Consider the following 110,933-nt stretch of genomic DNA (forward strand, 5'->3'; position numbering starts at 1 on the left):
CCTTGTTCATGTAGACGACCATGTAGGGGATGCCCACCTGACGGCCGAGCAGGATGTGCTCGCGCGTTTGCGGCATCGGGCCGTCCGACGAGGCGACAACGAGGATCGCGCCGTCCATCTGCGCCGCGCCGGTGATCATGTTCTTCACATAGTCGGCGTGGCCGGGGCAGTCCACGTGCGCATAGTGACGCGCCGCGGTTTCGTATTCCACGTGCGCCGTCGAGATCGTGATCCCGCGCGCCCGCTCTTCCGGCGCACCGTCGATCTGGTCATAGGCGCGGAATTCGCCGTAGTACTTCGTGATCGCCGCCGTCAGCGTCGTCTTGCCGTGGTCCACGTGGCCGATCGTGCCGATGTTCACGTGCGGCTTGTTCCGTTCAAACTTTGCCTTTGCCATTTCGGGCGCCTCTGGTTCGGGGGCCGCCGTCGGCCCAGTGAATATGGCGCGTTCCCTATTGCCGAAACGGGGAAAAATCAAGCCCGCTTCGCGCAAGGCCGCTGGACATGGCGGCGCCCGTCCCCGAAACGACACGTCCGGGGGCCGCCTTGCTTTTCCTTGGCAAAATACGCCGGGGGTGCGGGGGCGGAGCCACCGCGCGGGTCGGGCGCGACAGCGCCCGAAACCTCGTCAGGGGAAGCGGTTGTCGCGCGGGAAGCCGCGCGGCGCCATCCGCCCGGCGCTCGCCCGCTTGCCCAGCCATTCCGACAGATCCGCCTCGGTCCGCGTCCGCCCGGCCGGGTCCTTCCAGCTCAGCCCCTCCTCCAGGCGGAAGGTGATCGCATCCGACAGCCCGCCATCCTTGAACTTCTGCAGCCGAACCCCCTTGCCCCGCGCCATCTCCGGCAGCTCCTCCAGCGGGAAAACCAAAAGCTTGCGGTTCTCGCCGACACAGGCCACCGCATCGCCCGAAGCCACCCGGCACACCCGCGTGCGCACGCCGTCGCTCATGTTCAAGACCTGCTTGCCGGTCCGGGTCGAGGCGATCAGCTCCTCGGCGGGCGCGATGAACCCGTCCCCCTCGGACGAAGCCAGCAGATATTTCTCGCCCGGTTTGGGCACCAGAACATGGGTCACCTCGACCTCGTTCGGCATCTCCAGCATCAGCCGCACCGGCTCGCCCATGCCACGCCCGCCGGGCAGGTTCGCGCCCAGAAGCGTCCAGGCCCGCCCGTTCGAGCCCATCAGCACGATCCGGTCCGTCGTCTCGGCATGGAGCGCAAAGGCCTGACCGTCGCCGTCCTTGAACTTCACCTCGGCATCGAGCGGCTGGTGCCCCTTCATCGCCCGCATCCAGCCCATCTTCGACAGGATCACGGTGATCGGCTCGCGCTCGATCATCGCCTCGATCGGCACTTCCTCGACCTCCCCGGCCTCGGCGAAATCGGTCCGCCGCGCGCCGACCTTGGTGGCCTTGCCCCAGGTCTTGCGCAGGTCTTCCAGCTCCGAGGAAATCTGCGCCCATTGCGCGACCTCGGACGCCAGAAGCGCCTCCAGCCCCGCGCGTTCCTTCAGCAGATCATCGCGCTCGGCGCGCAGCTCCATTTCCTCAAGCCGCCGCAGGCTGCGCAGCCGCATGTTCAGGATCGCCTCGGCCTGCACCTCGGTCAGATGCACCACCGCCCCCGCCTCGGCCGCCCAGTTCTCGGCCATCAAGGCCGCTTTCGGGTCGTCCTCGGTGCGGATGATCTCGATCACCCGGTCCAGGTTCAAAAAGGCGATGATATAGCCTTCGAGCACCTCAAGCCGGTTCGCGATCTTTTCCAGCCGGTGGCGGGACCGCCGACACAGCACCTCGCGGCGATGGTCCAGAAACGCCCGCAGCACCTCTTTCAGCGAGCAGACCTTGGGCACCCGCCCGTCGATCAGCACGTTCATGTTCAGGCTGAACCGCACCTCAAGTTCCGAGTTGCGAAACAGCATCCCCATCAGCTGCGCCGGTTCCACCGTCCGCGCCCGCGGTTCCAGCACGATCCGCACATCCTCGGCGCTTTCATCCCGCACATCGGCCAGCGCGGGGACCTTCTTCGTCTCGATCAGCTCGGCCAGCCGCTCGATCAGCTTGGCCTTTTGCACCTGATAGGGGATCTCGGTGACGACGATCTGCCACTGCCCCCGGCCCAGATCCTCCAGCGCCCAGCGCGCCCGCAGCCGGAACGCGCCGCGCCCGGTGCGGTAGGCCTCAAGGATATTCGCCTTGGGTTCGACAATCACCCCGCCGGTCGGGAAATCCGGCCCGGGAATCAGATCGACCAGCCGGGCATCGTCAATCTCGGGCTCGGCGATCATCGCCAGACAGCCATCGACGAGTTCATCAAGGTTGTGCGGCGGCACGTTCGTCGCCATGCCGACGGCAATGCCGCTGGCGCCATTCGCCAGAAGGTTCGGGAAGGCCGCGGGCAGCACGACCGGCTCGGTCAGCGTGCCATCATAGTTCGGGCGGAAATCGACCGAATCCTCGGCCAGACCCTCCAGCAGCGCCTCGGCCGGCGCGGCCAGACGCGCCTCGGTATAGCGGCTTGCCGCCGGGCCATCGCCGTCGATGTTGCCGTAGTTGCCCTGCCCGTTCACCAGCGGGTAGCGCATGGCGAAATCCTGCGCCAGCCGCGCCATCGCATCATAGATCGCGGCGTCGCCATGCGGGTGATAGTTCCCCATCACGTCGCCCGAAATCTTTGCCGATTTGCGGAAACCGCCGGTCGAGCTCAGCTTCAACTCCCGCATCGCATAAAGGATGCGCCGGTGCACCGGCTTCAGCCCGTCGCGCGCATCGGGCAGCGCCCGGTGCATGATCGTCGAGAGCGCATAGGTCAGGTAACGCTCGCCGATCGCCCGCGAAAGCGGTTCGGCATGGGTTGCGGAAGTCGGGGTTTCGTCGTCGCTGCTCATGGTCGCGGTGTAATTCGGGACCGGCCCCCGGTCCAGCAGAAACACCGGCCAAAACCGTTGTCGCCTGCGCGGGCTTCGCCTATCTGGAACGAAACACGGGGGATGACGATGGCGAAGACGATCCTGATCACCGGCTGCTCTTCGGGCATCGGCTACGATGCGGCGCATGGGCTGCAAAAGGCGGGCTGGAAGGTTCTGGCCACCTGTCGGCGCGAAGAAGACTGCGCCCGGCTGCGCGCCGAGGGGCTGATCTCCTTTCCGCTCGATCTCTCCGACCCCGCCTCGATCGAAGCGGGCTTCAACGAGGCCTTGGCGCGGGCGAACGGACGGCTTGACGCGCTTTACAACAACGCGGCCTATGGCTGCCCCGGCGCGGCCGAGGATCTGCCGCCGGGCGCGCTTCGCGAAATCTTCGAAACCAACCTTTTCGGCCTGCATGACCTGACGATCCGCGCGATCAAGGTGATGCGGGCCCATGGTGACAATGGCGAGGGGCGGATCATCCAATGTTCCTCGGTTCTTGGGCTGGTGGGTATCCGCTGGCGCGGCGCCTATGTCGCCACCAAATTCGCGCTGGAAGGTCTGACAGAGGTGCTGCGCCGCGAGATGCGCGACACGGGCATTCACATCATCACGCTCAACCCCGGCCCGATCCCGACGAAGATCCGGGTCAACTCGATCCCGCATTTCGAGAAATGGATCGACTGGAAGGCCTCGGCCCGGCGCGACCAATATGAAACCTCGCTTCTGAAGCGGCTCTACTCTCCCTCGGGCAAGCCCGACATGTTCGAGCTGCCCTGTTCGGCGGTGACCGACCAGATCCTGCGCGCCCTGACCGACCCGAAACCGAAGTCGCATTACTATGTGACGAAGGCGACCTGGCTGGCCGCGATCGCGCGACGGATTCTGCCGCTGCGGGCGCAGGACTGGATGTTTTCCAAGGCCTGAGTCGATTTCGCCCAACTGTCTTCGCGACGTGACGTAGCGACACCATCCGGCGTCGTTTTTCATCTGTCTTTTGCTGCGGTCGCATTGTAACAAAATTTCCGATGCAAGAATCCGCCCCCCCCGGGGGCGCCTTCGAAACCTAGGGAGACACCGCCGATGAAGGTCCTCGTGCCTGTGAAGCGCGTGATCGACTACAACGTGAAAGTCCGTGTGAAGGCGGATGGCAGCGGGGTCGATCTTGCGAACGTGAAAATGTCGATGAACCCCTTCGACGAGATCGCCGTCGAAGAGGCGATCCGGCTGAAGGAAAAAGGTGCTGCAACCGAGATCGTCGTCGTCTCCGTGGGCGTGAAACAGGCGCAGGAAACCCTGCGCACGGCGCTGGCGATGGGGGCGGATCGCGCCATCCTCGTCGTTGCCGCCGAGGACGTGCATACCGACATCGAGCCGCTCGCCGTCGCGAAAATCATCGCCAAGGTCGCCGCCGAGGAACAGCCGGGCCTGATCATCACCGGCAAGCAGGCGATCGACAATGACATGAACGCGACCGGCCAGATGGTCGCGGCACTTCTGGGCTGGGCGCAGGCGTCCTTCGCCTCGGCGGTGGAAATCGCGGGCGATGCCGCCAAGGTGACGCGCGAAGTCGATGGCGGTCTGCAAACGATCGAGGTCAAGCTTCCGGCCGTGATCACCGCCGATCTGCGGTTGAACGAGCCGCGCTATGCCTCGCTGCCCAACATCATGAAGGCGAAGAAAAAGGAACTGGCCGAGAAGACCGCCGCCGATTACGGCGTCGATGTCTCGCCGCGCCTGACCGTGGTGAAGACCGCGGAACCGGCGGGCCGGGCCGCCGGGATCAAGGTCGGCTCGGTCGACGAGCTGATCGGCAAACTCAAGGACGCGGGGGTGATCTGATGGCTGTTCTTCTGCTTGCTGATGTGAACGGCGGTCAACTGGCCACCGATTCCGTTGCGAAAACCCTTTCGGCCGTGAAATCGCTGGGCGAGGTGCATGTGCTGGTCGCCGGGGCTGGCGCGGAAGCTGCCGCCGCCGAGGCCGCGAAGCTTGACGGCGTGTCGAAAGTGCTGCTGGCCGGTGCGACTGACTACAGCCACGGCATGGCCGAAGCCACCGCCGCGCTGATCGTCGGTCTGGCCCCGGGCTATGCCCATGTCGCCGCCGCCTCGACCGCCGCGGCGAAGAACGTGCTGCCGCGCGTCGCCGCCCTTCTTGACGTGATGATGATCACCGACATCACCGCCGTGGTCGATGCCGACACCTTCGAGCGTCCGATCTATGCGGGCAACGCGATCCAGACGGTGAAATCCTCCGACAAGATCAAGGTCTTCACCGTCCGCACCGCGACCTTCGGCGCCGTCGCCGCCACCGGCGCGGCCGCGGTCGAGACGATCTCGGGCGAGACCGCCGCGGGCCTTTCGACCTGGGTCGAAGACAAGGTCGCCGCCTCGGACCGGCCGGAGCTGACCTCGGCGAAGATCGTCGTCTCGGGCGGTCGCGGCGTCGGCAGCGAGGCCGATTTCGCGCTGATCGAGAAGCTGGCCGACAAGCTTGGTGCCGCCGTCGGCGCCTCGCGCGCCGCCGTGGACAGCGGCTTTGCGCCGAACGACTGGCAGGTGGGTCAGACCGGCAAGGTCGTCGCCCCCGAGCTTTATGTCGCCGTCGGCATCTCGGGCGCGATCCAGCACCTGGCCGGGATGAAGGACAGCAAAATCATCGTCGCGATCAACAAGGACGAAGAGGCGCCGATCTTCCAGGTCGCCGATTTCGGTCTGGTCGCCGATCTTTTCACCGCCGTGCCGGAACTGGCCGAAAAGCTCTGATCCGGGCGACACGCAACAGAAAGCCCCGCCAGTGGCGGGGCTTTTTCCTTGCCGTCACGGCAGGTTTACAGGAACTTCCGCACCGCGGGCGCCAAGGCTTCGGCGATTTCCTGATGCACGAGCGGCCCCGGCATCGTCTGCGCCGCGGGCTCCTCCATCAAACCGAAATGCATCCCCACCGTGCCGGTGGAACGCGAGGTCGTCGAAGGCTGCACCTTGACCAGCCCCTGCGCCAGCGGCGCGATCTCGTCGACCATCGCCTGGGTCACCAGAAGCGGCTCGGCGCCCAGCGGATCGGAACTCAGCGGATCGCGGTAATCGCCCAGCCACAACAAAAGCTTCGGCCCCGGCACCCGTTCCAGAAGCCCGCGCATCCGCGCCACCCAGGCCACGCGCAACTCGGTCACCAGCGTGTCGAACCGGTCCGGCGCATAGGCCTGCAGCGTGCTCAGCATGTGGCGGGTAAAGTTGAATTCGGTGAAATCGACATCGTTGAACACCGCCCGCATCAGGTTGGAGGCACGCAGAAAGCGGTCGTTGCGACGCGGATGCACCGCATAAAAGCGGTTCGACATGTTCGGCGCGCCCAGCAGCTGGATGATCGAGAGCGTGGTCGATTTCGTCGCCTCGGGCAGCTGCGGCTCGCTGTGGAACACGTCGATCCCGGCATTCAGATAGCCGAAATTCACCACCGGGAATTCCAGCCGGTCTTCCAGCAGCACCGGCCAGGGCTCGGCCACGAACTTGCCATAGGTCTCGCTTCCCCCCATCGCCGCGACGAAAGGCCTGGTCAGATCACGCCGGGGACCCCGGAACAGAAGCTTCGACTTGCCATATCGGCATGGAAAATAATCAAGGGCACCGCTGCCCGTGTATTCGAAGGCCATTCATCCCACCTTGTGTATTTCGACTCACCCGCAGGAAGAATGGACCGGAAAGCCTTGCCAAAGAGCTAAAGAGAAAATTGACACAATCGGGTTATGTCCGCTTCCGGGGCATTCGCGCTTGCCGCGGTGCAGCACCGGGCTTAGACTTGCACGAAGTCGAACAAAGGACCAGAAATGACGATCTTGACCGTGGGTGTCGTGGGCGCCGGACAGATGGGCAACGGCATCGCCCATGTCTTTGCGCTCTCGGGCTATGACGTGCTGCTCAACGACGTGGCCCCCGAAAGCCTCGACCGGGCCCTCGGGATGATCGGCAAGAACCTCGACCGGCAGGTGCACCGGGGCAAGATCTCCCTCGAGGAGCGCGCGGCGGCGCTGGGGCGGATCCGCACGACGCTGACGATTGCCGATCTGGGCCAGACCGACCTGATCATCGAGGCGGCGACGGAACGCGAGACGGTCAAGCAGGCGATCTTCGACAGCTTGCTGCCGCATCTGAAACCGGAAACGATTCTGGCCACCAACACTTCGTCGATCTCGATCACCCGGCTGGCCTCGCGCACGGACCGGCCGGAGAAATTCATCGGCGTGCATTTCATGAACCCGGTGCCGGTGATGCAGCTGGTCGAACTGATCCGCGGCATCGCCACCGGAGAGGAAACCTACCGCACGCTTCTGGGCGTGATCGAGCGGCTGGGCAAGACCCCCGCCTCGGCCGAGGATTTCCCGGCCTTCATCGTCAACCGCATCCTGATCCCGATGATCAACGAGGCGGTCTATACGCTTTATGAAGGCGTGGGCAACGTGCAGTCGATCGACATGGCGATGAAGCTGGGCGCGAACCATCCGATGGGGCCGCTGGAACTGGCCGATTTCATCGGGCTGGATACCTGCCTCGCGATCATGAACGTGCTGTATGACGGGCTGGCCGACACGAAATACCGGCCCTGCCCGCTGCTGACGAAATATGTCGAGGCCGGATGGCTCGGGCGCAAGACCGGCCGCGGCTTTTACGACTATCGCGGCGAAACCCCGGTGCCAACGCGCTAGGCCGCGGCCCCGGTTGGAAAGGGCGGGGTTTCGCGTTACCCTGCCCGCATGTCCTGCGCTGATCTTCCCTGTTTCCCGCTGCGTCCGGGCCGCGTCCATGAGGTCTGCGGCCCCTCCGCCGCCGTCTTCGCCGCCTGCGCCGCAGCCAGCCTGCAAGGCCCGGTGCTCTGGCTGCGCGAGGCCTGGCTGACCGAGACCCTCAACCCCTTGGGGCTTTTGCCCTTTCTTGATCCCGCCCGGGTGCTTCTGGCGCGCCCGCCAAACCAGATCGACAGTCTGGCCTTGGCCGAGGAGGCGCTGAAAGACGGCAGCCTTGCGCTTGTCGTGCTGGAAATCACCCGCCCGCTCGATCTGCGCGAGGGGCGGCGGCTGCAATTGGCCGCGGGGGCCGGGGCCACGACGGGGCTGTGCCTGATCCCCGAAGGCATGGGCTCGAACGCCGCCGAAACGCGCTGGCGGGCCACGCCGATCTTTGATGCCGCGGGCACGGACTCGACTCCGATGCGGTGGGAAATTATAAAGAACAAAATGGGAACATTGGGCGCGTGGAATGTTTGCTGGAACGCAAAGGCGCATCGTCTCGATCTGGTTTCCCCGGCTGGCGACTGACCGGGCCCTGCGCGCCTGCCCGGTCGAGGGACCCTTCGCGCTGGTGCAACGGCTGGGCAATGCCGAAACGCTCTTTTGCCTGAACGCCGCGGCCGAGGTCGCCGGTCTTTTTCGCGGCATGCGGATGGCGGATGCCCGCAGCTTCTGCCCCGGGCTGGTCAGCCGCCCGGCCCGTCCCGATCTTGACGCCCGGTTTCTGGCCGGGCTGCGACGCTGGGCGGAACGCTATTGCCCCTGGGTCGGGCTGGAGGGCGCCGACGGTCTGGTGCTCGATGTCACCGGCGCGGCGCATCTGTGGGGCGGCGAGGGGGCGATGTGCGCCGACATCCGGGCGCGGCTGGAACGGGCGGGGCTGACGGCGCAACTTGGCCGCGGGTCGAGCCGCGGCGCCGCCTGGGCGCGGGCGCATTTCGGCGATCAACCCGCCGAAGCGCCCGAACCCGATCTGCTCGCCCTGCCCGTCGCGGCGCTGCGGCTGGACCCCGACACGGTGACCGGGCTGCAGCGGCTGGGGCTGCGCCGCATCGGCGATCTGGCCGCCAGCCCGCGCGCGCCGCTGGCCCGCCGCTTCGGCCCCGATCTGCTGACCCGGCTCGATCAGGCGCTGGGTCACAGCCCCGAACCCGTCACCCCCGCGACCAAGCCGCCGCGATTCGCCACCCGGATGACCCTGCCCGAGCCGATCGGGCTGGAAAGCGACGTGATGGCCGGGCTGACCCGGCTGCTGGAGCCGCTTTGCGACAAGCTCGCCGCGCATCAGGCCGGAGCCCGGCAGCTTGTCCTGACCCTGCGCCGCGTCGATCAGGCCAGCCAGCAGGTCGAATTGCGTCTGGCCGCGCCGATGCGCGACCCGGCCCGGATCCTGCCGCTTTTCGCCCGCGGTCTGGCCGGGGTCGATGCGGGCTTCGGCATCGACCAGCTGCGGCTCGAGGCCACCCGGGTCGAACCGCTCGCCCCCGCGCAGCTGGGCACGACCCCGGCCGCCAGCCCCGACCGGCTGGCTGATCTGCTCACAAGGCTGGGCACCCGGATCGGGCTTGAGAACATCCACCGCTTCCTGCCCGCCGAAAGTCACATCCCCGAACGCGGCTTCCTGCTTGCCCCCGCCGCCTTCAGCCCCGCGCAAGGCGGGTTTCACGCCCCCCGCCCGCGCCCCCTGCGGCTCTTTCCGCCCGAGCCGATCACCGCGACCGGCGCCACCCCGCCCGCAAGGTTCCGCTGGCGGGCCATGCCGCTCAGCACCGCCCGCGCCACCGGGCCGGAACGGATCACCCCGGAATGGTGGCTGGAAGACGAAAGCTGGCGGCACGGGCTGCGCGATTACTGGCGGGTGGAGACCGCCGAGGGCCGCAGGCTCTGGCTCTTCTTCACGCCGCAAAACCCCGGCTGGTTCGTACAGGGCGAATTCGCATGAGCGTTTTTCCTGGTCCAAATACGCAAGATCCCGCCGCTTATGCCGAGCTTTGCGTGACCTCGAATTTCACCTTCCTCACCGGCGCCTCGCACCCCGAGGAACTGGTGGCGCGCGCCGCCGAACTGGGGCTGGCGGCCATCGCGATCACCGACCGCAATTCGCTGGCCGGGGTGGTGCGGGCGTTTTCGGCGCTGAAGACCCTGCGGCAGGAGACCGAGGCTTTGCGCATCCGCTCGGCCAGCCAAACCGATCCGTCCTCGCGGCAAAGCCTCGGCCCCGCCGCGCCGCTGCCCCGGCCCGAAACCCCGGATCTGCCGCGGCTGATCATCGGCACGCGGCTTGCCCTGCGCGATTGCGCGACGGACTTTCTGGCCCTGCCCACCGACCGGCGGGCTTATGAGCGACTCTCGCAACTGCTCACCCTTGGCAAGCGCCGGGCGGGCAAGGGCGACTGCGCCCTAAGCCTTGACGATCTGGCCGCGGGCGGGGCCGGGCTGATCCTGATCGCCCTCCCGCCGCCCGACCTGACCGCCGCGCTGGCGCCCTTGCAACGGCTGCAGCGGCAGTTTCCCGGCCATGTCTTTCTGGGTGCCGCGCCGCGCTATGACGGCACCGATCAGGCCTGGTTTCGCGGCTGTGCCGATCTGGCCCTGCGGGCCTCGACGCCGATGGTGGCGGTGGGCGATGTGCTGATGCACCGCGCGGCCCGCCGCCCGCTGGCCGATGTGCTGACCTGCCTGCGCGAGGGGGTGACGATCGACGCCATCGGCACCCGGGCGCTCCCCAATGCCGAGCGCCGCCTGAAAGGCGCGGCCGAGATGGCGCGGCTCTTTCGTCACCACCCGGCCGCGATCCGCCGCACGCTGGAGATTGCCGCGCGCTGCGCCTTTGACCTTGCGGAACTCAGCTACGATTACCCCGGCGAGGACGACACGGAACCGCCGCAGGCCCGGCTGGAACGGCTGGCGCATGAGGGGTTGGCCCGGCGCTATCCGCAGGGCGCGTCCGAGCGGGTGCATCAGCTCTTGGCCAAGGAACTCGCGCTGGTCGGGGACCTCGGCTATGCGCCCTATTTCCTGACCGTGCAGGACATCGTGCAATTCGCCCGCGCGCGCGGCATCCTCTGTCAGGGCCGCGGCTCGGCCGCCAATTCCATCCTGTGCTATCTGCTGGGGATCACGGATGTTTCCCCCGACATGATCGGCATGGTGTTCGAGCGGTTCATCTCGCGCCATCGCGGCGAGCCGCCCGATATCGACGTCGATTTCGAACATGAACGCCGCGAGGAAGTGATCCAGTGGATCTATGAGAAATACGGCCGCGACCGCGCCGGGCTTTGCGCCACGGTGATCCATTTCCGCACCCGCGCCGCGATCCGCGAGGTGGGCAAGGTGATGGGGCTTTCGGCCGATGTGACGGCGGCGCTTGCGGGGCAGATCTGGGGCATGTCGAACCGCGGCGCCGATCCGGCCCGGCTGCGCGAGATCGGCCTCAATCCCGAAGACCGGCGGCTTTCGCTGACGATCCGGCTGATTTCCGAAATCATCGGCTTTCCGCGCCATCTGAGCCAACATGTCGGCGGTTTCGTCATCACCCGCGGGCGGCTCGACGCGCTTTGCCCGATCGAAAACGCCGCGATGGAGGGGCGCACCTGCATCGAATGGGACAAGGACGACATCGACGCGCTCGGCATCCTCAAGGTCGATGTGCTCAGCCTTGGGATGCTGACCTGCCTGCGCAAAAGCTTCGATCTGCTGGAACGCCACAAGGGGCTGCGGCTGGATCTGGCCAAGGTGCCCCAGGAAGACCCGGCCACCTATGCGATGCTGACGCGCGCCGATGCGGTGGGGGTGTTTCAGGTCGAAAGCCGGGCGCAGATGAATTTCCTGCCCCGCATGAAACCCGCGACTTTCTACGATCTGGTGATCGAGGTGGCGATCGTCCGACCGGGGCCAATTCAGGGCGGCATGGTCAAGCCCTATATCCGTCGCCGTCAGGGGCTGGAGGCGCCGGAACCCTTTGGCCCTGCGCTCGCTGCAGTGACGGCGAAAACGCTCGGCGTGCCGCTCTTTCAGGAACAGGCGATGCAGATTGCCGTCGTCGGCGCGGGCTACAGCGCCGAAGAGGCCGATCAGCTGCGCCGCTCGCTCGCCTCGTTTCGGCGCATGGGCACGATCGGCGCGCATCGCGACCGCTTCGTCTCCGGCATGACCGAGCGCGGCTATCCCCCGGCCGTGGCCGAAGCCTGTTTCGCCCAGATCGAGGGTTTTGCCGATTACGGTTTCCCCGAAAGCCATGCCGCGGCCTTCGCGATGCTGACCTATGTCTCCTCCTGGCTGAAATGCCACCACCCCGAGATCTTCGCCTGCGCTTTGCTCAATTCCCAGCCGATGGGCTTTTACGCCCCGGCGCAGATCGTGCGCGATCTGCGCGAGCATGGGGTCGAGGTGCGGCCGATCTGCGTGAACCGTTCCGACTGGGACAATGCGCTGGAGCGGCGGGCCGACGGGCGGCTGGCGCTGCGGCTGGGCTTTCGGCAGATCAGGGGCTTTCGCGCCGAGGATGCGGGCTGGATCGTCGCCGCGCGCGGCAATGGCTACCCGGATGTCGAAAGCCTGTGGCTGCGCGCGGGGCTGTTGCCCGCCGTGCTGGAACGGCTGGCCGAGGCGGATGCCTTTGCGGGTCTTGGCCTGACGCGGCGCGATGCGCTTTGGGCGGTGCGCGCGATCCGGGCGCCGAAGCCCTTGCCTTTGTTCGCCAATCCGCTGGATGGCGAGGGCGGGATCGAGCCCGCCGTGACCCTGCCGCCGATGCATCTGGGCGAGGAGGTGGTCGAGGATTACATCGCCCTGCGGCTGACCCTGCGCGCCCATCCGATGGAGCTCATGCGCCCCGGCCTGCCCGGTCTGACCTGTCACGACCGGCTAGTGACGGCGCCGCTGGGGCGCAGCTCCGTTTGCGGTCTGGTGATCACCCGCCAGCGCCCCGGCACCGCCTCGGGGGTCATTTTCCTGACCCTTGAAGATGAAACCGGCGTCGCGAATATCGTGGTCTGGCCAAAGGTTTACGAGCGTTTCCGCCGTGCTGTCATGGGCGGGCGGCTCTTGCGTGTCACCGGGCGTCTGGAGCGCGAGGGGATCGTGGTGCATCTGATCGCCGAACGGATCGAGGATCTGTCGCCGCGGCTTTCGGACCTTGGCCACCCGCTTGACGGCGCCATCGGCCAGACCCGTCCCGAGGCCGACGATGCCCCCAGATCCGGGTCCCGGCCCGCCCGCCAGCCACCCCGGGCGCAGCATCCGCGCGAACAGGCCAAGCGGCTCTTTCCCAGCCGGGATTTCCACTGACCCGCCTTGGCGGCCGGTCAGGCGCGCCGGAACGTCGCCTCGCGCAGGCGGACCTTGGAATAAAAGCCCAGCTCCGGGTCGGTGGCATCGCCCAGCTCCAGCCGCCCCTCGACAAGGATCGGCAGGTTGAAGGGTTCCACCTCGACGATCCGGCGCGCATAGACGGCCAGAATGTCATCGGGCCAGGGCATGCCGGGTTCGCAGAACGGACAGACCGCCATCGGCCGGTTCGTCAGCACGAAGAAGACCGAATTCGCCTTCAGCGGCGGCGCCATGAAGCCCTGCACCGCCAAACGCTGGCCCTGCCGCGCCAGCGCCAGATCGGAATAGCTCAGATCCTTGTTGTAAAGATCGCGCAGACGGATCGGGTCTTCGGCCCGCAGCGGCAAGGCCGGGGCCAGGATCAGCGCGGGGGCAAGGGCAAGAAACTGGCGGCGGTGCATCGGCAATCCCCTGAGACGGAAACGGAAACAGGCCCCGGAACCCCGGGGCCTGCAAGCTTGATCGGCGGATCACTCGGGCTTCACGGCGTGGTTCATCACGTGGAAGATCACGTTCTGCTCGATCACGCCGCCGAAGAGATGCGCCCAGGGACCGCGGGCATAAACCGCCACATCCTCGCCGGAATGGGTTTCGGACGCCATCGGCACCAGCGCCTGCTGGATGTAATCCTTGTCGGTCGCCTGATCCTCGGTCACCTCCGGCCGCGCGCCCGAGAAGCTGCCGTCGGCCTGCTTGACCAGAACCGAGCCGACGCCGTTCAGATAGCCCGCCACGGTGAAGGGCTTGCCGTCATCGGCAAGGTTCGGCTTGCCGGTATGGGTCACGCCCTGCTCGTTTTCCTCCATGCACAGGCCAAGGATGTTCGAGCCGCGGCCGCAATAGCCGTTGAAGGCGATCGCATGTTCATGATCGGCGGTGACGATGATCAGCGTCTCTTCCGGGTTCGTCATCTTCATCGCCACGGCGATCGCATCGGCAAAGGCCTTGCCGTCGGTGACGGTGCGGTAAAGGTTGCCATCGTGGTTGGCATGGTCGACCCGGCCGCCCTCGATGTTCAGATAAAAGCCGTTCTCGTTCGTCGAGAGCGTCTTGATCGCGGCTTCGGTCATTTCCGCCAGAGAGGGCTCGCCGGTGCGGTCGGTCTCGTATTTCATATGGCTCGATTCAAAGAGACCGAGCACCGGCGCATTGCCGCCCGTGCTCAGCGCGGTGAAGTCGTCCTGCCCGAAGACCACCTGCGCCCCAAGCGCCTTGGCTTCCTCGGTCAGGTCGCGACCATCGGTGCGCTTGCCGTCCTTGCCCTCGACATCCTTCACATCCTTGGGCAGGAAATGGCCGCGCCCGCCGCCCATGGCAACATCGATCACCCCCGCTTTCATCTGGTCGATCAGCTGCGCCGCGATGTCCTTTTGCGCACAGCCCTCGGGCATCTTCGACGGATCTTCCCAATCGCGGTTCACGGTGCGGGCATAGACCGCGGCGGGCGTGGCATGGGTGATGCGCGCGGTTGAGAGCACGCCGACCGATTTGCCCATCTCCGACACGATCTCGGCAAAGGTCTTCGTGCCCGCCGTCGCCCCCGCGGCGCAATCGCCGACATTGACGGTATCGAGCACGTTGATCATGCCGTTCTTCGTCTTGATCCCCGAATTCATCGCCGCCGCGGTGGGCGCCGAATCCGGGGTCTGGCCGTTCGAGGAATAGGTCTTCACCAGCGCCACATGCGGAAAGGTTTCCTGCGGCTGCACGTAATCATCGCCCAGACCCCCGGCCTGCTGGCCCGAGAACAGACGGATCGCATAGTTCGTGCCCACGCCATTGCCGTCGGCGGTGAACAGGATCACGTTCTTCGCAGGCTTGGTGATCGGCGCCACCGTCATGCGTTCGGCGATCGTGGCCTGCCCGGCCTTGAACCAGTCGCTTTGCGCCTGCGGCAGATCCCCGGCCAAAGCGGCGACCGAGGTGGCAAGGCAAAGCGCGGTGGAAAGAAGAAGACGAGTCATCGGATGTCCCTGCTTTGGTGTCTGTTTCGGGCCGCAACCTAGGGACGACGCGCGACACATTTGCGACAGCACCCGCCGCGCAGGGATTTTTCTGCGCGGCAACTCGCTGGAATCGTTATGATATATCATTGCCACCGCAGAAATCCGGCGGCACGGCCCGCGGGCCACATGAAACTGTTACATTGCCGCCGTCTTAAGGGTGAAATCGCATTCGAAGCGGAGCCGCGGATATGCCGACAGAGCCTTTGCCCCGTCCTGCCTGCCCCCCTGCCGGGGCGGTGACGATGCGCGGGCTCGATCTGCAGGTCGAGGGCCTGCGGTTGTGCGGCGAGGCCGGGCGGCAATTGCTGCAGATCCCGCAGCTGCAGATCGCGGCGGGCTCGGCGGTGGTGCTGCGTGGCCCCTCGGGGGCGGGGAAATCGACGCTGCTGCATGTGCTGGCCGGGCTGATCCGGCCCGGGACCGGGCGGATCCTCTGGGGCGGCACCGACCTTGCGGCGCTGCGCGACGGCCCGCGGGCGGCGTTCCGGCGGGCGCGGGTCGGCCTTGTGTTTCAGGAGCCGCTGCTGTTCGAGGAACTTTCGGCGCCCGACAATGCGGCGCTGACCGCGCTTTATGCGCCCGCCGCGGCGCGGGGCGAGATTGCGGCCCGGGCGGGGGCGGCCCTGACGCGGCTGGGGCTGGATACGGCCGACCGGCGGGCCTCGGCCAGCTATTCGGGCGGCGAGCGGCAGCGCATCGCCGTGGCCCGGGCCCTGGCCGGTGATCCGGCGGTGCTGCTGGCCGATGAACCGACGGCGAGCCTTGATCGCGCCAATGCCGACCGGCTCTCGGCCGATCTGATCGCGCTTTCGCGCGAGGCCGGGCGGACGCTGATCGTCGCCAGCCATGATCCGGCGCTGATGGCGCTGGCCGACCGGGTGATCGATCTGCGCGACGGGGTGATTGCGGGGGAACAGCATGGTTGATCTGTGGCAAAGCCTGCCGAACGCGGTGCAGGACAGCCTGATGGCTCTGGCGCTGCTCGCCCCGGCGGCGCTGATCGGCGGCGCGGTGCTGCACGGCTATCGGCTGGGGCCGCTTTTGCGCGGGCTGATCTTGCGGCAGATCTGGACCAGCCTGGTCTTCACCGCGCTGATCGCGGTGTCGGTGGCGCTGGGGGTCGGGCTGCTCGCGCAGGAACGCGGGCTGCGGCAGGGCACGGCGCAGGCGGCGGCGAAATTCGATCTGGTGATCGCGGCGCCGGGCAGCGAGGTCACCGCGATGCTGGCGGCGGTCTATCTGCAACCTTCGGACATGGCGCTGATCGACGGGCCGACCTTTGCCGCCATCGCCGATCACCCCGAGGTGAGCCTGGCCGCGCCGATCGGCTTTGGCGACAGCTGGAACGGCCTGCCCACGGTCGGCACGACGCCGCAATTCGTCGCGCATCTGGCAGGGGATCTGGCCGAGGGCGGGATGTTCAAGACGGCGACCGAGGCGGTGGTGGGCGCCCGGGTGCCGCTGCCGCTGGGGGCCGAGTTCACCCCCGAACATGGCCTTGGCCATGACGCCGAGGAAGAGGCGCACGAGGGGTACCACTATCGCGTCGTCGGGCGGATGCCCTTGACCGGCACACCCTGGGACCGCGCGCTGCTGGTGCCGATCGAATCGGTCTGGTCGCTGCATGGCATGGGCTCGGGCCATGCGGCCGATTGGGACGGCACGCTTGGCCAGCCGTTCGACCCGCAGGCCTTTCCGGGCACGCCCGCGGCGCTGGTGCGGGCGAAAAGCCTGGCTGCCACCTATGCGCTGCAGGCCGAATTCAGCACCGACCGCACGATGGCCTTCTTTCCGGGCACGATCCTTGCCCGGCTGCATGTGCTGATGGGGGATGTCCGGCAGGTGATGTCGGTGCTGGCACTCCTGACGCAGGCGCTGGTGACGGCGGGGGTTCTGGCCGGGCTGATGCTGCTCGCGCGGCTGCTGGCGCGACGGTTGGCGCTGCTGCGCGGTCTGGGGGCACCGCCGCGGTTCATCCTGGCGCTGATCTGGTCTTACGCGATGACGCTGATCGGGCTTGGCACGGCGCTGGGGCTGGGGCTGGGCCTCGCGGCGACGGCAGCGATTTCCGCCATGATCACCGCGCGCACCGATATTCTGGTGCGCTCCAGCCTGGGCTGGCCGGAACTGCATCTGGCGGCCGTTTTCCTCAGCGTCGCGGCGGTGATGGCGCTGATCCCGGCCGTGTTCACCCTGACCCGCCCGGTCCTTGCCGATCTGCGCGGCTGACCCCGGGCCGCGGCATCGCGCGCCGGGAAACATTTTCGTGATCGCACCGGCTCTCGCAACGGCGACGGGGCGTCCCCATCTCGGGGCCGATCCGCTTCGGGCATTGCCCCGGAGCGGGCCGACCAGATCGACACAGGAGACGAGAATGGACACGAACGACCGTCAGGCCATCGCGGGCCTTTTCGAAAAGCTCACGCAGGTCGAACGGCAGATGCCCGTCCGCGATCCCGAGGCGGAGCGTTTCATCGGCGAGGCGATCACCCGCCAGCCCGGCGCGCCCTATTACATGGCGCAGACCGTGGTGGTGCAGGAACATGCGCTGAACGCGGCCGAAGCGCGGATCGCCGCGCTGGAAGCCGATCTGGCCGAGGCCCGGAAGGCGCCGCAGGGCGGCGGGTTCCTCTCGGGGCTGTTTGGCGGCGGGGCGCCGCGGCGGTCGGCGCCGACGGGCCAGCCGATGCCGCAGGGCGCGCCGGGCGGGTTCCTGGCCGGGGCGGCGCAGACGGCGATGGGGGTGGCGGGCGGCATGCTGCTGGCCAATGCCGTCGCCGGGATGTTCGCGGGCGAGGCGCAGGCGGGCGAGCCCGAGGCGGAGCCCGAGATGGAAGATCCGGGCTTCGACGACAGCGGCGAGTGGTAAGCCGAAACGCAAAAGAAGCAGCGCCGACGGACCTCCGTCGGCGTTTTGCTGTCGGCAGGGACCGGTCTCAGGTCCGGAACGCGCGCAACAGCGACAGCGCCGCATCCCAAAGATCGAAGACCCGCACAAGGTAATGTTCGCGCGTCGCAAAGGGGCGGTCCTGCGCGCCGGAGAGCTCGGCCTCGACCGTGTCGATCAGGCGCAGCAGGCGGCGGCGGTGCAGGCCCAGCCGCGCCTGCACCGGATCGGCCAGACAGCCCGCAAAAGCGGTGACGACGCCGCTGACCGACATCAGCCCGACCACCGTCACGCCGGTCAGCCAGGGCCCCGGCGCGGTCGGAAACACCCCGTACCAAAGCCCGCCCAGGGTCTCGCCCAGGGGAAAGCCGGTCACGGCGGCTTCGCGCGACACCGCCTCGGCCAGACCGGGTGCCATCGAGAACATTCCCGGCGTCAGCGCCTGAAACAGCAGCGCGCCCAGCGTGATCGTCACCAGCGCGGTGGTCAGTTCCGCCACCGCGGCCCGGGTGCCGGTGTAATCGGTCAGGACCGCCATCACCCGTTGCGCCGCCGCCTTGCCGCCGTCCGGGTGCTGCGCAAGCGGCCCGCGCAGCTCTGGCGCGGCGAAAAGCGCCGCGGTCAGCGCGGCCCGACCTGGGTTGGCGGCGGTCTCGGGCAGCGGCGCCTCGAACAGATCGCGCAAAAGCGCCGCCTCGATCTGCGCCGAAACCCGGGTGCGCAGCAGCACCTGACGGGTCGCAAGCCAGGCCGAAACCCGGGGCCATCGCAGGGCGCCCGCCAGCCGGGCGCCGCCGCGACAGGCCAGCAGCACCGGCGCCAAAGCGACATTCGCGGGCGCGCGCAGCAGATCAAGGCCGAGCGCCGCCCGGTGCAGCCGCAACGTGCCCGCCCCGGTCAGATGCCGGGTCACGAAAGTCTCCACCCGCGCGCGGCAGCGCGGCAGGCGGAGGGGCGGCGGCGACAAGGCAGGGGCAGCGGTCATCTGGCAGATCCGGGGAAAAGGTTCTGCACAGGTAAGCATCCCGGCCCCGATGTGAAGGGCGCCCTGGCGCAAACGCCCCGGGCCTTTCACGAATGACGGTTTTCAAAACCCGATCTTCGCCGTAAAGAAACCCGGGGGCCGCAAGGCCGCCTGAATCCGGCCGCAGCTGCGCACCGAGATCAGCCCCCTCGCCCTTTCAACCGGATCGTCTTACCCGTGACCCCTGCTGCCCAGCTGCAAGCCATCCTTGAATTGATGTCCGAGATCGACACCGTCGCGCGTCCCGCCGATGCGATCGTCTCGGCCTGGTTCCGCGCCCGCCGCCAGATCGGCGATGCCGACCGCGGCGAGATCATCGCCACCCTGCAGGAGCTGCTGCGCCATCAGGCCCGGCTGGGCTGGTGGCTGGAGCGGCACGGCCGCAAGGACACCCATCGCAACCGGCTGCTGGCCTTTCTGGCGCTGGTCGAGCGGCGCAAGCCGGATCAGCTGAAACGGCTGTTCAGCGGCGCGAAATATGCGCCCTCGATCCTGACCGAGGCGGAAGCGACGCTGGTGGTGAAGCTGCAGGGCAGCCCGGTCGATCACCCCGCGATGCCGGACGATGTGCGGCTGGAATGCCCCGATTGGGCCGCCGGGGCGCTGCGGCGCCGCTTTGGCGCCGATTTCGAAACCGAGATGGCGGCGATGCTGACGCCGCCGCCGCTCGATCTGCGGGTGAACACGCTGAAAACCACGCGCGAACAGTCCTTGCAGGCGCTGCGCGGGATCGGGCTTCCGGCCGAGCTTTCGGCGGTGGCACCCTTTGGCATCCGGGTCAGCGCGCGGCTGTCGCTGGCGCATCTGCCCGGGCTGAAGACCGGCGAGATCGAGATTCAGGACGAGGGCTCGCAGCTGGTGGCGCTGCTCGTCGATGCCAAGCCCGGCGATCGGGTGGTGGATTTCTGCGCAGGCGCGGGCGGCAAGACGCTGGCGATCGCGGCGCAGATGCGCAACAAGGGCCGGATCATCGCCTGCGACGTGAACGAGGGGCGGTTGAAACGCTGCGCCGAACGCGCGCGGCGGGCCGGGCTGCAAAATGCCGAGACCCGGCTTCTGACCAGCGAGACCGACCGTTGGGTGAAGCGGCACAAGGCCGGTTTCGACCGGGTTCTGGTCGATGCGCCCTGCTCTGGCACCGGCACCTGGCGGCGCAACCCCGATGCGCGCTGGCGCTCGCCGCAGGAGCAGGGGGTGGACAATCTTGCGGCGCTGCAGGGGCGGATCCTGGCCAGCGCGGCGCGGCTGGTCAAACCCGGCGGGCGGCTGGTCTATGCCACCTGCTCGCTGCTCTCCGAGGAAAACGAAGAGCGCGTGGCCGCCTTTCTGGCCGCGCATCCCGAGTTTTCCGTGGTGCCGCTGGCCGAGGTGGCGCCGCAGCTGACCGGCTCGGCCCATCCCGATTATCTGTCGCTGACGCCCGCGCGGCATGACACCGACGGCTTCTTTGCCGCCGTGCTGCAACGCGCCGCCGTGGCTCAGGCCCCGTCCGGGGACGCGGCCTGAGCCCGGGTCACTTCTTCGGAAATTTCGGAAACGGCACGCCCTTGGTGGTGAAGGTCTTCGCCCCGGGCCCCGGCCGCGAGGAGCTGCGTTTGGGCGCGGCTTTCCCGGCAACCGTCTTGCCGGTTCCGGGCGGCTGATGCCCGGGCACCAGATGGTGGGCCCCGGTGCCGATCAGATCGGCCCGGCCCATCTCTTTCAGCGCGTCGCGCAGAAGCGGCCAGTTGTCGGGGTCATGATAGCGCAAAAACGCCTTGTGCAGCCGCCGCTGCCTTGTGCCGCGCACGGTGCCGACCGGCTCGGACGCGCCGCGCCGCACGCCTTTCAGCGGGTTGACGCCGGTGTGATACATCGTCGTCGAGGTCGCCATCGGCGAGGGCAGGAAGGTCTGCACCTGATCGGCGCGATAGCGGTTCTTCTTCAGCCACAGCGCCAGGTTCAGCATGTCTTCATCGGTGGTGCCGGGATGGGCGGCGATGAAATAGGGGATCAGGAAGTACTTCTTGCCCGCAGCCTTGGCCGCGGCGTCGAACATCTCCTTGAACCGGTCATAGGTGCCGATCCCGGGCTTCATCATCAGTTCGAGCGGGCCCTGCTCGGTATGTTCGGGCGCGATCTTCAGATAGCCGCCGACGTGATGGGTCACCAGCTCCCTGATGTACTCCGGGCTTTTCACCGCCAGATCATAGCGCACGCCCGAGGCGACCATGACCTTCTTGACCCCCTTCACCTCGCGCACCTTGCGGTAAAGCCGGATCAGATCGTCATGCGAGGTGTCAAGGTTCGGGCAGATATCGGGAAAGACGCAGGACGGCAGGCGGCAGGCGGCCTGCACCTTGGGGTCCTTGCAGGCCATCCGATACATGTTCGCGGTCGGCCCGCCGATGTCGGAAATCACGCCGGCAAAGCCCGGGGTCTTGTCGCGGATCGCCTCGATTTCGCGCAGGATCGAGGCTTCCGACCGGCTCTGGATCACCCGGCCCTCATGTTCGGTGATCGAGCAGAAGGTGCAGCCGCCAAAGCAGCCGCGCATCACCGTGACCGAGGTCTTGATCATGTCCCAGGCCGGGATCTTCGCCGCGCCATAGGAAGGATGCGGCGCACGGGCGTAAGGCAGGTCATAGACCGCATCCATTTCTTCGGACGACAGCGGGATCGGCGGCGGGTTGAGCCACAGATCGCGGTCGCCGTGCCGCTGCACCAGCGGGCGGGCGTTGCCCGGATTGGCCTCGCGGTGCAGCACGCGCGAGGCGCGGGCATAGGCCTCGCGGTCGGTCTCGACCTGTTCGAAGGACGGCAGCCGGATCACCGTGTTGCCCGCGGTGCGGCTGGCGCCCTCGTCGGCGCTGTCCAGATCATCGGCGGGCAGTTCGGTGAAACCTTCGGGCACCGGGCGGAACAGGGCGACACCGCGGATATCGGCCAGATCGCGGGGGCTTTCGCCCGCCGCCAGCCGCTGCGCCACCTCGATCACGGCGCGTTCGGCATTGCCGTAAAGCAGCAGATCCGCCTTGGCATCGGCGAGGATCGAGCGACGGACCTTGTCGGACCAGTAATCGTAATGGGCGATCCGGCGCAGCGAGGCCTCGATGCCGCCGAGGATCACCGGCACGTCCTTGAAGGCCTCGCGGCAGCGCTGGGTGTAGACGATGGTCGAGCGGTCGGGGCGCCTGCCGCCCTCGCCCCCGGCGGTATAGGCGTCATCGCTGCGCAGGCGCCGGTCCGAGGTGTAGCGGTTCACCATCGAATCCATGTTGCCGCCGGTGACGCCGAAGAACAGCCGCGGCTTGCCCAGCGCCTTGAACGGCTCGGCCGATTGCCAGTCGGGCTGCGACAGGATGCCGACGCGGAAACCCCTTGATTCCAGCAGGCGGCCGATGATCGCCATGCCGAAGCTGGGGTGGTCGACATAGGCGTCGCCGGTGACAAGGACGATGTCGCAGGCGTCCCAGCCAAGCGCCGACATTTCGGCGCGGCTCATCGGCAGGAAGGGGGCGGCGGATCTGCCAAGAAGCCGCGGGCACGGCTGCGAAGTCTGGGAATTTCGGGAGGTGGTCATCGTCGGAAGTATAGGGCGCCGGGGTCGAAACTTCAACGCCGCTTGGCCAGGCTGGCGCGTCCGAGGGCAGGGCCCGCGGGACGGCTGCGAAGACGGCTTGCGTTTTTGCCCGGATGCCCGCAAAAAGCCGGTGTGACCCCGTGGCTCAACTGGATAGAGCAGCCCCCTCCTAAGGGGCAGGTTGGTGGTTCGAATCCACTCGGGGTCGCCAAAAAAACCTGAAAAATATGGCGTTTTCTCAGTCGATTGCAAAACCCGATGCAGAAACCTGCGCCGAAAAGCAGCCGGAAACGGGCGGTCAGTCCCGGATTTCTGTACAAAACCTGTACAAGTTGAGCCCGATTTGCCCCGCTTCGAGGTGCTGCGATGAGCTGGCGCGTGGCAAATGAATGTGCGGGACGCCGCTTCGGTTCTGCGGCCCGAAAGCAGATCATCATGTTCCTTGCCGACAAGGCGAGCGACGATGGCTCGGGCACTGGAAGGCCTCCGATCTCGCGTGGGACGCGTTTGCGAACGGAGGCGGCTCGGCGGCGGTGGGCGAAGGATGGCAATATGACCGAGAAAACACCGGTGGGTTTGTTTTCGGACGCTCGTTGCCGCTGGCCGGGTATTTCGGCGCCTTCGTCAAGGACTGGGCAGGGGCATCGTTGCTGGCGATCGTCAACAACAGCACCGACGGCGCTGCCCGCGCCCGATTGCAGGCGCGGGTTGGCGCCAAGTCGGTCAACCTCGAATGCGATCCCGGCACTGGCGGGCGCCTTGTCTCGACGGACGATTACTGGGGGCTGATCGCCGCGGGTCTGACGCTGGCGGTGTTTCAGGCTCCGGCGGCCGACAACCAGACCAGCGCCACGCTGCTCACGAAGATCGGAGGCGTCACCGTGACCAAGAAGGTCAAGATCGGCGCTGCGGACAGCGGCGGCGCCGGGTATCGCATGCTGCGCGTCGAGAACTGAGGGGCATGTCTGGCGGTGGCGCCTGATGGCAGGTCTGGGCGGTACCCGCAAAGCTATGCGGTGGGCGCATGGCTTGATCGCATTACCCGTTTCCGGTGCCAGGCGCGGCCAAAGCGGCGCCTCTGCATGGATTTACCGTGTAAGTCACTGATATTAAATAACTTTGCACTAGGCGCAACAGGATGCGTCAAACGTGCAAAGTTCCCGCCGCGCCAACGTCGCTACCGCAACGCAAAAATCCCAATAAAATAAGGCTTGAATGGGGTTTTCACCGGAGCGTACCGAAGTGACGTGGATAGGAGATCAAGCCTCATGTGGCGATGGCATCGTCATCACCGCGCGGCACAAAGTGCAAAGTTCGAGCGCACGCTGGAAGCTCATAGCAATCATAACGCTATGATCTATCGACACAAATCGTCTGTTACCGGCTATTCCCAGCTGTTCCCGGTTTTTGTCCGATGTACCGGGTGTTTTTGTCGGGTGACACGACGGCGCAACTCCAAGCGGCGGGGCTGGCAAGATGGCCACCTCTGCTCTGTCGTGGCCCTTTGCGACGCCAGCGATGTAGTATCGCCGCCCACTGTGGATAACCGTCTCGCGCGATTTCTTGGCGGCTTGCAGGGCCTCACGCACCCCGGCTTGCCACCCTTCCTTCCTTCCGCGCATCGGTCAGCATCGCATCCAGCGCGGCACGGGCGTCTTCGGCGATCAGGGCGCGGATTTTGATGCTGATACCGCGCGCCGATCCGCGCCACCCACCCGCGAAGTCATCGTCTTTGCTAACGGCCTCTCCCATTTTATCGGCCTGACCCTTGGCCGCGTGGTCAAGGAAGTGGCGGCGGATGGCACGGAAACCGATGCCCTGTCGCATCCGGTCAATGCCCTGCTGAACCGGCAGGCGAACGACTGGACCCCGGCCTTTTGCGCCGTCCGCGATCTGGTCTTTGACGCGCTGACCGATGACCGCGGCGGTATGCTTTGGGTCAACCGCCTGTCGGATGGCCGGGTGGCGGAACTGATCCGCTACCGTTCCGGCATGGTGACTGTCGATTACGATCAGGCGACCGGCGAGCCGTTCTATCGGATCGACAACACGCCGACGCCGCGCGAAGATATGGTGCATTTGCGCGCGACCGTGACGACCTGAGCCGGGTCGATCTGGCGACCCGCGCGACGACGATTTCAAGCCTGATTTCGGCCGAAGTGCTGAACCCCGACGAGGGGCGCGAGTGGATCGGCAAGCCTGCCCGGCCGGACGGCAAGGGCGGCGTCTATGGCAACCGGCACATTCAAACCGACATGGGCGGTGCGCCGCCGAAAGAGGGTGTCTGATGGATTTGGGCGACGTTTACAACGTGCAAGAGGATCAGGGCCCGGGGCGCTGGCTCGAATGGCTGCACCCGGTGACGGGCGAGGGCACGGGTTTGCGCGTCAAGGTGGCCGGGCCTGACAGTCTGCTGGCCGCCCATGCTGCGGCGCAAATGGTCGATGATCTGGCAGAACTGGCGGACGAAAACGGGCGCGTGAGCGGTGCTGACCGTGCCAAGGCGCAGCGGGCCTATCTGGCGCGGCTGGATGCCTCGGCGGATGCACCCATCCTGTGCGGGGCGAGGGGCGGGCGGCTGCGCTACAAAGACGTGGCGGAAATCATGCTGAAAGAGCGGCGGCGGTTGGGGGTCGAAGCCCATGACCTGCATGCGCTGCGCTACACCGGGGTTCAAGAGCTGGCGCTGGCGGGCTGCGATGATGACGAGATTGCAAGCTACTCGGGTCACACCTCCAAGGCGATGATCCGCAAATATGCGGGGGAGGCGCGGCAACTCATGCGTGCCCTGAGTGCACGCGAAAAGAGGGGGTGAACGGATGCGGAACGAAACGGCGACGTGATACGAAAAATGATACAGGCGGGAAAGGTCAGATGCAGAAGGCAATCAAAGCAGGCGGTTGCGCCGAGAAGATGGGAAAGGGGGAGCGTATTGGCCCACCGCTCCCCCTTTCGCGCCCCCGACGGTTGAGGAAGGATGACCGCCGCCGAGGTTGAACGGGCGTCTCCGGACGGATCCGGATCATTCCGTTAGCGATAACATAGGGATGCGCTTCGACTTGCACAAGCGAAATGTTTGACGCTATCTGGTAGCGTTCCCACGGAAAGGACCCGCCTTGGCCCGTTCGCCCAACGACTCCCGCCGTCCCCTGACCCTGCGTGACGTCTCCGAGGCCTCGGGGGTTTCCGAAATGACGGTCAGCCGCGTGTTGCGCAACCGGGGCGACGTGTCGGAAGCGACGCGCGAAAAGGTGCTCGAAGCGGCGCGGACGCTGGGCTATGTGCCCAACAAGATCGCCGGCGCGCTCGCCTCGCAGCGGGTCAATCTGGTCGGCGTGATCATCCCGTCGCTGTCGAACCTGGTCTTTCCCGAGGTGCTCTCGGGCATTTCCACCGAACTTGAGGACACCGGGCTGCAGCCCGTCGTCGGCGTCACCGATTATTCCCCGGAAAAGGAGGAGACCGTCCTTTACGAGATGCTGTCCTGGCGGCCCTCGGGGGTGATCATCGCCGGGCTCGAACATACCGCGACGGCGCGGGCGATGCTGCAGAATGCCGGGGTGCCGGTGGTCGAGATCATGGATGTCGATGGCGAGGGCGTCGATTCCGTCGTCGGCATCTCGCATCGCCGCGCCGGGCTGCAGATGGCGCAGGCGATCACCGCCGCGGGCTATCGCAAGATCGGCTTTCTGGGCACCAAGATGCCCGAGGATCATCGCGCCCGCAAACGGCTGGAGGGCTTTTCCGAAGGGCTGGCGCAGGCGGGGATCGTGCTGCATGACACCGAATTCTATTCCGGCGGCTCGGCGCTTCTGAAGGGGCGCGAGATGACCGGGGCGATGCTGACGCGCAGCCCCGACATCGATTTCCTGTATTATTCCAACGACATGATCGGCGCGGGCGGGCTGCTTTACTGCCTTGAAAAGGGCTTTGACGTGCCGGGCAGGCTGGGTCTGGCCGGGTTCAACGGGGTCGAGCTGCTCGAGGGGCTGCCGCGGCGGCTGGCGACGATGGATGCCTGTCGGCGCGAGATCGGGCGCAAGGCGGCCGAGATCGTCGCGCGGCAGTCCGGCACCGCCAGCGCCGAAAGCGAGGTCGTCGAGCTGCAGCCGGTCCTCCAGTTCGGCGACACGATCCGCAAGCCCTGACGGATCATTGCCTGGCGGCCCAGCTCGCCGAGGCATATTGCCTTGTGTAGAACTCGCCCATCAGCCCGATCGCCAAAAGCACCAGCGCGACGTTCAGCGCATATTCCCAGTTCGAGAAATGCGGGTTGTAGTTGATGAAGGTATAGCCGCGCGCCTGGTCGATGATGTGAAACAGCGGGTTCCAGCTGAACAAAATCAGCATCTTGTGCGGCAAGGTATTGGCCAGGAACATCTTGCCCGAAGCGATCATGTTCACCCGGCCGTAGATCTGCTGGATCATCCCCACCAGCTGCGGGTTCCAGGGTTTGGCCGCCAGAAACACCATGCCCAGCGCCACCCCCGAGAACCAGCCCAGCATCACCATGCCCATCGCGCCGGACCAGTCATGGATCTCGATCGGTTTGATCGCGGCGTGATAGAGATAAAGCACCACCAGCATCGACAGCATCTGCGTGTAAAGCGCGCCCAGCGCCGCCGCCGAGATCGCGATCGCGGTGGTCATCGGCCCGTGCTTCATCATCGCCGAAGACGCCCCTTCGGAGCCGAAGACCGCCGACATCGCCTTGGTATAGGTCATGTAAAGGAAAATGCCCGACATGATGTAAAGCATGAAATCCCCGCGCACCGCGCTGCCGCGCATGCCGAGGATCGTGTACATCAGGTAAAACGTCGCCACGAGCATCACGGTCTGGAACATGTTCTGCAACAGGCCGAGGATCGCATTGCCATGCGATTTGCGGATTGCGCGCACCGTGGCGTGATAGACCAGCTCCAGCAGGTTGAAGGTCGATCCGAGGGCGCTGGTCGTGCGTTCTGCTTTGAACATGGCTCTGCCGTGGGGAACTTTGCGTTTTGTAGCCCCGGAAAACTTGCCGTTCCGTTGAGGGCCGATCATAAAGATAACCAAATCGCATGGCAATCTGGCCGAAATGCGGCCGACAGGAGAGAGTGATGGACTTTGACCGTCTTGTGAGCGTGATGCGCCGTCTGGCGCTGGAGGCGGGCGACCGGATCATGCAGATCTATGATTCTCCCGATTTCGCGGTGAAGACGAAAGCCGATGCCTCGCCGGTGACCGAGGCCGACGAGGCCGCCGATGCGCTGATCTCCGAAGGGCTGGCCGAGGCCTTCCCGCAGATCGCGCTGGTGACCGAGGAACAGGCGGCGAGCCACGCGCAAAGCGTCAAGACCTTCCTGATCGTCGATCCGCTCGATGGCACCAAGGAATTCGTGCAGCGCCGCGGCGATTTCACCGTCAACATCGCCTATGTCGAAAACGGCGTGCCGCTGCGCGGGATCGTCTATGCGCCCGCCAAGGGGCGGCTCTTTTACACGCTGGCCGATGGCCGTTCGGTCGAGGAGCTGGGCGCCTTCGACAAGGAAACCGTGGGCGAGCAGAAGCCGATCACCGTGTCGGTGCCCGACAACCGGGCGCTGATGGTGGTGGCGTCGAAATCGCACCGCGATCAGGCGACCGATGACTATATCGCCCGCTATGCGGTGGCCGACATGACCTCGGCGGGCTCGTCTCTGAAATTCTGTCTGGTGGCGACGGGCGAGGCCGATCTTTACCCGCGTCTGGGCCGGACGATGGAATGGGATACCGCGGCGGGCGATGCCGTGCTGCGCGGGGCGGGCGGCGAGATGGTGCGCTTCGACGATCACGGCCCCTTCACCTATGGCAAGGACGGCTTCGCCAACCCGTTCTTCATCGCCTATGCCCCCGGCGTGATCCTGGTGAAGTGATGTCGGTTCTGGTCGTCATCCCCGCCCGTTACGCCTCGAGCCGCTATCCGGGCAAGCCGCTCGTCACGCTGACCGGCGCCAATGGCGTGGCAAAGACTCTGATCCGGCGCAGCTGGGAGGCGGCCCGGGCGGTGCAGGGCGTGGCCCGGGTGGTGGTGGCAACCGACGATGACCGCATCCGTGCCGAGGCCGAAAGCTTCGGCGCCGAGGTGGTGATGACCTCGTCGGCCTGCGCCAATGGCACCGAACGGGTGGCCGAGGCCCTGGCAAACCTTGGCGGCGGCCATGACATCGTGGTGAACCTGCAGGGCGATGCGCCGCTCACCCCGGCCTGGTTCGTCGAGGATCTGGTGGCGGGGCTGATCGCGAACCCCTGGGCGGAACTGGCCACGCCGGTCCTGCGCTGCGAAGGCGCGATGCTGGCCAGCCTGATCGAGGATCGCCGCAACGACCGCGTCGGCGGCACCACCGCGGTCTTCGGCGCGGGCAACCGGGGGATCTATTTCTCCAAGGAAGTGATCCCCTTCACCGGCAAGAGCTATGGCGCGGATGAACCGACCCCGGTCTTTCATCACGTCGGCGTCTATGCCTATCGCCCCGAGACGCTGGCGGCCTATTCCGGTTGGCCGGTCGGTCCGCTCGAAACGCTCGAAGGGCTCGAACAGCTGCGGTTTTTGGAAAACGGCCGCTCTGTGCTTTGCGTCGAGGTCGAATCGCGCGGGCGGCAGTTCTGGGAGCTGAACAACCCCTCGGACGTGCCGAAGATCGAGGCGATGATGGCCGCGATGGGGCAGGACTGATACATTCATCGCGGCGCCGTGAAAGTTGTTTCCGCAGCGGCGAAAAACCGCCTGCTTTTTCCGGCGGGCGGTTCACTTCTGCACAGGCGAAGCTTGAGCCGGTCTTCAAAAGGGTGGATTATGCCCCCAACTGAGACGCGAGCAGCCCACACGCACAAAGGTGCATTATGAAACGCAAGGTCACGAAAGCGATTTTTCCGGTCGCTGGCCTCGGCACACGCTTTCTTCCGGCCACGAAGTCGATCCCGAAAGAGATCCTGACGCTGGTCGACCGCCCGCTCATTCAATACGCGATCGACGAAGCCCGGGCCGCCGGGATCAAGGAATTCATCTTCGTCACCTCGCGGGGCAAATCGGCGCTGGAGGATTACTTCGACGACGCGCCGGAACTGGAAACCTCGCTGCGCAAGAAGGGCAAGACCGAGCTGCTCGAGGCGCTGAAGGCCACGAACATGGATTCGGGCGCCATCGCCTATGTGCGGCAGAACCGGCCGATGGGCCTTGGCCATGCCGTCTGGTGTGCCCGCCGTCTGGTCGGCAACGAGCCCTTTGCCGTGATCCTGACCGATGACGTCATCGCCGCGGAAAAACCCTGTCTGCAGCAGATGATGGAAGCCTATAACGAGACCGGCGGCAACGTCGTCGCGGCGATGGAAGTGCCGCATGAAAAGACCTCGTCCTATGGCGTTCTGGACATCGCCGAGGACATGGGCTCGCTGGTCAAGGTCAAGGGCATGATCGAGAAGCCGCAACCCGATGTGGCGCCCTCGAACCTCGCGGTGATCGGGCGCTACATCCTGACGCCGCGGGTGATGCAGAACCTCAACAAGAAGAAAGAGGGCGCGGGGGGCGAAATCCAGCTGACCGACGCCATCGCCGAGGAGATCGAGGCCGGGCAGCCGGTTTACGGCTTCCGCTTCCGCGGCCAGCGCTATGACTGCGGCTCCAAGGCCGGGTTCCTGCAGGCGACGGTGGCCTTTGGTCTGGCGCGTGAGGATCTGCGCGACGAATTCGCCGATTTCCTCGGTGATGTGATGGCGATGCGGACGGCGGCGCAATAACGGATGGCGCAGCATGTTCTGGTGACGGGGGGGGCCGGGTATATCGGCTCCCATGCCTGCAAGGCGCTGGCCCGGGCGGGCTATGTTCCGGTGACCTACGACAGCTTCGTCACCGGCTGGCGCGATGCGGTCAAGTTCGGCCCGCTCGAAGAGGGTGATCTCTCGGACCGGGCGCGGCTGGATGAGGTTTTCGCGCGCTGGCAGCCGGTGGCGGTGATGCATTTCGCCGCCCTCAGCCTTGTCGGCGAGTCGATGAAGAACCCCGGGCTTTACTGGCGCCACAACGTGCTGTCGTCCTTGACCCTGATCGAGGCGGCCTGCGCCGCGGGCTGCCTTGATTTCGTCTTCTCCTCGACCTGCGCCACCTATGGCGATCAGGACGGGGTGGTGCTGAACGAGACCACCACGCAGGCACCGATCAACGCCTATGGCGGCTCGAAACAGGCGATCGAGATGATCCTGCGCGATTTCGGGGCGAGCCACGGCCTGCGCTCGGTGATCTTCCGCTATTTCAACGTCGCGGGCGCCGACCCCGAGGGCGAGGTGGGCGAATTCCACCGCCCGGAAACGCATCTGGTGCCCCTGATGCTGGATGCGATCGACGGCAAGCGCCCGGCGCTGACAGTTTACGGCTCGGATTACCCGACCAAGGACGGCACCTGCATTCGCGATTATGTCCATGTCTCCGATCTGGTCGATGCCCATGTGCTGGGGCTGCAATGGCTGCAGGCAGGCAAGGGCTCGGAGGTGTTCTGTCTGGGCTCCGGCACCGGCTTTTCGGTGCGCGAGGTAATCGCGCAATCGAAGGCCGTGACCAACCGCGCGGTGCCGATCCTTGAGGGCGACCGCCGTCCGGGCGATGCCGCGGTGCTGGTCTCGGGCTCGACCAAGGCGATCCGCGATCTGGGCTGGGCACCGAAACGCAGCGATCTCGCGACGATGATCGCCGATGCATGGCGCTGGCATCAAAGCGGACATTATGAAAGATAACCCCCGAATGGGGGCAAGATGGCGCTTTGGTCAAAGCTGTGGCAGGCCTATCGCTGGCGGCTGAGACGCCGCTATCTACTGGCGCGTGCCTTGCGCCGACGCCGCCGTCTGACCGCGCTGCAGGATCGCACCGGGGCGATCCGGCGCGGTGACATCCTTCTGTTCGCCGCGGTCCGGAACGAGGCGCAGCGGCTGCCGCATTTCCTCGATCACTACCGCCGTCTGGGCGTCGATCATTTCCTGATCGTGGACAATAAAAGCACCGACGGCAGCCCCGATCTGCTGGCGGCCCAGCCCGATGTCTCGCTCTGGCAGACCGGCTCCAGCTATCGGCTGCACCGCTTCGGGCTGGATTGGCTGACCTGGCTGATGTTCCGCCATGGCCATGACCACTGGTGCCTGACCGTCGATGCCGATGAATTGCTGATCTATCCGCATCATGACACCCGCCCGCTTGCCGCCCTGACCGGCTGGCTGGATCGCTCGGGGCAGCGGGTCTTTCCGGCGATGATGCTGGAACTTTACCCAAAGGGTCCGGTGCAGGCGCAAAGCTACCTTCCGGGCGACGATCCCCTGCAGATCCTGCACTGGTTCGATGCGGGCAATTACACGATCACCCGGCAAGAGCGCACGAAAGCGCTGTGGATTCAAGGCGGTCCGCGGGCGCGGATGTTCTTTGCCGACCGTCCCCGCCATGCGCCGACCTTGTCCAAGATCCCGCTCGTGCGCTGGAACCGGCGCTGGGTCTATCTCAATTCCACCCATGCGATCCTGCCGCCGCGGCTGAACGAGGTCTATGACCGGATGGGCGGCGAGGCGATTTCGGGCCTGCTTCTGCACACGAAATTCCTGCCCGAGGTGGTGCGCAAGGCCGCCGAGGAGAAAGACCGGCGCGAGCATTTCGGCCGCCCCGAGATTTTCGACAGCTATTACGACAGCCTGATGGCCTCACCCGATTTCTGGACGCCGCAGTCGCGGCGGCTCACCGGCTGGCGTCAGCTCGAGGCGCTGGGGCTGATGTCGCGCGGCGGCTGGCTTTAGGGCGGATCGGATCTGCAGAGGAACCAACGGTTTACCTGCTGCACGGTTCCGCCTATGCTCGCCCGCGCGGAAACGGGCAGGAATTAACCCTGTCGCAAGCGGGATACGCTAGGAAAGGGCCGCAGGGCACGGCACGAGGGCAGTTTGGGACTGAGACAGGCGATCAGGCTTCGACGGGAGCGGCGTCAGCGCCAATGGCGCGCATTCCGCAAGCGCCGCCAGCTGAAGCCCGTCGCCGACCGCACCGCGAAGATCGACGCCCGCGATGTCATCGTTTTCTGCACCCTGCGCAACGAACGCATCCGGCTGCCGTATTTCCTGCGCTATTACCGCGACATGCGGGTGGGCCATTTCATCTTTGTCGACAATGACAGCACCGACGGCTCGCGCGAGTATCTGGCGGCGCAGCCCGATTGTTCGGTCTGGACGACGACGGCCTCTTACAAGGCGGCCGCCTTCGGCATGGACTGGCTCAACCATCTGCTGCGCAAATACGGCACCGGGCATTGGACGCTGACCGTCGATCCGGATGAATTCTTCGTCTATCCGTTCTGCGACACCCGGCCGATCGACGCGCTGACCGACTGGCTGGACACCTATCGCATCCGCAGCTTCCCGGCGATGCTGCTCGACATGTATCCCAAGGGGCCGATCGATGCCGTCCCCTACCGCGAGGGGCAGAACCCGTTCGAGATCGCCTGCTGGTTAGATGCCGGCAATTACATGATATCGCGCAATCGCAAGATGCAGAACCTGTGGATTCAGGGCGGGCCGCGGGCGCGGGTGTTCTTTGCCGAGGATCCCGCCGCGGCGCCCTCGCTCAACAAGATCCCGCTGGTGAAATGGCAGCGCGGCTTTGTCTTCGCCTCCTCGACCCATATGATCCTGCCGCGCGGGCTGAACATGGTCTATGACGAATGGGGGGGCGAAAAGGCCTCGGGTTGCCTTTTGCACGCCAAATTCCTGTCACCGCTGAGTGCCAAGGTGGCCGAGGAAATGCAGCGCCGCGAACATTATGCGGGCTCGCGCGAATACGAGGCCTACAGTGCCAGGCTGGAGACAGAGCCCGATCTGTGGACCAAATGGTCGGAGAAATATATCAACTGGCGGCAGCTCGAAATTCTGGGGCTGATGTCGAAGGGCAACTGGGCATGAGGGCGCGGCGGTGACGGTCGGCTTCATCATGATGTGTCACACCGCGCTGGACCGGGCGGCCCAGGTCGCGCGCTATTGGGCCAGCCATGGCGCGCCGGTGGTGGTGCATGTCGATGCCCGTGTGCCCGCGCAGGACTTCGACGCCCTTGGCCGCGCGCTCGCCGATCTGGACAGCGTCTCGTTCTGCACCCGCTTCAAATGCGACTGGGGCACCTGGTCGCTGGTGCAGGCGGCGCAGACCGGGGCCACGCAACTGCTGGCCCGCCACCCCGAAGTCGGGCATGTCTTTCTCGCCTCGGGCGCCTGTCTGCCGCTGCGGCCGCTGCACGAGCTGGCCGACTATCTGGCCGCCCGCCCGAACACCGATTTCATCGAAAGCGTCACCACCGCCGAGGTCGGCTGGACGGTGGGCGGCATCGACATGGAACGCTTCACCCTGCGCTTCCCGTTTTCCTGGAAAAAGCGACGGCGGCTGTTCGATGCCTATGTCGATTTCCAGCGCCGCATCGGCTTCAAGCGCAAGATCCCCGGCGGCATCGTCCCGCATCTGGGCAGCCAATGGTGGTGCCTGTCGCGTCCGACCCTGACGGCGATCCTGCAGGCCCCGGACCGGCCGCAGCACGACCGCTATTTCAAGCGCGTCTGGATCCCCGACGAAAGCTATTTCCAGTCGCTCGCCCGGATTTACGCGACGAATATCGAAAGCCGCTCGCTGACGCTGTCGAAATTCGATTATCAGGGCAAGCCGCATATCTTCTACGATGATCACCTGCAGCTTCTGCGGCGCTCGGATTGCTTCGTGGCGCGGAAAATCTGGCCAAAAGCGGAAAAGCTTTACGCCACCTTCCTGTCGGACCGGCCCGCCGAAAGCCTGGCCGAGCCGAACCCGTCCAAGATCGACCGGCTGTTTTCCAAGGCGGTCGAGCGGCGCACCCGCGGGCGGCCCGGGCTTTACATGCAAAGCCGGTTTCCGCGGCAGGATCACGAGAACGGCAAGACCTCGGCGCAATATTCGATCCTTCAGGGATTTTCGGACCTTTTCGAAAACTTCGAAGGTTGGCTGGCGAAATACGTGGGCGCCCGGGTGCATGGCCATCTGTTCGGGCCCGATCGCGCCGCCTTTTCCGGCGGCGAGACGATGTTCAACGGCTGTCTGAGCGACAGCGCCGCGCTGCGCGATTACAACCCGCGCGGCTTTCTGACCAATCTGATCTGGAACGGCCGCGGCGAGCGGCAATGTTTCATGTTCTCCCCGCGCGACACCCAGGACATCAACTGGTTCACCGCCACCGATCCGAATGCGCAGATCTCCGTCATCTCGGGCGCCTGGGCGGTGCCGCTGTTTCATTCGCAGATGGATTTCAGCGAGATCCGCCGCGAGGCCGCCCGGCTGCAGCAGATCGAGATCGAGCATCTGAACATCCTGCGCTCGATGTATGTCAAGGCGCGGGTGCGGATCTGGACGATGGCGGAATTCATCGAAAATCCGATGGAACCGTTGCAGATGATCATCGACGAGATCAGCCCGCGCGCGACGCGACGGCTGACCGAGGCGCCGCAGATGATCGACCTGACCGGCTTTGGCCAGTTCCTGCAGAATCTGAAGAATCAGGGCATGCAACCGCGGCTGATGGGCGATTTCCCGGTGGCGGGGGACACCGTGCCGCCGCCGCGCCGCCGCCCCTATCTGGTGAAATGAGATGAGCCGCTTCGATTGCTTCGTCGTCTTCGCCGAAATGCGCACGGGCTCGAACCTGCTCGAAGCCGCGCTGAACGACCTGCCCGGCGTCACCTGCCACGGCGAGGCCTTCAACCCCGCGCTGATCGGCTATCCGAAACGGACCGAATTGCTGGGCATCCCCCGCGAAATCCGCGACGGGGATCCGATGCTGCTCTGGGCCCGGATCAGATCAGCCGAGGGGCTGAACGGCTGCCGGTTCTTTCATGACCACGACCCCCGCGTGCTCTCGGCGATGCTTGAGGATCGCCGCTGCGCCAAGATCGTGCTGACCCGCAATCCGGTCGAAAGCTATGTCAGCCTGAAACTGGCACGGGCGACCGGACAGTGGAAACTGGGTGATGCGAAACACCGCAAGGACACGCCGCAAGCGGACTTCGACGCCGCCGAATTCGAGGCGCATCTGCAAACCCTGCAGGGCTTTCAGATCACGCTGATGCGGGCGTTGCAATGCTCGGGGCAGACCGCCTTTTACATCGATTACGAAGATGCGCAGGATCTGGCGGTGCTGAACGGTCTGGCCGACTGGCTGGGGGTCGCGGGGCGGCTGACGGCGCTGCCCTCCAGCCTTGTGGTGCAAAACCCCGAGGCGCTGGAAGAAAAGGTGGCGAATTTCCCGGCGATGGAAGCGGCGCTGGCGAAGATCGACCGGTTCAACCTGTCGCGCACGCCGAATTTCGAGCCGCGCCGGGGTCCGGGCGTGCCCGGCTTCGTCGGCTGCGATGCCGGGCTTCTGTATCTGCCGATCCGGCCGGGGCTGGAGGCGCCGATCCGCGGCTGGCTGGCGAAACTGGGCCCGGTCGAGAGCGATTTCTCGCAAAAGACCCTGCGGCAGTGGAAGCGCAGGCATCCCGGCCACCGCAGTTTCACCGTGATCCGCCATCCGCTGTTGCGCGCCCATCTGGCCTTTGCCGCGCTTCTGTCACAAGACGGGATGTCCGACACCCGCGAGGTGCTGCGCCGCAGCTACAAGCTGCCGCTGCCGCCCGAGGGCAAGCCGATGGTCCCGCAGGACTGGGCGGCGGGGCTTTTGGCCTTCCTTGGCTGGCTGAAGACGAACCTGAACGCGCAGACAAGCCTTGCCGTGCATCCGCTCTGGGCCAGCCAATCGGCCAGCCTGCAGGGCATCGCGCAGTTCACGCCCCCGGATCTTGTCGCGCGCGAAGACCGCCTGGCCGAGGATCTGGCCGCGCTGGCACAGATGATCGGCGTTCCGGCCCCGGCCTTCGCCGCACCGCAGGGCGATACCGCGCCGGTTAAGCTGGCCGATGTCTGGACGCCCGAACTGGAACAGGCCGCCGCGGACACCTATGCGCGCGACTACATGACCTTCGGCTTCGGGCCGTGGAAACGGAAAAAGGGCTGATCAGGCCGCCTGCACGCCGCCCGATGCTGCTGTCAGCACCGCATGCAGCGCCGCCGGATCGGAATTGGCGCGCAGTTTCGCGCAGGTCTCGACATTGCGCAGCGTCCGCGACACCAGCGCCAGCGCCTTCAGATGCTCGACGCCGGAATCCTTGGGCGCGAAGAGCGCAAAGATCAGATCGACGGGCAGCCGGTCCACCGCGTCGAAATCAAGCGGCCGTTCCAGACGCAGGAACACGCCCACCACCGATTTCAGCCCGTGCAGACGCGCATGCGGCAGCGCGACGCCATGACCGACCCCGGTCGGCCCCAGCATCTCGCGTTCCTGCAGCGCATCCACGGTCTGGATCGCATCCAGCCCGTAGGCTGAATGCGCGATTTCGGAAAGGTCCTGAAACAGGCGCTTCTTGCTCGTGACATTGGTCAAAACCTTGACCGCCGCCGGTTTGAGCAGGGTGGAAAGATCCATCTGTCCTTTTTCCGCGCCCATCGTCGAACGCTCACTTGATGTTGCGGGGATCGATCCAGCCGACGTTGCCGTCGTCCCGCCGGTAGACCACGTTGACCCCGCCATGTTTCTCGTTGCGGAAGACCAGAAGCGGCTTCGTCGAAAGTTCCATCTGCATCACCGCCTCGCCGACCGAGATCGTGGGGACTTTCGTCTCCATCTCGGCGACGATCACCGGCGCCGTGCTCTCGCCATCGGGTTCCGTCTCGTCATCTTCCGCGGCGAGGACATACAGGCCCGCGGCATCGAATTCAACCGGCGTCACGCGTTCGCGGTGATGGTCTTTCAGGCGGCGCTTGTGCCGGCGCAGCTGCTTGTCCATCTTTTCGCGGCAGGCCTCAAACGCGGCATAAACCTCGCCCGCGCGGCCCGCGGCCGAAGCGGTCAGACCCGTGGACAGGTGCACGGTGATTTCGCAGGAATATTCATGCGAGGTGCGCGAAAACACCACCGTCGCATCGGTGGGTCGCTGCATGTATTTGTCGACCGTTTCCCCCAATTCGGTCTTCACATGGGTTTGCAGGGCTTCGCCAACGTCGAGCTGTTTTCCGCTGATCTGATAACGCATGGCTTCTCCTTCACGTCATTTTCCCGCAACCGGCATGCTCTGTCCGGAATGCGAGGTGGTTGAACTCTTCTTTGAAACCGGGGAGGTCGAGCCCCAAAACCGGAGCGGGCCGGGAATCGGGCCGAACGGGGAACAGGGCGAGGGTGCGTTGGTGCACATACCCCGTATTTGGGAACGGAACCGCGGGGCTGTCAACTGCCCGAACGCATCCTTTGTGAAACCTTTGTTACTGAATCCGGAAATTCTCGCCGAGGTAGACGCGGCGGACGTTTTCATCCCGCACCACCTCTTCGGTGCGGCCCGACATCAGCACCCGGCCATCGTGAAGGATATAAGCCCGATCGACGATTTCCAGCGTTTCCCGGACGTTGTGATCGGTGATCAGCACGCCGATGCCGCGCTCCTTCAGATGCGACACCAGGGCGCGGATCTCCGCCACCGCAATCGGGTCGACCCCTGCAAAGGGTTCATCCAGAAGCAGATATTTCGGGTCAGCCGCCAGACAGCGGGCGATCTCCACCCGCCGCCGCTCGCCCCCCGACAGCGCCAGCGCGGGCGCCTGCCGCAGATGGGTGATGGCGAAATCGCCGAGCAGTTCTTCCAGCCGCTCGCGGCGGTGGTGCGGATCGGCGAGCGCGATTTCCAGCACCGCCATGATGTTCTGCTCCACCGTCAGGCCACGGAAGATCGAGGCCTCCTGCGGCAGATAGCCGATGCCCAGCCGGGCGCGGCGATACATCGGCAGCCCGGTCGCGTCGATCCCGTCGATGCTGACCCGCCCGGCATCGGGCGCCACCAGCCCGGCGATGGCGTAAAAACAGGTGGTCTTGCCCGACCCGTTCGGACCGAGCAGCGCCACCACCTCGCCGCGTTCCAGCCGCAATGACACATCGCGCAGCACCAGCCGCTTGCGATAACTCTTGCGCAGGCTGGTGACATCCAGCCCGGTCAGGCTTTCGGTGCCGATCCGCTTCGCCTCGGTCATCGGGTTTCCCCCGGTTGCAGGATGGTCCGCACGCGGCCGTCCATCCGCCCGGTGCCGGTCTTCAGATCGATCGTCATGTGCTGCCCCGACAGCACGTTCTGCCCCTGGGTCAACAGCACGTCGCCGGTCAGTTCGACCGCGCCCGCGGCGACCTCATAGACGGCTTCGCGGGCTTCGGCGGCATCCTTGCCGGAAACCAGCGTCACCCCGCCCGAGGCATGAAGCTTCGCGATCCTGCTGCGGTCGGCGCCATATTCGACCTCGACCCGGTCGGCCTTCAGCCGCATCGACCCCTGCACGATCAGCACATTGCCGGTGAACACCGCAGCGCCATCGGCCTGATGCACCGAGAGGCTGTCGGCCGTCACCTCCACCTGCGCGCCGGTGTCGGTGCGCAGGCCGGGAAAGGCGACCTCCTGAGCCAGGGCCGCCCCGCAGGCAAGGGCAAGGGTCAGACCGGCAAGGGCAGGCAGAAAGCGCATCGGAACCTCATTTCTGCGGGTGATATATCAGCTTCACACCGCCTTGGAACACCAGATCCGAGCCGGTTTGTGCATCCTTGCGGTCAATCTGCATCCGTCCGGCCTGCAAGCTGCCAAAGGGCGCCTCGGCCGAGACCGCGCCCGGCGCGGTGATCGCGGTGCGGTCGGTCGCCATGTCGAGCTGCTCGGTCGCGATCCGGTAGCCCGAGGTGGTCTGCACCGCCACGCCGTCGCGCAGCCGGATCTGCCCGGCCGCGGGATCGATCCGGCCGGATTTCGCGCGCAGGTCGGTGACGACGCCCGACCCTTCCTCCAGCCTCGCGATGATCTGGCTGGCCGAGGCGCCATGGCCCGCGGCATCGGGGGCGGCGGTCGCGGCCCGCACCGTCAGCGCCGCGCCGTCTTCGGTCATGCCGGAAAACTCGGGCGCGGTCAGGCGCTGCTCGCGCGCAAGCGTGGTGACATCGACCTTGGAATAGATCGCCGCCGTCGTCGGATCGGCCTTGCCGGAAAACAGGAACAGCGTCGAAAGCAGCACCAGCGCGCTCAGCGGCAGGGCGATCTTCGCCCAATGCACCAGCGCGGTATGGCGGCTCTCGGCGGTCATCACACCACCCCGGCGCGCAGACAGTCGTGGATATGCAGGATGCCGACCGGGCGGCCGTCCTCGACCGCGAAGAGGCAGGTGATCTTGCTGTCGTTCATCACCGCCACCGCGGCCTCGGCCAGCGCGGTGGGGGCGATGGAGCGCGGCGTGCGGGTCATCACCTCGGCCACGCTGCGCGACAAAAGCCCGTCCATGTGGCGGCGCAGGTCGCCATCGGTGACGATGCCGATCAGCCGCCCCTCGGCATCGGTGACGCCGACGACGCCGAAACCCTTTTGGCTGATGATCAACAGCGCCTCGGGCATCGGCGTCGTGCCGGTCACCAGCGGCATGTCCCGGTGCATCAGATCCGCGACTTTCGACAGCCGCGCGCCGAGCTTGCCGCCGGGGTGGAAGGTGCGGAAATGTTCGGGGGTGAACTGGCGATGCTCCATCAGCGCCACGGCGAGCGCATCGCCCAGCGCCAGCGTCATCGTCGTCGAGGTGGTGGGCACGACGCCGGTGCCGCAGGCCTCGGCCGCCTGCGGCAGCACCAGCGCCACATCGGCCTGCCGCAGCAGGGTCGAATCGGGCCGTGCGGCGACGCCGATCAGCGGAATGGAAAAGCGGCGGGTATGAGCGATCAGATCCGCCAGCTCGGGCGTCTCGCCCGAATTCGACAGCACCAGCGCCACATCCTCGCGCGTGACCATGCCCAGATCGCCATGGCTCGCCTCGGCCGGATGCACGAATTGCGCGGGCGTGCCGGTGCTGGCCAGCGTCGCCGCGATCTTGCGCGCGATATGGCCCGACTTGCCCATGCCCGAAACGATCACCCGCCCGCGCGCGGAGAGGATCATCTGCACCGCCGCGCCAAAGGCGCCATCCAGACTTTCGGCCAGCGCCTGCAGCCCGGCGATCTCGATCTCGATCACCCGCCGGGCGGTATCGGCGAAATCAGTGGTGGAAGATGTCATTCGGTTCCTCCCAGCCCATCAGGTCCAGCCGGGCCCGGGCGGGCAGGAAGTCGAAACAGGCCTGCGCCAGCTCGGTCCGGCCCTCACGGGCAAGCCGCGTCACCAGCGCCGCTTTCAGCTGGTGCAGGTAAAGCACGTCCGAGGCGGCATAGTCGAGCTGCGCCGCGGTCAGCTCCGCCGCGCCCCAGTCCGAGGTCTGCTGCTGCTTCGACACATCGACGCCCACCAGATCGGCCAGAAGATATTTCAGCCCGTGCCGGTCGGTGAAGGTCCGCACCATCTTCGAGGCGATCTTGGTGCAGAAAACCGGCGCGGTCACCACGCCGAAGGCATTGTACAGCGCGGCGATGTCGAAGCGGGCGAAGTGGAAAAGCTTCTCCACCTTCGGATCGGCCAGCATGGCGCAAAGCCGCGGCGCCTCGGTCTGGCCCTTCGCGATCTGCACCAGATGCGCGGTGCCATCGCCCGAGGACATCTGCACGAGGCATAGCCGGTCACGGCGCGGATCAAGCCCCATGGTTTCGGTATCGATGGCGACGACGGGGCCAAGATCAAGCCCCTCGGGCAGGTCGTTCTGATGCAGATGAATGGTCACGGGCAGTCCTTTCGCGACGTTTCGCGCAGATATACAGAGTTTGCCCGGGCTTTGCCACGCCCGACGGGTCACGGCGCGGTGACGCGGCCGAAAACCGCGCCCGGCTCAGCGCCCCGCCCCGGAGGCCGCCGCCGGGATCGCCGCCGAGACCAGCGAGGGCGGCAGGCCGAATTCCCGCCGGAACGCGGTGGCGAAGCTCTCGACCGAGACGAAGCCGGCCAGATGGGCGGCCTCGCGCACGCTCGTCCCGCCGCGCAGCGCGGCCTCGGCCCGGCGCAGCCGCAGGCCCCTGATCCGCGCCTTGGCCGAGAGGCCATAGGCGCGCTGAAACAGCCGCTGCAGGGACGACAGGCTCATCCCCGCCTCCTCGGCGATCTGCGCCAGATCGGGCATCGGTCCGGGGCGCAGCGCCCGATCCTCCAGCCGACGCAGCCGTTCGGTCTCGGCCGGGCGCAGCGCCCCGGGGGCGGCGGTCAACCGCGTCATCAGCCCCGCGACAAGGCCGAAGACCCGCGCCTCGCGCAACAGCAGGCGGCAGGGATCCTCCGGCCCGCCCGGCAGATCAAGCGCCACCAGCTCCTCGGCCATCGCGGTTTCGGCCGCCGTCGCGGGCCAGGTTTCGTGCCGGAAATTCGCCCCGGCCAGAACCTGCTCGGCCGGAATGCCGCGCGCGGCGAGCCAGTCCCAGCCGATGTCGATGCTGACCTTGCGCAGATGATCGCCCGCCCGCGCCCGGCGCAGGAAGGGCGCCGCCGCGCCCAGCGCGTAAAAGGCCAGCCGCGCGGGATCTTCGGCCCGCCGTTCCAGCCGCAACCGATGCGGCCCGATGAAAGCCTCGGCGCTGCCCGCAAGGATCAGATGCAGCACCACCCCCGGCGCGCGCAGGATCCGGGTTTCGAAATCGGTCGCGGCTTTCGCATCCAATGTGTGCAGCCGCAGCCCCGAGGGCAGATGCCCCGCAATCCGCATGCCCTCCAGCGCCACGCGCTCGGGGCGAATCGTGGCACCGAACTCTGCCCCCGACAGATGCGCCCCGGCGGCTATGTCCTGCAGCAGGATCGAACGGGTCATCGCAGCCCCAGTCTGACGGTTTCGACAAGCAGTTTGACGGTTTTCGCAAGCCCGGCCCGTGGCGGCGCCGACCTTGGCCCGATTATATATTACAAAAATTATCGGATATAAAGACGAGGAACCGGAATGCCGAGAATGACGATCCGCAGCGCGCTTTTCCTGGGCACCGCGCTGATCGCGCCGCTGCTTGCGGGCGGGGCCTGGGCCGAGGACAGCACCGATCTTGGCGCGATCACCGTCAAGGGCGCCAGCTACGAGACCGAGGGCTCGGACAGCTACAAGAGCGGGCTGATCTCGGTCGGTGAAAAGGCGGCAATGACGCCGCGCGAAGTGCCGCAATCGACCTCGGTCGTGACCCGCAAGCAGATCGAGGACGGTGGCTATACCGCGCTGGAAACCGCGATCGAGAACACCCCGGGCCTGCTGGTGCTGTCGAATGACATCGGCCGGTCCTCGCTGTTCTCGCGCGGGTTCGAGCTGGACTATCTTTATTACGACGGCCTGCCCGCACCGGTCAGCTCGATCTATGGCACGCAGCCGGATCTGTCGATCGTCGACCATGTCGAAGTGCTCAAGGGGCCCTCGGGGCTGTTCATCGGCGCGGGCTCGCCTGCGGGGGCGGTGAACATGCGGCTGAAACAGGCGAACCGGACCGAGCCGGGCGGGTCGGTCACCGCCACCGTCACCTCGGTCGGGCAAAAGCGGCTGGAGCTGGATTACGGCGGCGCATTGAATGCCGCGGGCAATCTGCGCGGCCGGGTGGTGGCGGCCCATGCGGCGGGCGACGGCTTTGTCGACAAACAGGAAAACGGCGTCGATCAGCTTTATGGCGCGCTGGCCTGGGACATCGGCCCGAACACAACCGCGACCTTCTCGATCTCGAACATGCGCCGCGACATCGCACCTTACAACGGCCTGCCGACCCGGGCCGACGGCACGCTGCTGTGGCTTGATCCGGCGGTCACCACCGCCGCCGACTGGAACCGCTTCGACAATGACGTGACCGATGGCGTCGCCGCGCTCGAGCATCGCTTCGACAATGGCGTCCGGGTCAAGACCAGCCTGCGCCGCTCGCACCAGACCGGCGATTTCCTTTATGCCTATACCGGCACGGCGGCGGCGGCCGACAATACCGTGTCGCGGCTCTCCTGGATCGCGCGCGATTTCACCCATGACACCACCGCCTTCGACGCCCATGCCGAACTGCCCTTCGCGCTCGGCGGCTGGGAGGGTCTGGCGATCCTTGGCGTCGATGCGCAAAACAGCGACACAAATCTGCGCGTCGCCTCGGGCAGCTTTTCCGGCAGCTGGGATCTGGACAACTGGGACACTTCGGGGCTGGCCGCGCCGAGCGTGACCTATGGGCCGGTGGCGACGACCGACACCACCTCGCGCGGGGTCTATGCGCAGGGTCGGCTGAAACCGACCGACCGGCTGACGCTGATGGGAGGCACCCGGCTGAGCTGGCATGATGTCGACTCGGTCTCGGCCAGTGGCTTGCGGACGCAGGTGGGCGTGGATGCCCATCCGACGCCCTTTGCCGGGGTGACCTTCGATCTGACCCCCGAGACGACGCTTTACGCCAGCTACACCGAGATCTTCCAGACCCAGACCGCGCTGGATGCGGCGGGCCGGGTGCTCGATCCGCTCGAAGGGCAGCAGATCGAGATCGGCGCCAAGGCGACGCTGGGCGCGGGGCTCGATGTCTCCGCCGCGCTGTTCCAGCTCGATCAGGTGAACCGGGCGCAGACGGTGCCGGGCACCACCTATGCCGTGGCCGAGGGCGAAGTGCGGATGCGCGGCTTCGAGATCGAAGCGGCGGGCGAGATCGGCCCCGCGCTGCATCTGGCGGGCGGATACACGTATTCGACCTCGGAATATCGCAACGGCCCCACCGCGGGCGAGCAGTTCTCGACCTATACGCCGCGGCACATGCTGAAGCTTTCGGCCGAATATGACGTGACCGAGGGGGCGCTGGCCGACTGGTCCTTTGGCGGGCAATGGCGGGCGGTCTCGGGCTTCTCCTCGGTCTCGGGCACGACCACGATCCGCGCCCCGGGCCATGGCGTGCTGGATCTGACGGCGAAACGGCAGCTGAACGACCTGACCGATCTGCGGCTGACGGTCTCGAACGTGCTGGACAAGGATTACTATTCCCGCGTCGGCGGCCCGACCGTCTTCAACTTCCGCGGCGAGCCCCGCGCCGTCTCGCTGGCGCTGACGCGGCGGTTCTGATGCGGCGGGTGCTGGGCTTGATGCTGGTTCTGGGCGGCACGGGGGCGGCCGCCCAGCCTGTCGGGACGGTGCAGGATCTGGGACCGGCGCTGGTGCTCGACCGCACCGCCCGGTTCGAGATCGCCGCGCCGCAGGGGCCGCTCGCCGTGGTGGTGGGCTGGCCCGACGCGCCGCCCCCGCCCGAGGGCTACGGCATCATCTATGCCCTTGATGCGGGCTGGAGTTTCGCAACCCTGCGCGAGGCGCTGGTGCTGCAAGGCTCGGCGCAGGCGGCGGGGCCGGTGCGGCCGACGGTGGTGGTGGGGATCGGCTGGCCCGGGCCGGGGCTGATCGATCTGGCGCGGCGCGGCCCCGATCTGATCGAGGCCCCGGGGGCGGCGGCAACGCTTGCGCTGCTGACCGAGACGATCCTGCCGCGGGTCGAGGCGGTGCTGCCCGTCGATCCGCGGCACCGGATGGTGCTGGGCCATTCCTATGGCGGCGCCTTTGCGCTGCGGGCGGGCTTTGCGCGGCCCGATCTTTTCAGCCATGTCGCGGCGGGCAGCCCCTCGCTCTGGACCGATCCGGGGGCTTACGCGCCGCCGCCCGGGCCGCGCCCGGCGGTGCTCTTGACGATCGGCGCGCTGGAACGGCCCGCTGCGGCCAAGGCGGCCGGGATCGCCCCCGACCGGGTGCAACGGCTGACAGAGCGCGACATGGCGGGCCGGGCCGGGCGGCTGGCGCAGGATCTGGGCACCGACCTGCAGGAAATCCCCGGTCAGGGTCATGGCGGCTCTGTCCCGGGGTTTCTGGCTGCCGCGGTCAGCTTCCTGTGGCGCTGATCTCAGTCGGCCTCAATCGGCCCGGCCTCGATCTGCCAGCACAGCCCGGTGAACCCCTCGCGATGGGCAAAGGTCACCAGATGGCTGTCGACGACGAAGCGCGACTGGATCATCGCCTTGGCATCCTCGGCGGTGATCCGCACCACAAGCGCATCAGCCTCGGCGCGCAGGCTGACCGGGCCCGAGGGCAGCGCCGCCTGCCCCTGCCCCTCGTCCCAGTCCGCGGGAACCTTGTGGGAGAAATGCTTGCACAGCTGCGCGATGTATTTCGCCGCATGCGGGGTGGCAAAGCGGGCCGTGGTGACGATCATCCGTATATCCTTAGTTTTTTTGTAGGCTACCTTCTGGTCAAGACCCGGGCAAGGGGGTATCCAGCCCGGGCGAAGCCAGTTTCAGCCACGCCAGACCCCGGAGAGACCCGATGAAACGCTTTGCACTTGCGGCGGCGCTGACGCTGGCCGCCCTTCCCGTCCTGGCCGATCCGGTGACGATCGCCACCGCCCGCGGCCCGGTCACCCTGCCCGGGGCCCCCGCCTCAGTCGCGGTCTTCGACGTCGCCGCCGCCGATACCCTGACGGCGCTTGGCGTAACGCCGACCGGCCTGCCGGACAGGCTTTACGTCGATTACCTTGACCCGCAGGGCGCGGCCCCGATCGGCACGCTGTTCGAGCCAGACCTTGAAGCTCTTTCGGCCCTCGCCCCCGATCTGATCATCGTGGGGGCACGGTCGGCGGCACAATTCGACGCCGTGGCGCAGGTGGCCCCCGCGATCGACATGTCGATTACCGCCGATGTGGTGGGCGATGCACGGGCCCGTCTGACAGCCTATGGCCAGCTTTTCGGCAAGGCGGCGAAGGCGGCCGAACTGGCCGCCGCGCTTGATGCCCGCATCGCTGCGCTGCAGGCGGCAGCCAAGGGCAGGGGCGATGCGCTGATCGTGCTGACGAACGGGCCGAAGATTTCCGCCTATGGCCGCGGCTCGCGCTTTGGCTGGATCCATGACACGGTCGGCCTGCCCGAGGCTTATCCGGCGCTGAAACCCGAGGTGCATGGCGATGCGATCTCGTTTGAATTCATCGCCGAGGTCGATCCCGACTGGCTGATTGTGGTGGATCGCGGCGCCGCCACGGGGGCCGGGGGGCCTTCGGCCGCCGAGACGCTGAACAACCCGCTGGTGGCGGGTACCAAGGCGGCGAAGGCTGGTCATGTGGTCATGCTGAACGCCGCCGATCTTTACATCGCGGGCGGCGGCTATCAGGCGCTGATGGCAAATCTGGCCGAACTTCTGGCCGCGCTGGACGGCTGAGACGGCGATGACCCGCCCGCTTGTGCCCACCCTTGCCGCCCTGACCGCGCTGGCTCTGGCAAGCCTTTTCGTCGGCGCCGCCAGCCTTGATGGGCAGGCCGGGTTGCTTTTGTGGGTCTCGCGCATTCCGCGCACCGCGGCGGCGATCCTGACCGGGGCGGCGCTTGCCGTCGCGGGGGTGGTGATGCAGCAGATCCTGCGCAACCGCTTCGTCGAGCCCGCCACCACCGGCACGCCCGAGGCGGCGGCGGCGGGGCTTCTGGCGATCACGCTTGTCGCCCCCGCCGCGCCGATCTGGCTCAAGATGATCGTGGCCGCGGTCTCGGCGCTGCTGGGCACCGTGCTTTTCGCCGCGCTGATCCGCCGCCTGCCCCCGCGCGAGATCTATCTGGTGCCGCTGTCCGGGCTGATCCTGTCGGGCGTTCTGGGCGCGGGGGTGACCTTTGTCGGCTGGGAAACCGACCTTCTGCCCTATGTCTCGGTCTGGCTGATGTCGGGCGAGTTTTCCGGCGTCATCGCCGGGCGCTATGAGCTTTTGTGGATCGCGGGCGCCGCGGTGGCGCTGGCCTGGGCCGCCGCCGACCGGTTCGCGATCCTCGGCCTTGGCCCGGAGGCCGCGACCGCGCTGGGCCTGAACCCGCGCGCGGTGCTGCGCCTTGGCCTGGCGGTGGTGGCGATCGTCACCGCGATGGTGGTGGTGACGGTGGGCATGTTTCCCTTTGTCGGGCTGATCGTGCCCAATCTGGTGACCCGGGTGATGGGCGACAATCTGCGCGCCGCCCTGCCCGTCGTCGCGCTGGCGGGGGCGGGGCTGGTGCTGGCCTGCGATCTGGCGGGGCGGATCGTCATCCACCCCTACGAGATCCCGGCCGGGACGATTCTGGGGGTGATCGGGGCGCTCGCCTTCCTGTGGCTTTTGTGGCGAGGCGACCGCGATGGGCGTTAGGCTTTGGGCGGCCCTGATGGCGGGGGTGGTGCTGGTCACCGGGCTTTGGCTGTTTCAGGGCCTGTCGGGCAACACCGGCTTCGTGCTGTCCTTGCGGGCGGGAAAACTGGCGGCTCTGGCGCTGGTGGCGGCCTCGGTGGCGATGGCGACGGTGCTGTTTCAGACCGTGGCGCAAAACCGCATCCTGACGCCCTCGATCATGGGGTTTGACGCGCTTTATCTGCTGGTGCAAAGCCTCGCGCTGGCCACGCTGGGCATCTCGGGTTTTGCCGCCCTGCCCGCCGGGCCGAAATTCCTGCTGGAAACCGCGCTGATGACCGGCCTTGCCGCGGTGCTGTTCGGCACGCTTCTGGGCCGGGCGCGGGGCGCCGACATCGGCCGCACGATCCTGAGCGGGGTGATTCTGGGCATCCTGTTTCGCGCCGGATCGGTGCTGGTGATGCGGGTGCTGGACCCGAACGCCAATGCCGTGGTGCAATCGGTCAGTTTCGCCAATTTCTCCCGCCCCTCGGTCGAGACGCTGCTTTACGCCGCCGCCCTTGCGCTGCCCGCGATGGCGCTGGCGCTTTGGCTGGGGCCAAGGCTTGACGTGCTGGCTTTGGGCCGCGACCGGGCGCTGTCGCTTGGCCTGCCGCATCGGGCGATGGTGCTGGGCACGCTGGCGCTGGTCGCCGTGCTGACCGCGACGGCGACGGCGCTGGTCGGGCCGATCGCGTTTTTCGGGCTGATCGTGGCCGGTCTGGCGCAGAGCTTCGCGCCGGGGGCGCCGCATCGGCAGCTTTTGCTGCTGTCGGTGGGGCTGGCGCTGATCGGGCTGATTGGCGGGCAATGGGCCTTCGAGCGGCTGCTGGGCCTGAAAGCCACGCTCAGTGTCGTGCTGGATTGCGGCGGCGGGCTGTTGTTCCTGATGCTGCTGATGCGGGGGAAGATCCGATGATCGAAGTGACGGACCTGTCTTTCACGGTGGGCGGGGCGCAGATTCTGGCGCCGACGACGCTGACCCTGCCCGCGGGGCAGATCACCGCGCTGATCGGGCCGAACGGGGCGGGGAAATCGACGCTGTCGCGGCTGATCGCGCGGGTCGAGACGCCACCGCCCGGCACGGTGCGGGTGAACGGGCGCGATGTGGCGACGACCCCGGGCGGGCTGCTGGCGCGGGAGCTGGCGTTCCTCGGGCAGCATACCGGGCTTGCTTCGCGGCTGCGGGTGCGGGATCTGGTGGCCTTTGGCCGCTGGCCGCATTGCCATGGCCGTCCGGGGCCTGCCGATCACGCCGCCATCGCCCGCGCGCTGGCGGAGTTCGAGCTGGAGCCGCTGGCGCAGCGCTTCCTTGACACGCTCTCGGGCGGGCAGGCGCAGCGGGCGCATCTGGCGATGGCGGCGGCGCAGGAAACGCCCTGGCTGATCCTCGACGAGCCGTTGAACAACCTTGATCTGGCACATGCGCGGGGGCTGATGGTGCATCTGGCGCGGCTGCGCGATGCGGGCGGCTCGGTGCTGATCGTGCTGCACGATCTCAACTTTGCCGCCGCCTGGGCCGATCATGTGGTGGCGATGAAGGCGGGCGCGGTGGTGGCGACGGGCAGGCCCGAGGCGGTGCTGACCGGCCCGCTCCTTTCCGCGCTTTACGACACCGAAATCGAGGTCACCGTCCATGGCGGCCGACCGCTGGTGCTGCACCATCTGGCGCCCGCCTGACCGCGCTCTGCCTTGGCGGCGTTGACATGGCAGATTGTTTTTGTCAGGTTTCCGGGGAACCTGATCCGCGAGAGCTTTCCCTGATCGGCCTGCCGCGGCAATTTCCGTTGCTTCCGCACCCCGGCTGTGGCCTGCTTCCGGAAAGACCCTGCGACATGATGTCCGGCGCGGGGCAAGGACGGCGATTCGGTTTCTTGCGGCCCCGCCTTGCCGGTGGGTCGCCCGGCCACGAGGGAGGCGAAAGATGAGCCAGCACACGCCCGGAGAACGTCTGTTGCGGGCGATCTATCTGAGCATCGGCCTGATCTTCACGGCCGTGGCCTTTGTCGGCATCTTTCTGCCGGTGCTGCCGACGGTGCCGTTCCTGATCCTTGCGGCGGCCTTCTTTGCCCGCTCCTCCGAACGGCTCGAGGACTGGCTGCTGACCCACCCGGCCTTCGGCCCGATGCTGCGCGACTGGCGCGAACGCGGCGCGATCCCGCGGCGCGGCAAGGTGATGGCGCTGTGCGGCTCGGCGCTGGGTCTGGCGCTGTTCATCCTGCTGCGCCATCCCGCCGCCTGGCAGACCGCGGCCGTCGCGGCGCTGATGGTCACCGGCGTCGGCTATGTCTTCAGCCGTCCCACCGCCTGACCCCCCGCCCCCGCATTGGCTGTGGACAGAGGCCCGGGTCGTATGATTTAGTTTCGACTAAATCATACTTGGGGGCAAGATGTCGCTGAAAACCTTGAAGGGGCTGGTGCCCGCCGCGCTGCTGGCTTTGGCTTTGGCACCCCCGCTGCAGGCCGGTCCGGTGCCGCCGCTGGTTCTGGCGGTGGGCGGCGAGCCCGAGGGCGGCTTCGATCCGGTGCTGGGCTGGGGCCGCTACGGCAACCCGCTGTTTCAGGCGACGCTGCTGCGTTTCAACACCGATCTGAGCCTTGTCGGCGATCTGGCGACCAGCTGGAGCCTGTCGGACGACCGGCGGACCTGGACGATCAAGCTGCGGCAGGATGCGAAATTCTCCGACGGCACGGCGCTGACGGCCGAGGATGTGGCCTTCACCTTCAACACCGCGCGCGATGCGGGCGGGCTCGTTGACATGAAGATCCTGCGCGAGGCCCGGGTTGTCGCCCCCGACACGGTGGAGCTGGAGCTGACACGGCCGCAGATCACCTTCACCAGCCATCTGGTCGGGCTCGGCATCGTGCCGAAGGCGCGCTATGGCGCGGATTACGCCCGCCATCCGGTTGGCGCCGGGCCGTTCCGGATGGTCGAATGGCGCCCGGGCGAGCAGCTGGTGGTCGAGCCGAACCCCTATTGGCACGGTGGCACGATTCCCTTTCCGCGGGTGAGCTTCGTCTTCGGTGCGGAAGCGGCGGCGATCGCGCTGGCGCAGACCGGGGCGGTGCAGGTGGCGGCCGTGCCCCCGGCAGGCTCGGATGCGCCGCCTGCGGGCATGCGGACGCTGCATGTGCAGAGCGTCGACAACCGCGGCGTGATGTTCCCGATGGTCGCCGCCGGGGGCAAGACCGCCGAGGGCAAGCCGATCGGCAATGACGTGACCGCCGATCCCGCGATCCGCCGCGCGCTCAACCAGCTGCTGGACCGCAAGGCGCTGGTCGATCTGGCGCTGGAGGGCCATGGCCGCCCGGCGCATGGTCCGGCCGATGGCCTGCCCTGGGATCAGCCCGCCGCCGCCCTGCCCGATGCCGACCCGATCGCCGCCGCGGTGACGCTGGAAGCCGCGGGCTGGATCGACCGCGATGGCGACGGGCTGCGCGAAAAGGACGGGCGGGAGGCGCGCTTCACCCTTGTCTATCCGGCCTCGGATTCGCTGCGCCAGGCGCTGGCGCTGGGCGTTGCCGAACAGGCGAAGGCGGTGGGCATCGCCATCGAGCCTGCGGGCAAAAGCTGGGACGACATCGACAACGTGATGCATGCCGATGCGGTGCTGTTCGGCTGGGGCGCGCATGATCCGTCCGAGATTTTCGCGCTTCATCACGGCGATTTCGCGGGCGTCGCATATTACAACCCCGGCTATTACAAGAACCCGGCCGTCGATGCGCATCTGGATGCGGCGCAGGCCGCCCCGGATTTCAAAGCCGCGCTGCCGGACTGGCAGGCGGCGCAATGGGATGGCCGAACCGGCTTTGGCGCGCGCGGCGATGCCGCCTGGGCCTGGCTGGTGAACATCGATCACAATTACTGGGTCAGCGATTGCCTTGACCTTGGCCCGTTGCAGATCGAGCCGCATGGCCATGGCTACCCGATCACGCAGGGCCTGCAAGGCTGGACATGGACCTGCAACTGATGCGCCGAAACTGGCTGGCGCGGCTGCTTCTGGAGCGGCTGATCCGGCTGATCTGGCTGGTGCCGCTGGCGATGGCGGGGCTCTTCACGCTGGTCTCGCTCGCCCCGGTCGATCCGGTGCAGGCCTATGTCGGCGCGCGGGTGGCGCAGGTCGGCCCCGAGCAACGCGCCGCCATCGCCGAGGCCTGGGGATTGAACGCCCCCGCGCCGGAACGGTTCTGGCTGTGGCTGTCGCATCTCGCCGCGGGCGATTTCGGCACCTCGATCACCTATAACGCGCCGGTGCTGGATCTGATCGCCCAGCGCGCCGGGGCCTCGCTGGCGCTGATCGGCACGGCGTTTTTCCTGGCGCTGGCGCTCGGCTTCTCGCTGGGCCTGCTGGCCGCGGCGATGCGGGGGCGCTGGCCCGACCGGCTGATCCGGGGGCTGGCGGTGGTGCTTTCGGCCAGTCCGGGGTTCTGGATCGCGATCCTGCTGATCTCGGTCTTTGCCGTGGGGCTGGGCTGGCTGCCCGCCTGCTGCGCGACGCCGCCCGGCCTGACCGCGGCCGAAACAAGCCTTGGCGCGCGGCTGACCCATCTGATCCTGCCCGCCGTCACCGTCTCGGTCGTCGGCATTTCGGCGTTGATCCTGCACAGCCGCGCCCGCGCCGTGGCCTTTCTGGAAAGCCCGGCGGCGCGGCATCTGGCGGCGCATGGGGCCTCGCGCCTGCGGCTCGCCTTTCGCTACGGCGCCCGGCATGCGCTTGGCCCGGCGCTGACCGTGCATCTGGCCGGAGCGGGGGAACTTGTCGGCGGCTCGGTTCTGGCCGAGACGATCTTTGCCTGGCCCGGGCTTGGTCAGGCCACCGTGCGCGCCGCCACCGGGGCCGATGCGCCGCTGCTGCTTGGCATCGCGCTGGCGACGCTGCTTTTTGTCTTTTGCGGCAACCTTCTGGCCGATATCGCCGCGCGGCTGGCCGATCCGCGGCTGAGGGAGATGCGATGACCGATGCCAGCCTGAGCCTGCGCCCGATCGGCTTTCGATCGCCCCTGCGCCGCGCGCTGATCTGGCGCGGCGGGCTGGTGACGGCGGTCTTCGCCGCGCCGATCCTGATCGCGCTGGCCCTGCCCGAGACCGGTCCGGCGGTGAGTGCCGCGACGCGCAACCTGCCGCCCTCGCTTGCCCATCCGTTCGGCACCGATGCGCTGGGGCGCGACATGGCGGCACGCAGCCTTGCGGCGCTGGCCGTCTCGGTCAAGATCGGGCTTTTCGCCGCGATCCTGTCGACGGCGCTGGCGGTCGTGCTTGGCCTTGCCGCGGCGCTGGATCGCCGCCTGGACCGGATCATCGGCGTGCTGACCGAGATGGCGCTGGGCCTGCCGCATTTCGTGCTAATCATGCTCGTGGCCTATGCGGCGGGCGGCGGGATCTGGGGCGTCGTCCTTGGCGTCGGGCTGACGCATTGGCCGCGGCTGGCGCGGGTGCTGCGGCATGAGGCGCAGACCGTCGCCGGGGCCGATTTCGTCGCCGTCTCGCGCGCCTTGGGCCGTCCGCAGCTTTGGATCGCGCGGCATCATCTGGCGCCGCATCTGCTGCCGCAGGTGGTGGCGGGTTTCGTGCTGATCTTTCCGCATGCGATCCTGCACGAGGCCGGGCTCTCTTTCCTTGGTCTGGGCATCCCGCCGCATCTGCCCTCGATCGGGGTGATCCTGTCGGAAAGCCTGCGCGGGATTCTGGCCGGGCATTGGTGGGTGGCGCTGTTTCCGGGGCTGGGGCTGATGATCGTCGCGCTCAGCTTCGAACTTTTCGGCGAGACCCTGCGCCGCGCCGCCGACCCGCGCGAGGGGGTGGCGTGATGCTGCGGGTCACGGCACTTTCGGTGCGGTTTCGCCGCCATGACGGCAGCCATGCCACGGCACTGTCCGGGCTTGAGCTGACTTTGGCGCGCGGCGAGGTGATCGGGCTGGTGGGCGGCTCCGGCGCCGGAAAAAGTCTGGTGGCCGAGGCGCTGATGGGGCTCTTGCCCGGCAATGCCGAGGTTTCGGGGCAGATCACGCGCGATGGGCAAAGACTTGCCCCGGGGCAGCTCGCGCTCGCGCCGCAAGGGATCGACGCGCTCGATCCGCTGACCCGGCTTGGCGATCAGATTTGCCGCTTTGCCCGGCTGGCGGGGCAGCCGCCGCCCGATCTGCCCGCCGCACTCGCCCGGCTCGGCCTGCCCGAAACCGCCGCCCGGGCCTTTCCGCATGAACTGTCGGGCGGGATGGCGAAACGCGCGCTGATCGCCACCGCACTGGCGACCGGCGCCGGTTTTCTGATCGCCGACGAGCCGACGCTGGGTCTTGACCCCGAGACCGCCGACCGGATCCTGGCGCTGCTGGCCGGGCTGGCCGCGCAGGGGCACGGGGTCTGCGTGATCAGCCATGATCTGCCGCGGCTCATCGCCATCGCCGGGCGGATCACCATCTTGCAGGAGGGCCGGATGGTCGAAACCGCCATGGCCGGGGATTTCACCGGCGGCGATCTGCGGCATCCGTTTTCCCGCGCGCTCTGGGCGGCGCAAAGCTGGACCGGGGCGGATCTGCCATGCTGAGGGCCGAGGCGATTTCGCTGGCCTTCGCCGGTCGTCCGGTGCTGCACGAGGTGTCTCTGACCCTGACCCCGGGCGAGGTGCTAGGGCTTTCCGGCGCCTCTGGCGCGGGGAAATCGACGCTGGCGCGGGTGCTGTCGGGGGCGCTGGCCCCCGATGCCGGGCGGGTGCTGTGGCAGGGCGCCCCCCTGCCCCGCCGCCAGCCCGGCCCGGTGCAACATGTGCCGCAGGCGCCGGAACTGGCCGTCGATCCGCGCTGGACCGTCGGGCGCATTCTGGCCAATGCCGCGCCGCCCGATCCCGAGGTTCTGGCGGCGCTGGCGATCCGCCCCGGCTGGGCCGCGCGCCACCCCGCCGAGCTGTCGGGCGGCGAGCTGGCCCGGGTGTCCCTGGCGCGGTTCTTCCTGCCGCAAACGCAGGTGCTGATCTGCGACGAGATCACCGCGCAGCTCGATGCGCTGGCGGCGCAGGCGCTGTGGCGGGCGCTGCTGCCGCTGGCGCAGCGCCGCGGCATGGCGCTGATCGTGATCAGCCACGACGCCGCCCTGCGCCGGGCGCTGTGCTCCCGGCAGATCACCCTTGAGTCGCTGCCGGCGACGGCCTGAACGCGCCCCCCCGACTCGGCTTCGGCGCGGCGAAAACCATTTCTTGACAAAATGACTAGGATAATGATGATCCCGGCAGATGAAGGACTGCCAGCGCATCGCCAGCAAAGCCCAGAGCCGCTTTTGACTGGAGACACCCATGCGCCGCCTTTCCCGGCACTTCGCCGCCTTTCTGCTTTGCTCGACCGCCCTGTCGCTGCCGCTTGCGGCCGAGGAGACCGACGGCTCCCTCTGGCTGGGTCAGATCGTGATCGGCTACGCCGAGGACGGCACGCCGATCCTTGCAGGCGAAAACGCCACCCATCTGACCGGCGACGATCTGCGCGGGGCCACCAGCACCAGCGATGTCGACGGGCTGTTGCGGGTGCAGACCTCGGTCTTCACGCAAAAGGATCCGGGCAACCCGGGTGTTTCGGTGAACATCCGCGGTTTCGAAGGCTCGGGCCGGGTGGCGATGTCGGTCGATGGCGTGCCGCAGACCTATCGCCTGACCGGCCATGCGGCGCAGGGCTATGTTTTCGTGGATGAAAACCTGCTTTCCGGGATCGACATCACGCGCGGCCCGGTGACCGGGCTCGGCGGGTCGGGCATCGCCGGATCGGTGAATTTCCGCACGCTTGAGCTGGGCGACGTGCTGAAGGACGGGCAAACGCAGGGCGGGCTTGTCCGGCTGGACCATGCCTCGAACGGCGACACCAGCTCGGGAATGGCGGCGGCGGCGATGAAGGCGGGGCGGTTCGATGCGCTGGCCGCGATCAGCCGCCACAGTGGCGACAGCTACGCGGACGGCGACGGCGTCGAGGTGCCCGATACCGACACCGACATTTCCTCGGCGCTGGTCAAGCTCGGCTATGATCTGACCGAGACGCAGCGGCTGACCTTTTCGCTGATGCGCTACGAGACCGACTTTTTCGCCACGAGCTATTTCCAGCATCTGACGAATGATGTGGCGAAGATCGGCTATCACTACGACCCCGGGTCGAGCCTGATCGACCTGCGGGTGAATGCCTATCTCGCCACGACCGAGACCGACTGGCTGCGCGGCAGCTCTCCCTTCGCCTCGGCGGTCGGGCGCAACATGTCGACCGAGACGCGCGGGCTGGACGTGACGAACACGTCAGAGCTGCGCTTCGGCGGCTGGCAGCTGACCAGCGTGAACGGGATCGAGGCCTCGCAGGACAATCTGGGCGGAAGCAAGGGCGGGGTGAACCCGACCACGGGCAAGGCGCGCAGGCTCTCGGCCTTTTCGGAAAACGTCTTCGTTCAGGGCAAATGGGAAATCACCGCGGGGCTGCGGGCGAATTCCTATCGGCTGGACGGAGAGGCCTCGAAAGGCACGATCGACATCAAGAATAGCTCGCTCGATCCGAAGCTGACGCTGGCGTATCAGGCGACCGACTGGGTTCAGCCCTATGTGACGCTGTCGCGGGCGATGCGCTCGCCGACGCTGCAGGAAACCATGCTGGGCGGCAGCCATCCGGGCGGGGGTGTCGGGATGATCGCCAACCCGCGGCTGGAGGCCGAGACGGAAGAGGGCGTCGAGCTGGGCTTCACCCTTGATCGCGCAGGGCTTTTCGCTGCGGGCGACCGGCTGACCGGGCGGGTGAATTACTACAACATGGAGGTGGAGAATTACATCGTCAGCTCGATGGCCTTTACCAATGCCTTCGGTCAGACCGGCGCGGCCTTTGTCAACGTGCCGGGCCGGACGAAGACCGAAGGGGTCGAGATCGAGCTGGATTACGATCACCGCGCCTTCGATCTGGGCCTGAGCTACACGCATAATTCCAGCCATCTGCCCAGCCAGACCCCGGGCCTTGGCGCCGGGCAATATCTGCCCGATGACACGGTTTCCGTCCGCCTGTCGCGCGATTTCATGGCGGATCGGCTGACGGTCGGGGCGCAATACACCCATGTCTCGGGCGGGCTTTTCACCGATGCCTATACCTCGACGCCCTACCAGAAAGACGACAGCTACGAGCTGGTCGATCTGTTCGCCAGCTATGACGTGACCGAGGATGCGGTGATCTATGCCAAGGTCACGAACCTTTTCGACGAGGTCTATGCGCCCTGGCTTTCGGCCAGCGCCACCGAGAACGGGCGGGGCCGCACCCTGCATGTCGGCACCTCGATCCGTTTCTGAGATCCGTTTCTGATCCATGTTGAAAGGAGAGCCCATGACGCGCCTCAGCCCCGAAGACATCCGCAAGGCCCGGGCGCTGGACCGCCGCCTGCATGCCCGCGATCTGGCCGCCCAGCTGGGCCTGGCCGAGGCGGAAATCTGCGCGGCCCAGATCGGCTTTGGCGCCACAAGGATCGCCGCCAGCCCCGATCTGCTGATGCCGCGGCTGACCGCTTTCGGGCCGCTCATGGCGCTGACCCGCAACGATGCCTGCGTGATCGAAAAGGTCGGCGTCTATGACGATTACCGCCCGGGACCGCATGCGGCGCTGGTGGTGAACGAGGAAATCGACCTGCGGCTTTTCCCGGCGCAGTGGGTGCATGCCTTCGCGCTGGAGGAAGAGACCGAAAAGGGGGTGAAACGCTCGTTGCAGATCTTTGATGCGGCGGGGGATGCGGTGCACAAGGTGCATCTGCGCCCGGGCAGCGATGTCGGGCAGTGGCAGCCGCTGCTCGACGATCTGCGGCTTGCCGATCAGGGCGCGGTGCTGGCGCTGGCGCCGCGGCAGCCGCCCGAGGTGGCGAAGGCCAATCCGGCGAAGCTTGACGAGCTGCGCAGCGGCTGGGCGGCGCTCGAAGACACGCATCAGTTCCTGCGGCTGTGCGCGAAGCTGAAGATGAACCGGCTGGGCGCCTATCGGCTTGCCGGGGCGCCTTTCGTGCGCCGCCTTGCCCCGGGCTCGGTCGAGCGGCTGCTCTATCGTGCCGCCGAAATCGAGGTGCCGATCATGATCTTCGTCGGCAACCGCGGCTGCATCGAGATCCACACCGGCCCGGTCGGGCGGGTGGGCGATGCCGGGCCCTGGATCACGCTGTTCGATCACGGCTTCGATCTGCATCTGCGCATGGACGAGATCGCGGAAATCTATGCCGTGGTGAAGAACACCGCCCGCGGCCCGGCGCATTCGGTCGAGTTCTTCGATGCGCGCGGGCTGCTGATCGCGCAGATCTTCGGCGTGCTGCGGGCGGGCGCGCAGGCGGTGGCCGAGTGGAACACGCTGGTGGCCGAGATGCCCGACGCCCCGCTGCGGGAGGCGGCGGAATGAGGGCGCTTGTCTGTGCCGCGGTCCTTGCGCTGGTGCCGGGCTGGCTGGCCGCGCAAGACCGCGTGCTCTCGATCGGCGGCGGCGTGACGGAAGTGGTGGCGGCTCTGGGCGAGGCGGGGCGACTGGTCGGGCGCGACACCACCTCGACCTATCCCGCGACGGTCACCGCCCTGCCCGATGTCGGCTACATGCGGGCGCTTTCGCCCGAGGGCGTGCTTTCGGTCGCGCCCGATCTGATCCTTTTGACCGAAGGCGCGGGCCCGCCCGAGACGCTGGAAACCCTGCGCGAAACCGGGGTGAAGCTTGTCCCCGTGCCCGAGGGTCATACGCCCGAAGCGGTTCTGGACAAGGTCCGCACCGTGGCCGCGGCTTTGGGCGTGGCCGACAAGGGCGAAGCGCTGGCCGCCCGTCTGGAGGCCGAGATGACGGCGGCTCTGGCGCAGGTGGCACAGGACAGCGGGCCGAAGCCGCGGGTGCTCTTTATCCTCTCGAACGCGGGCGGGCGGCTGACCGGGGCGGGCACGGGCACCTCGGCCGCGGCGATGATCGCGCTGGCGGGCGGGCAGAATGTGCTGACCGGCTTTGACGGCTACAAGGCCCTGGGCGACGAGGCGATTGCAACGGCGGCGCCCGAGGTAATCCTGATGATGGCGCGCACGGGCGAGGACGCGGGCGGGCATGGCGCGGCCGATCTGACCAGCCATCCGGCGCTGGCCGCGACGCCCGCCGCAAAGGCGGGCCGGGTGGTGCGGATGGACGGGATGTTGCTTCTGGGCTTCGGCCCCCGCACGCCCGAGGCGATCAGCGCGCTGCATGCCGCGCTTGCTCCGAAGGCGCCGTGACATGGCCGAAACGACGCTTGCCGCGCCGCGGCCGCGCCGGGCCGGGCTGCCGCAACGGCTGCCGGTGCCGCTGGTGACGGCGGCGCTGCTTTTTGCGCTTGCGCTGGCGGCGGCGGCAAGCCTGAGCCTCGGCGCCTCGGGGCTTTTGCCCTGGGAACCGCTGAGCCGCGATCTGTCGCCGGTCGAGCGGGCGATCCTGCTCGACATCCGGCTGCCGCGGCTGTTCATGGGGGCGTTGGTGGGCGCGGGCCTTGCCGTGTCCGGTGCGCTGATGCAGGGGCTGTTCCGCAATCCTCTGGCCGATCCGGGGCTGGTCGGTGTCGGCGCGGGCGCGGGGCTCGGTGCGGTGGCGGCCATCGTTCTGGGCGGGTTCCTGCCCGCGGCATTCCGGGCCGCAACCGGGCCCTATGTCGTGCCTTTGGCCGCTTTCGCGGGCGGCTGGGCGGCGGTGCTGATCCTTGCCCGCATCGCCAGCCTGCGCGGGCAAACCTCGATCGCGACGCTGTTGCTGGCGGGGATCGTGCTGGGCGCGCTCGCAGGCGCGGTGACCGGCATCCTGATCTATCTCGCCGATGACAACCAGCTGCGCGACCTGACCTTCTGGGGGCTCGGATCATTGGCCGGGGCGAACTGGCTGAAGCTGAGCGCCGCCGCGCCGATCCTGCTGGCGGGACTGGCCCTTGCCCCCTTCCTTGCCCGCGGTCTGGATGCGATGGCGCTCGGCGAGGCAGTGGCGCATCACATGGGCGTGCCGGTCGAGCGGGTGAAACGCGGCGCGATCCTGTCGGTCGCGGCGATGACCGGGGCGGCGGTGGCGGTTTCGGGGGGCATCGGCTTTCTGGGCATCGTCGTGCCGCATATCCTGCGGCTTGCCATCGGGCCGTCGCACCGGCTGCTGCTGCCGCTCTCGGCGCTCTTTGGCGCGGCACTCCTGATCGCCGCCGATACCGTCGCGCGGCTGGTCGTGGCCCCTTCCGAATTGCCGATCGGCATCATCATGGCGCTGATCGGCGCCCCGGTGTTCCTCTGGATCCTGCTCGCCCGTCGCGCCGTCGTGGAGATTTGACCGATGCTGAGTGCCACAGACATCACCGCGAAACTGGGCGGCCGCGAGGTTCTGCACCGGCTCGATGTCGCGGCCCGGCCGGGCCAGATCACCGCCATCGTCGGGCCGAACGGATCGGGCAAGACGACGCTTCTGCGTCGCCTGACCGGGGATCTGCCGGGCGGCGGCGTGGTTCTGCTGGAGGGCGAAGCGGTAGCGAAACTGTCGCCCCGCGATCTGGCCCTGCGCCGGGGGGTGCTGCCGCAGGCGAGCACGCTTGGCTTTCCCTTCACCCTGCGCGAGGTGGTGGCGATGGGACATCAGGCCGGGGCCAGTGCCGCGCGCGCGGGCGTGGTCGAGGCCGCGCTGGCCGAGGTCGGGTTGGCGGCAAAGATCGACGGATTCTTTCAGGACATGTCAGGGGGCGAGCAGGCGCGCGGCCATCTGGCAAGGGTGCGCGCGCAGGTCTGGGAGCCGGTCGCAGACGGCCGCCCGGCCTGGCTTTTCGTTGATGAGCCGGTGGCCGCGCTTGATATCGGCCATCAGCTGCAGGTGATGGCGGTCTTGCGCCACTTTGCCGATGCGGGCGGCGGCGTCGTGGCGGTGATGCATGACCTGAACCTGACCGCGATGCATGCCGATGCGATGGTGCTGATGGAGGCGGGCCGGATCGCGGCCTCGGGCCCGCCCGAGGAGGTGATGACGGCGCCGCTGCTGTCACGGGCCTATCGCTGTCAGCTGTGCCTCAACACCGCGCCGCGCAAGGGGGTGTGGCTTCTGCCTCAGGCGGCGTCGCTCGTCTGAGGCAAGCAGTAATATTCCGCCGCGGCGCAGCCCTGCTTCGACTTGCAGCCGCAGCAGGCGGCTTCCTCGACCGCAAGGACAAGCCGTCCCTTGCGGACCAGCCGCCCGGCCATGTCGCGCATCGCCTCGGGCGAGGATCCGAAATGCAGGCTCAGATCGCGCAGGCTCGCCCGGCCGACCCGGGCGACGTAGTCCTGAATGTCTTGCAGCGCCATCCGTGCCTCCTACTGGGCCGCCACGGCGCGGGCGCGCTCGGCCCGGTTCGCCCAGATCCGCAACCCGCCGAACATCGCCGCCGAGACCAGCGCCAGACCGACCAGCCAGCTTGCCGAGGCCCCGGGGTGCAGGCTGAATCGCGCCGCCTGATAGACGCCGGTGCCAAGGATCCAGCCCACCGCCGTCGCCCAGCCCGCCACGAAGACGGTCCAGCCGATGCCGGCCTCGCGCACCATCGCCGCCAGCGCCGCGGTGCAGGGGAAGTAGAGCAGGATGAAGAGCAGATAGGCATAGGCCCCGGCGGCGCCGTCGAAGCGGGAGAGCATCGCCTGACCGGTGGGGGTGGCATTCGCCCCCGCCTGCGCCTCGATCTCGCCAAGGCCGAGCGGGTCGGTCCAGTTCGCCAGCGCATCGCCAAGGTTCGCGGGCACGGTCGCCACGGCCTCGCCCAGCGCGGCAGAGAGGCGGAAGGGCGCCTCTGCCTCGGCGGGGGCTTCTTCCTCGATCCCGGCCGCAGCGGCGGCGGCATCGGCCTTGCCCGCCTCGGCGTAAAGCGCATCGAGCGTGCCGACGACAGCCTCTTTCGCCAGAATGCCGGTGAAGACGCCGACGGCGGCGGGCCAGTTTTCCTCGGTCATGCCCATCGGCGCGAAGATCGGCGTGATCGAGCGGCCGATTTCGCTGAGCACCGAATTGCGGCTGTCGGCATTGCCGAAGCTGCCATCGGTGCCCATCGAGTTCAGAACGTTCAGAACCATCACCATCGGCACGATGATTTTCGTCGCCTGGGTCACGAAATTGCGGGTCTTTTCCCAGGTGCGGATCACCACGCCCTTCAGCGTCGGCACGTGATAGGGCGGCAGTTCCATCACGAAAGGCGTGACGGGGCCCGAGAGCAGCGTCGATTTCATCACCAGGCCCGACAGGATCGCCACCCCGATCCCCGCCATGTAAAGGCTGAACACGATCAGCCCGCCATGGCCCGGGAAGAAGACGGCAGCGAAGAGCGCATAGACCGGCAGACGCGCGCCGCAGGACATGAAGGGCGCCATCAGGATCGTCATCAGCCGGTCGCGGTGACGCTCGATCGTGCGGGTGGCCATGACCGCGGGCACGTTGCAGCCAAAGCCGACGATCAGCGGCACGAAGGCCTTGCCGGGCAGGCCGATCGCCCGCATCGCGCGGTCCATCACAAAGGCCGCCCGGGCCATGTAGCCTGAATCCTCTAGCACCGAGAGGAAGAGGAACAGGAAGACGACGATCGGAATGAAGGTCGCCACCGTCTGCACGCCGCCGCCAAGGCCGGTGGCGACGATCTCGCGCAGCCAGTCGGGGGTGCCGATGGCGCTCATCGCATTGCCCAGCCAGTCGACAAAGATCGCCCCCGCCGCGATGTCGAAGAAATCGATGAAGGCGCCGCCGATGTCGATGGTGAAGAGGAACATCAGATACATCAGCGCAAGGAAGATCGGCACCCCGAAGATGCGGTTCAGCACCACCCGGTCGATCCGGTCGGAGGTGGTTTCCGACACCCGGCGCTGATCGCGGATCGTGGCCGCCATCACCGTGCCGATGAAGCCGTAACGGGCATCGGCGAGAGCGATGTCGATGTCCTCGCCCAGTTTTTCCGTCAGATCCTTGCGGGCCTGCGTCAGCGCCGTGACCAGCGCCGGATCGGGCGTGTCGCCCAAAAGGCTGTCGCTTTCCAGCAGCGAGAGCGCGGCCCAGTCAGGCTCCACCCCGCGCGCGGTGGCCAGCGGCTCGATCCGCGGACGCAGCGCGGCGACCGCCGCCTGCACCGGCGCGGCGTGGAAACTGGCCCGGCGCGGCAGGACGATTTCATGGCCCATCGCCGCCAGACCGGCCTTGAGCGCGGCAACGCCCCGGCCCTCGGCCGCGACGACGCCGTAAACCGGGCAGCCGAGGCTGGCGGACAGCGCCGCAAGATCAAGCTTGAGCCCGCGCGCCTCGGCGATGTCGAGCATGTTGACCGCCAGCACCACCGGAACCTTCATTTCCAGCAGTTGCGCGGTCAGGTAAAGGTTGCGTTCCAGGTTCGAGGCATCGACGATATTGAGCACCACATCGGCTTCCCGCGCGGCGACGAAATCGCGGGCGATCTGTTCGTCCAGCGACAGATCCCCTTCGGAGGCATCAAGCGAATAGGTGCCCGGCAGGTCGATCAGCTCGACCTCGGTCGTGGCTTCGCGGAACCTGCCCGACTTGCGTTCCACGGTGACGCCGGGCCAGTTGCCGACCTGTTGCCGGGCGCCGGTCAGCGCGTTGAACAAGGTGGTCTTGCCGCAGTTCGGGTTGCCGACGGTGCCGACGATCAGTTTCTTCATTGTGCGTCCTCCGACAGCATTTCGACCTGCAACGCATCGGCCTCGGCCTTGCGCAGGGTCAGACGGAAGCCGCGGAGCGCGATTTCCACGGGATCGCCCATCGGCGCCACCCGCTGCACGGTGAATTCGGCCCCGGGCGTCAGGCCCATCGACAGAAGTTTCGCGCGGTAGCCCCCCGCGCCGCCCGCCAGACGCAGCACCCGGCCCCGGGTGCCGACCTTCATGTCCTTGAGGTGCAGGGTCATTTCAGATCCCCCGTGCGGGACTCGATGACCAGGATCTTTTGCGCCACGCCGCGGCCGATGCCGAAGCGGCTGTCGCCGACGGCCAGCACCACATGACAGCCCTCGCGCTGCATCAGCCGGATCACCCGACCCGGGCCGATGCCCATCGCCAGCATCCGCGCCGAAAAATCGGCGCAGCCGGACAGGCTCTGCACGGTCAGCGCCACCCCAAGGGGCGCCATCGCCAAAGGCAACGCCTTCAGATCGGGGTGAAAAGCCATGGTCATCCGACTGCCTCGCTTAATCTGACTGGATAAGTCAAGAACTGCGCCATTCCTGACTGAAATAGTATGGGTCAAAAGCGCGCAGCCGTCAAAGCCCGGCTGCCGAGGGGCTGCGAGAAGCGTGCCAAGCGGCAAGGGGGCAGATCAGCGGGCCGGGTTCACCTCGATGGTGACATGGGCAAGCTCGCGCAGATGCGCCAGCCTTGCGCGATAGGCGGCGGGGGGCTGCGGGGCGTCGGCCGTCAGCGCGACGATGGCGCCGTGTTGCCCCGGCCCAAGCTGCCACAGATGCAGGTCGGTGATCCGGGCCACCGGGTCGAGCGCCGCGCGGATCTCGGCGGGCAGCGTTTCGTCTTGCGGGATGTGATCGACGAGCACGCCGCCCGTCTGTTTCATCAGCCCGAAGGCCCAGCGCCCGATCACCAGCGCCCCCAGCAGACCGATGGCCGGATCCAGCCAGACCCAGCCCCAGATCCGCCCGCCGATCAGCGCCACGATCGCCAGAACCGAGGTCAGCGCATCGGCCAGAACATGCAGATAGGCGGCGCGCAGGTTGCTGTCATGACCGTTATGATGATGATCGTGGCCGTGATGGTGGTCATGATGGGGATGATGACCCTCGTGCAGCAGCGCTGCCGAGCCGAGGTTCACGACGAGCCCGATCACCGCGACGGCAATCGCCTGGGCGAAGTCGATGCCGACCGGATTGGCCAGCCGCCAGAGGCTTTCCGCGGCAATCAGCACCGCCACCACGGCCAGCACCACCGCGCTGGCAAAGCCCGCCAGATCGCCGATCTTGCCGGTGCCGAAGCTGAAGGCCGGGTTGCGGGCCTGCCGTCGCGCATAGGCATAGGCGGCCGCAGTGATCGTCAGCGCCGCCGCATGGGTCGCCATGTGCCAGCCATCGGCCAGCAGCGCCATCGAGCCGAAGACGGTGCCCGCGACGATCTCGGCGAGCATCATCGCCGCGGTGATGCCGATCACCAGCCGGGTGCGGCGGGCATTGCGGTCGTGCGCCGCGCCCAGAAAGACATGCTCGTGCGGCGCCGCCATCCCGGCAAGACGGGACGCGGCGGCGGGATGTTCGGCGTGATCGTGCATGGGAGCCTCTATTTCAGATAGATCCGCAACGCCTTGGACAATTCCTCTGCGCCGCGCTTGCGGGCCTCGGGGTCGTCGACCTCGCGGATGTGATGCGCCAGATGCGATTCGATCAGTTCAGCGGTCAGGCCGCTGACCGCGCCGCGCACCGAGGCGACCAGATGCAGGATGCCGCCGCAGTCGCGATCGGCCTCGACGGCGCGTTCGATCGCCTCGATCTGCCCCTTGAGGCGACGGATGCGCGACAAAAGGGCGGTCTTGTCTTCGGGATGGGTCAGGTGGGACATGCTGGCTTTCGGTATAGCTATAGGGGTATGGGTATCATATCCCGGGCCTTGCGGCAAGGCGCAGACTTGACGTGACCAAGTAAAACAGTCAACTATTCCCCACCCAGCCTTGCGCACGGCAGCCCCCCCTTCCCTTTCGAAAGGTTCGCCGATGTCGCATTCCGGTTGTTCGTCTCGCACCGCCTTTGGCCCCGCGCCCGCGCCGGGATCACAGCCCTGGGCGCTGCTGCAGATCCTGCGGCTGCAGATTCAAAGCCAGATCGCCCCGGAACGGCACAGCTGGCAGCGCGGTCTGGCGCTGGCTTCGTCGGTCTGGGGAGAGATCGAGGGGCCGCAGGTCTTTGCCGCGCTGGCCGGGATGCTGGAGCAGATGGGGCGGTCGCGGCGCTCGATGTTCCGGTTCTCGAACCCGGATTGCAGCGGCTGTGCGGCCATGATGACCGCGCATGAATCGCTTTTCCTTCAGATCGTTACCTTGATCTGGCAGGGTCAGGTCGAGAAGGCGGAACGGGCGGCCTTCCTGCTGTGCGAGGCGAATGATGTCTCGGGCCTTGTGCAGGCGGCGACGCGTCTGGCGCTGGTGCTGCCAAGCGAGGCCACCGCGCGGCCTTGACCTCCCATAGGGGCGGCAATTCGAAAGCGATTTCAGGGGGATTTACATGGTCGGAGCGAGAGGATTCGAACCTCCGACCCCCTGCTCCCGAAGCAGGTGCGCTACCAGGCTGCGCTACGCTCCGACCGTGTGGGGCGGGAGTTACCGAACCCCGAAGGTATTTGCAAGGGGGATTCGTGCGGCTATCTGCGCGTTCCCGCATTCAGCGCCCGTTGCAGGATCGAAGGCCGCGGCGTGGTCACCGTTTCGGTGCGGCCGCGGGTCCGCAGCACCGGGGTGTTTTGCGACACGTCGGCGGTGCTTTCGCGCCAGACGATGTAAAGCCCGGACAGAATCACCACCCCCGCGCCGACCAGCGTCCGGGCATCCACCGGCTCGTGAAACAGCACCCAGCCGAAGAAGACCGCCCAAAGGATCTGCGAATATTGCATCGGCGCAACGATCACCGCCTCGCCCAGCCGATAGGCCAGAATGCTGAGGAAAGCCGCGACAAGGCCGAAGAGCGCAACGATCGCCATCAGACCAAGGTCGGGCAGTTGCAGGGGCACCCAGACGAAGGGCAGCGCCACCCCCATCGCCAGAAAGTTGCCCAGAAGCGGCGAGAGCAGCAGCACGACCGAGCGTTCCTCATGGCCGATCTTGCGCACGATCACCGAGGCGAGCGCGCCGCAGAAGGCGGCGCAGACTGCGGCCAGATGCCCGAGGCCCAGTTCGGCCTGACCGGGGCGCACGACGATGATCACCCCGATCAGCCCGACGATGACCGCGGCCCAGCGATGCCAGCCGACGCGCTCGCCCAGGATCGGAATCGCCATGATCGTCAGGAGCAGCGGCATGGCAAACAAGAGCGGATAGACCTGCGCCAGCGGCAGATGCGCAAAGGCGTAAAAGGCGCTGACCGAGGTGGCGACGGTGGCGACAGCGCGCAGGATCACCCAGAACGGCCGCACCGGGCGCAGGCTGCCCGCGCGCGGATCACGCAGCAAGATGACGGTGAGAAGCGGAAAGGACAGCAGCGCGGCGAAGAAGATGATCTGCACCGCGGAATAGCTGTAGCCCAGCTGCTTCACCACCGCGTCATGCGTCGCATAGATCGCCATCGACAGAAGCCCCAGACCGGCCCCTTTCGCGTTCTGCTTGCCCGAATGCATGGATGTCCTCCGTTACCGCTGACAATCGCGCCGAAGCGGCCCGGATGCAAGCGGCGCCAATGAAAACGGCGCGGGGGATTACCCTCGCGCCGTCCTGTCGTCTGGTCGGAAGATCAGAGGCTGGCGTTCAGCGCCTCGATGATCTTGTCGCCCATTTCGGTGGTCGAAACCGGCTTGCCGCCCTCGGGGCCCATCAGATCGGCGGTGCGGACGCCATCGGCCAGCACTTTCTCGATCGCCTTTTCAAGGCGCGTCGCCTCGTCGCCCTGATCGAAGCTGTAGCGCAGCGCCATCGCGAAGGAGAGGATGCAGGCGATCGGGTTCGCCTTGCCCTGTCCCGCGATATCGGGCGCCGAGCCATGCACGGGCTCATACATCGCCTTCGGACGGCCATTCGCCATCGGCGCGCCAAGGCTGGCCGAGGGCAGCATGCCCAGCGAGCCGGTCAGCATCGCGGCGCAGTCCGAGAGCACGTCGCCAAACAGGTTGTCGGTGACGATCACGTCGAATTGCTTCGGCCGCCGCACCAGCTGCATGGCGCCGTTGTCGGCATACATGTGGCTGAGCTCGACATCCGGATATTCGTTGTCATGCACCCATTGCACTTCCTCGCGCCACAGGATGCCCGATTCCATCACATTGGCCTTCTCCATCGAGCAGACCTTGTTGCCGCGACGACGCGCCAGCTCAAAGGCCGAACGGGCGACGCGGCGGATTTCCTCGGTCGTGTAGACCTGGGTGTTGATGCCCACGCGCGAGCCGTCGGGCTGCGTGGTGATGCCGCGCGGCGTGCCGAAATAGACGCCCGAGGTCAGTTCGCGCACGATCATGATATCCAGACCGGCGACGACATCCTTTTTCAGCGAGGAAAAATCGGCCAGCGCGTCGAAGCACTGCGCGGGGCGCAGGTTGGCGTAAAGGTCCATTTCCTTGCGCAGCCGCAAAAGGCCGCGTTCCGGTTTCACCGAGAAATCGAGCACGTCATATTTCGGCCCGCCGACGGCGCCCAGCAGCACGGCATCGACCTCTTGCGCCCTGGCCATCGTCGCATCGGCCAGCGGCACGCCGTGGACATCATAGGCGGCCCCGCCGACCAGATCCTCGCTAACGTCGAAGGCCAGCCCGCGCTTGTCGCCATACCAGGAAATGATCTTCTTCACTTCGGCCATGACCTCGGGGCCGATGCCGTCACCGGCAAGGATGAGAAGGGAAGGGTTGGCCATCATTTTCTCCAACGGAACAAGGGTTGCAAGCGGCCTAGCCGAGGGCCGGTGCCGGGTCAAGCGCGGGTCTTACGGCAGGGCCAGATCGACCCACACAAGACGGTGTCTGCCCGCCTGCGGATCGCCGATCGTGCCCGCGGCCAGAACCGTCAGCCCGGCGGCGGGCAGGATGTAATCCAGCCGCAGCGGGCCGACGCCGCCGCCGAAATCGGCGGTGGCAAGCGGGTGGGTCGGTGGCGCATCGGGGGCGGTCGGGCGCGGATCCTGCAGCCGCGGATCGGCAAGAAGGCGTTGCATGACATTTCGCTGCCCCTCGCCGCGGTCGGGGTCAAGGTTGGCAAGGCCCAGGATCACGAAGGGGGCAGCGGGGGCCTGCGGCAAGTCGCCGTTCAGATAGTGCCGCCAGAACGCGGTTTCATCGCCGTTGCGACGGCCGTTGCGATCCTCGGGCCCGTCAAAGACCGGGGTCGTCGCGGCATAGGCCCACAGATGCAGGACCCCTGCCCCGGTCTGCACTGGCACATCCCAGAACGCGGTCGAGGCAAGCCGCTGCACCGTCTCGGCGCCCTCTGGCAGGTTCGCCTGCGGGAGTTGCGATCCGGGCAGATCCGCCCACAGAAACCCCGAAAAATCCCGCGCCTGATCCGCCAGGATCGGCCGTTTCGTGAGCAGCGCCAGACCGTGCTGGCCGGTGAATTGCCCGTAGCCCTGCGCATCGCGCGGCTCGGAGAGCCTGCCGTTGCCGTCGATGTCGAAGCCGGTGTCGATCCCGGTATTGGGCTGCGGCGCATGGGCAAAGGGGTAGTCAAGCCCCTGCCCCGCCAGCCGCTTTTGCAAGGCGCCCAGCGCCTCGGACCGATAGTCCCAGTCCAGATCGGTGAGCAGCAGAACATCGGGCTGCGCCGCGACGATCACGGCCACGGCCGCCGCAATCTGCGGATCATCACCCTTTTGCAGCGCCGCCAGCACCAGCCCCGGACCGGGGCGCGACAGGCCTGCGGAAAAGGTCGCCAGCCGCAGCGTTTCGGCCGCGGCGGGAAGGCCGAGGAGCACCGCGATCAGGCCGGATGCAACTCCGCAAGGCCCGAGACGCGGCGTTTTTCCTCGATCATGCTGGCCACCCGGCCCATCGCGATGCCGCGCATGAGCAGGCTGGCGGGAAGGAAAGCCCATGCCGTCACCGTCCAGATCATCGTATGCGGCGCGTCCAGCGTCACCGGGGAAAAGCCCGCCGAAACCGCCTTGATCACCGCCGGGATAAGGAAGGGCAAAAGGAAGCCCAGCGCAATGTTGAACCAGGCGTCGCGGCGCAGACGTTCGACGACATCGCCGCCCGCCGTGGGGTCGAAGGTCGGCAGGTTGACCCAGACGTTGAACCCCTGCCCCGAGGTCGGCCAGCCCGTCGCGCGGATCATCACCACGAAAGACCCCATCGTGATCAGCGAGGTCATGTAGGCGATGCCGCCCGCGGTGCGGAGGATCCCGATCTGCTCGGCCGAGGCGTCTGCGGGCAGCATCAGCACCAGAAGCCGCACCGGCGAATAAGGCAGATCGATCGACCGCGCCATCGCCGAGCCCAGCACATCGACGAAAAGCGTCAGCGTCGAGGGTTCGGTCCGGGCCAGAACCACCATCGACAGCAGGCCCACCGTCACCACCAGCAAGGCATAGCGGATGCGGTTGAAAGGCGGCGCGTCGCGGAATTCGATCAGCCCCGGATAGACCGAGGCATATTCGAAAAAGGTCAGCGCGGCGGCAAAGATCCCCACAAGGGCGACGATCTGGCCGGTGTCGTCGCTGATCGACGGAAGCAGAAGCGACGGCAGGGCGATGGCCGCAAGGACCAGAATTGCCCGCACCAATGCGCCAAGATAACGTGCCACCACGATCCTGCCCTTTGCCCTTGCCAGTTCCGATGCTTTGCCGGAACCGTGCCAGTCGTTGCCGCCAATTGTGGCGAGATGCCTCATTCTTGCCATGGAATTGCCCTGTTTCGCCGGGGGTGGCAACCAATGCTTAACGTCTCGGACCATAATCAGACGTTTTCTGGGAAGAACTAGTGCGCGAATGCATCAATTTTGGTGCAAAAATAAGGCCGCCCAGTGGGCGGCCCTTCATCTTGTGTTTCAAGGTCTTGGCGCCACTAAAGGGCTCAGACCCAAGGGCGGCTTTGCGCCGATTGCGACTCGAAGCTGTCGATCGCCGCAGCCTTTTCCAGCGTCAGCCCGATGTCATCGAGCCCGTTGAGCAGGCAGTGCTTCTTGAAGGCATCGACCTCGAATTTGATCACCTGACCGTCCGAGGTGGTGATCTCCTGCGCTTCCAGATCCACCGTCATCCGGGCATTCTCGCCGCGGTCGGCATCCTTCATCAGCAGCTCCACCTGTTCGGCGGGCAGCACGATCGGCAGCATCCCGTTCTTGAAGGAGTTGTTGAAGAAGATATCCGCGAACGAGGTCGAGACGATCACCTTGATGCCGAAATCCGCGAGCGCCCAGGGCGCATGTTCGCGCGAGGAGCCGCAGCCGAAATTGTCGCCCGCGATCAGGATTTCCGTCTTGCGGTATTGCGGCTTGTTGAGCACGAAATCGGCGATCTCGTTGCCCGCACGGTCATAGCGCATCTCGTCGAAGGCATGCACGCCAAGGCCGGTGCGCTTGATCGTCTTCAGGAACCCTTTCGGGATGATCATGTCGGTGTCGATGTTGACAAGCGGCATGGGGGCGGCGATTCCGGTGAATTTTTCGAACTTCTTCATGGCTTTGCCCCCTCAGATCAGTTCACGGACATCGGTCAGGTGACCGGTCAGCGCCGCGGCGGCGGCCATTTCCGGGCTGACCAGATGGGTGCGGCCCTTGTAACCCTGACGGCCCTCGAAATTGCGGTTCGAGGTCGAGGCGCAGCGCTCATATTCGCCCAGCTGGTCGGGGTTCATCGCAAGGCACATCGAGCAGCCCGCCAGACGCCATTCGAACCCGGCGTCGATGAAGATCTGCGCGATGCCCTCTTCTTCCGCCTGATGCCGGACCAGACCCGAGCCCGGAACCACCATCGCCCGCATGCCGGGCTTGATCTTCTTGCCTTCGACGATCTTCGCCGCGGCGCGCAGGTCTTCGATGCGGCCGTTGGTGCACGACCCGATGAAGACCGTGTCGATGGCGATGTCGGTCAGCTTCTGACCCGGGGTCAGGCCCATGTAATCCAGCGAGCGTTTCACCGCCTCGACCTTGCCGCCGGTGAAATCCTCGGGCGCGGGGACCACGGCCGAAATCGGCAGCACGTCCTCGGGCGAGGTGCCCCAGGTGACGACGGGCTCGATATCCTCGCCGCGGATCGTCACGACCTTGTCGAAATGCGCGCCTTCGTCGGTGAAAAGCGTCTTCCACCAAGCCAGCGCGGCTTCGAACTGCGCGCCTTTCGGCGCATGGGCACGACCGCGGACGTAGTTGAAGGTGGTCTCATCCGGCGCGATCAGACCGGCGCGCGCCCCGCCCTCGATCGCCATGTTGCAGACCGTCATCCGGCCTTCCATGGAAAGCGCGCGGATCGCCTCGCCGCAATATTCGATCACATGGCCGGTGCCGCCCGCGGTGCCGGTCAGGCCGATCACCGCCAGCGTGATATCCTTGGCGGTGACGCCCGGCTTCAATTGGCCGGTGATTTCCACCTTCATGTTCTTCGATTTCTTCTGGATCAGCGTCTGCGTCGCCAGAACGTGCTCGACTTCCGAGGTGCCGATGCCATGCGCCAGCGCGCCAAAGGCGCCATGCGTCGCGGTGTGGCTGTCGCCGCAAACGACGGTCATGCCGGGCAGCGTCCAGCCCTGTTCCGGGCCGACGATATGCACGATGCCCTGACGGATGTCGGTCACCGGATAGTAATGGATGCCGAAGTCGCGGGCGTTCTTGTCAAGCGCCTCGACCTGGATCCGGCTTTCCTCGTTTTCGATATGTTTTTCACGGCCCTCGGTGGTGGGGACGTTGTGATCCGGCACGGCGATGGTCTTTTCCGGGCAGCGGACCTTGCGACCGGCCAGGCGCAGGCCCTCGAAGGCCTGCGGGCTGGTCACTTCATGGACCAGATGGCGGTCGATATAGAGCAGGCAGGTGCCATCGGCGTCTTCACTGACGACATGGGCATCCCAGATCTTGTCATAAAGGGTCTTCGGAGCGGACATGGCTCTCTCTTTGGATAGCTGAGGAAGATCGGTGGCCGAAACGGCCGGACAGACAGGGCGAAGCCCCCGCGGCCAACGTCAAAGTCGGGCGAGGATGGAACGGCTTTCGCCGTAAAAGCGTTCCCGAAGCCGGGCGCGATCGTCCATGTCGAAGATGCGGATCATGGCGGCGATATAGGCCAAGGCGGGTCTTGACGCAAGGAAATTGGCCGCGATGTGACACCCTTTGCCACGGCTTCAGCAATTCTGTCGCCCATCGGTTGAGATTTCGCCCCCGCGATGTTAAGTTTGGCTTCGACCTGGCGCCCGGGGTTAGTGGCGTGTGGAGTTTCGGAGGACAATGTCCTGTCTCATCTCAATGCCGCGCCCGTCGCTTCGGGTGCACCGGTGGCATCCATGACCATGAATGTCACGGATGCCGAAACGAGCGATCAAGTGCTGGCGCTCGTGCTGTCTTCCCTTGATGACGACAAGGCGGAAGACATCGTTTCGATCGACCTGCGCGGTCGGTCCTCGATCGCCGATCACATGGTGATCTGTTCGGGCCGGTCGTCGCGTCAGGTCGGCGCCATTGCCGAAAAGCTGACCGAACGTCTGAAGGAAGCCTTTGGCCGCAGCTGCAAGATCGAGGGCAAGGATCAGGGCGACTGGGTTCTGATCGACGCCACCGATGTGATCGTGCATGTCTTCCGCCCGGAAGTGCGCGAATTCTATCAGCTTGAAAAGATGTGGATGCCGACCGGCGCCAAGGTCTGATCGGCGCATGAAGGTGACCATCTGCGCGGTGGGCAAGCTGCGCAAGGGCCCCGAGCTTGATCTGATCCATGAGTATCTGGACCGCTTCGGCAAGGCCGGGCGGTCCTTTGGTCTTGGGCCGGCCGCGATCCTTGAGGTCGAGGACAAGCGCAATCTGGGCATGGAGGCCGAGGCGGTTCTGCTGGACCGTGCGGTTCCCGCGGGATCGGTGCTGGTGACGCTGGACGAGCGGGGGGATCTGGTCTCCTCGCCCGAATTTGCCACGCGGCTGGGCGGCTGGCGCGATGCGGCGCGGGATGTGACTTTCGTCATCGGCGGCGCCGACGGGATCGCGCCTGCGCTGCGGGCGAAGGCGGACTGGTCGCTGTCCTTTGGCAAGATGGTCTGGCCGCATATGCTGGTGCGGGTGATGCTGGCCGAGCAGCTCTACCGCGCCGGGCAGATTCTGGCGGGCACGCCCTATCACCGCGTCTGACCCCGCCGAACTTGCCGTTTCGGCCGGGGCAGCGTAGGAAGGGGCAAATTCGTCAGGAGGCGCCGATGACCCGTCCGAAACCCGTTGTTCTGTGCATTCTCGATGGCTGGGGCGAGCGCGCCGAGACCGAGGGCAATGCGCCGAAACTGGCGCAGACGCCGAACCTGGACCGGGTTTTCGCCAGCTGCCCGAAAGCGACGCTGATCACGCACGGCAATGATGTCGGCCTGCCCAGCGGGCAGATGGGGAATTCGGAAGTCGGGCATACCAATATCGGCGCCGGGCGCGTCGTGGCGATGGATCTGGGCCAGATCGATCTGGCGATCGAGGATGGCAGCTTTTTCCAGAACGCGCCGATCCTTGACTTCATTGAAAAAGTGAAGACCGCCGGGGGCCGGGCGCATCTGATGGGCGTGGTGTCCGATGGCGGCGTGCATGGCCATATCGAACATGTTCTGGCGGCTTGCAGGATGATTGCCGGGGCAGGGGTTCCGGTCGTGCTGCATGCGATCACCGATGGCCGCGACGTCGCCCCGGATTCCGCGGCGCGCTTTGTCGATGACCTGTGTGCGCGTCTGCCCGCGGGCTGCTCTGTCGCCACCGTCATCGGCCGCTACTGGGCGATGGACCGCGACAACCGCTGGGAACGCGTCGGCACCGCCTTTGACGCGATGGTGAAAGGGCAGGGGTTCAACGCCGCCACCCCCGCCGAGGCCGTCGCGCAAAGCTACGCGAAAGGCGAGATGGACGAGTTCATCAAGCCGACGGTGATCGGCGGCTATACCGGCGCGGCGGACAACGACGGTTTCTTCTGCCTCAACTTCCGCGCCGACCGGGCGCGCGAGATCCTGCGCACTTTGGGCGAGCCCGGCTTTGCGGAATTCGACGTCTCGGCGCGGCCGCAATGGTCGGCGATGCTGGGGATGGTGGAATATTCGGTCACGCATAACGCCTACATGACGGCGGCTTATCCGAAGCGCGACATCGTCAACACCTTGGGCGAATGGGTTTCGAAACAGGGGCTTACCCAGTTCCATCTGGCCGAGACCGAGAAATATCCGCATGTGACCTTCTTCCTGAACGGCGGCAAGGAAGCGCCCTGGGCGGGCGAAGATCGCTTCATGCCGAAATCGCCGAAAGTGGCGACCTATGATCTGCAGCCCGAGATGTCGGCGCCCGAGGTCACCGATCATTTCGTCGCCGCGATCGAGAAGGGTTACGATCTGATCATCGTCAACTATGCCAACCCGGACATGGTCGGCCATACCGGCAGCCTGCCTGCCGCGATCAAGGCCTGCGAAGAGATCGACCGCGATCTGGGCCGGGTGCTGGCGGCGCTCGAACAGGCCGGGGGGGCGATGATCATCACCGCCGATCACGGCAACTGCGAGACGATGATCGACCCGGTGACGGGCGGGCCCCATACGGCGCATACGACGAACCTGGTGCCGGTGGCGCTGGTCGGTGGTCCCGCCGGGGTCAGTCTGCATCCGGGGCGGCTTTCCGACCTTGCGCCGACGCTGCTCGATCTGATGCAGCTGCCCGTGCCGCCGGAAATGACCGGCAAGACGCTGATCGACAGATGATCCGTCAGGCGGTCCTTGCCTTCCTTTTTTCGGCGGGGGCGGCCTTGGCCAGCCCTGCCGGTGACGTTGCGCAAAAGGCCGCCGAGGATCTGCGCGCCTCGATCGAGGCTTTGGACGCGGCGCGGACCAAGGCCGACCGGGTGGCGGCGCTGACGCGGACGATCTCGGCCTATGAAAAGGGTCTTGGCGCGCTGCGCGACGGGCTGCGCCGCGCCGCCGTGCGCGAGGCCGAGATCCGCGCGAAATTCGAGGCGAAACGCGAAGATATCGGCCGGTTGCTCGGCGTGATGAGCACGATGAGCGGCACCGAGGGGCCGCTTTTGTTGCTGCATCCCTCGGGGCCTTTGGGCACGGCGCGTTCGGGGATGATGCTGGGCGCGGTGACGCCCGCGCTGCAGGCCGAGGCGGAAAAGATGCGCGCCGATCTGATCGAGATCGAGGATCTGCGCGCGGTGCAGGGCAATGCGCAGAAGGTGCTGGAAACCGGGCTCGGTTCGGTGCAGGCGGCGCGGACGGCGCTGTCGAAGGCGGTCGCCGATCGGTCGAAGCTGCCGCGGCGCTATCTCGAAGAGCCCGAAGAGCTGCGCGAACTGGTCGAAAGCGTCGATACGCTGGAGGGCTTCGCCTCGGGTCTGGCCGATCTTGAAGGCGATATCGGCGCGCCGATGGAGGATTTCGCGGGCGCCAAGGGCAGCCTGCCGATGCCGGTTCTGGGCACGGTGCTGCGCAAGTTCGACGAGGCCGATGCGGCGGGCATCCGCCGTCCGGGGCTGGTTGTGGCGACGGCGCCCGCGGCGCTGGTGACGACGCCCTGGCCCGCGACGATCCGCTATCGCGGCCCGCTTCTGGACTACGGAAATGTGATGATCCTCGAACCGGCGGAAGGCTATCTTCTTGTTCTGGCGGGGCTTGGCAGTGTCTATGGTGAGACCGGCGACGTGCTGGCCGCGGGGGCTCCGGTCGGGCTGATGGGCGGGCGCGAACCCGGAGCACAGGAATTCGGCGAGGATTTCCTGAAGAACGCGCAGATGGGGAGTGGCGCCACGCGCTCGGAGACGCTTTATATCGAGTTGAGGAAGGGCAAGAAGCCCGTGGACCCCGCGCCATGGTTCACCCCGACGAAAGACCAGAACAAGGGCTGAAAATGAAGAAATTCGTCATTGCCGCACTGGGCGGAACGATCGCCGGGACGCTGCTCTCGGTGCAGGTGGCGCCGCTTCTGGCGGAGGAGGCGTCGAAACCGGCCTCGGTCTATCAGGAGCTGGACCTGTTTGGCGACGTGTTCCGCCGCATCCGCGCCGATTACGTCGAACAGGTCGACGACAAGAAGCTGATCGAGGCGGCGATCAACGGCATGCTGTCCTCGCTCGATCCGCATTCGAGCTACATGCCGGCCGAAGAATATGACGACATGAAGGTGCAGACGCGCGGCTCTTTCGGCGGTCTCGGCATCGAAGTGACGATGGAGAACGGCGCGGTCAAGGTGGTCTCGCCGATGGATGGCACCCCGGCCTCGGCGGCGGGGATCCAGTCGGGCGATTTCATCACCCATGTGAACGGCGAAAGCCTGATGGGGCTGACGCTGGATGATGCGGTGGACAAGATGCGCGGCCCGGTCGGCAGCGAAGTGACGCTGAAGATCGTGCGCGAAGGCAAGACCGAGCCCTTTGACGTGACGCTGACCCGCGACACGATCAAGCTGACCGCGGTCAAGGGGCGGCTGGAAGCGAATACCGCGATCCTGCGCATCACCACCTTCAACGACCAGACCTTCCCGAACCTGCAGGAAAGCCTGAAGAAGCTGGCCGGGGAAGCGGGCGGCATCGACAAGCTGAACGGGGTGATCCTGGATCTGCGCAACAACCCGGGCGGGCTGCTGACGCAGGCGATCGCGGTCTCGGATGCCTTCCTCGACAAGGGCGAGATCGTCTCGACACGCGGCCGCAAGCCCGAGGAAAGCGAACGCTTCAACGCCACGCCGGGCGATCTGGCCGCGGGCAAGCCGATCGTCGTGCTGATCAACGGCGGCTCGGCCTCGGCGTCGGAGATCGTCACCGGGGCGCTGCAGGATCATCACCGCGCCATCGTGGTGGGCACGAAAAGCTTCGGCAAGGGCTCGGTGCAGACGGTCATTCCGGTGCAGAGCGACGGCGCGATGCGGCTGACCACCTCGCGCTATTACACGCCCTCGGGGCGGTCGATCCAGGCCCTGGGGATTGCGCCCGACATCGTCGTGCCGCAACCGCCCGCCACGCCCGAGACCGACAAGGCCGAGGACACTGCGGACACCCGGTCCGAAGCCGATCTGCGCGGCGTGCTGTCGAACGACTCGATGACCGAAGACGAGAAGAAACAGGCCGAGGAAGAACGCGCCAAGGCCGAAGATGCCGCCAAGCTGCGGCTGGAGGATTTCCAGCTGGCCTACGGGATCGACATCATCAAGGGGCTGGCGGTCGCCGGTCAGACGCTGGTGCCGGTCGATGAGCCGAAAGCCGCCGCAAAACCGTAATCCTGGACTGGGGGCCGAAAGGCCCCCTTACCACATGAGGACAAGATGACCCCCGAAGAGCTTGCCGCGCTGCCCTATCGCAAGAACGTCGGCCTTGTGCTGATCAACGCAAAGGGGCTGATCTTTGCCGGTCAGCGCCTCGACAATCCGGGCGATGCCTGGCAGATGCCGCAGGGCGGCATCGACGCGGGCGAACGGCCGAAGGAAGCCGCGCTGCGCGAATTGCAGGAGGAAACCGGGGTCCGGCCGGAGCTGGTCGAGAAGCTTGCCAAGACCGAGGATTGGCTGGTCTATGACCTGCCCGAAGAGCTGATCGGCAACATCTGGGGCGGGAAATATCGCGGCCAGAAGCAGAAATGGTTCCTGTTCCGCTTTCTGGGGCAGGACAGCGATGTGAACATCGCCACCGAGCACCCGGAATTTTCGGTCTGGCGCTGGATGGAACCGGCGGAACTGGTGGAAAAGATCGTGCCCTTCAAGCGCGCCGTCTATGAGCAGGTGTTCGACAGTTTCGCCGAACACCTGAAGAAATAGGCTCTGTTCCGGCAGAAATCGAGGCCTCAGAAGTCGAGACCGAGGTCGAAGGTGCGCGCCGAATGCGTCAGCGCGCCCGAGGAGATGTAATCAACCCCGGTCGCGGCCACTTCGGCGATGCGCTCCAGCCGCATGTTGCCCGAGGCTTCCAGAACGACCCGTCCCTTGGTCAACGCCACCGCGTCGCGCAGGGTGGGCGTGTCCATGTTGTCGAGCAAGATCACGTCGGCGCCACCGATCGACAGCGCCTGATCGAGCTGATCGAGGCTGTCCACCTCCAGCTCGACGCGCATCATGTGGCTGCGGGCGGCTTTCGCGGCCTCGAGCACGGCGCGGATGCCCCCCGCGGCGGCGATGTGATTATCCTTGATCAGGATCGCATCGGAGAGGCCAAAGCGATGGTTCGAGCCGCCCCCATGCGCGACCGCGGTTTTCTCGATCAGGCGCAGGCCGGGGGTGGTCTTGCGGGTGCAAGTGATCCGGGTTTTCGTGCCCCGGGTTTGCGCCACGAAACTGGCGGTCAGGCTGGCGATGCCGGTCATCCGGCCCGCGAAGTTCAGCGCAACGCGCTCGCCCATCAGGATCGAGGCCGCGGCGCCCGAAACCGTCATCAGGCATTGGCCCTTGGTGCAGGGGTGGCCGTCGGCGACATGGGTCGTGATCGCAAGCGCCGGATCGACCAGGCGGAAGGCGAGGGCGGCGACCTGCATGCCGGAAACCACACCGTCTTCGCGGGCGTTGACGCGCGCCTCATACCGCGTGCTGGCAGGCACGACGGCGCGGGTGGTGACATCGCCCATCGGCGACAGATCTTCCATCAGCGCGGCACGGATCACGGGTTCGAGCAGGAAATCGGGCAGTTGGGTCATTCTTCCTCCAGCGCGCGGGCACGGATGGCGAGCGCTTCGGTCAGGGTCAGAAAGCTGCGTTTGGCTTGAACAGGGTCTGTTTTCGGGAAGTCCGACCGGTAATGGCCGCCCCGGCTTTCGGTGCGGATCAGCGCCGCGGCGGCAATCAGCGTGGCGGTGGCGGTCATGTTGCGCAGCGCCTCGCGGTCGGCATTGGCCTCGATTTCCGCAAGCGTGCGCAGCGCGGCTTTCAGCCCCGCAGCGTCGCGCACGACGCCGACGCCATCGGTCATCGCCTGCCGCAGCCGGGCCACGGCGGCCTCGTCCACCGGGGAACCGCCCGCCGGGAAGGAGAGGGCAACGGTATCGGCCCCTGACAGGGGAACGGTGTCGGCAATGCCCTCGGCGCAGATGCGGGCGAAGACGAGCGCTTCCAGAAGCCCGTTCGAGGCCAGCCGATTGGCCCCATGCAACCCGGTCGAAGAGGCCTCGCCGCAGACCCAGAGCCGGTTCAGCGAGGAGTGGCCGCGGTCATCCACCGCGATCCCGCCCATGTGATAATGCGCGGCGGCGGCGACCGGGATCGGTTGCAAAACAGGGTCTATTCCGGCTGAAAGGCAGGCTTCGGCCACGGCGGGAAAGCGCTTCGGCAGATCGGCCCCCAGCACCTGCCGGGTGTCCAGAACCGGGTTTCGCCCCGCCTGCCGTTCCAGATAGACGGCGCGGGCGACGATATCGCGCGGCGCCAGTTCGGCATCGGGATGGATCGGCAACATGAAGCGCTCGCCCCGGTCATTGCGCAGAACGGCGCCTTCACCGCGAAGCGCCTCGGTCGCCAAGGGGGCAGGGTCTTCGCCCGTGGCAATCGCCGTCGGGTGGAATTGCACGAATTCCGCATCGGCAATCAGCGCGCCCGCCCGGGCGGCCATGCCGATGACCTGACCGCGGATGCGTGGCGGATTGGTGGTGACGGCGTAAAGCCCGCCCGAGCCGCCCCCCGCCAGCAACACCGCAGGGGTGCGGATCAGCACGCGGCCGGTGGACGAGGCCGCGGATTCAACCCAAAGCCCGGTGACGGTGCCGGTTTCGACCTCAAGCCGTGTCGCGATCACGCCTTCGATCACCTGCACCGACGGGCAAGCCCGCACGGCGGCAATCAGCGTCTGCATGATCTCGTAGCCCGCCTGATCGCCCTTGACCCGCACGACACGGGGGCGGGAATGGGCGGCCTCGCGCGACATCACGTAATCGCCCCGCGCATCGCGGTCGAAGGGGGCGCCCAAGGCGGTCAGATCGAGGATGCGGTCGCGCGCCTCCTGCGTCACCAACCGGGCGATGGCGGCATCGACCGTGCCTGCGCCCGCGGTTTCGGTGTCTTTCGCGTGATCCTCGGCGCTGTCGGGGGGGGCCATCGCAGCAGCCACACCCCCCTGCGCCCAGGCCGAGGAAGCGCCCTCGCCCAAACTCTCGGGCGAGATCACCAGAACCGGATGCGGTGCCAGTTTCAGCGCCGCATAAAGCGCCCCCAGCCCCGCACCGACGATGACGACGCGCGGGGTCTCGATCACCTGATCGCTCACCGGGCCGGTTTCCGCGACAGGTCGATCATGCGTTCGACCGCGGCCCGCGCCTTGTCGATCAGGGCGGGATCGACCATGACCTCTTCGGTGCCCGCATGCAGCGACCACAGGATCTTTTCCAGCGTGATCATCTTCATGTAGGGGCACATGTTGCAGGGCCCCAGAAACTCGACCGAGGGCAGGGCGTCGGCGATGTTCGAGGCCATCGAACATTCGGTGACCAGCATCACCTGCGCCGGTTTTTCGCGCGTCACGAAATCGATCATCCCGGCGGTCGAGCCGGAGAAATCCGCCTCGGCCACCACATCGGGCGGGCATTCGGGGTGCGCGATGATCTTCGTGCCGGGGTGGTAGCTGCGGAAATCGCGCAGGTCTTGCGGCGTATATTGTTCATGCACGATGCAGGAGCCCGCCCACCAGACGACGTTTTTCTGCGGCACGGCTTTCGCCACGTTCTGCGCCAGATATTGATCGGGCGTCATGATGATCGTCTGTTCGGGCAGGGCCGCCACGATCTGCGCCGCATTGGCCGAGGTGCAGCAGATGTCGGACGCGGCTTTGACCGCCGCCGTCGTGTTGACATAGCTGACCACCGGCGCGCCGGGATATTGCGCCCGCATCTGCGCGATGCCCTCGGGCGTGATGCTTTCGGCCAGCGAACAGCCCGCCTGCACATCGGGGATCAGCACGCGCTTGGCCGGGTTCAGGATCTTCGAGGTCTCGGCCATGAAATGCACACCGCATTGCACGATCGTTTCGGCCTCGACCTTGGTCGCCTCGATCGCCAGCTGCAGGCTGTCGCCCACGACATCGGCGACACCGTGATAAATCTCGGGCGTCATGTAGTTATGCGCCAGGATCACGGCGTTCTTTTCGCGCTTGAGCCGGTTGATCGCGCGGATATAGGGCGCGTGGCGGGCGAAATCGGGCAGCGGGATCACGCGACCCATGCGGGCGTGAATATCGGCCATCTCTTGCGCCAGCGTCAGCGAGGGCGCCAGATCATAGGCCTCGGCCAGAGAAGCGCGCATCGTAGCGAAGTCCAGCATGGGCTCCCTCCCCAAAACTGCGAACGCCCTAAACTGCGAACGCGATGCATCTAATGGCTGCAAGGCGGGGATGGAATGGGAAAATTGCCGCAAGGCTGCGTTTTGTGAAATTTATGTGTCAGCCGCGCCGCTTCCAGATCGCGCCGTCGCCCAGTTTTCCGACAAAGGCGGCATGGGCTTCGGCCTCGGCCTCGGTGAGGCGCGGGGGCAGGGGAACCGGACGGGGACGGGGCCGCCATTCGGTGCCGGAAGTGGCATTTTTGGCTGGAACAGGGTCTATATTCAGACCGAAACCGGGCTGGCGACCGCCGATCAGTTCCAGATAGACCTCGGCCAGAATTTCCGAGTCGAGAAGCGCCCCGTGCAAGGTCCGCGCCGAATTGTCGATGCTGAAGCGGCGGCAGAGCGCATCGAGCGTCGCGGGCGAGCCGGGAAATTTTCGCCGCGCCATTGCCAAAGTGTCGAGCGCCCGATCCGCCGGGATCAACGGCTTTTGCACCCAGCCCAGTTCGGCATTCAGAAACTTCATGTCAAAGGCGGCGTTGTGGATCACCAGCTTCGAGTCATCGCCGATGAAATCGAGGAAATCCTGGGCGATGGCACCGAATTTCGGCTTGTCGCGCAGGAAATCATCGCCCAAGCCATGCACGGCAAAGGCTTCCTGCGGCATCGCGCGGTCCGGGTTGATGTATTGGTGATAGGTCCGCCCGGTGGGCACGTGGTTCATCAGCTCGACCGCGCCGATTTCGACGATGCGATGCCCTTCGGAGGGTTCGAATCCGGTGGTTTCGGTATCAAGGACGATCTCACGCATGGCGGCTCCGCAAGGTTGCGATCAGCTTTCGCACTTCGGCGCGGGTCTGTTCAAGGGTGAAGGTCTCGATCACGAAATCGGCGCGGCGGCGTTTTTCGGCGTCGGGCAGCTGGCGGGCGAGGATCATGTCAAGCTGCGCCGCAGTCATCTGGCCGCGCGCCAGAACCCGGGCGCGTTGCACATCGGGCGCGGCGGTGACGACCAGAACGGCATCGCAGTTCTTCTCGGCGCCGGTTTCATAAAGCAGCGGGATATCCAGAAGGATCAGATCGGCGGTTTGATGGGCCAGCAGGAATGCCTGTCGTGCGGCCTGAACCAGCGGGTGAACCACCGATTCCAGCCGGGACAGAGCCTGTTTGTCGGCTTGTAGCAGGATCTTCAGCCGGTCGCGATCCACTGCGCCATCGCGGATCGCAGCGGGGAAAATCGCGGACAGGGGCGCAACCGCGGCGCCGCCTTTGGCGTAAAGCGCATGCACGCTGGCGTCGGCATCCCAGACCGGGATGCCCGCTTCGGCGAAAAGCCGCGCCGTCGTCGATTTCCCCATGCCGATCGAGCCGGTGAGACCGAGACAGAACGGGCGCTTCATGCCGCAAGCACCACGGCGCGCAATTCCGCGGTGACCTCGGGGCGGCGGCCGAACCAGCGTTCAAAACCGGGGACGGCCTGATGCAAGAGCATGCCGAGGCCGTCGACGGTGGTGCAGCCCCGGGCGGCGGCGGCATTGAGGAAATCGGTGCGCAGCGGGGTGTAGACACAGTCGGTGACCACCGCCGCGGCAGAGAGCGCGTCCAGCGGCAGATCAAAAGCGGCCTTGCCCGCCATGCCGAGGGAAGAGGTGTTCACCACTGTCGTGGCGCCGTCAAAGATGGTGCCGACATGCTCCCAGTCCTGAACCACGACACGGGGGCCGAATTCGGTGCAAAGCGCCTCGGCCCGGGCGCGGGTGCGGTTGGATATGCGGATTTCCGGGCAACCGGCGTCAAGCAGGGCCACGACGATGGCGCGGGCGGCGCCGCCTGCGCCTATGACGGCGGCGGGGCCGGAACCGGCCTGCCAGCCCGGGGCGCCCTCGAGCAGATTGGCCAGAAAGCCGATGCCGTCGGTGTTGTCGGCGTGAATGCGGCCGCTGTCATCGAACACCAGCGTGTTCGCCGCGCCGATCCGAAGCGCGCGGTCGGAAACCACATCGGCCAGGGCCAGCGCGGTTTCCTTGTGCGGGATGGTGATGTTGCACCCGACGAATCCGGCTTTGGGAAGCACCCGCAGCACGGCTTCCAGATCGCCCTCGGCCACATCCATCGGGATGTAATGGCCGCGGAGGCCATAAGTTTTCAGCCAATGCCCATGCAGCGCGGGCGAGCGGGAGTGCTGGATCGGATGGCCGATCACCCCAGCCAGGGGAATGCAGGTCATGTCGTCAGATCTCCTCGCACGCGCAGCCAGTTCAGCACTTCGATCAGGGGCAGGCCCAGAACGGCAAAGTAATCGCCCTCGACGGCGGAAAACAACCGCACGCCTTCCTCTTCGAGCTTGTAGCAGCCGACGGCGTGGCGGATCGAGTCCCAGTTGCGGGCGGTATAGTCGGTGATGAAAGCCTCGGAGAGCGGATGCATGGTCAGCCGCACTTCGGCCAGATGGCGCCAGAGCGGGCGGCCGTCCTGCACCACCACCAGCGCCGAAAGCAACCGATGCGTCCGCCCCGAGAGCGCGCGCAGCTGCGCCATCGCCTGATCCGGGCTTTCGGGTTTCGCGAAGATCTCGCCTTGCAAGTCAAGCACCTGATCGGCGCCGAAGACCAGCGCGCCGGGATGACGGGCGGATTGTTTCAGCGCCTTCGCCGCGGCCAGTTGATCGGCGACATCGCGGGGCGTTGCGCCTTCGAGATCAAGCGCGTGGCGGATCGCCTCTTCATCGATGCGGGCGGGGGAAATCGTCACCGAAAGCCCGGCTGAGCGCAAAAGCTGCGCGCGGATCTCGGAGGAAGAGGCCAGAACGAGGGGGGCAAGCATGTGGACAACCGTTGGGAAAACCGGAGGGGGACGCCTGGGGACAAAGGGGGGCACAAGATTTCCTCCCCGGGAAGGGGCGCGTTTGTCAAGGAACGAAAGGAGACTCTCCGCATGTGGGAAGCCCGACAGGGCAGATGTGAGGAAGTGCCGCAACCCACAGGAACAAAACGGAACGCCCCCAATCCGTCCCCTTCAGTATCAACCACGCAAGTTATTGATTTTCAATGCCATCGAAAGCTTATCAACAGGGTTTTGCAATCTTGCCCACGAAGCTTTCAAGGCTTGGGAAAAGGTCTGGAAAACCGGGCTATCCACACTGTCCACAGCCCCTACAAAATCAACATCTTTTCTTTTCAAGAATTATTCTTAAGAAGAAGCCGACACAGGAGGCACAGATGATCGAGCTCGTCACGGATTTCCTTTCAGATTGGTATTTCTGGACGAAATCGCTGCATGTGATGTCGGTCCTGGCCTGGATGGCGGGGCTGTTCTACCTGCCGCGGCTTTACGTCTACCACGTCGAGGGGCTGAAAAAGCGGGGCGTGGTGCGCGGCAGCGAGATGGATCAGCTGTTCCAGCATCAGGAACGGATGCTGCTCAAGGCGATCATGAATCCGGCGGCGATCTCGACCTGGTTCTTCGGCCTTTGCCTGGTGTTCACGCCGGGGATCATCGACTGGAGCATGCAATGGCCCTGGATCAAGGGCGCCTGCGTGATCGCGATGACGGTGTTTCACATGTTCCTGGCGCGGGCGCGGCACAAATTCGTCGATGGCACGAATGATCTGGCCGGCCGGCAATGGCGGATGATGAACGAAGTGCCGACGCTGCTGATGTTCCTGATCGTGATCGCGGTGATCGTGAAGTTCTGATTTCGTTGACTCGCCGCGGGCTTTGCGCGTAGAAGCGCGACAGCCCCGGCCGTCCGGCCGCAGGTTCTGCCGAGCCCTGACCCATGCTGCGCCGCCCCCGAGGGGTCTGGCGCCTTTCGCGGATGGATGCGAGATGACCGAACGTTTGAACCTTTCCGATCTCAAGGCGAAAAGCCCCAAGGACCTGCTGGCGATGGCCGAGGACTGGGAGATCGAGAACGCCTCGACGATGCGCAAGGGCGAGATGATGTTCTCGATCCTGAAAGAGCATGCCGAGGAAGGGGTCGAGATCGGCGGCGATGGCGTGCTGGAAGTGCTGCAGGACGGGTTCGGCTTTCTGCGCTCGCCCGAAGCGAACTATCTGCCCGGCCCGGATGATATTTATGTGTCGCCCGAGATGATCCGGCAATACAGCCTGCGCACCGGTGATACCGTCTGGGGAATCATCCGCGCGCCGGGCGAGAATGAACGCTATTTCGCCCTGACCGCGGTCGAGAAGATCAATTTCGAAGACCCCGAGAAGGCGCGTCACAAGGTCAGCTTCGACAACCTGACGCCGCTTTACCCCGACGAGCGGCTGAAGATGGAGATCGAGGATCCGACGATCAAGGATCGCTCGGCGCGGATCATCGATCTGGTGGCGCCGATCGGGAAGGGGCAGCGCTCGCTGATCGTGGCACCGCCGCGGACCGGGAAAACGGTGCTGCTGCAGAACATCGCGCATTCGATCGAGGTGAACCACCCCGAATGCTACCTGATCGTGCTGCTGATCGACGAACGTCCCGAGGAAGTCACCGACATGCAGCGCTCGGTGAAGGGCGAGGTGATTTCCTCGACCTTCGACGAACCGGCGACGCGGCACGTGGCGGTGGCCGAAATGGTGATCGAAAAGGCAAAGCGTCTGGTCGAACACAAGCGAGATGTTGTGATCTTGCTTGATTCGATCACAAGACTTGGTCGTGCTTTCAACACGGTCGTGCCGAGCTCGGGCAAGGTGCTGACCGGCGGCGTCGATGCGAACGCGCTGCAGCGGCCGAAGCGCTTCTTTGGCGCGGCGCGGAACATCGAAGAGGGCGGCTCGCTGACGATCATTGCGACGGCGCTGATCGACACCGGCTCGCGGATGGACGAGGTGATCTTCGAGGAATTCAAGGGCACCGGCAACAGCGAGATCGTGCTGGATCGGAAGGTCGCCGACAAGCGCGTCTTCCCGGCGATGGACATTCTCAAATCGGGGACGCGGAAGGAAGATCTGCTGGTCGATCAGAAAGACCTGCAGAAGACCTATCTGCTGCGCCGCATCCTGAACCCGATGGGGACGACGGATGCGATCGAATTCCTGATTTCGAAGCTGAAGCAGACGAAAACCAACGGCGAGTTCTTCGATTCGATGAACGGCTGAGGTATCGTTGCCCCGAGAGGGATTTCGATGGACACGATCTATGCGCAGGCATCCGGCCGCGGCAAGGCCGGGGTTGCGGTCATTCGCCTGTCCGGGCCGCGCGCCTGGGAGGCGGTTTCGGCCCTGTGCGGCCGTTTGCCCGCGCCGCGGCAAGCCGCCGTCCGGCTGTTGCGGATCGGTGAGGATGCGCTCGATGAGGCTTTGGTGCTGTGTTTTGAGGCGGGGCGCAGCTTCACCGGCGAAGAATCGGCGGAACTGCATTTGCATGGCGCCATTGCCACGGTTGCGGCGGTTCTGAAAGCGCTTGGGTCGCTTGGGTTTCTGCGCTTGGCCGAGCCGGGGGAATTCACCCGGCGGGCGATGGAAAGCGGTCGGCTGGATCTGTCGCAGGTCGAGGGGCTTGCGGATCTGATCGAGGCCGAGACCGAGGCGCAGCGGAAACAGGCCTTGGCGGTGCTGTCCGGGTCGGTCGGTCGGATGGTCGAGACCTGGCGCAGCAAGCTGATCCGGGCGGCGGCGCTGATGGAAGCCTGCATCGATTTTGCGGATGAAGACCTTCCCGTGGATGTGACGCCGGAGGCTTTTGCGCTGCTCTCGGAGGTTTCGGCGCAATTGTCGGCGGAAATTGGCCGGATTTCGGTGACCGAGCGGGTGCGGGAAGGCTTTGAAGTCGCGATCGTCGGGCGGCCCAATGCCGGGAAGTCGACGCTTCTGAACGCGCTTGCCGGGCGAGAGGCGGCCATCACCTCGGAAGTGGCGGGGACGACGCGCGATGTGATCGAGGTTCGGATGGATCTGTCGGGTCTGGCGGTGACCTTGCTGGATACGGCGGGTCTGCGCGATACCGAGGACCAGGTCGAAGCGATCGGCGTTGCGCGGGCGGTTGAGCGGGCGAAACGGGCAGATTTGCGCGTGTTTCTGCTGGATGATGGCGATATTCCGCTGTTGGAGCCGATCGCGGATGACGTGATCGTGCAGGGGAAAGCTGATCTGGGCGGGTCAGGTGATCTGCGGGTTTCAGGGAAAACCGGCGAGGGCGTCGATGCTCTGGTTGCATCGATCACCGAACGGCTGTCGGAACGAGCGGCCGGGGCAGGGGTTATGACGCGGGAACGCCATCGCGATTGTCTTGGGCGCGCATCCAGTGCATTGCGGTCTGCCCTTGAAGAGTTGGATCATGGGCTTGAACGACTGGATCTTGCGGCAGAACACTGCAGGACTGGCATTAGGGCGCTGGAATCGCTGCTGGGGCGGGTTGATGTCGAGAACCTGCTTGACGAGATCTTTTCCAGTTTCTGTATCGGCAAGTGAGGAGTGTTTCACGTGAAACATTTTGACGTCATCGTTGTCGGAGGCGGTCATGCCGGGACGGAGGCCGCCCATGCTTCGGCTCGGCTTGGGGCCCGAACCGCGCTTGTGACGATGCGGCGCGCGGCGCTTGGCGTGATGTCTTGCAACCCGGCCATTGGCGGCTTGGGGAAGGGGCATCTTGTCCGGGAAGTCGATGCGATGGATGGCGTGATGGGCAAGGCCGCCGATCGTGCCGGGATTCAGTTTCGGCTTCTGAACCGCCGCAAGGGTCCGGCGGTTCAGGGGCCGCGAACACAGGCGGATCGGAAGCTGTATCGCCTGGCGGTCGCCGAACTTTGTGCAACCCAGCCGCTTCTTGAGGTGGTTGAGGGCGAAGTGACCGATCTGCTGCTGACCGGAACGACCATAACCGGTGTTCGGTTGATGGACGGGTCCGAGATCTGTGCGTCGGCCGTCGTGCTGACGACCGGGACGTTTCTGAACGGTGTGATCCACATCGGGGATCAGCAATCTCCGGGGGGACGGGTCGGGGATCGCCCCTCGGTTAGCCTCTCGCAAAGGCTGCGCGAGATTGCGCCTGCCGTCGGGCGGCTGAAAACCGGAACACCCCCACGGCTTGATGGTCGAAGCATCGATTGGGATAGTCTGGAAAAGCAGCCGGGCGACGAAGATCCAGTGATGCTGAGTTTTCTCAGCACCGGTCCCTTCGTGCGGCAGATCGCCTGCGGCATCACCCATACGAACGAAACGACGCATGAGGTGATTCGGGAAAATCTGCAACGATCCGCGATGTATGGTGGCCATATCGAGGGCGTCGGTCCGCGCTATTGCCCGTCGATCGAGGACAAGGTGGTGCGGTTTTCCGATAAAACTTCGCATCAGGTCTTTCTCGAGCCGGAAGGGCTGGACGATGATACTGTTTATCCGAACGGCATCTCGACCTCTTTGCCCGCGGATGTGCAGGAGAGATATGTTCGATCGATCCGTGGTCTGGAAGGGGCCCGGATTTTGCAGCCGGGATATGCGATCGAGTACGATTATGTCGACCCCAGGGCGCTGACGTTGACGCTTGAATTGCGTGCCCAGGAAGGTCTGTTCCTTGCCGGTCAGATCAACGGCACGACTGGTTACGAGGAAGCCGCGGCTCAGGGGCTGGTCGCGGGATTGAACGCGGCAAGCAAGGCTTTGAGCCGCGATCCCGTAACTTTCAGCCGAACCGATTCCTATATCGGTGTGATGATTGACGATCTGGTGAGCAGGGGGGTCAGTGAACCTTATCGCATGTTCACATCGCGCGCCGAATTCCGGCTGTTCCTGCGCGCGGACAATGCGGACCAGCGTCTTACCCCGCGCGGTATCGATATCGGCTGTGTGGGAGAGGCCCGTCGGCGCAGCTTTGATGAAAAGATGGCGCAAATGGCGGCCGGGAAGAGCGTTCTCGACGGTATCGTGCTGACCCCGGGGCAGGCGATCTCGCTTGGTCTGGCGTTGAATCAGGATGGGGTGAAGCGCTCGGCGTTTCAGTTGCTGGCGTTTCCGGACGTCACTTTCGAGCAGCTCCGGGGCTCTTTCCCAGATTTGAACGGGATTCCGCCCGATATTGCAAAGCAACTCTCGAACGAAGCTCTTTACGCCAACTACATCTTGCGGCAGCAGAGGGACGTTGACGCAATGCGTCGTGACGAGAATTGGGAGATCCCGGCAGACTTCGATTACCGCGCCTTGTCCGGTCTGTCGAATGAGCTGAAAACGAAGTTCAATGCTGCAACGCCCCGGACATTGCATCAGGCAAGCCAGGTCGATGGCGCGACGCCGGCGGCTTTGTCGCTGATTCTTGCTCGGCTTCGGCAGGACAAAAGGGCTGAACGGAAATGACCGGGCCGGAAGCGTTTGTAAATCAGGTTGATGTTTCACGTGAAACAATTCGCCTTCTGGAGCGCCTGGAAGCGTTGCTGAAAAAATGGAACTCAGCCATCAATCTGGTTTCCCCGAATACGCTTGCGGAAATCTGGACGCGCCATTTCCTGGATTCAGCGCAGATTTTGCAATCTGTTGCGCAGGCTCCGCAGCACTGGGGCGATCTGGGAAGTGGCGGGGGCTTTCCCGGGCTTGTGGTTGGCGTTCTGGCAAAAGAACAATTTCCGGATATGCGGCTCACCCTGGTTGAAAGTGACAAGCGCAAGGCGGCGTTTCTGCTCAATTCCGTCCGCGATCTGGGCCTCTCCGCGGTGGTGGCTGATCAACGGATAGAATCGCTTGAGCCGCTCAAGGCGGATGTCCTGTCCGCACGTGCCTTGGCGCCCCTCGAAACCTTGTTGAGCTACGCGGAGCGTCACCTGTCACCGGCGGGCATCGCTCTATTTCCGAAAGGAAATCGCTGGCGGGAAGAGGTTGCGCAGGCGCAGCAGAAATGGTCCTTTGAGGTCGAACCGAAACCCAGCGCCACGGACCCGGAGTCCGTCGTTCTGAACATCAAGGGGTTGCACCGTGCCTGATCCCACTCGCCCGACACAGCCAAGAATCATTGCCATCGCAAACCAAAAAGGCGGCGTTGGCAAGACGACGACTGCGATCAACCTGGCGGCGGCGATGGCCGAGCGCGGCTGTCGCGTGCTGTTGGTTGACCTCGATCCGCAGGGGAACGCCTCGACGGGTCTTGGTGTCGAAGCGGCGGATCGCAAGTACAGCACCTATGACCTGCTGTTCGGAGAGGCCCCGCTGTCTGACGTCGTTCAGAAAACCGCCTTCGACGGGCTTTTGATCTCTCCGGCGACGACCGACCTGTCTTCTGCGGATATGGAACTCGTATCGTCCGAAAAGCGCACCTTCCTTCTGCATGATGCGCTGCGCCAAACCGATATCGACCTCTTTCAGCTTGATTATGTCCTGATCGATTGCCCGCCCTCGCTCAATCTGCTGACCGTCAATGCGATGGTTGCGGCGCAGTCGGTCCTGGTCCCGCTGCAGGCGGAGTTCTTTGCGCTCGAGGGGTTGTCGCAGTTGATGCTGACGATCCGCGAAGTTCGGCAGACCGCGAATCGCGATCTGCGCATCGAAGGCGTGGTGCTGACGATGTATGATGTGCGCAACAACCTGTCGCAGCAGGTGGAAGCCGATGCGCGGGCGACCTTGGGCGAGCTGGTGTTCCGGACGATGATTCCGCGCAACGTGCGAATTTCCGAAGCGCCATCCTATGCCTTGCCTGTCTTGAGCTATGACGCCGGGTCGAAAGGCGCGGAAGCCTATCGGTCCCTTGCGGCGGAATTGCTTGACCTCCATACGATACAAGAACGAAAGGCCAGGGCATGAGCGAGAGAAAACCGGAGCGTCGGGGCCTGGGCCGTGGCTTGTCGGCGCTGATGGCGGATGTTCAGATCCCGGTCGCCGAAGCCGAAGTCGCCCCGCGGCGCAAGGACATGCTTGTGCCGATCGAAAAGATCGTCCCGAATCCGGATCAACCCCGGCGCAGTTTCGCGCCCGAGGCGCTGGAAGAACTGCGCGCCTCGATTGCTGAAAAGGGCATCATTCAGCCGCTGATCGTGCGCAAGCATCCCAGGGGCGAGGACAGTTTCGAAATCGTCGCCGGCGAACGGCGGTGGCGTGCAGCGCAGCTGGCAAAGCTGCATGAACTGCCGGTCATCGTGCGCGATTTCACCGATACCGAGGTTCTGGAAGTCGCGATCATCGAGAATATCCAGCGCGCAGATTTGAATCCGCTGGAAGAGGCGATGGGCTATCGCCAGCTGATGGATCGTTTCGGCCATACCCAGGAAAAGCTTGCCGAGGCGCTGTCCAAAAGTCGCAGCCATATTGCCAACTTGTTGCGGCTGCTCAATCTTCCCGACGAAGTGCAGGATTTCCTGCGCGACGGCAAGCTCACCGCCGGTCATGCGCGCGCTCTGGTGACGGCAACCGATCCGGTTCGCTTGGCGAAGGAAACGATCGCCAGGGGTCTGTCGGTACGAGATGTCGAACGGCTGGCGAAAGACGAGACATCGGCAGCGTCAGGCACGCCCTCGAAGCCCTCGTCCAGAGCGCCGCGAGAGAAAGACGCCGACACCCGCGCGCTGGAGGCGGATCTTTCGGCGACGATCGGGATGAGCGTCAGCATCGATCATGACGGGATCGAGGGGGGACGCTTGTCGATCCGCTATCGGACGCTTGATGATCTCGATCAGCTCTGTCAGGCGCTCAGCCAGATCGGCTGAAGGCACGCGCGCGAAGCATTGACCTGGCCGAAGCAGGCCGGGTCATAGCCGCTTTTCCCTTGCAACCTGTTGCTCTGTCAGCATTTTTTTCGCAATTTCGCCAAGGTTGCGATGTCGGCCGGTGGCCGCGGCCGTGCGCTGCCTTTGCGCCTCGATCAGCGGTTGCAGCTGCGCAAGGCTCTCGGCGATCTGCCGTAACCGCATCTGCGCCCATTTCTCATAGTTTTCAGCCGCTTTCGCCAACATCAGATTGTCGCATCCCTCGCGCCAGGCAGTCTGCATGTCTTGCGCGATCTGCGTCCGCTCCGTTTCCAGATCAAGTCTTTGCCGGTTCAACCGCGCCAGATCCGCCATGGCGCGATCCCGGATCATCGAGGCGATGTCGTTCAGCGATTCCAGATCCTTCCGCTTCATTTCCGGGCCCCACGTTCACGCGACCGACGGCGCATCTTCTCGGCGAAACGAATCGCCGCGGCGACCGGGCGATAATGGTCCGGATGAATTTCCTGCCCGATGTCGACCGAGGCATGAAGGGCCCGGGCCGTCGGCGGATCGGAATGGATCGGTACCCCGGCTTCGGCGGCAACTTCCCTTATCCGCGCCGCGACTTCATCGACACCCTTGGCAACGCAAACGGGGGCACGTTTCGCACCGCGTTCCCATTTCAACGCCACGGCATAGTGCGTCGGGTTCACGATCACCACATCGGCCTTGGCGACATCTGCGATCATCTGCTTGGTCGCGATCTCGATCGCTTTCTGCCGCCGTTGCGCCTTGATATGGGGGTCGCCTTCCGACTGCTTCATCTCGTCGGTGAGTTCCTTGCGCGTCATCTTGTTGCGCCGCAGGAAGTCGAACCTCTGCCACAGATAGTCGATCGCCGCGATCACACCTGCAAGAAGCAGCATCAGCAACAGAAATTCGACGATCATCTGGGGAAAGCTGACCGCAACCACCGTCGCTTCGAATTTCTGGCTGAGCAGAATTGTGGGCAGTTCCCGCAGCATGAAATTTCCGAGGATGATCGAGATCACCACCAGCTTGACGAAGCTTTTCGCGAATTCAAAAAGGCCGGTGCTCCCGAATTTCTGCTTGAAATTCGCGATCGGATCGATGCGGTTGAGCTTCGGCATCAGCTTATCCGGGGCAAAGACGATGGCGCGCTGCGCCGCAAGTGCCGCCAGAACCAGCACGCCGGGCAACAGCAACCAGGGCGCAACCGTCAGTGCCATGCGCCCCAGAATGCTGCTCGCGACCACTGTTCCGCCGCCCAGAAGCTGCACCGAAATCGAATCGGCCTGATCGATCAGCACGCTGGCCCAGGACCCGAAGCTTTCAAGCGAGCTCTTGCCGAAAGCAAGGGCGGTGACCACGAAGGCGGCATAGACCGCGGCGACGGTCACTTCCGAGGATTTGACCAGATCGCCCTTTTGGCGCGCCTGCTCGATTTTCTGCGGAGTAGGGTCGAATTCCTTCGAGCTGTCGTCTTCCTCGCTCATCGCAGCACCTCGAACGGGTTGGACAGAAAGGCGTCGAAGGCATCATTCCAGACCATGAGACCGGTCGGCAGCGCGATCATCAGCAGCGCGAGGCCACCAAGCGTCTGCGCCGGGGCGCCGATCATCGACACCATCAACTGCGGCATCGCGCGGTTGATCGCGCCAAGCGCGACGTTGTAGATCAGACCGGCAATCACGAAGGGCGCGGCAATCGAGAAGCCAAGCGCAAAGGCCCGGGAAATGCCGCCAAGGCCCCATTGCCGGAACAGATCGGCATCGGGAAAGGCGCCGGGCGGCAATGCCTGATAGGAGCCGAGGAAGATCTCGGTCACCTTCACATGCAGACCCAGATGCACCGAAATCGCCAGACCGGCGAGAACAAGCAATTCGCCGACCGCGGGCTGCGGCTCGCCCGTCGTGCCGCCAAACAGCTGCGACAGCGAGGTGGATTGCGCCGCAATCGTGCCCGCGATCTGCAGGCACAGAACGAAAAGCCGCAGCATCAGACCGATGAACAGCCCGATCACGATTTCCGCGAACATCCAGACCGCCACCGGCAGGCTGGTGTCGGGCGCCTTCACGAAGGGCAGGGCGCCCGGCATCACGATCAGGGTGAAGGCGAAGGTCAGCCCCAGCTTGACCCGTGTCGGCACCATCATTTCGCCGAAAGCGGGCATCACCGCCATCGTGCCGCCGACGCGGAGGAAGACGATGAAACCGACCCAGAGCAGATCCCGGGTCGATTGCATCAGGGTTGCGAGATCCTCGATCATGCCTGCACCACGCCGACCATCGAGGGCCGCGCATCCAGGCCGATTTCCTCGAAACTGAGCACGGGGGCAAGGATCCCCTTGGCGCCGAGCACCGTCTTGAGGAAGCGCCGCCGCCGGGTCGAGGTGACGATGGCCGGGAAAATCCCCGCTTCGCCGGCTTTTGCGATCCGTTCGGCGACATTGTTTGCCAGACGGTTGAACTTGTCGGGCGGCAGCGCGACATCGGTCTGACCGCGATCCCCCGCGACCTGGAAGGTCGAGAACGTGTCTTCCCATTCCGGCGCCAGTTGCAGCAACGGCAACGTGCCATCCTCGCGACGATATTCCGCGACCAGTTGGAAGCCGAGCCGTTGGCGGACATGTTCGCAGATCGCCTCGGGCGACTGCATCCCGCGCACTTCCGCGATCGATTCGACGATCACCAGCAGGTTACGGATCGACACCCGTTCCTCCAGCAGCAGACGCAGCACGGCCAAGAGCAGATCGACCGGAACCTTGTCGGGGATCAACTCGTCCAGCAGACGGCGGTTCGATTCAGCGCGGGCGGGATCGGAAAGGTTGCACACTTCCTCCAGCAAGCGGCGCAGCGCCCGCAGCGTCATCAGGCGACCGAAGTTGCGGCGGATCACTTCCAGCAGATGCGTCGCCAGAACTTCGGTCGGGCCGACCACGGTGGACCCGGCCAGCGCGGCATCTTCCTGTTTTCCGGGCGGAAGCCAGCGCGCCGGGGCACCATAGACAGGCTCGCGCACGTCCTCGCCATCGGGCAGGAAATCGCGGTTGTCGGTGATCAGCGCCAGAACCCGGTCGGCGAAGAGCCGGTCTTTCGCCTGCTCGACACCCTGAATGCGGATGCGATAGCAGCCGGGATCGAGCGTCGCATCGTCGGTCAGGCGGATTTCCGGCAGGATCAGGCCGTAACTGGCCGCCACATGGTTGCGCATGTTGGTGATCCGCGCATCCAGCCCGGTCGCCGGGTCAAGCGCCATCGCCACCAGATCCGGCGAGAATTCGACATGGATGTCATCGACATCGAGCACATCGCCGATCGACTTGCGCTTCTTCGGTTCGGTGCTTTCAGGGATCTTCATCGCCTCCAGCTCGGCCTTTTTCTGCGCCTTCCGGGTCACCAGGAAGGCGGTGCCGCCCAGAACGATGGCGCCGATCATGAAGGGCACGAAGGGCAGGCCGGGGACGATGGCGAAGCCCGCCATCAGCGCCGCCACCGTGGCCAGCGCCGAGGGGTAGCGCGACAGCTGCTCGAACACGGCGGAATCGGCCGAGCCCTTGGTGCCGCCGCGCGACAGCAGGATGGCCGAGCCGATCGAGATGATCACGGCCGGGATCTGGCTGGTCAGGCCGTCGCCGACGGTGAGGATCGCATAGGTTTCCAGCGCGCGGCCCAGCGGCATATCATGCACGATCGTGCCGATGGCCAGACCCACCACAAGGTTCAGAAGCGTGATCAAGAGACCGGCGACGGCATCGCCCTTGACGAATTTCGACGCACCGTCCAGCGAGCCGAAGAAGGTCGTTTCCGCCTGTTCCTTTTCGCGCCGCGCCCGCGCCTCGGCATGGTCGATGGCACCGGCGTTCATGTCGCTGTCGATGGCCAGCTGCTTGCCGGGCATCGCATCCAGCGCGAAGCGGGCGCCCACCTCGGCCATCCGGCCCGCGCCCTTGGTGATGACGATGAAGTTGACGATCAGGATCACGCCAAAGACGACAAGCCCGATCATCACAGAGCCGCCCATGATGAAATTGGCAAAACCTTCGATCACATGACCGGCGGCGCCGGGGCCGGTGTGACCATTGCCGATGATCAGCTTGGTCGAGGAGACGTTCAGCGACAGCCGCAGCATCAGCGACGCCAGCAGGATCGTCGGAAAGGCCGAGAAATCCAGCGGACGTTCGATGAACAGCGTGACGGTGAAGATCAGGATGGCCAGCGCGAAGGACACCGCCAGCCCGAGGTCGAGAACCCAGGCCGGAACCGGCAGGATCATCATAACGATCACGGTCATCAGCGCGATGGCCAGCAGAATGGTCGGCTGGAAGATCGCCGCAAGGGTCAGCTTCGGCATCAGTTCACCTGGGTCTTGTCGAGAGAAATGGCGAAGAGGCTGGCGCCGGGCGCGCCCCCCAGCGGCGGCGACACGGTTCCGGTGCGCCGCAGCAGCGGATAGGAATTGACCCGCGGCGGTTTCGGCGGCGTCAACGGCGCGTTCATCGCGGCGACGATATCGGGGATATCGGGGATCTCGCCATAAGGCATCTGGTCAGGCGCGGCATTCATCGCCAGAACCTCCGCTTCGCCATCGGCACCCATGAAACGCTCGCGCAGCTCGGCGAAGCGGGCAGAATAGCGATCGGCACGTTCCTTGGTGCGGGAATGATAAGCCCCGGCCGCGGCGTTCCACGAGCCGGTCTCGGCGTAAAGATCCGAAAGGAAGCGGGCAGCGTAAAGCGCATTCGCCTTCGGATCGAACATCTCGTCGATCGAGGAGAAATGTTCATTGTGCCATTTGTAATTGATCTGGAAGCAGCCGATGTCGAAGCTGCGGGCGCCGCGCTTGAATTCCTGAAACACATAGGCGCGCGCTTCATCGAGCGTGTCGAACCAATGCCCCGCGCCTTCCATGTTCACGGTCCAGGGCCAGGGACGCAGCTTGCCGTCGATCTTCTTGCCGGTTTCGGTCAGCGAAATCGCTTTCAGAACCGAAACGGGAACACCGCTTTGTTGCGACGCGTATTCCGCAACCCGCTCACAGGTCGCCGAGATGCCCTGTGCCGTCTCCGAAGCCTGCGCGGACCGCAGCGGAACAGCCATGCCAAGCATGAAAAACAGGACGATTCGCCAAAGACTTGGCATGGGGTTCCCCCTTGTTCAGCAATTCTTGCCAAAGCTGAACCTAGGGAGAGAAGGTTTATATCCGGTAATCAGCGCCCGGATTCTTCGGCCTGCGGCCGCAACTGCGCGAGGTATTGCGCGTGCAATCCCGGGGCGCCGACCAGGAGCCCCTCGATCTGCGCGCTGGGGGTGTTGAAGCGGATCGGCGCCCCGGCACGGTCGGTCACCAGCGCGCCCGCGCGGGTGGCGATCAGGCTGGCGGCGGCGACGTCCCATTCCCAGGTCGGCCGCACCGTCAGGCTGGCGTCAAAGCGGCTTTCAGCGACCAGACACAGCCGCCAGGCCAGCGAGGGGCGGAAAAACCGTCGATAGCCGGGCTTTTCCCTGCGCCAGTTCGTGGCGATATCGCAGACCTTCGAGGCCAGCAGGCTGGAGCCCTCGATCGCCCCCGGGTCGGTGTTGCGGATCGGTTGTCCGTTGAGCAGCGCCGGGCCGCCGCGCACCGCGGCATAGGTTTCCTCGAACACCGGCAGATGCACGACGCCCGCCAGAACCTCGCCGTCTTCGACGACGGCGATCGCATGGGAAAAGCCCGGTTCGTTCGACAGAAAGGCGCGGGTGCCGTCGATCGGATCGACGACGAACAGGCGACGGCAGGACAGACGGGCCGCGTCGTCCTGGCTTTCCTCGGAGAGCCAGCCGTAATCGGGTCGCGCCTTGCGCAAAAGATGCGCGAGCAGGTCGTTCACCGCCAGATCGGCTTCGGAAACCGGACCGGCGTCGCCTTCCTTGTCCCATTGCTTCGGCGCATGTTTCCAATATTGCAGCGCCAATTCGCCCGCGGCCTCGGCGGCGCGGATCAGCAGATCAAGATCGGTGGCGGCATCAGGACCCGGCAATCGTCAGCCCCTCAAGCAGAAGCGACGGCACGACATGGCTCAGATGGCCGCGCGCATCATTGGCGGGGATGATCCGGCGCAGCATCTCGCGCAGGTTTCCGGCCACGGTGCATTCGTTCACCACATGCGAAATCTGGCCCTTTTCAACCCAATAGCCCGCAGCCCCGCGCGAATAATCGCCCGTGGTCGGGTTGATCGTCGCGCCGATGAACGAGGTCACCAGAAGCCCGGTGCCCATGTCGCGGATCAGCTCCTCGCGCGATTTCGCCCCCTGCGTCAGCGCCACATTGCCCGCGGCGGGCGAGGGCGGCGTCGATGTTCCACGGGACGCATTGCCGGTGCTGTTCTGTCCGAGTTTCCGCGCCGTGGCCAGATCCAGCACCCAGCCGGTCAGCACGCCGTCGTCCACGATGGCGCGGCGGGCAGGGGGCAGACCCTCGGCGTCAAACGGACGCGAGCCGGAAATGCGACGGCGGAACGGGTCTTCGATCAGGCTGAGGCCCTTGGGCAGCACCTCGGTGTTCAACCCGTCGCGCAGCCAGGAGGCCCCGCGCGCAATCGCGGTGCCGTTGATTGCCGAAAGCAGATGGCCGATCAGGCTGGCGGCGACGCGCTCATCCAGCAGCACCGGAAAGGCTCCGGTTTTCGGCTGCACCGCGCCAAGCCGGGCTACGGCGCGTTCGCCCGCCTGCTGGCCGATGGATCTGGCCGAGGGCAGATCGGCGCCGAAAATCCGCGCCTCGGAGGCCCAGTCGCGTTCCATCGCCGCGCCTTCGCCCGCAATCGCCACCGCCGAGATCGAGCGCGAGGTCCGGGCGTAACCGCCGGAAAATCCGTTCGTGCCCGCCATGTGCAAGAGCCGCTTCGACCACGAGGCCGAGGCCGATTGCACCTGCGAGATACCTTGCACCGCCATTGCTGCCGCTTCCGCCTCGCGGGCGTCGGTTTCCAGCGCCGCGGCCGAGGGTTCTGCGCCCGGATCGGCCAGTTCCAGCGCCTCGGCATCCCAGCCTCGCGCCAGCTGCGCCGGATCGGCCAGACCGGCATGCGGGTCTTCGGGGGCCTCGCGGGCCATCGCCACGGCGCGTTCGGCCATGTCGGCAATGGTGCGGGCGGAAATGTCCGAGGCCGAGACACAGGCCTGACACCCGCCGATCAGCACGCGCAGGCCGATTTCCAGCCCCTCGGAGCGTTCCGCCTGTTCCAGGGTTCCGCCGCGCACATCGATCGACACGGCGCGGCCATCGACGGCGATCGCATCGGCCGCCTCGGCCCCGGCCTTGCGGGCGGCGGACAACAGCGCATCGGTCAGATCTGAAAGAACGGGGGGCATCGGCTCTCCTTGTGGAAAACCGCCCGGAAGGCCGGGCGGTTTCGCTGGTTCGGCAGGACTGTCTTACTTGATCGGCTGGCCATTGGCCAGAATCTGGCCGCCTTCCTTGAACTCGATCTTCGAGGTGAACTGATCCTCGCCCGCGGGCACGGCATACATGCCCATCATCATCTTGGCGAACATCACCTGATCTTGCGGCATCACGCCCATGGCGACAAGCCCGTCCATCAGCTTGTTCGCGCCCGAAAGCTTCAGATCGATCGACCCCAGCGGCATCGGCGTGGCCGTCGCATTGTCGAAGGTCAGCGCGCCCGCGCCGGTCAGCTCGGCGCCCGCGGCGGTCAGCTGCAGCTGGTTGACGTTCAGGCTGTCGATCTGCACCGGCGGCACCGGCGAGGCGGCCGCGGCGGGCGAGAACAGATCGACCAGCGGCTTGCCGGTGCCGGTCAGATCGACGATCAGCGTCGCCGGGCCATGCGCAAGCTTCTCCGTCGGGTCGATCATCTTCCAGACCTGATCCGAGACGGCCAGCCCGACCAGCGCGACCTTGCTGGTGAAGGGCTGCGGTTCGGCCCTGGCACTGAGCGGCATGGCAAAGTCGATCTCGCCCTGATCGATGGTCGCCGACATCGGCTGCGGGAAATCGGTGGTCTGGATATCGATCCTGGTCTTGCTGCCGGTGGCCGAATACCGCACCGCCTCGCGCGAGAAGGCGATGATCGCCTGACCGCTTTCGGCGGACCCGGACAGGCTGACCGGCCCGGTCTTGGTCTTCGAGGACATGGTGTAGCTCAGCGCGCCATAGCTCAGTGCGCTGTTGGTCCGCATCCCCCTGGCGATCGCATCGCCCAGCTCTGCGGCATCGGCGCCTTCGGGCATCAGGCTGTCGCCCTTGATCGCCAGATCCTGCATCTCGATCGTCGCATCGATCGTCGTCGCATCCTCGGGATCGCTGCCGGTCATGGTCAGTTCCATCGCCTCGGCCGTCAGATCGGCCTTGGTGCCCTGACCGCCGGTCGTGGTCATCACCTGCGTCCCGGCAAGCCCGGTCAGCGTCATTCCCAAAAGCGCCGGCTGCGCGCCCGGGGTCGAGGGCTGGGCCTCGATGCTGGCGGAAATCTCGGGCGCATCGACCAGATAGGACATTTCCTCCGGCGTGCCGGAGATCACCACGCTGGCATCGGTCTTGTCGATCGTGATCTTCGCCGTCTCGGTCTTGCCGGTGGCATCGGTGGTGTCGTTCTTGCCGGTGATCTCGCCCTCGACCGTGCCCTCGACGGTGCCGTCGCCCAGATCTTCAAGCAGGATCGCGGGCACGGTCAGCACGGTTTTCGACACCTGCCTGTCGGTACCGATGGTGGTGGTGCTTTCGTTCGTCAGCACAAGATCGGAGATCGTCAGCACGTCGCCATCGCGCGCGACCGCGCCGGGGGTGATGGTGAAGCCATAGGCGGAATATTGCTTTTGCCAGCTGTCCCAGACCTGTTCCGGCGTCACATCGGCCATGACGGCGGTCGAACTCATGAGAAGGGCGATGAACGTGGTTGTGCCAGCGGATGTGAGCCGTGCCATCGGGGGCCTCTTGGATAAGGAATGCCCCCACCTTCGGCTGCACATCGGTAATGGTCAAGGGGCAATGGGGTTGTTAACAAAGGCGCAAAGCGGCAGGCGGAGGGCAAGATGATCGAGGTGAAATCGACGGACGGCATCTGGACGGTGACGATCAACCGGCCGGAGAAGGCGAATTCGCTGACCCGGGGGATGCTCTCCGACATCGCGGATGCGGCCGAGGCGGCCGGGCGGGCCGAGGCGCATGCGCTTGTGTTGCGCGGCACCGGCAAGGTGTTCTCGGCGGGCGCCGATCTGGACGAGGCGCGGGCAGGGCTGGCCACCGATTCGGTCTGGGAACGGCTGTCGGGCGCGGTTGCGGCGCTGCCCTGTCTGACCGTCGCGGCGCTGAACGGCACCCTGGCCGGGGGCGCGATGGGGATGGCGCTGGCTTGCGATCTGCGGATTTCCGTGCCGCAGGCGAAGATCTTTTATCCGGTGATGAAGCTGGGCTTCCTGCCGCAGCCCTCGGACCCGAAGCGGCTTGCGGCGCTGATCGGCCCGTCGCGGGCGAAGATGATCCTGATGGCCGGACAGAAGATCGAGGCCGAGGAGGCGCTTGCCTGGGGGCTGATCGACCGGATCGTCGCCCCCGAGGCGATGGACGAGACCCTGGCCGCGCTGCTTGCCGATGCGACCGCCGCGAGACCCGCCCTTGTGGCCTCTATCAAGGCCTTGATCTGACTTACAGGTACAAGCTTTCCTTGCGGAAATGCCGGACCAGCATGTAATAGATCACCGCGCGATATTTGCGCGGTTCCGAGCGGCCATAGGTCTCGATCGCGGCATCGATCGCATCCTCCAGATCGGGGCCCTCGGGCAGGCCCAGCTTCCGGATCAGGAAATTGCGCCGGATCTGATCGATCTCGGATTTCTGCGTCGCGGCAACGATCTCGGCATCGGGGTCATAGATCGCTGGTCCGCAACCGATGGTGACTTTCTCCAGCAGCGCCATGTCGGGCGTGATCCCGCATTTGCCCTGCAGATCCTCGGCGTATTTCGCGATCAAGGTGTCCCGTTTGCCCATCTTTGCGTCTCCCGTGTCGGCGCGCTGCGTTCCGGGCTGCAGCCTAGGCGCGCGCGCGCCTTGAAACAAAGGGAATCCCCGCAACCGGACGGGCGGCGGCGCGTCTTTGCCGATGCGGCAGGGTGCAAACGAAAGCGGGGCCCGAAGGCCCCGCAATCTGCCGGGAAAGGCAGGATCAGTAGCGGTAATGGTCCGACTTGAACGGGCCTTCGACGGTGACGCCGATGTAATCCGCCTGATCGGGACGCAGCGTGGTCAGTTTCACGCCGATCTTCTTCAGATGCAGACGCGCCACCTTTTCATCGAGCGATTTCGGCAGGATGTAGACGCCCGGCTGATACTCGGCGCCCTTGGTCCAAAGCTCGATCTGCGCCAGAACCTGGTTGGTGAAGCTGGCCGACATCACGAAGCTGGGGTGGCCGGTGGCATTGCCAAGGTTCAGCAGGCGGCCTTCGGACAGAAGGATGATCCGCGCGCCCGAGGGCATCTCGATCATGTCCACCTGGTCCTTGATGTTGGTCCATTTGTGGTTCTTCAGCGCCGCGACCTGAATTTCGTTGTCGAAATGGCCGATGTTGCCGACGATGGCCATGTCCTTCATCTCGCGCATGTGCTCGATGCGGATCACGTCCTTGTTGCCGGTGGTGGTGATGAAGATGTCGGCGTCGGCGACCACGTCTTCCAGCACGACGACTTCATAGCCGTCCATCGCGGCTTGCAGCGCGCAGATCGGATCGACCTCGGTCACTTTCACCCGGGCGCCCGCGCCGCGCAGCGAGGCAGCCGAGCCCTTGCCGACGTCGCCATACCCGCAGACGACGGCGACCTTGCCCGCCATCATCGTATCGGTGGCGCGACGGATACCGTCGACGAGCGATTCCTTGCAGCCGTATTTGTTGTCGAATTTCGACTTGGTGACCGAGTCATTGACGTTGATCGCCGGGAAGGGCAGCTGCCCCTTCTTGTGCAGGTCGTAAAGACGATGCACGCCCGTCGTGGTTTCCTCGGACACGCCCTTGATCGCGGCGCGCTGCTGGGTGAACCAGCCGGGGGTTTCCACCATGCGCTTTTTGATCTGGTTGAACAGGCAGACTTCCTCTTCCGAGGTCGGCGTGGCGATCAGATCGGTTTCGCCGGCTTCGACGCGGGCGCCAAGCAGGATGTAGAGCGTCGCATCGCCGCCATCATCCAGGATCATGTTGCAGGTGCCTTCCGGAAACTGGAAGATCTTGTCCGTATAGGCCCAATATTCTTCCAGCGTCTCGCCCTTGACGGCAAAGACCGGCGTGCCGCCCGCGGCGATGGCGGCGGCGGCGTGATCCTGGGTCGAGAAGATGTTGCACGAGGCCCAACGGACATCGGCCCCCAGCGCCTTGAGCGTTTCGATCAGCACCGCGGTCTGGATCGTCATGTGCAGCGAACCGGCGATGCGGGCGCCTTTCAGCGGCTGGCTTTTGCCGAATTCCTCGCGGCAGGCCATCAGGCCCGGCATTTCGGTTTCGGCAATATCCAGTTCCTTGCGGCCGAAATCAGCCAGCTTGATATCCTTGACGATGTAATCGGCCATCGGGCGCTCCTCGAATTTCAGTCGGGGGTTGCATAGCATCTTGAGCCCCGTGGCGCAACGAAGCGCACCTGCGACGTTTACAGTCCCTTTCGCTTTGGCTAGCAGGGGGTAAACGGGAGACTTCGATGAAACGGGCGTGGCAGAGGATGCTTTCGGGGCGCAGGCTGGACCTGCTCGACCCGACGCCGATGGACATCGAGATCGAGGATATCGCCCACGGCCTCGCCTTTGTCGCGCGCTGGAACGGTCAGACGACGGGGGATTACGCCTATTCGGTGGCGGAACATTCGCTGCTGGTCGAGGAACTTTTTGCCCGTGCCAATCCCGGCATCGGCGAGCGTTGGCGGCTGGCGGCCTTGTTGCATGATGCGCCCGAATATGTGCTGGGCGACATGATCACCCCGGTCAAGGCGGCGATCGGCAAGGGCTATGGCGAGCTGGATGACCGGCTGACGGCCGCGGTGCATCTGCGCTTCGGCCTGCCAGGCGTTCTGCCCGCCCCGATCAAACGCGCGATCAAGGCGGCGGACAAGGTTTCGGCGCGGCTCGAGGCCGAACAAATCGCGGGATTTTCAACGGCCGAGGCGGACAGGATCTTCGGAAAGCCCGATCCTGTCCTTGTGCGGGGTCTGGCGATCCGCCTGCGTCCCCCGCCCGAGGTGCGCGCAGCATTTACCGCGCGTCACCATGCCCTGCTGAGCGCTCTCAGCGGTTGAACTTGTATTCGCCAGCGTTGCGGGCGCGGGGGGCATAGCCACCCATGGCAAGGGCCATCACTTCTCCAAGAATCCGGAACATCGCGGATCTCCTTTTCTCTCTGTCCCTCTTCAATGCCTTGACGCGGGCAGCAAGGCGAGTCAGGAATTTTTCCACAGGTGATAGGTGAGCTAACAGATGAGCGAAATCGACTGGCGCAAGATGCCGCCGCTGACAGCCCTGCGCGCCTTTGCCGCAACGGCAAGCGAGGGGGGCTTCAGTGCTGCGGCTCGCAAGCTGAATGTGACCCACGCTGCGATTGCGCAACAAGTCCGCGCGCTGGAGACCGATCTTGACGTGCCGCTGGTCTGGCGGGACGGCAAGCATCTGCACCTGACCCCCGAGGGCGAGCGCTTTGCCAAGGCGCTGGCGGACGGGTTTTCGATGATACAATCGGCGGCGGAAATGCTGCGCGCCGACACCAGCGAAAAGGCGCTTTCGGTGACGGTGCCGCCGGTCTTCGCCTCGGAATGGCTGATGCCGCGGCTGGCGCGGTTCTGGAAGCGGCACCCCGATATTCCGCTGTCGCTTTTGCCCGATGCGCGGCTGGTCGATCTGAAGGAAATCGGCGCGAATATCGGCATTCGGTTTGGCGTCGGCAAATGGCCCGGGGTGATTTCCGAGTTTCTGACCGCTGCCCCTCAGGTTGTGGTGGCGGCGCCGGAATTGCTGGGCGGGCGAAAAAAACTGTCCTTGCGGGAAATGGCGATGCTGCCCTGGGTGCGCGAGGGCGATTGGCCGGAACAGATGCAATTGCTGGAATCGATGGGGCTGGTTCCGGCGGCGCTGAAATTCGTCGATTTTCCGAACGAGGAATTGGCACTGGCCGCCGCCCGTGAAGGGATCGGTCTGCATCTGGAAACCGAGGCGCTGATCGTCGAGGATCTGAAACTCGGCTGGCTGGTGAAAATCCACGAGCTGACCGAGGAAAGCCTGGGTTATTACATTGTCAGGCCGCCGGGTCGGTTGAACCCGGCGGCCAAGATTTTCATCGACTGGTTGAAGGCCGAGGCCTGATCAGATCGTCAGATCTTCCAGCGACTTGCCCGAAGCCAGCGCGGCTTCGACCCATTTCGGCTTGCGGCCGCGACCGGTCCAGGTTTCGACCGGATTTGCGGGGTTGGCATATTTCGCGGCAACGGTCTTGCGCGGTTTCGCCTCGACCATGGTCAGGATTTCAGTCAGCGGATAGCCCATCTTGCGCGCGATCTCGTCGAGTTCGGCGTAGGCTTCCTTTTTCTTGCGTTCTTCGTAGGTGACGATCGCACGGTCGACCTTGGACCGCAGCGCCTTGAGTTCGTTGAGAGAAAGCGCGTCGATATCCATGAAAACCTCCAGTGAGTGGTTTTATGGATATCGAATATTACGGTCGCGCAATCAAGATTTATTTTTTAGCGCGGACTGCGTTTCGCCAAAATCCGCTGCAGCGTGCGACGGTGCATATTCAGACGCCGTGCCGTTTCCGAAACATTGCGGTCACAAAGCTCGTAAACGCGCTGGATATGTTCCCACCGCACGCGGTCGGCGCTCATCGGATTTTCCGGCGGCGGCGGCAGGGCTTCACCTTTGGCCAGAAGCGCATTGGTGATGTCATTCGCATCGGCCGGTTTCGACAGATAATCCGTCGCGCCCATTTTCACCGCCGCAACGGCGGTGGCAATGGCGCCATAACCGGTCAGCACGACGATCCGTGCCTCGGGGCGGCGTTCGCGCAGGGCTTCCACCACTTCCAGACCGTTGCCGTCTTCCAGACGCAGGTCGATCACCGCATAGGCCGGTGCCCGGTTCTGCACGATCGCCTTGCCGGCCGAGACCGTTTCGGCAATTTCCGTCTGAAACCCGCGCTTTTCCATCGCGCGCGCAAGGCGGGTCAGGAACGCATTATCGTCATCGACCAGAAGCAGCGACCTGTCGCTTCCGAGTTCGGCGAATTCTTCTTCGGCCATGGCTCCCCCCTTTCACCCTCTTTTTCGGTTCTAAAGCTATATTTTGCGCTGGTCAATTTCCGTTGCCCGCCGCGGGGTTTTCCCCGGGGGTCTGCAGCGCGTCAAGGAAGCATCCGACACTTTCGGCCACCATTTCCGGTGTGGCATCGCGATCATAGAAATCGAGAAAGCCAAGCTTCGGATCCATCAGATAGGTCTGGGTCGAATGATCGACCAGCGTCGCCGGATCGCCGGGATTGCGGATCAGGTAATAGGCCCGATAGGCCCGCACCGCCGCGTCGATCTGTTCCGGCGTGCCGGTCAGGCCGATCATCTTCGGGCTCATCAGATCGGTGAATTCCGTCAGCACGGGCGGCGTATCCCGCGCGGCATCGACCGAAATGAACACCGGCGTCACCTCATGACCGCGTTCGGCCAGAAGATCGACGGCGGCGGCATTGCGGGTGCTGTCGATCGGGCAGACATCCGGGCAATAGGTGTAGCCGAAGTAGACAAGGCTGGGCCGGGCGATCACGTCGCGGTCGGTCACGGGGACGCCGGTTTCCGAAACCAGCGTGAACGGGCCGCCGATCTGCGCCGAGGCGCTGCCGGTGCCCTTGCGGCACTGCGCGAAGCGGTCCGTCTGCGCGGGGAGGAAGGACACGGCGGCAGAGATGCCAACCACGACGACGACGGCTGCCGTGGCAGCCAGCGCGGCGGTCTTGCTCGAAACGTTCATCGCCTCTCCTTCACGTGCTGGAGATTGATTGCGCAGCGCAACGGGAATATCAAGGGGTTGCGGTAAGGGTGAGGCGGTGGGGACGACGATGGCAGATATGATGAGGGCTGTCGACCGGCCGGAATTCGACATGTCGGCAAGTTTGAGCCATCAGGAATGGGTCCGGCTGCGGACGCTGATCCTGTTGCGCTGGGCCGCGGTGGTCGGTCAGCTGGCGGCGCTGATTGCGGCTTATGGCTATTACGACATCGCGTTGAACCTGCCGATGTGCATCGGCACGATCGGTTTCGCGGTCGCCGCCAACATCGCGGCGATCTATCTTTACCCGGAATCCCGGCGGCTGTCGCAGGCCGAGGTGACGGCGACGCTGCTGTTCGACACCGCACAGCTGGCGCTGTTGCTGTCACTGACCGGCGGGCTGAACAACCCCTTCGCGCTGTTGATCCTGGTGCCGGTGACGATTGCCGCGACGGCGCTGAAGCTGCGGCCGACGCTGCTGCTGGGCGGCGCGACGATCGCGATGATCACCTTTGTCGCCGTTTTCAACGAGCCGCTGCAGACCCGCGACGGCGGCTATATCGGCGTGCCGCCGATGATCGAATTCGGCTCCTGGGTGGCGATCGTGATCGGGGTGATCTTCCTTGGCGCCTATGCGCACCGGATCGCGCAGGAGATCCATTCGATGTCTGATGCGCTGTTTGCCACGCAAATGGCGCTCTCGCGCGAGCAGAAACTGACCGATCTGGGCGGGGTTGTGGCGGCGGCGGCGCATGAGCTGGGCACGCCGCTTGCGACGATCAAGCTGGTCTCGACCGAACTGGCCGAGGAGCTGATCGACGATCCCGAATTGCATGACGATGCGGTGCTGATCCGTGAACAGGCCGAACGCTGCCGCGACATCCTGCGCTCGATGGGGCGGGCGGGCAAGGATGATGTGCATCTGCGCACGGCGCCGCTGCTCGCCGTGCTGCGCGAGGCCGCCGAGCCGCATCTGGACCGTGGCAAGATGATCTATTTCGACGTCGTCCCGGGCGAGGGCGGCTCGGATCGGCAACCGACGATCTATCGCTATCCCGAGCTTGTGCATGCGCTGCGCAACCTGATCCAGAACGCCGTCGATTTCGCGCAGACCACGGTCTGGGTCGATGCGGAATGGACCGACCGCAGTATCATCGTGCGCGTCACCGACGACGGCCGCGGCTATTCGCCCAATGTTCTCAACCGCATCGGCGATCCCTTCATCTCGACCCGCTCGGCCGAGCGCAAGGAATACGAGGGCATGGGGTTGGGGCTGTTCATCGCCAAGACGCTGCTGGAGCGCACCGGGGCGAAGCTGCGATTCGCCAACGGTTCCGAGCCCTATCAGAAGAATGCCCCGGTGCCGCGGCGCTCTGGCGCGGTGGTGGAGCTACGCTGGCACATCGGCCGTCTGATCGCCCCCGAAACCGGGCCTCTGGGCGAGAATGTTCCGATCACCGCCTGATGATCACAATCGTTCGTTAACTTAACGGCACATTAACCTTTATTCATCAATCATGACTGCGGGACAGGCGAGAGGGCTGCAGTCATGCAGATTGAGATTTTCCAGGCGATACTGATCGTCGCGACCTCGGTCGGATCGGCGCTTCTGGCTTTGCTGTTGCTGAGCGTGCTTTCGACGCGCAAGACCGGGCCGGATGCAAGGGTGGCGACACATCCGGTTCTGGAACAGACGGTGTTCCTGTTTGACGATCAGGATCTGGTCGATGCGACCGGCCCGGCGCGGGCGCTGCTGGAGGCCTCGCCGATGGCTCTGTCGGATTGGGCGCGGTTCCTTGCCTTTGTCGCGCCGCGGTTCGACGGCTTCGAGGCCGCGATGCTGACCCTGGCCGAACGCGGCCGGATCGAGCTGGTGTCGAAACCCGAAGAAGGGCGGCGGACGCAGATCAAGCTGATCGCCGAAGAGGTGAATGGCCTGGCGCGACTCACCCTCATCGATCCCGAGGCCGAGGGCCGCGGCGTTCTGGTCGACGGGTTGTCGCAACGCGCGCTGGAAGACGAGCTGGACCTGATGCGGCTGACGCTGGACCGGGCGCCGACGCTGGTCTGGCGCGAGGACGAGACCGGCACGATCACCTGGGCGAACCGCGCCTATGTGCTGCGCTCGGGTGCCTTTTCCGAAACCGAGGAGGCGATGCTCTGGCCCTTGCCGCGGTTGTTCCAGATCGATGAAAACGCCCGTCACACCGGACCGCGGCGGCTGCGCCTCGATGATGGCGATCAACGGGCGGCCTGGTTCGATTGCCATTCCTTCCCGATGGACAAGGGCGCGCTGCATTTCGCCTTGCCGGCCGATTCGACCGTGCGGGCGGAAAAGGCGCTGCGCGATTTCGTGCAGACGCTGACCAAGACCTTTGCCGATCTGCCGATCGGTCTGGCGATCTTTGACCGGTCGCGGCAGTTGCAGCTGTTCAACCCGGCGCTGATCGATCTGACCCAGCTTGGCACGGATTTCCTGTCGAACCGGCCGACGCTTTACGCCTTTCTCGACCGTCTGCGCGAGGCGCGGATGATGCCCGAGCCGAAGGATTATCGCAGCTGGCGGCTGAAGATGACCGAACTGGAACAGGCCGCCGCCGCGGGCTTCCATTCCGAAACCTGGATGCTGCCCTCGGGTCAGACCTACCGCGTCACCGGCCGTCCGCATCCCGATGGCGCCGTGGCCTTTCTGTTCGAGGATATCTCCTCGGAAGTGTCGTTGACCCGCCGCTTCCGGGCGGAACTGGAGCAGGGCCAGGAAATCCTCGACATGATGAGCGAGGCGGTGGCGGTGTTCCAACCTTCGGGCGAGTTGACAGCCTCGAACGCGGCCTATGACCGGCTTTGGGGCGTGGAAACCGATACCTCGCTGCGTCGCACCACCATTCTGGATGCGGTCCGGCTGTGGCAGGGCAAATGCGATGCCTCCGACATCTGGGCCACGGCGCGGGGGTTCAACAACCGCATCGGCCAGCGATCGCTGATCGAGGGAACGGTGCGGCGTCGCGAAGACGGCATGATGATCGGCTGCCGCTTCGCGCCGATGACCGGCGGGGCGATGATGGCCAGTTTCCTGCCCAGAGGCGTCGTGACCCTGGATCCGCCCAGCCGGGCGAACTTCGACGAGGAGCGTCCGGTGAAGGTTCTGGCCAGTTAAGGGGCTTGCCGCGGGGGGCAGGGCCGCTAGAGTGCGGCCATGCAAAACGCCCCCGTTCTTCTGTCTCTCGATCTGCCCGATGCCGATGCCACCGAAAGTTTCGGGATCGCGATGGCCCGGCTTTTACGGGCCGGGGACGTGCTGTTGCTCGACGGTCCGATCGGCGCGGGCAAGACCCATTTCGCCCGCGCGCTGATCCGCGCCCGGCTGGGGAGGGCCGAAGACGTGCCCTCGCCCACCTTTACCCTGGTGCAGGTCTATGACGCCGATCCCGAGATCTGGCATGCCGATCTTTACCGCCTGACCCATCCAGATGAGGCTATCGAACTCGGTCTGGAGGAGGCCTTTGACGCCGCGATCTGCCTGATCGAATGGCCCGAACGTCTGGGCGATCTGGCGCCCGAAAAGGCTCTGTTGCTGCAGTTTTCGCTGCTTGACGCCGGTGCATCGCGGCGGGTTCTGTTGCGCGGCGCGGCCGAATGGGCGCCGCGTC

113 protein-coding genes and 2 tRNA genes (1 of these 115 running past the window's edge) are annotated in these 110,933 nt (G+C 65.8%); 62 read left to right on the forward strand and 53 right to left on the reverse strand.

The features are described from left to right. Both LY44_RS08185 and parC read right to left on the reverse strand, forming a co-directional pair. A partial coding sequence (locus LY44_RS08185) for a GTP-binding protein (RefSeq protein WP_146707221.1) occupies positions 1–397 on the reverse strand: 397 nt, incomplete at its 3' end. A 231-nt stretch (positions 398–628) separates the two neighbouring features. Then, positions 629–2,887, reverse strand: coding sequence for a DNA topoisomerase IV subunit A (parC, locus tag LY44_RS08190; RefSeq protein ID WP_055210586.1), 2,259 nt, complete (start codon positions 2,885–2,887; stop codon positions 629–631). Between the two features lie 108 nt (positions 2,888–2,995). On the opposite strand from parC, the gene LY44_RS08195 reads away from it, so the two are divergent. From LY44_RS08195 to LY44_RS08205, 3 genes are all read left to right on the forward strand, one after another. Further along, complete coding sequence (locus tag LY44_RS08195; protein ID WP_055210585.1) at positions 2,996–3,835, forward strand: SDR family NAD(P)-dependent oxidoreductase; 840 nt, start codon at positions 2,996–2,998, stop codon at positions 3,833–3,835. A gap of 156 nt (positions 3,836–3,991) precedes the next feature. Beyond that, positions 3,992–4,750, forward strand: coding sequence for an electron transfer flavoprotein subunit beta/FixA family protein (locus tag LY44_RS08200; RefSeq protein ID WP_055210528.1), 759 nt, complete (start codon positions 3,992–3,994; stop codon positions 4,748–4,750). Next, the gene (locus LY44_RS08205; protein ID WP_055210525.1) at positions 4,750–5,676 is read left to right on the forward strand and encodes an electron transfer flavoprotein subunit alpha/FixB family protein; all 927 of its coding nucleotides are present in this window, start codon (positions 4,750–4,752) and stop codon (positions 5,674–5,676) included. The genes LY44_RS08200 and LY44_RS08205 overlap by 1 nt, the downstream gene beginning before the upstream one ends. 65 nt (positions 5,677–5,741) lie before the next feature. Here LY44_RS08205 and LY44_RS08210 read toward each other — a convergent pair whose 3' ends face one another. After that, the gene (locus LY44_RS08210; RefSeq protein ID WP_055210524.1) at positions 5,742–6,563 is read right to left on the reverse strand and encodes a DUF6473 family protein; all 822 of its coding nucleotides are present in this window, start codon (positions 6,561–6,563) and stop codon (positions 5,742–5,744) included. A gap of 174 nt (positions 6,564–6,737) precedes the next feature. On the opposite strand from LY44_RS08210, the gene LY44_RS08215 reads away from it, so the two are divergent. From LY44_RS08215 to LY44_RS08230, 4 genes are read left to right on the forward strand one after another with little or no spacing between them, the layout of a single operon-like run. Then, entirely contained in the window at positions 6,738–7,613 is an 876-nt protein-coding gene (locus tag LY44_RS08215; RefSeq protein WP_055210522.1) for a 3-hydroxybutyryl-CoA dehydrogenase, read from the forward strand. A 48-nt stretch (positions 7,614–7,661) separates the two neighbouring features. Beyond that, positions 7,662–8,222 carry an ImuA family protein gene (locus LY44_RS08220; protein WP_055210520.1) on the forward strand — a complete coding sequence of 187 codons (561 nt, stop codon included), beginning with the start codon at positions 7,662–7,664 and terminating at the stop codon, positions 8,220–8,222. Further along, positions 8,164–9,636: a Y-family DNA polymerase gene (locus LY44_RS08225; protein ID WP_055210518.1), complete on the forward strand. Its 1,473-nt coding sequence runs from the start codon at positions 8,164–8,166 to the stop codon at positions 9,634–9,636. Before LY44_RS08220 ends, LY44_RS08225 begins: the two co-directional genes overlap by 59 nt. Further along, on the forward strand, positions 9,633–12,983 hold the full coding sequence (locus tag LY44_RS08230) for an error-prone DNA polymerase (protein WP_055210516.1): 3,351 nt from the start codon (positions 9,633–9,635) through the stop codon (positions 12,981–12,983). Before LY44_RS08225 ends, LY44_RS08230 begins: the two co-directional genes overlap by 4 nt. Before the next feature lie 17 nt (positions 12,984–13,000). On the opposite strand, the gene LY44_RS08235 is transcribed toward LY44_RS08230, so the two are convergent. Both LY44_RS08235 and LY44_RS08240 read right to left on the reverse strand, forming a co-directional pair. After that, on the reverse strand, positions 13,001–13,426 hold the full coding sequence (locus LY44_RS08235) for a hypothetical protein (RefSeq protein WP_055210514.1): 426 nt from the start codon (positions 13,424–13,426) through the stop codon (positions 13,001–13,003). A gap of 69 nt (positions 13,427–13,495) precedes the next feature. After that, positions 13,496–14,989: an alkaline phosphatase gene (locus LY44_RS08240; protein ID WP_055210512.1), complete on the reverse strand. Its 1,494-nt coding sequence runs from the start codon at positions 14,987–14,989 to the stop codon at positions 13,496–13,498. A gap of 284 nt (positions 14,990–15,273) precedes the next feature. On the opposite strand from LY44_RS08240, the gene LY44_RS08245 reads away from it, so the two are divergent. The 3 genes from LY44_RS08245 to LY44_RS08255 all read left to right on the forward strand — a co-directional run bounded on the left by LY44_RS08245 (position 15,274) and on the right by LY44_RS08255 (position 17,900). Then, positions 15,274–15,957 carry an ABC transporter ATP-binding protein gene (locus LY44_RS08245; RefSeq protein ID WP_055210510.1) on the forward strand — a complete coding sequence of 228 codons (684 nt, stop codon included), beginning with the start codon at positions 15,274–15,276 and terminating at the stop codon, positions 15,955–15,957. Then, the gene (locus LY44_RS08250; RefSeq protein WP_055210508.1) at positions 15,950–17,260 is read left to right on the forward strand and encodes a hypothetical protein; all 1,311 of its coding nucleotides are present in this window, start codon (positions 15,950–15,952) and stop codon (positions 17,258–17,260) included. The genes LY44_RS08245 and LY44_RS08250 overlap by 8 nt, the downstream gene beginning before the upstream one ends. Positions 17,261–17,405: 145 nt before the next feature. Next, the gene (locus tag LY44_RS08255) at positions 17,406–17,900 is read left to right on the forward strand and encodes a DUF2076 domain-containing protein (RefSeq protein WP_055210506.1); all 495 of its coding nucleotides are present in this window, start codon (positions 17,406–17,408) and stop codon (positions 17,898–17,900) included. A gap of 67 nt (positions 17,901–17,967) precedes the next feature. On the opposite strand, the gene LY44_RS08260 is transcribed toward LY44_RS08255, so the two are convergent. Beyond that, complete coding sequence (locus LY44_RS08260; protein ID WP_346243188.1) at positions 17,968–18,942, reverse strand: DUF6635 family protein; 975 nt, start codon at positions 18,940–18,942, stop codon at positions 17,968–17,970. Between the two features lie 177 nt (positions 18,943–19,119). Between LY44_RS08260 and LY44_RS08265 the strand changes: the two genes are divergently transcribed. Next, entirely contained in the window at positions 19,120–20,448 is a 1,329-nt protein-coding gene (locus tag LY44_RS08265) for an RsmB/NOP family class I SAM-dependent RNA methyltransferase (RefSeq protein WP_055210502.1), read from the forward strand. A 7-nt stretch (positions 20,449–20,455) separates the two neighbouring features. On the opposite strand, the gene LY44_RS08270 is transcribed toward LY44_RS08265, so the two are convergent. Further along, the gene (locus tag LY44_RS08270) at positions 20,456–22,504 is read right to left on the reverse strand and encodes a YgiQ family radical SAM protein (RefSeq protein WP_081024459.1); all 2,049 of its coding nucleotides are present in this window, start codon (positions 22,502–22,504) and stop codon (positions 20,456–20,458) included. Positions 22,505–22,638: 134 nt separating this feature from the next. Between LY44_RS08270 and LY44_RS08275 the strand changes: the two genes are divergently transcribed. Beyond that, a tRNA-Arg gene (locus LY44_RS08275) sits at positions 22,639–22,715 on the forward strand. Between the two features lie 178 nt (positions 22,716–22,893). Continuing rightward, a complete protein-coding gene (locus tag LY44_RS08280) occupies positions 22,894–23,460 on the forward strand; it encodes a hypothetical protein (RefSeq protein WP_170126695.1) in 567 nt (188 codons plus the stop codon). Positions 23,461–24,085: 625 nt separating this feature from the next. Here the strand turns inward: LY44_RS08280 and LY44_RS17900 are convergent. Then, on the reverse strand, positions 24,086–24,256 hold the full coding sequence (locus tag LY44_RS17900; protein WP_160320040.1) for a hypothetical protein: 171 nt from the start codon (positions 24,254–24,256) through the stop codon (positions 24,086–24,088). A 24-nt stretch (positions 24,257–24,280) separates the two neighbouring features. On the opposite strand from LY44_RS17900, the gene LY44_RS08285 reads away from it, so the two are divergent. The 4 genes from LY44_RS08285 (at position 24,281) to LY44_RS08295 (ending at position 26,652) form a co-directional block, all read left to right on the forward strand. Beyond that, positions 24,281–24,607, forward strand: a complete 327-nt coding sequence (locus LY44_RS08285) for a phage portal protein (RefSeq protein ID WP_055210496.1) — start codon at positions 24,281–24,283, stop codon at positions 24,605–24,607. Between the two features lie 56 nt (positions 24,608–24,663). Then, positions 24,664–24,792, forward strand: a complete 129-nt coding sequence (locus tag LY44_RS18430) for a hypothetical protein (protein ID WP_262985692.1) — start codon at positions 24,664–24,666, stop codon at positions 24,790–24,792. Continuing rightward, a complete protein-coding gene (locus tag LY44_RS18265) occupies positions 24,792–25,319 on the forward strand; it encodes a tyrosine-type recombinase/integrase (RefSeq protein WP_055210494.1) in 528 nt (175 codons plus the stop codon). The genes LY44_RS18430 and LY44_RS18265 overlap by 1 nt, the downstream gene beginning before the upstream one ends. Before the next feature lie 301 nt (positions 25,320–25,620). Next, positions 25,621–26,652: a LacI family DNA-binding transcriptional regulator gene (locus LY44_RS08295; RefSeq protein WP_055210492.1), complete on the forward strand. Its 1,032-nt coding sequence runs from the start codon at positions 25,621–25,623 to the stop codon at positions 26,650–26,652. A gap of 4 nt (positions 26,653–26,656) precedes the next feature. Here the strand turns inward: LY44_RS08295 and LY44_RS08300 are convergent, their stop codons facing one another. After that, a complete protein-coding gene (locus tag LY44_RS08300; RefSeq protein WP_055210490.1) occupies positions 26,657–27,478 on the reverse strand; it encodes an ABC transporter permease in 822 nt (273 codons plus the stop codon). Between the two features lie 125 nt (positions 27,479–27,603). Between LY44_RS08300 and cysQ the strand changes: the two genes are divergently transcribed. The 8 genes from cysQ (at position 27,604) to LY44_RS08340 (ending at position 36,549) form a co-directional block, all read left to right on the forward strand. After that, positions 27,604–28,398 carry a 3'(2'),5'-bisphosphate nucleotidase CysQ gene (cysQ, locus tag LY44_RS08305; protein WP_055210488.1) on the forward strand — a complete coding sequence of 265 codons (795 nt, stop codon included), beginning with the start codon at positions 27,604–27,606 and terminating at the stop codon, positions 28,396–28,398. After that, complete coding sequence (locus LY44_RS08310; protein ID WP_055210486.1) at positions 28,398–29,198, forward strand: 3-deoxy-manno-octulosonate cytidylyltransferase; 801 nt, start codon at positions 28,398–28,400, stop codon at positions 29,196–29,198. Before cysQ ends, LY44_RS08310 begins: the two co-directional genes overlap by 1 nt. 167 nt (positions 29,199–29,365) lie before the next feature. Beyond that, a complete protein-coding gene (galU, locus tag LY44_RS08315) occupies positions 29,366–30,259 on the forward strand; it encodes a UTP--glucose-1-phosphate uridylyltransferase GalU (RefSeq protein ID WP_055210484.1) in 894 nt (297 codons plus the stop codon). A gap of 3 nt (positions 30,260–30,262) precedes the next feature. After that, on the forward strand, positions 30,263–31,249 hold the full coding sequence (gene galE, locus LY44_RS08320; RefSeq protein WP_055210483.1) for a UDP-glucose 4-epimerase GalE: 987 nt from the start codon (positions 30,263–30,265) through the stop codon (positions 31,247–31,249). Positions 31,250–31,267: 18 nt separating this feature from the next. Then, entirely contained in the window at positions 31,268–32,290 is a 1,023-nt protein-coding gene (locus LY44_RS08325; RefSeq protein ID WP_055210481.1) for a glycosyltransferase family 2 protein, read from the forward strand. Between the two features lie 144 nt (positions 32,291–32,434). After that, positions 32,435–33,445, forward strand: coding sequence for a glycosyltransferase family 2 protein (locus LY44_RS08330; RefSeq protein WP_055210478.1), 1,011 nt, complete (start codon positions 32,435–32,437; stop codon positions 33,443–33,445). Positions 33,446–33,455: 10 nt separating this feature from the next. Further along, positions 33,456–35,144: a DUF5927 domain-containing protein gene (locus LY44_RS08335; protein WP_055210476.1), complete on the forward strand. Its 1,689-nt coding sequence runs from the start codon at positions 33,456–33,458 to the stop codon at positions 35,142–35,144. A 1-nt stretch (position 35,145) separates the two neighbouring features. After that, positions 35,146–36,549 (forward strand): hypothetical protein, encoded by a 1,404-nt coding sequence (locus tag LY44_RS08340; RefSeq protein ID WP_055210474.1) that lies wholly within the window; start codon positions 35,146–35,148, stop codon positions 36,547–36,549. Here LY44_RS08340 and LY44_RS08345 read toward each other — a convergent pair whose 3' ends face one another. From LY44_RS08345 to LY44_RS08380, 8 genes are all read right to left on the reverse strand, one after another. Continuing rightward, positions 36,550–37,017, reverse strand: a complete 468-nt coding sequence (locus tag LY44_RS08345; protein WP_055210583.1) for a PTS sugar transporter subunit IIA — start codon at positions 37,015–37,017, stop codon at positions 36,550–36,552. A 31-nt stretch (positions 37,018–37,048) separates the two neighbouring features. After that, positions 37,049–37,624 carry a ribosome hibernation-promoting factor, HPF/YfiA family gene (gene hpf, locus LY44_RS08350; RefSeq protein WP_055210472.1) on the reverse strand — a complete coding sequence of 192 codons (576 nt, stop codon included), beginning with the start codon at positions 37,622–37,624 and terminating at the stop codon, positions 37,049–37,051. Between the two features lie 226 nt (positions 37,625–37,850). Further along, complete coding sequence (gene lptB, locus LY44_RS08355) at positions 37,851–38,609, reverse strand: LPS export ABC transporter ATP-binding protein (RefSeq protein WP_055210469.1); 759 nt, start codon at positions 38,607–38,609, stop codon at positions 37,851–37,853. Next, complete coding sequence (gene lptA, locus LY44_RS08360) at positions 38,606–39,091, reverse strand: lipopolysaccharide transport periplasmic protein LptA (protein WP_055210467.1); 486 nt, start codon at positions 39,089–39,091, stop codon at positions 38,606–38,608. Before lptA ends, lptB begins: the two co-directional genes overlap by 4 nt. Positions 39,092–39,098: 7 nt before the next feature. Beyond that, positions 39,099–39,698 carry an LPS export ABC transporter periplasmic protein LptC gene (gene lptC, locus LY44_RS08365; protein WP_055210465.1) on the reverse strand — a complete coding sequence of 200 codons (600 nt, stop codon included), beginning with the start codon at positions 39,696–39,698 and terminating at the stop codon, positions 39,099–39,101. Beyond that, positions 39,698–40,654: a KpsF/GutQ family sugar-phosphate isomerase gene (locus LY44_RS08370; RefSeq protein WP_055210463.1), complete on the reverse strand. Its 957-nt coding sequence runs from the start codon at positions 40,652–40,654 to the stop codon at positions 39,698–39,700. Before LY44_RS08370 ends, lptC begins: the two co-directional genes overlap by 1 nt. After that, positions 40,635–41,249 carry a ribonuclease D gene (locus LY44_RS08375; RefSeq protein ID WP_055210461.1) on the reverse strand — a complete coding sequence of 205 codons (615 nt, stop codon included), beginning with the start codon at positions 41,247–41,249 and terminating at the stop codon, positions 40,635–40,637. Before LY44_RS08375 ends, LY44_RS08370 begins: the two co-directional genes overlap by 20 nt. Before the next feature lie 105 nt (positions 41,250–41,354). Further along, positions 41,355–42,320: a helix-turn-helix transcriptional regulator gene (locus LY44_RS08380; protein WP_055210459.1), complete on the reverse strand. Its 966-nt coding sequence runs from the start codon at positions 42,318–42,320 to the stop codon at positions 41,355–41,357. Between the two features lie 135 nt (positions 42,321–42,455). Between LY44_RS08380 and LY44_RS08385 the strand changes: the two genes are divergently transcribed. Together LY44_RS08385 and LY44_RS08390 are read left to right on the forward strand one after the other, a co-directional pair. Beyond that, entirely contained in the window at positions 42,456–44,555 is a 2,100-nt protein-coding gene (locus LY44_RS08385; protein ID WP_223230714.1) for a TonB-dependent siderophore receptor, read from the forward strand. Then, positions 44,555–45,376, forward strand: coding sequence for an alpha/beta hydrolase (locus LY44_RS08390; RefSeq protein ID WP_055210457.1), 822 nt, complete (start codon positions 44,555–44,557; stop codon positions 45,374–45,376). The genes LY44_RS08385 and LY44_RS08390 overlap by 1 nt, the downstream gene beginning before the upstream one ends. A 2-nt stretch (positions 45,377–45,378) precedes the next feature. Here the strand turns inward: LY44_RS08390 and LY44_RS08395 are convergent, their stop codons facing one another. After that, positions 45,379–45,687 carry a DUF2218 domain-containing protein gene (locus LY44_RS08395; RefSeq protein ID WP_111395998.1) on the reverse strand — a complete coding sequence of 103 codons (309 nt, stop codon included), beginning with the start codon at positions 45,685–45,687 and terminating at the stop codon, positions 45,379–45,381. A gap of 110 nt (positions 45,688–45,797) precedes the next feature. Between LY44_RS08395 and LY44_RS08400 the strand changes: the two genes are divergently transcribed. From LY44_RS08400 to LY44_RS08470, 15 genes are all read left to right on the forward strand, one after another. Beyond that, positions 45,798–46,682 carry a siderophore ABC transporter substrate-binding protein gene (locus tag LY44_RS08400; protein WP_055210455.1) on the forward strand — a complete coding sequence of 295 codons (885 nt, stop codon included), beginning with the start codon at positions 45,798–45,800 and terminating at the stop codon, positions 46,680–46,682. A 7-nt stretch (positions 46,683–46,689) separates the two neighbouring features. Further along, the gene (locus tag LY44_RS08405) at positions 46,690–47,628 is read left to right on the forward strand and encodes an ABC transporter permease (RefSeq protein ID WP_055210453.1); all 939 of its coding nucleotides are present in this window, start codon (positions 46,690–46,692) and stop codon (positions 47,626–47,628) included. Then, positions 47,618–48,565 carry an iron chelate uptake ABC transporter family permease subunit gene (locus LY44_RS08410; protein ID WP_055210451.1) on the forward strand — a complete coding sequence of 316 codons (948 nt, stop codon included), beginning with the start codon at positions 47,618–47,620 and terminating at the stop codon, positions 48,563–48,565. Before LY44_RS08405 ends, LY44_RS08410 begins: the two co-directional genes overlap by 11 nt. Next, the gene (locus tag LY44_RS08415; RefSeq protein WP_055210449.1) at positions 48,562–49,326 is read left to right on the forward strand and encodes an iron ABC transporter ATP-binding protein; all 765 of its coding nucleotides are present in this window, start codon (positions 48,562–48,564) and stop codon (positions 49,324–49,326) included. Before LY44_RS08410 ends, LY44_RS08415 begins: the two co-directional genes overlap by 4 nt. A gap of 244 nt (positions 49,327–49,570) precedes the next feature. Then, positions 49,571–49,957: a YbaN family protein gene (locus LY44_RS08420; RefSeq protein WP_173644534.1), complete on the forward strand. Its 387-nt coding sequence runs from the start codon at positions 49,571–49,573 to the stop codon at positions 49,955–49,957. A gap of 79 nt (positions 49,958–50,036) precedes the next feature. Further along, positions 50,037–51,617 carry an ABC transporter substrate-binding protein gene (locus tag LY44_RS08425; protein WP_055210447.1) on the forward strand — a complete coding sequence of 527 codons (1,581 nt, stop codon included), beginning with the start codon at positions 50,037–50,039 and terminating at the stop codon, positions 51,615–51,617. Beyond that, a complete protein-coding gene (locus tag LY44_RS08430; RefSeq protein WP_065118392.1) occupies positions 51,602–52,603 on the forward strand; it encodes an ABC transporter permease in 1,002 nt (333 codons plus the stop codon). Before LY44_RS08425 ends, LY44_RS08430 begins: the two co-directional genes overlap by 16 nt. Further along, positions 52,600–53,454, forward strand: coding sequence for an ABC transporter permease (locus LY44_RS08435; protein ID WP_055210445.1), 855 nt, complete (start codon positions 52,600–52,602; stop codon positions 53,452–53,454). Before LY44_RS08430 ends, LY44_RS08435 begins: the two co-directional genes overlap by 4 nt. Next, a complete protein-coding gene (locus LY44_RS08440; RefSeq protein WP_055210443.1) occupies positions 53,454–54,191 on the forward strand; it encodes an ATP-binding cassette domain-containing protein in 738 nt (245 codons plus the stop codon). Before LY44_RS08435 ends, LY44_RS08440 begins: the two co-directional genes overlap by 1 nt. Then, complete coding sequence (locus LY44_RS08445; protein ID WP_055210441.1) at positions 54,185–54,793, forward strand: ATP-binding cassette domain-containing protein; 609 nt, start codon at positions 54,185–54,187, stop codon at positions 54,791–54,793. Before LY44_RS08440 ends, LY44_RS08445 begins: the two co-directional genes overlap by 7 nt. A 139-nt stretch (positions 54,794–54,932) precedes the next feature. After that, positions 54,933–56,936 (forward strand): TonB-dependent receptor domain-containing protein, encoded by a 2,004-nt coding sequence (locus LY44_RS08450; RefSeq protein ID WP_055210439.1) that lies wholly within the window; start codon positions 54,933–54,935, stop codon positions 56,934–56,936. A gap of 34 nt (positions 56,937–56,970) precedes the next feature. Beyond that, entirely contained in the window at positions 56,971–58,020 is a 1,050-nt protein-coding gene (locus LY44_RS08455; RefSeq protein WP_055210437.1) for a hemin-degrading factor, read from the forward strand. Further along, positions 58,017–58,862, forward strand: a complete 846-nt coding sequence (locus LY44_RS08460; protein WP_055210435.1) for a heme/hemin ABC transporter substrate-binding protein — start codon at positions 58,017–58,019, stop codon at positions 58,860–58,862. Before LY44_RS08455 ends, LY44_RS08460 begins: the two co-directional genes overlap by 4 nt. A gap of 1 nt (position 58,863) precedes the next feature. After that, positions 58,864–59,928 (forward strand): FecCD family ABC transporter permease, encoded by a 1,065-nt coding sequence (locus tag LY44_RS08465; protein WP_055210434.1) that lies wholly within the window; start codon positions 58,864–58,866, stop codon positions 59,926–59,928. A 3-nt stretch (positions 59,929–59,931) separates the two neighbouring features. Next, the gene (locus LY44_RS08470) at positions 59,932–60,711 is read left to right on the forward strand and encodes a heme ABC transporter ATP-binding protein (protein WP_055210431.1); all 780 of its coding nucleotides are present in this window, start codon (positions 59,932–59,934) and stop codon (positions 60,709–60,711) included. On the opposite strand, the gene LY44_RS08475 is transcribed toward LY44_RS08470, so the two are convergent. The 6 genes from LY44_RS08475 to LY44_RS08500 form a co-directional block, all read right to left on the reverse strand. Beyond that, positions 60,690–60,926, reverse strand: a complete 237-nt coding sequence (locus LY44_RS08475) for a FeoC-like transcriptional regulator (protein WP_055210429.1) — start codon at positions 60,924–60,926, stop codon at positions 60,690–60,692. The two genes, LY44_RS08470 and LY44_RS08475, sit on opposite strands and share 22 nt — an antisense overlap. Before the next feature lie 9 nt (positions 60,927–60,935). Further along, a complete protein-coding gene (gene feoB, locus LY44_RS08480; protein WP_055210427.1) occupies positions 60,936–63,272 on the reverse strand; it encodes a Fe(2+) transporter permease subunit FeoB in 2,337 nt (778 codons plus the stop codon). Next, positions 63,269–63,517 (reverse strand): FeoA family protein, encoded by a 249-nt coding sequence (locus LY44_RS08485; protein ID WP_201778585.1) that lies wholly within the window; start codon positions 63,515–63,517, stop codon positions 63,269–63,271. The genes feoB and LY44_RS08485 overlap by 4 nt, the downstream gene beginning before the upstream one ends. Further along, a complete protein-coding gene (locus tag LY44_RS08490) occupies positions 63,514–63,783 on the reverse strand; it encodes a FeoA family protein (protein WP_055210424.1) in 270 nt (89 codons plus the stop codon). Before LY44_RS08490 ends, LY44_RS08485 begins: the two co-directional genes overlap by 4 nt. A 141-nt stretch (positions 63,784–63,924) precedes the next feature. Beyond that, on the reverse strand, positions 63,925–64,881 hold the full coding sequence (gene dmeF / locus LY44_RS08495; protein WP_055210422.1) for a CDF family Co(II)/Ni(II) efflux transporter DmeF: 957 nt from the start codon (positions 64,879–64,881) through the stop codon (positions 63,925–63,927). A gap of 8 nt (positions 64,882–64,889) precedes the next feature. Further along, positions 64,890–65,168 (reverse strand): metal/formaldehyde-sensitive transcriptional repressor, encoded by a 279-nt coding sequence (locus LY44_RS08500; protein WP_055210420.1) that lies wholly within the window; start codon positions 65,166–65,168, stop codon positions 64,890–64,892. Between the two features lie 151 nt (positions 65,169–65,319). On the opposite strand from LY44_RS08500, the gene LY44_RS08505 reads away from it, so the two are divergent. Next, on the forward strand, positions 65,320–65,781 hold the full coding sequence (locus tag LY44_RS08505) for a hypothetical protein (RefSeq protein WP_055210418.1): 462 nt from the start codon (positions 65,320–65,322) through the stop codon (positions 65,779–65,781). A 47-nt stretch (positions 65,782–65,828) separates the two neighbouring features. Here the strand turns inward: LY44_RS08505 and LY44_RS08510 are convergent. The 8 genes from LY44_RS08510 to LY44_RS18145 form a co-directional block, all read right to left on the reverse strand. Then, a tRNA-Pro gene (locus LY44_RS08510) sits at positions 65,829–65,905 on the reverse strand. 58 nt (positions 65,906–65,963) lie between these two features. Next, the gene (locus LY44_RS08515; RefSeq protein WP_055210416.1) at positions 65,964–66,932 is read right to left on the reverse strand and encodes a DMT family transporter; all 969 of its coding nucleotides are present in this window, start codon (positions 66,930–66,932) and stop codon (positions 65,964–65,966) included. Positions 66,933–67,045: 113 nt separating this feature from the next. Beyond that, positions 67,046–68,155 (reverse strand): 3-isopropylmalate dehydrogenase, encoded by a 1,110-nt coding sequence (gene leuB / locus LY44_RS08520; protein WP_055210573.1) that lies wholly within the window; start codon positions 68,153–68,155, stop codon positions 67,046–67,048. A gap of 69 nt (positions 68,156–68,224) precedes the next feature. Then, positions 68,225–69,208 (reverse strand): endonuclease/exonuclease/phosphatase family protein, encoded by a 984-nt coding sequence (locus LY44_RS08525; RefSeq protein ID WP_223230713.1) that lies wholly within the window; start codon positions 69,206–69,208, stop codon positions 68,225–68,227. Between the two features lie 5 nt (positions 69,209–69,213). Next, positions 69,214–70,041, reverse strand: a complete 828-nt coding sequence (locus tag LY44_RS08530; protein WP_055210569.1) for a hypothetical protein — start codon at positions 70,039–70,041, stop codon at positions 69,214–69,216. Between the two features lie 266 nt (positions 70,042–70,307). Beyond that, the gene (gene leuD / locus LY44_RS08535) at positions 70,308–70,913 is read right to left on the reverse strand and encodes a 3-isopropylmalate dehydratase small subunit (RefSeq protein ID WP_055210414.1); all 606 of its coding nucleotides are present in this window, start codon (positions 70,911–70,913) and stop codon (positions 70,308–70,310) included. Between the two features lie 12 nt (positions 70,914–70,925). Beyond that, positions 70,926–72,332 (reverse strand): 3-isopropylmalate dehydratase large subunit, encoded by a 1,407-nt coding sequence (gene leuC / locus LY44_RS08540; RefSeq protein WP_055210412.1) that lies wholly within the window; start codon positions 72,330–72,332, stop codon positions 70,926–70,928. Positions 72,333–72,410: 78 nt separating this feature from the next. Further along, positions 72,411–72,515 (reverse strand): hypothetical protein, encoded by a 105-nt coding sequence (locus LY44_RS18145; RefSeq protein ID WP_013065827.1) that lies wholly within the window; start codon positions 72,513–72,515, stop codon positions 72,411–72,413. A gap of 96 nt (positions 72,516–72,611) precedes the next feature. Between LY44_RS18145 and rsfS the strand changes: the two genes are divergently transcribed. The 6 genes from rsfS to LY44_RS08575 all read left to right on the forward strand — a co-directional run bounded on the left by rsfS (position 72,612) and on the right by LY44_RS08575 (position 78,192). Then, positions 72,612–73,088, forward strand: a complete 477-nt coding sequence (gene rsfS / locus LY44_RS08550) for a ribosome silencing factor (protein WP_394325853.1) — start codon at positions 72,612–72,614, stop codon at positions 73,086–73,088. Between the two features lie 7 nt (positions 73,089–73,095). Further along, positions 73,096–73,563: a 23S rRNA (pseudouridine(1915)-N(3))-methyltransferase RlmH gene (gene rlmH, locus LY44_RS08555; protein WP_055210410.1), complete on the forward strand. Its 468-nt coding sequence runs from the start codon at positions 73,096–73,098 to the stop codon at positions 73,561–73,563. A gap of 65 nt (positions 73,564–73,628) precedes the next feature. Then, positions 73,629–75,149 carry a 2,3-bisphosphoglycerate-independent phosphoglycerate mutase gene (gene gpmI, locus LY44_RS08560; RefSeq protein ID WP_055210408.1) on the forward strand — a complete coding sequence of 507 codons (1,521 nt, stop codon included), beginning with the start codon at positions 73,629–73,631 and terminating at the stop codon, positions 75,147–75,149. After that, on the forward strand, positions 75,146–76,291 hold the full coding sequence (locus tag LY44_RS08565; protein ID WP_055210407.1) for a murein hydrolase activator EnvC family protein: 1,146 nt from the start codon (positions 75,146–75,148) through the stop codon (positions 76,289–76,291). Before gpmI ends, LY44_RS08565 begins: the two co-directional genes overlap by 4 nt. Positions 76,292–76,293: 2 nt before the next feature. Beyond that, positions 76,294–77,658, forward strand: a complete 1,365-nt coding sequence (locus tag LY44_RS08570; RefSeq protein WP_055210405.1) for a S41 family peptidase — start codon at positions 76,294–76,296, stop codon at positions 77,656–77,658. Between the two features lie 45 nt (positions 77,659–77,703). Continuing rightward, positions 77,704–78,192 (forward strand): RNA pyrophosphohydrolase, encoded by a 489-nt coding sequence (locus tag LY44_RS08575; RefSeq protein WP_055210403.1) that lies wholly within the window; start codon positions 77,704–77,706, stop codon positions 78,190–78,192. 26 nt (positions 78,193–78,218) lie between these two features. Here the strand turns inward: LY44_RS08575 and nadC are convergent, their stop codons facing one another. From nadC to LY44_RS17910, 8 genes are all read right to left on the reverse strand, one after another. Continuing rightward, positions 78,219–79,061 (reverse strand): carboxylating nicotinate-nucleotide diphosphorylase, encoded by an 843-nt coding sequence (nadC, locus tag LY44_RS08580; protein WP_055210401.1) that lies wholly within the window; start codon positions 79,059–79,061, stop codon positions 78,219–78,221. Continuing rightward, positions 79,058–80,608, reverse strand: a complete 1,551-nt coding sequence (locus LY44_RS08585; RefSeq protein ID WP_111396004.1) for an L-aspartate oxidase — start codon at positions 80,606–80,608, stop codon at positions 79,058–79,060. Before LY44_RS08585 ends, nadC begins: the two co-directional genes overlap by 4 nt. An 8-nt stretch (positions 80,609–80,616) precedes the next feature. Continuing rightward, positions 80,617–81,669 carry a quinolinate synthase NadA gene (gene nadA, locus LY44_RS08590; RefSeq protein WP_055210398.1) on the reverse strand — a complete coding sequence of 351 codons (1,053 nt, stop codon included), beginning with the start codon at positions 81,667–81,669 and terminating at the stop codon, positions 80,617–80,619. A 118-nt stretch (positions 81,670–81,787) separates the two neighbouring features. Continuing rightward, complete coding sequence (gene dnaQ, locus LY44_RS08595) at positions 81,788–82,483, reverse strand: DNA polymerase III subunit epsilon (protein ID WP_055210396.1); 696 nt, start codon at positions 82,481–82,483, stop codon at positions 81,788–81,790. Beyond that, a complete protein-coding gene (gene coaE, locus LY44_RS08600) occupies positions 82,476–83,072 on the reverse strand; it encodes a dephospho-CoA kinase (RefSeq protein WP_055210395.1) in 597 nt (198 codons plus the stop codon). The genes dnaQ and coaE overlap by 8 nt, the downstream gene beginning before the upstream one ends. After that, complete coding sequence (locus LY44_RS08605) at positions 83,069–83,899, reverse strand: shikimate dehydrogenase (RefSeq protein ID WP_055210393.1); 831 nt, start codon at positions 83,897–83,899, stop codon at positions 83,069–83,071. The genes coaE and LY44_RS08605 overlap by 4 nt, the downstream gene beginning before the upstream one ends. Next, the gene (locus tag LY44_RS08610; protein ID WP_055210392.1) at positions 83,896–84,495 is read right to left on the reverse strand and encodes a Maf family protein; all 600 of its coding nucleotides are present in this window, start codon (positions 84,493–84,495) and stop codon (positions 83,896–83,898) included. The genes LY44_RS08605 and LY44_RS08610 overlap by 4 nt, the downstream gene beginning before the upstream one ends. 198 nt (positions 84,496–84,693) lie before the next feature. Further along, entirely contained in the window at positions 84,694–84,852 is a 159-nt protein-coding gene (locus LY44_RS17910) for a hypothetical protein (protein ID WP_160320038.1), read from the reverse strand. Positions 84,853–84,890: 38 nt separating this feature from the next. On the opposite strand from LY44_RS17910, the gene LY44_RS08615 reads away from it, so the two are divergent. From LY44_RS08615 to LY44_RS08645, 7 genes are all read left to right on the forward strand, one after another. After that, positions 84,891–85,367 carry a CopD family protein gene (locus tag LY44_RS08615; protein WP_055210390.1) on the forward strand — a complete coding sequence of 159 codons (477 nt, stop codon included), beginning with the start codon at positions 84,891–84,893 and terminating at the stop codon, positions 85,365–85,367. Between the two features lie 133 nt (positions 85,368–85,500). After that, entirely contained in the window at positions 85,501–86,769 is a 1,269-nt protein-coding gene (gene rho, locus LY44_RS08620; protein WP_013065812.1) for a transcription termination factor Rho, read from the forward strand. 27 nt (positions 86,770–86,796) lie between these two features. Continuing rightward, a complete protein-coding gene (mnmE, locus tag LY44_RS08625) occupies positions 86,797–88,080 on the forward strand; it encodes a tRNA uridine-5-carboxymethylaminomethyl(34) synthesis GTPase MnmE (protein ID WP_055210388.1) in 1,284 nt (427 codons plus the stop codon). Between the two features lie 12 nt (positions 88,081–88,092). Continuing rightward, positions 88,093–89,955, forward strand: a complete 1,863-nt coding sequence (gene mnmG / locus LY44_RS08630) for a tRNA uridine-5-carboxymethylaminomethyl(34) synthesis enzyme MnmG (RefSeq protein ID WP_055210567.1) — start codon at positions 88,093–88,095, stop codon at positions 89,953–89,955. Then, complete coding sequence (gene rsmG, locus LY44_RS08635) at positions 89,952–90,575, forward strand: 16S rRNA (guanine(527)-N(7))-methyltransferase RsmG (RefSeq protein ID WP_055210386.1); 624 nt, start codon at positions 89,952–89,954, stop codon at positions 90,573–90,575. Before mnmG ends, rsmG begins: the two co-directional genes overlap by 4 nt. Next, positions 90,568–91,389: a ParA family protein gene (locus LY44_RS08640; protein ID WP_055210385.1), complete on the forward strand. Its 822-nt coding sequence runs from the start codon at positions 90,568–90,570 to the stop codon at positions 91,387–91,389. Before rsmG ends, LY44_RS08640 begins: the two co-directional genes overlap by 8 nt. Continuing rightward, a complete protein-coding gene (locus LY44_RS08645) occupies positions 91,386–92,288 on the forward strand; it encodes a ParB/RepB/Spo0J family partition protein (protein WP_055210384.1) in 903 nt (300 codons plus the stop codon). Before LY44_RS08640 ends, LY44_RS08645 begins: the two co-directional genes overlap by 4 nt. Before the next feature lie 42 nt (positions 92,289–92,330). Here LY44_RS08645 and LY44_RS08650 read toward each other — a convergent pair whose 3' ends face one another. The 8 genes from LY44_RS08650 to LY44_RS08685 all read right to left on the reverse strand — a co-directional run bounded on the left by LY44_RS08650 (position 92,331) and on the right by LY44_RS08685 (position 101,215). Next, positions 92,331–92,702 carry a hypothetical protein gene (locus LY44_RS08650; protein ID WP_055210382.1) on the reverse strand — a complete coding sequence of 124 codons (372 nt, stop codon included), beginning with the start codon at positions 92,700–92,702 and terminating at the stop codon, positions 92,331–92,333. Then, the gene (gene flhB / locus LY44_RS08655) at positions 92,699–93,787 is read right to left on the reverse strand and encodes a flagellar type III secretion system protein FlhB (protein ID WP_055210380.1); all 1,089 of its coding nucleotides are present in this window, start codon (positions 93,785–93,787) and stop codon (positions 92,699–92,701) included. Before flhB ends, LY44_RS08650 begins: the two co-directional genes overlap by 4 nt. Beyond that, a complete protein-coding gene (locus tag LY44_RS08660; RefSeq protein ID WP_055210378.1) occupies positions 93,784–94,560 on the reverse strand; it encodes a flagellar biosynthetic protein FliR in 777 nt (258 codons plus the stop codon). The genes flhB and LY44_RS08660 overlap by 4 nt, the downstream gene beginning before the upstream one ends. Further along, positions 94,557–96,644, reverse strand: coding sequence for a flagellar biosynthesis protein FlhA (gene flhA / locus LY44_RS08665; RefSeq protein ID WP_055210376.1), 2,088 nt, complete (start codon positions 96,642–96,644; stop codon positions 94,557–94,559). The genes LY44_RS08660 and flhA overlap by 4 nt, the downstream gene beginning before the upstream one ends. Continuing rightward, positions 96,644–97,432, reverse strand: coding sequence for a transglycosylase SLT domain-containing protein (locus LY44_RS08670; RefSeq protein WP_055210375.1), 789 nt, complete (start codon positions 97,430–97,432; stop codon positions 96,644–96,646). Before LY44_RS08670 ends, flhA begins: the two co-directional genes overlap by 1 nt. A gap of 68 nt (positions 97,433–97,500) precedes the next feature. Beyond that, the gene (locus tag LY44_RS08675; protein ID WP_055210374.1) at positions 97,501–98,310 is read right to left on the reverse strand and encodes a 3'(2'),5'-bisphosphate nucleotidase CysQ; all 810 of its coding nucleotides are present in this window, start codon (positions 98,308–98,310) and stop codon (positions 97,501–97,503) included. Continuing rightward, positions 98,297–99,643 carry a TldD/PmbA family protein gene (locus LY44_RS08680; RefSeq protein ID WP_055210373.1) on the reverse strand — a complete coding sequence of 449 codons (1,347 nt, stop codon included), beginning with the start codon at positions 99,641–99,643 and terminating at the stop codon, positions 98,297–98,299. The genes LY44_RS08675 and LY44_RS08680 overlap by 14 nt, the downstream gene beginning before the upstream one ends. Positions 99,644–99,706: 63 nt before the next feature. Beyond that, positions 99,707–101,215 (reverse strand): DUF2125 domain-containing protein, encoded by a 1,509-nt coding sequence (locus LY44_RS08685; RefSeq protein WP_160320037.1) that lies wholly within the window; start codon positions 101,213–101,215, stop codon positions 99,707–99,709. A gap of 108 nt (positions 101,216–101,323) precedes the next feature. Here LY44_RS08685 and LY44_RS08690 point away from each other — a divergent pair, with 108 nt between their 5' ends. After that, complete coding sequence (locus LY44_RS08690; protein ID WP_055210367.1) at positions 101,324–101,935, forward strand: enoyl-CoA hydratase/isomerase family protein; 612 nt, start codon at positions 101,324–101,326, stop codon at positions 101,933–101,935. 1 nt (position 101,936) lies between these two features. Here LY44_RS08690 and LY44_RS08695 read toward each other — a convergent pair whose 3' ends face one another. Beyond that, entirely contained in the window at positions 101,937–102,278 is a 342-nt protein-coding gene (locus LY44_RS08695) for a DUF2853 family protein (RefSeq protein WP_055210365.1), read from the reverse strand. 175 nt (positions 102,279–102,453) lie between these two features. Further along, on the reverse strand, positions 102,454–103,845 hold the full coding sequence (gene ahcY / locus LY44_RS08700) for an adenosylhomocysteinase (RefSeq protein WP_055210363.1): 1,392 nt from the start codon (positions 103,843–103,845) through the stop codon (positions 102,454–102,456). Positions 103,846–103,970: 125 nt separating this feature from the next. Here ahcY and LY44_RS08705 point away from each other — a divergent pair, with 125 nt between their 5' ends. Beyond that, positions 103,971–104,561 (forward strand): HD domain-containing protein, encoded by a 591-nt coding sequence (locus LY44_RS08705; RefSeq protein WP_055210360.1) that lies wholly within the window; start codon positions 103,971–103,973, stop codon positions 104,559–104,561. Between the two features lie 178 nt (positions 104,562–104,739). Beyond that, a complete protein-coding gene (locus LY44_RS08710; protein WP_081024456.1) occupies positions 104,740–105,618 on the forward strand; it encodes a LysR family transcriptional regulator in 879 nt (292 codons plus the stop codon). Here LY44_RS08710 and hvrA read toward each other — a convergent pair whose 3' ends face one another. The 3 genes from hvrA to senC form a co-directional block, all read right to left on the reverse strand. After that, positions 105,619–105,927: a trans-acting regulatory protein HvrA gene (gene hvrA, locus LY44_RS08715; RefSeq protein WP_055210358.1), complete on the reverse strand. Its 309-nt coding sequence runs from the start codon at positions 105,925–105,927 to the stop codon at positions 105,619–105,621. It abuts the gene before it with no gap. A gap of 65 nt (positions 105,928–105,992) precedes the next feature. Next, a complete protein-coding gene (locus LY44_RS08720) occupies positions 105,993–106,547 on the reverse strand; it encodes an ActR/PrrA/RegA family redox response regulator transcription factor (RefSeq protein WP_013065792.1) in 555 nt (184 codons plus the stop codon). 52 nt (positions 106,548–106,599) lie between these two features. Beyond that, positions 106,600–107,265 (reverse strand): cbb3 -type cytochrome c oxidase assembly copper chaperone SenC, encoded by a 666-nt coding sequence (gene senC, locus LY44_RS08725; protein ID WP_055210357.1) that lies wholly within the window; start codon positions 107,263–107,265, stop codon positions 106,600–106,602. Between the two features lie 97 nt (positions 107,266–107,362). On the opposite strand from senC, the gene regB reads away from it, so the two are divergent. From regB to tsaE, 3 genes are all read left to right on the forward strand, one after another. Continuing rightward, the gene (gene regB, locus LY44_RS08730) at positions 107,363–108,748 is read left to right on the forward strand and encodes a sensor histidine kinase RegB (RefSeq protein WP_223230768.1); all 1,386 of its coding nucleotides are present in this window, start codon (positions 107,363–107,365) and stop codon (positions 108,746–108,748) included. Positions 108,749–108,832: 84 nt separating this feature from the next. After that, positions 108,833–110,440, forward strand: coding sequence for a PAS-domain containing protein (locus tag LY44_RS08735; RefSeq protein WP_055210355.1), 1,608 nt, complete (start codon positions 108,833–108,835; stop codon positions 110,438–110,440). 39 nt (positions 110,441–110,479) lie between these two features. Beyond that, positions 110,480–110,933, forward strand: partial view of a tRNA (adenosine(37)-N6)-threonylcarbamoyltransferase complex ATPase subunit type 1 TsaE gene (gene tsaE / locus LY44_RS08740; RefSeq protein ID WP_081024454.1) — the 5' portion only. It continues 23 nt past the right edge of the window; 454 of the gene's 477 nt are visible here — the first part of the coding sequence; its start codon is at positions 110,480–110,482; its stop codon lies beyond the right edge, outside the window.

This window comes from Rhodobacter capsulatus (assembly GCF_003254295.1).
In the GTDB taxonomy this organism is placed as follows: Bacteria; Pseudomonadota; Alphaproteobacteria; order Rhodobacterales; family Rhodobacteraceae; genus Rhodobacter; species Rhodobacter capsulatus.

Coding starts and splice junctions, on each gene's coding strand:
- LY44_RS08680 (WP_055210373.1), bottom strand. CDS start 99,643: ATGCCCCCCGTTCTTTCAGATCTGACCGATGCGCTGTTGTCCGCCGCC.
- galE (WP_055210483.1), top strand. CDS start 30,263: ATGGCGCAGCATGTTCTGGTGACGGGGGGGGCCGGGTATATCGGCTCC.
- LY44_RS08195 (WP_055210585.1), top strand. CDS start 2,996: ATGGCGAAGACGATCCTGATCACCGGCTGCTCTTCGGGCATCGGCTAC.
- LY44_RS08250 (WP_055210508.1), top strand. CDS start 15,950: ATGGTTGATCTGTGGCAAAGCCTGCCGAACGCGGTGCAGGACAGCCTG.
- nadC (WP_055210401.1), bottom strand. CDS start 79,061: ATGACCCAACTGCCCGATTTCCTGCTCGAACCCGTGATCCGTGCCGCG.
- leuD (WP_055210414.1), bottom strand. CDS start 70,913: ATGAAGAAGTTCGAAAAATTCACCGGAATCGCCGCCCCCATGCCGCTT.
- LY44_RS08420 (WP_173644534.1), top strand. CDS start 49,571: ATGAGCCAGCACACGCCCGGAGAACGTCTGTTGCGGGCGATCTATCTG.
- LY44_RS08410 (WP_055210451.1), top strand. CDS start 47,618: ATGGGCGTTAGGCTTTGGGCGGCCCTGATGGCGGGGGTGGTGCTGGTC.
- LY44_RS08695 (WP_055210365.1), bottom strand. CDS start 102,278: ATGGGCAAACGGGACACCTTGATCGCGAAATACGCCGAGGATCTGCAG.
- LY44_RS08450 (WP_055210439.1), top strand. CDS start 54,933: ATGCGCCGCCTTTCCCGGCACTTCGCCGCCTTTCTGCTTTGCTCGACC.
- LY44_RS08345 (WP_055210583.1), bottom strand. CDS start 37,017: ATGGATCTTTCCACCCTGCTCAAACCGGCGGCGGTCAAGGTTTTGACC.
- LY44_RS08670 (WP_055210375.1), bottom strand. CDS start 97,432: ATGCCAAGTCTTTGGCGAATCGTCCTGTTTTTCATGCTTGGCATGGCT.
- LY44_RS08340 (WP_055210474.1), top strand. CDS start 35,146: ATGAGCCGCTTCGATTGCTTCGTCGTCTTCGCCGAAATGCGCACGGGC.
- LY44_RS08705 (WP_055210360.1), top strand. CDS start 103,971: ATGAAACGGGCGTGGCAGAGGATGCTTTCGGGGCGCAGGCTGGACCTG.
- LY44_RS08505 (WP_055210418.1), top strand. CDS start 65,320: ATGTCGCATTCCGGTTGTTCGTCTCGCACCGCCTTTGGCCCCGCGCCC.
- LY44_RS17900 (WP_160320040.1), bottom strand. CDS start 24,256: ATGGGAGAGGCCGTTAGCAAAGACGATGACTTCGCGGGTGGGTGGCGC.
- rsfS (WP_394325853.1), top strand. CDS start 72,612: ATGTTAAGTTTGGCTTCGACCTGGCGCCCGGGGTTAGTGGCGTGTGGA.
- LY44_RS08260 (WP_346243188.1), bottom strand. CDS start 18,942: ATGCTTACCTGTGCAGAACCTTTTCCCCGGATCTGCCAGATGACCGCT.
- LY44_RS08390 (WP_055210457.1), top strand. CDS start 44,555: ATGCGGCGGGTGCTGGGCTTGATGCTGGTTCTGGGCGGCACGGGGGCG.
- LY44_RS08240 (WP_055210512.1), bottom strand. CDS start 14,989: ATGACTCGTCTTCTTCTTTCCACCGCGCTTTGCCTTGCCACCTCGGTC.
- ahcY (WP_055210363.1), bottom strand. CDS start 103,845: ATGGCCGATTACATCGTCAAGGATATCAAGCTGGCTGATTTCGGCCGC.
- LY44_RS08425 (WP_055210447.1), top strand. CDS start 50,037: ATGTCGCTGAAAACCTTGAAGGGGCTGGTGCCCGCCGCGCTGCTGGCT.
- lptA (WP_055210467.1), bottom strand. CDS start 39,091: ATGCGCTTTCTGCCTGCCCTTGCCGGTCTGACCCTTGCCCTTGCCTGC.
- LY44_RS08660 (WP_055210378.1), bottom strand. CDS start 94,560: ATGATCGAGGATCTCGCAACCCTGATGCAATCGACCCGGGATCTGCTC.
- feoB (WP_055210427.1), bottom strand. CDS start 63,272: ATGAAGAAACTGATCGTCGGCACCGTCGGCAACCCGAACTGCGGCAAG.
- flhB (WP_055210380.1), bottom strand. CDS start 93,787: ATGAGCGAGGAAGACGACAGCTCGAAGGAATTCGACCCTACTCCGCAG.
- LY44_RS08385 (WP_223230714.1), top strand. CDS start 42,456: ATGACGATCCGCAGCGCGCTTTTCCTGGGCACCGCGCTGATCGCGCCG.
- LY44_RS08610 (WP_055210392.1), bottom strand. CDS start 84,495: ATGCTTGCCCCCCTCGTTCTGGCCTCTTCCTCCGAGATCCGCGCGCAG.
- LY44_RS08415 (WP_055210449.1), top strand. CDS start 48,562: ATGATCGAAGTGACGGACCTGTCTTTCACGGTGGGCGGGGCGCAGATT.
- mnmE (WP_055210388.1), top strand. CDS start 86,797: ATGGACACGATCTATGCGCAGGCATCCGGCCGCGGCAAGGCCGGGGTT.
- LY44_RS08465 (WP_055210434.1), top strand. CDS start 58,864: ATGGCCGAAACGACGCTTGCCGCGCCGCGGCCGCGCCGGGCCGGGCTG.
- nadA (WP_055210398.1), bottom strand. CDS start 81,669: ATGCTGGACTTCGCTACGATGCGCGCTTCTCTGGCCGAGGCCTATGAT.
- LY44_RS08280 (WP_170126695.1), top strand. CDS start 22,894: ATGTGCGGGACGCCGCTTCGGTTCTGCGGCCCGAAAGCAGATCATCAT.
- cysQ (WP_055210488.1), top strand. CDS start 27,604: ATGGACTTTGACCGTCTTGTGAGCGTGATGCGCCGTCTGGCGCTGGAG.
- senC (WP_055210357.1), bottom strand. CDS start 107,265: ATGAACGTTTCGAGCAAGACCGCCGCGCTGGCTGCCACGGCAGCCGTC.
- gpmI (WP_055210408.1), top strand. CDS start 73,629: ATGACCCGTCCGAAACCCGTTGTTCTGTGCATTCTCGATGGCTGGGGC.
- LY44_RS08435 (WP_055210445.1), top strand. CDS start 52,600: ATGACCGATGCCAGCCTGAGCCTGCGCCCGATCGGCTTTCGATCGCCC.
- LY44_RS08380 (WP_055210459.1), bottom strand. CDS start 42,320: ATGACCCGTTCGATCCTGCTGCAGGACATAGCCGCCGGGGCGCATCTG.
- LY44_RS08455 (WP_055210437.1), top strand. CDS start 56,971: ATGACGCGCCTCAGCCCCGAAGACATCCGCAAGGCCCGGGCGCTGGAC.
- LY44_RS08475 (WP_055210429.1), bottom strand. CDS start 60,926: ATGGCGCTGCAAGACATTCAGGACTACGTCGCCCGGGTCGGCCGGGCG.
- LY44_RS08210 (WP_055210524.1), bottom strand. CDS start 6,563: ATGGCCTTCGAATACACGGGCAGCGGTGCCCTTGATTATTTTCCATGC.
- LY44_RS08445 (WP_055210441.1), top strand. CDS start 54,185: ATGCTGAGGGCCGAGGCGATTTCGCTGGCCTTCGCCGGTCGTCCGGTG.
- LY44_RS08615 (WP_055210390.1), top strand. CDS start 84,891: ATGATCGAGCTCGTCACGGATTTCCTTTCAGATTGGTATTTCTGGACG.
- parC (WP_055210586.1), bottom strand. CDS start 2,887: ATGAGCAGCGACGACGAAACCCCGACTTCCGCAACCCATGCCGAACCG.
- LY44_RS08575 (WP_055210403.1), top strand. CDS start 77,704: ATGACCCCCGAAGAGCTTGCCGCGCTGCCCTATCGCAAGAACGTCGGC.
- LY44_RS08490 (WP_055210424.1), bottom strand. CDS start 63,783: ATGACCATGGCTTTTCACCCCGATCTGAAGGCGTTGCCTTTGGCGATG.
- rlmH (WP_055210410.1), top strand. CDS start 73,096: ATGAAGGTGACCATCTGCGCGGTGGGCAAGCTGCGCAAGGGCCCCGAG.
- LY44_RS08690 (WP_055210367.1), top strand. CDS start 101,324: ATGATCGAGGTGAAATCGACGGACGGCATCTGGACGGTGACGATCAAC.
- leuB (WP_055210573.1), bottom strand. CDS start 68,155: ATGGCCAACCCTTCCCTTCTCATCCTTGCCGGTGACGGCATCGGCCCC.
- LY44_RS08440 (WP_055210443.1), top strand. CDS start 53,454: ATGCTGCGGGTCACGGCACTTTCGGTGCGGTTTCGCCGCCATGACGGC.
- lptB (WP_055210469.1), bottom strand. CDS start 38,609: ATGACCGAGGCGAAGCGGATCGGCACCGAAAGCCTGACCGGGCTGGAT.
- LY44_RS08515 (WP_055210416.1), bottom strand. CDS start 66,932: ATGCATTCGGGCAAGCAGAACGCGAAAGGGGCCGGTCTGGGGCTTCTG.
- hpf (WP_055210472.1), bottom strand. CDS start 37,624: ATGCGTTATCAGATCAGCGGAAAACAGCTCGACGTTGGCGAAGCCCTG.
- lptC (WP_055210465.1), bottom strand. CDS start 39,698: ATGACCGCCGAGAGCCGCCATACCGCGCTGGTGCATTGGGCGAAGATC.
- LY44_RS08235 (WP_055210514.1), bottom strand. CDS start 13,426: ATGCACCGCCGCCAGTTTCTTGCCCTTGCCCCCGCGCTGATCCTGGCC.
- dmeF (WP_055210422.1), bottom strand. CDS start 64,881: ATGCACGATCACGCCGAACATCCCGCCGCCGCGTCCCGTCTTGCCGGG.
- LY44_RS08720 (WP_013065792.1), bottom strand. CDS start 106,547: ATGGCCGAAGAAGAATTCGCCGAACTCGGAAGCGACAGGTCGCTGCTT.
- LY44_RS08735 (WP_055210355.1), top strand. CDS start 108,833: ATGCAGATTGAGATTTTCCAGGCGATACTGATCGTCGCGACCTCGGTC.
- hvrA (WP_055210358.1), bottom strand. CDS start 105,927: ATGGATATCGACGCGCTTTCTCTCAACGAACTCAAGGCGCTGCGGTCC.
- LY44_RS08460 (WP_055210435.1), top strand. CDS start 58,017: ATGAGGGCGCTTGTCTGTGCCGCGGTCCTTGCGCTGGTGCCGGGCTGG.
- LY44_RS08470 (WP_055210431.1), top strand. CDS start 59,932: ATGCTGAGTGCCACAGACATCACCGCGAAACTGGGCGGCCGCGAGGTT.
- LY44_RS08400 (WP_055210455.1), top strand. CDS start 45,798: ATGAAACGCTTTGCACTTGCGGCGGCGCTGACGCTGGCCGCCCTTCCC.
- rsmG (WP_055210386.1), top strand. CDS start 89,952: ATGACCGGGCCGGAAGCGTTTGTAAATCAGGTTGATGTTTCACGTGAA.
- LY44_RS08485 (WP_201778585.1), bottom strand. CDS start 63,517: ATGACCCTGCACCTCAAGGACATGAAGGTCGGCACCCGGGGCCGGGTG.
- LY44_RS08300 (WP_055210490.1), bottom strand. CDS start 27,478: ATGTTCAAAGCAGAACGCACGACCAGCGCCCTCGGATCGACCTTCAAC.
- LY44_RS08370 (WP_055210463.1), bottom strand. CDS start 40,654: ATGACATCTTCCACCACTGATTTCGCCGATACCGCCCGGCGGGTGATC.
- LY44_RS08230 (WP_055210516.1), top strand. CDS start 9,633: ATGAGCGTTTTTCCTGGTCCAAATACGCAAGATCCCGCCGCTTATGCC.
- LY44_RS08255 (WP_055210506.1), top strand. CDS start 17,406: ATGGACACGAACGACCGTCAGGCCATCGCGGGCCTTTTCGAAAAGCTC.
- LY44_RS08205 (WP_055210525.1), top strand. CDS start 4,750: ATGGCTGTTCTTCTGCTTGCTGATGTGAACGGCGGTCAACTGGCCACC.
- coaE (WP_055210395.1), bottom strand. CDS start 83,072: ATGAAGCGCCCGTTCTGTCTCGGTCTCACCGGCTCGATCGGCATGGGG.
- LY44_RS08645 (WP_055210384.1), top strand. CDS start 91,386: ATGAGCGAGAGAAAACCGGAGCGTCGGGGCCTGGGCCGTGGCTTGTCG.
- regB (WP_223230768.1), top strand. CDS start 107,363: ATGATGAGGGCTGTCGACCGGCCGGAATTCGACATGTCGGCAAGTTTG.
- LY44_RS08650 (WP_055210382.1), bottom strand. CDS start 92,702: ATGAAGCGGAAGGATCTGGAATCGCTGAACGACATCGCCTCGATGATC.
- rho (WP_013065812.1), top strand. CDS start 85,501: ATGACCGAACGTTTGAACCTTTCCGATCTCAAGGCGAAAAGCCCCAAG.
- dnaQ (WP_055210396.1), bottom strand. CDS start 82,483: ATGCGTGAGATCGTCCTTGATACCGAAACCACCGGATTCGAACCCTCC.
- LY44_RS18265 (WP_055210494.1), top strand. CDS start 24,792: ATGGATTTGGGCGACGTTTACAACGTGCAAGAGGATCAGGGCCCGGGG.
- leuC (WP_055210412.1), bottom strand. CDS start 72,332: ATGTCCGCTCCGAAGACCCTTTATGACAAGATCTGGGATGCCCATGTC.
- LY44_RS08395 (WP_111395998.1), bottom strand. CDS start 45,687: ATGATCGTCACCACGGCCCGCTTTGCCACCCCGCATGCGGCGAAATAC.
- LY44_RS08200 (WP_055210528.1), top strand. CDS start 3,992: ATGAAGGTCCTCGTGCCTGTGAAGCGCGTGATCGACTACAACGTGAAA.
- LY44_RS08570 (WP_055210405.1), top strand. CDS start 76,294: ATGAAGAAATTCGTCATTGCCGCACTGGGCGGAACGATCGCCGGGACG.
- LY44_RS08215 (WP_055210522.1), top strand. CDS start 6,738: ATGACGATCTTGACCGTGGGTGTCGTGGGCGCCGGACAGATGGGCAAC.
- LY44_RS08225 (WP_055210518.1), top strand. CDS start 8,164: ATGTTTGCTGGAACGCAAAGGCGCATCGTCTCGATCTGGTTTCCCCGG.
- flhA (WP_055210376.1), bottom strand. CDS start 96,644: ATGCCGAAGCTGACCCTTGCGGCGATCTTCCAGCCGACCATTCTGCTG.
- LY44_RS08310 (WP_055210486.1), top strand. CDS start 28,398: ATGTCGGTTCTGGTCGTCATCCCCGCCCGTTACGCCTCGAGCCGCTAT.
- LY44_RS08270 (WP_081024459.1), bottom strand. CDS start 22,504: ATGACCACCTCCCGAAATTCCCAGACTTCGCAGCCGTGCCCGCGGCTT.
- LY44_RS08565 (WP_055210407.1), top strand. CDS start 75,146: ATGATCCGTCAGGCGGTCCTTGCCTTCCTTTTTTCGGCGGGGGCGGCC.
- LY44_RS08685 (WP_160320037.1), bottom strand. CDS start 101,215: ATGGCACGGCTCACATCCGCTGGCACAACCACGTTCATCGCCCTTCTC.
- LY44_RS08710 (WP_081024456.1), top strand. CDS start 104,740: ATGAGCGAAATCGACTGGCGCAAGATGCCGCCGCTGACAGCCCTGCGC.
- LY44_RS08500 (WP_055210420.1), bottom strand. CDS start 65,168: ATGTCCCACCTGACCCATCCCGAAGACAAGACCGCCCTTTTGTCGCGC.
- LY44_RS08325 (WP_055210481.1), top strand. CDS start 31,268: ATGGCGCTTTGGTCAAAGCTGTGGCAGGCCTATCGCTGGCGGCTGAGA.
- LY44_RS08405 (WP_055210453.1), top strand. CDS start 46,690: ATGACCCGCCCGCTTGTGCCCACCCTTGCCGCCCTGACCGCGCTGGCT.
- LY44_RS08220 (WP_055210520.1), top strand. CDS start 7,662: ATGTCCTGCGCTGATCTTCCCTGTTTCCCGCTGCGTCCGGGCCGCGTC.
- LY44_RS08605 (WP_055210393.1), bottom strand. CDS start 83,899: ATGACCTGCATTCCCCTGGCTGGGGTGATCGGCCATCCGATCCAGCAC.
- galU (WP_055210484.1), top strand. CDS start 29,366: ATGAAACGCAAGGTCACGAAAGCGATTTTTCCGGTCGCTGGCCTCGGC.
- LY44_RS08430 (WP_065118392.1), top strand. CDS start 51,602: ATGGACCTGCAACTGATGCGCCGAAACTGGCTGGCGCGGCTGCTTCTG.
- LY44_RS08245 (WP_055210510.1), top strand. CDS start 15,274: ATGCGCGGGCTCGATCTGCAGGTCGAGGGCCTGCGGTTGTGCGGCGAG.